This window comes from Paracnuella aquatica, from assembly GCF_003332885.2.
In the GTDB taxonomy this organism is placed as follows: domain Bacteria; phylum Bacteroidota; class Bacteroidia; order Chitinophagales; family Chitinophagaceae; genus Flavisolibacter; species Flavisolibacter aquaticus.
This window is the reverse complement of record NZ_QOWJ01000002.1, coordinates 230,687-346,029: the sequence shown is the minus strand read 5'-3', so window position 1 is coordinate 346,029 and position 115,343 is coordinate 230,687. Positions and strand designations below refer to the sequence as shown.

The 115,343-nt window shown below is 49.2% G+C and carries 99 protein-coding genes (2 of these 99 running past the window's edge); 29 read left to right on the top strand and 70 right to left on the bottom strand.

What is annotated here, in order from left to right:
• The 4 genes from DRJ53_RS06255 to DRJ53_RS06240 all read right to left on the bottom strand — a co-directional run.
• Positions 1-886, bottom strand: partial view of a RagB/SusD family nutrient uptake outer membrane protein gene (locus DRJ53_RS06255; RefSeq protein ID WP_114234730.1) — the 5' portion only. Its footprint begins 701 nt before the window's first position; 886 of the gene's 1,587 nt are visible here — the first part of the coding sequence; the start codon lies at positions 884-886; its stop codon lies off the left edge, out of view.
• Between the two features lie 21 nt (positions 887-907).
• Positions 908-3,874, bottom strand: a complete 2,967-nt coding sequence (locus DRJ53_RS06250; RefSeq protein WP_114234729.1) for a SusC/RagA family TonB-linked outer membrane protein — start codon at positions 3,872-3,874, stop codon at positions 908-910.
• 155 nt (positions 3,875-4,029) lie between these two features.
• The gene (locus DRJ53_RS06245) at positions 4,030-4,764 is read right to left on the bottom strand and encodes an NUDIX hydrolase (RefSeq protein ID WP_114234728.1); all 735 of its coding nucleotides are present in this window, start codon (positions 4,762-4,764) and stop codon (positions 4,030-4,032) included.
• Positions 4,765-4,766: 2 nt separating this feature from the next.
• Positions 4,767-7,655, bottom strand: a complete 2,889-nt coding sequence (locus tag DRJ53_RS06240) for an alpha-amylase family glycosyl hydrolase (protein WP_114234727.1) — start codon at positions 7,653-7,655, stop codon at positions 4,767-4,769.
• A 234-nt stretch (positions 7,656-7,889) separates the two neighbouring features.
• On the opposite strand from DRJ53_RS06240, the gene ligA reads away from it, so the two are divergent.
• From ligA to DRJ53_RS06220, 4 genes are all read left to right on the top strand, one after another.
• Positions 7,890-10,001, top strand: a complete 2,112-nt coding sequence (gene ligA, locus DRJ53_RS06235; protein ID WP_114234726.1) for an NAD-dependent DNA ligase LigA — start codon at positions 7,890-7,892, stop codon at positions 9,999-10,001.
• A 474-nt stretch (positions 10,002-10,475) separates the two neighbouring features.
• Complete coding sequence (locus DRJ53_RS06230; protein ID WP_114234782.1) at positions 10,476-12,911, top strand: TonB-dependent receptor; 2,436 nt, start codon at positions 10,476-10,478, stop codon at positions 12,909-12,911.
• A 123-nt stretch (positions 12,912-13,034) separates the two neighbouring features.
• Positions 13,035-13,448, top strand: coding sequence for a response regulator (locus DRJ53_RS06225; protein ID WP_114234725.1), 414 nt, complete (start codon positions 13,035-13,037; stop codon positions 13,446-13,448).
• Between the two features lie 111 nt (positions 13,449-13,559).
• A complete protein-coding gene (locus DRJ53_RS06220; protein ID WP_114234781.1) occupies positions 13,560-14,168 on the top strand; it encodes an L-threonylcarbamoyladenylate synthase in 609 nt (202 codons plus the stop codon).
• Between the two features lie 649 nt (positions 14,169-14,817).
• On the opposite strand, the gene DRJ53_RS06215 is transcribed toward DRJ53_RS06220, so the two are convergent.
• The 5 genes from DRJ53_RS06215 to paaA all read right to left on the bottom strand — a co-directional run bounded on the left by DRJ53_RS06215 (position 14,818) and on the right by paaA (position 18,393).
• Entirely contained in the window at positions 14,818-15,429 is a 612-nt protein-coding gene (locus DRJ53_RS06215) for a ribonuclease HII (RefSeq protein WP_114234724.1), read from the bottom strand.
• A gap of 90 nt (positions 15,430-15,519) precedes the next feature.
• Positions 15,520-16,044: a 1,2-phenylacetyl-CoA epoxidase subunit PaaD gene (gene paaD, locus DRJ53_RS06210; protein ID WP_114234723.1), complete on the bottom strand. Its 525-nt coding sequence runs from the start codon at positions 16,042-16,044 to the stop codon at positions 15,520-15,522.
• A gap of 13 nt (positions 16,045-16,057) precedes the next feature.
• Positions 16,058-16,879: a 1,2-phenylacetyl-CoA epoxidase subunit PaaC gene (gene paaC, locus DRJ53_RS06205; protein ID WP_114234722.1), complete on the bottom strand. Its 822-nt coding sequence runs from the start codon at positions 16,877-16,879 to the stop codon at positions 16,058-16,060.
• 58 nt (positions 16,880-16,937) lie between these two features.
• A complete protein-coding gene (paaB, locus tag DRJ53_RS21655) occupies positions 16,938-17,357 on the bottom strand; it encodes a 1,2-phenylacetyl-CoA epoxidase subunit PaaB (protein ID WP_114234721.1) in 420 nt (139 codons plus the stop codon).
• Between the two features lie 88 nt (positions 17,358-17,445).
• Positions 17,446-18,393, bottom strand: a complete 948-nt coding sequence (gene paaA / locus DRJ53_RS06195) for a 1,2-phenylacetyl-CoA epoxidase subunit PaaA (protein ID WP_114234780.1) — start codon at positions 18,391-18,393, stop codon at positions 17,446-17,448.
• 214 nt (positions 18,394-18,607) lie between these two features.
• Here paaA and DRJ53_RS06190 point away from each other — a divergent pair, with 214 nt between their 5' ends.
• Positions 18,608-20,086 carry a glycoside hydrolase family 30 protein gene (locus DRJ53_RS06190; protein ID WP_241558470.1) on the top strand — a complete coding sequence of 493 codons (1,479 nt, stop codon included), beginning with the start codon at positions 18,608-18,610 and terminating at the stop codon, positions 20,084-20,086.
• Positions 20,087-20,287: 201 nt separating this feature from the next.
• Here the strand turns inward: DRJ53_RS06190 and paaE are convergent, their stop codons facing one another.
• Both paaE and DRJ53_RS06180 read right to left on the bottom strand, forming a co-directional pair.
• Complete coding sequence (paaE, locus tag DRJ53_RS06185) at positions 20,288-21,367, bottom strand: 1,2-phenylacetyl-CoA epoxidase subunit PaaE (RefSeq protein WP_114234720.1); 1,080 nt, start codon at positions 21,365-21,367, stop codon at positions 20,288-20,290.
• Positions 21,368-21,622: 255 nt separating this feature from the next.
• Positions 21,623-22,573 carry a c-type cytochrome gene (locus DRJ53_RS06180; RefSeq protein ID WP_114234719.1) on the bottom strand — a complete coding sequence of 317 codons (951 nt, stop codon included), beginning with the start codon at positions 22,571-22,573 and terminating at the stop codon, positions 21,623-21,625.
• Between the two features lie 355 nt (positions 22,574-22,928).
• Here DRJ53_RS06180 and DRJ53_RS06170 point away from each other — a divergent pair, with 355 nt between their 5' ends.
• Positions 22,929-23,852: a PfkB family carbohydrate kinase gene (locus DRJ53_RS06170; RefSeq protein ID WP_114234717.1), complete on the top strand. Its 924-nt coding sequence runs from the start codon at positions 22,929-22,931 to the stop codon at positions 23,850-23,852.
• Positions 23,853-24,038: 186 nt separating this feature from the next.
• The gene (locus DRJ53_RS06165; RefSeq protein ID WP_114234716.1) at positions 24,039-24,353 is read left to right on the top strand and encodes a hypothetical protein; all 315 of its coding nucleotides are present in this window, start codon (positions 24,039-24,041) and stop codon (positions 24,351-24,353) included.
• 8 nt (positions 24,354-24,361) lie between these two features.
• Here DRJ53_RS06165 and DRJ53_RS06160 read toward each other — a convergent pair whose 3' ends face one another.
• Positions 24,362-25,423, bottom strand: coding sequence for a helix-turn-helix transcriptional regulator (locus DRJ53_RS06160; RefSeq protein WP_114234715.1), 1,062 nt, complete (start codon positions 25,421-25,423; stop codon positions 24,362-24,364).
• A gap of 208 nt (positions 25,424-25,631) precedes the next feature.
• Between DRJ53_RS06160 and DRJ53_RS06155 the strand changes: the two genes are divergently transcribed.
• The 6 genes from DRJ53_RS06155 to DRJ53_RS06130 all read left to right on the top strand — a co-directional run bounded on the left by DRJ53_RS06155 (position 25,632) and on the right by DRJ53_RS06130 (position 32,139).
• The gene (locus tag DRJ53_RS06155) at positions 25,632-28,625 is read left to right on the top strand and encodes a PAS domain S-box protein (RefSeq protein WP_114234714.1); all 2,994 of its coding nucleotides are present in this window, start codon (positions 25,632-25,634) and stop codon (positions 28,623-28,625) included.
• A gap of 34 nt (positions 28,626-28,659) precedes the next feature.
• The gene (locus DRJ53_RS06150) at positions 28,660-29,019 is read left to right on the top strand and encodes a response regulator transcription factor (RefSeq protein ID WP_114234713.1); all 360 of its coding nucleotides are present in this window, start codon (positions 28,660-28,662) and stop codon (positions 29,017-29,019) included.
• A 6-nt stretch (positions 29,020-29,025) separates the two neighbouring features.
• Positions 29,026-29,955 carry a HEAT repeat domain-containing protein gene (locus DRJ53_RS06145; RefSeq protein ID WP_114234712.1) on the top strand — a complete coding sequence of 310 codons (930 nt, stop codon included), beginning with the start codon at positions 29,026-29,028 and terminating at the stop codon, positions 29,953-29,955.
• Entirely contained in the window at positions 29,952-31,397 is a 1,446-nt protein-coding gene (locus DRJ53_RS06140) for a glycosyltransferase family 2 protein (RefSeq protein WP_114234711.1), read from the top strand. The genes DRJ53_RS06145 and DRJ53_RS06140 overlap by 4 nt, the downstream gene beginning before the upstream one ends.
• A 114-nt stretch (positions 31,398-31,511) precedes the next feature.
• On the top strand, positions 31,512-31,814 hold the full coding sequence (locus DRJ53_RS06135) for a nucleotidyltransferase family protein (RefSeq protein WP_114234710.1): 303 nt from the start codon (positions 31,512-31,514) through the stop codon (positions 31,812-31,814).
• Positions 31,804-32,139 carry a HepT-like ribonuclease domain-containing protein gene (locus DRJ53_RS06130; RefSeq protein WP_114234709.1) on the top strand — a complete coding sequence of 112 codons (336 nt, stop codon included), beginning with the start codon at positions 31,804-31,806 and terminating at the stop codon, positions 32,137-32,139. The genes DRJ53_RS06135 and DRJ53_RS06130 overlap by 11 nt, the downstream gene beginning before the upstream one ends.
• A 112-nt stretch (positions 32,140-32,251) precedes the next feature.
• Here the strand turns inward: DRJ53_RS06130 and DRJ53_RS06125 are convergent, their stop codons facing one another.
• On the bottom strand, positions 32,252-33,040 hold the full coding sequence (locus tag DRJ53_RS06125) for a YaiO family outer membrane beta-barrel protein (RefSeq protein ID WP_114234708.1): 789 nt from the start codon (positions 33,038-33,040) through the stop codon (positions 32,252-32,254).
• Positions 33,041-33,202: 162 nt separating this feature from the next.
• Positions 33,203-34,906 carry a lamin tail domain-containing protein gene (locus DRJ53_RS06120; protein ID WP_114234707.1) on the bottom strand — a complete coding sequence of 568 codons (1,704 nt, stop codon included), beginning with the start codon at positions 34,904-34,906 and terminating at the stop codon, positions 33,203-33,205.
• 391 nt (positions 34,907-35,297) lie between these two features.
• On the opposite strand from DRJ53_RS06120, the gene DRJ53_RS06115 reads away from it, so the two are divergent.
• Complete coding sequence (locus tag DRJ53_RS06115) at positions 35,298-36,305, top strand: aspartate-semialdehyde dehydrogenase (RefSeq protein WP_114234706.1); 1,008 nt, start codon at positions 35,298-35,300, stop codon at positions 36,303-36,305.
• 331 nt (positions 36,306-36,636) lie between these two features.
• Here DRJ53_RS06115 and DRJ53_RS06110 read toward each other — a convergent pair whose 3' ends face one another.
• The 4 genes from DRJ53_RS06110 to msrB form a co-directional block, all read right to left on the bottom strand.
• Entirely contained in the window at positions 36,637-37,476 is an 840-nt protein-coding gene (locus DRJ53_RS06110; RefSeq protein WP_114234705.1) for an oxidoreductase, read from the bottom strand.
• Between the two features lie 224 nt (positions 37,477-37,700).
• On the bottom strand, positions 37,701-38,369 hold the full coding sequence (locus DRJ53_RS06105; RefSeq protein WP_114234704.1) for a DUF2461 domain-containing protein: 669 nt from the start codon (positions 38,367-38,369) through the stop codon (positions 37,701-37,703).
• 144 nt (positions 38,370-38,513) lie between these two features.
• A complete protein-coding gene (locus tag DRJ53_RS06100; RefSeq protein ID WP_114234703.1) occupies positions 38,514-39,074 on the bottom strand; it encodes an NUMOD4 domain-containing protein in 561 nt (186 codons plus the stop codon).
• A 263-nt stretch (positions 39,075-39,337) separates the two neighbouring features.
• Positions 39,338-39,889, bottom strand: a complete 552-nt coding sequence (gene msrB / locus DRJ53_RS06095) for a peptide-methionine (R)-S-oxide reductase MsrB (RefSeq protein WP_114234702.1) — start codon at positions 39,887-39,889, stop codon at positions 39,338-39,340.
• Positions 39,890-40,133: 244 nt separating this feature from the next.
• Between msrB and DRJ53_RS06090 the strand changes: the two genes are divergently transcribed.
• From DRJ53_RS06090 to DRJ53_RS06070, 5 genes are all read left to right on the top strand, one after another.
• Positions 40,134-40,721 (top strand): adenylate kinase, encoded by a 588-nt coding sequence (locus DRJ53_RS06090; RefSeq protein WP_114234701.1) that lies wholly within the window; start codon positions 40,134-40,136, stop codon positions 40,719-40,721.
• A gap of 233 nt (positions 40,722-40,954) precedes the next feature.
• Positions 40,955-41,437 carry a hypothetical protein gene (locus DRJ53_RS06085; protein WP_155523194.1) on the top strand — a complete coding sequence of 161 codons (483 nt, stop codon included), beginning with the start codon at positions 40,955-40,957 and terminating at the stop codon, positions 41,435-41,437.
• Positions 41,438-41,600: 163 nt separating this feature from the next.
• Positions 41,601-42,161 carry a TlpA family protein disulfide reductase gene (locus DRJ53_RS06080; protein WP_123893391.1) on the top strand — a complete coding sequence of 187 codons (561 nt, stop codon included), beginning with the start codon at positions 41,601-41,603 and terminating at the stop codon, positions 42,159-42,161.
• A gap of 165 nt (positions 42,162-42,326) precedes the next feature.
• Positions 42,327-44,399: a phenylacetic acid degradation bifunctional protein PaaZ gene (gene paaZ, locus DRJ53_RS06075; RefSeq protein ID WP_241558469.1), complete on the top strand. Its 2,073-nt coding sequence runs from the start codon at positions 42,327-42,329 to the stop codon at positions 44,397-44,399.
• Between the two features lie 115 nt (positions 44,400-44,514).
• The gene (locus DRJ53_RS06070) at positions 44,515-45,288 is read left to right on the top strand and encodes an enoyl-CoA hydratase/isomerase family protein (protein ID WP_114234777.1); all 774 of its coding nucleotides are present in this window, start codon (positions 44,515-44,517) and stop codon (positions 45,286-45,288) included.
• A gap of 183 nt (positions 45,289-45,471) precedes the next feature.
• Here the strand turns inward: DRJ53_RS06070 and DRJ53_RS06065 are convergent, their stop codons facing one another.
• On the bottom strand, positions 45,472-46,005 hold the full coding sequence (locus DRJ53_RS06065) for a hypothetical protein (protein ID WP_114234698.1): 534 nt from the start codon (positions 46,003-46,005) through the stop codon (positions 45,472-45,474).
• A gap of 29 nt (positions 46,006-46,034) precedes the next feature.
• Between DRJ53_RS06065 and DRJ53_RS06060 the strand changes: the two genes are divergently transcribed.
• A complete protein-coding gene (locus DRJ53_RS06060) occupies positions 46,035-46,673 on the top strand; it encodes a DNA-3-methyladenine glycosylase family protein (RefSeq protein ID WP_114234697.1) in 639 nt (212 codons plus the stop codon).
• A gap of 160 nt (positions 46,674-46,833) precedes the next feature.
• Here DRJ53_RS06060 and DRJ53_RS06055 read toward each other — a convergent pair whose 3' ends face one another.
• The 36 genes from DRJ53_RS06055 to DRJ53_RS05880 form a co-directional block, all read right to left on the bottom strand.
• Positions 46,834-48,474, bottom strand: a complete 1,641-nt coding sequence (locus DRJ53_RS06055) for a capsule assembly Wzi family protein (protein ID WP_114234696.1) — start codon at positions 48,472-48,474, stop codon at positions 46,834-46,836.
• Positions 48,475-48,493: 19 nt separating this feature from the next.
• Complete coding sequence (locus DRJ53_RS06050; protein WP_114234695.1) at positions 48,494-49,900, bottom strand: undecaprenyl-phosphate glucose phosphotransferase; 1,407 nt, start codon at positions 49,898-49,900, stop codon at positions 48,494-48,496.
• Between the two features lie 310 nt (positions 49,901-50,210).
• Positions 50,211-50,969 carry a WecB/TagA/CpsF family glycosyltransferase gene (locus DRJ53_RS06045; RefSeq protein ID WP_114234694.1) on the bottom strand — a complete coding sequence of 253 codons (759 nt, stop codon included), beginning with the start codon at positions 50,967-50,969 and terminating at the stop codon, positions 50,211-50,213.
• A gap of 72 nt (positions 50,970-51,041) precedes the next feature.
• Positions 51,042-52,136, bottom strand: coding sequence for a glycosyltransferase family 4 protein (locus DRJ53_RS06040; RefSeq protein ID WP_114234693.1), 1,095 nt, complete (start codon positions 52,134-52,136; stop codon positions 51,042-51,044).
• Positions 52,137-52,214: 78 nt separating this feature from the next.
• Positions 52,215-53,501 (bottom strand): glycosyltransferase, encoded by a 1,287-nt coding sequence (locus DRJ53_RS06035; RefSeq protein ID WP_114234692.1) that lies wholly within the window; start codon positions 53,499-53,501, stop codon positions 52,215-52,217.
• Positions 53,502-53,574: 73 nt separating this feature from the next.
• Positions 53,575-54,900, bottom strand: a complete 1,326-nt coding sequence (locus tag DRJ53_RS06030) for a hypothetical protein (RefSeq protein WP_123893389.1) — start codon at positions 54,898-54,900, stop codon at positions 53,575-53,577.
• Between the two features lie 118 nt (positions 54,901-55,018).
• Complete coding sequence (locus DRJ53_RS06025; RefSeq protein WP_114234690.1) at positions 55,019-56,500, bottom strand: lipopolysaccharide biosynthesis protein; 1,482 nt, start codon at positions 56,498-56,500, stop codon at positions 55,019-55,021.
• A 385-nt stretch (positions 56,501-56,885) separates the two neighbouring features.
• Entirely contained in the window at positions 56,886-58,271 is a 1,386-nt protein-coding gene (locus DRJ53_RS06020; RefSeq protein ID WP_114234689.1) for a hypothetical protein, read from the bottom strand.
• Between the two features lie 143 nt (positions 58,272-58,414).
• Positions 58,415-59,176: an AglZ/HisF2 family acetamidino modification protein gene (locus DRJ53_RS06015; protein ID WP_114234688.1), complete on the bottom strand. Its 762-nt coding sequence runs from the start codon at positions 59,174-59,176 to the stop codon at positions 58,415-58,417.
• A 2-nt stretch (positions 59,177-59,178) separates the two neighbouring features.
• A complete protein-coding gene (hisH, locus tag DRJ53_RS06010) occupies positions 59,179-59,787 on the bottom strand; it encodes an imidazole glycerol phosphate synthase subunit HisH (protein WP_114234687.1) in 609 nt (202 codons plus the stop codon).
• A complete protein-coding gene (locus tag DRJ53_RS06005; protein ID WP_114234686.1) occupies positions 59,784-60,977 on the bottom strand; it encodes an N-acetyl sugar amidotransferase in 1,194 nt (397 codons plus the stop codon). Before DRJ53_RS06005 ends, hisH begins: the two co-directional genes overlap by 4 nt.
• A gap of 2 nt (positions 60,978-60,979) precedes the next feature.
• Positions 60,980-61,939 (bottom strand): class I SAM-dependent methyltransferase, encoded by a 960-nt coding sequence (locus DRJ53_RS06000; RefSeq protein WP_114234685.1) that lies wholly within the window; start codon positions 61,937-61,939, stop codon positions 60,980-60,982.
• A gap of 4 nt (positions 61,940-61,943) precedes the next feature.
• Entirely contained in the window at positions 61,944-62,492 is a 549-nt protein-coding gene (locus tag DRJ53_RS05995; RefSeq protein ID WP_114234684.1) for an acyltransferase, read from the bottom strand.
• Positions 62,489-64,381 (bottom strand): asparagine synthase (glutamine-hydrolyzing), encoded by a 1,893-nt coding sequence (asnB, locus tag DRJ53_RS05990; protein ID WP_114234683.1) that lies wholly within the window; start codon positions 64,379-64,381, stop codon positions 62,489-62,491. Before asnB ends, DRJ53_RS05995 begins: the two co-directional genes overlap by 4 nt.
• A gap of 3 nt (positions 64,382-64,384) precedes the next feature.
• Positions 64,385-65,539: a DegT/DnrJ/EryC1/StrS family aminotransferase gene (locus DRJ53_RS05985; protein WP_114234682.1), complete on the bottom strand. Its 1,155-nt coding sequence runs from the start codon at positions 65,537-65,539 to the stop codon at positions 64,385-64,387.
• A gap of 5 nt (positions 65,540-65,544) precedes the next feature.
• Positions 65,545-66,519 carry an NAD-dependent epimerase/dehydratase family protein gene (locus tag DRJ53_RS05980; RefSeq protein ID WP_114234681.1) on the bottom strand — a complete coding sequence of 325 codons (975 nt, stop codon included), beginning with the start codon at positions 66,517-66,519 and terminating at the stop codon, positions 65,545-65,547.
• Positions 66,520-66,521: 2 nt separating this feature from the next.
• Positions 66,522-67,487 carry a Gfo/Idh/MocA family protein gene (locus DRJ53_RS05975; RefSeq protein ID WP_114234680.1) on the bottom strand — a complete coding sequence of 322 codons (966 nt, stop codon included), beginning with the start codon at positions 67,485-67,487 and terminating at the stop codon, positions 66,522-66,524.
• A gap of 40 nt (positions 67,488-67,527) precedes the next feature.
• Positions 67,528-68,124 (bottom strand): acyltransferase, encoded by a 597-nt coding sequence (locus DRJ53_RS05970; RefSeq protein ID WP_114234679.1) that lies wholly within the window; start codon positions 68,122-68,124, stop codon positions 67,528-67,530.
• A gap of 114 nt (positions 68,125-68,238) precedes the next feature.
• Positions 68,239-69,306, bottom strand: coding sequence for a Wzz/FepE/Etk N-terminal domain-containing protein (locus DRJ53_RS05965; protein ID WP_162303813.1), 1,068 nt, complete (start codon positions 69,304-69,306; stop codon positions 68,239-68,241).
• A 446-nt stretch (positions 69,307-69,752) separates the two neighbouring features.
• Positions 69,753-72,188 (bottom strand): SLBB domain-containing protein, encoded by a 2,436-nt coding sequence (locus tag DRJ53_RS05960; RefSeq protein ID WP_114234677.1) that lies wholly within the window; start codon positions 72,186-72,188, stop codon positions 69,753-69,755.
• Positions 72,189-72,493: 305 nt separating this feature from the next.
• The gene (gene fabG / locus DRJ53_RS05955; RefSeq protein WP_114234676.1) at positions 72,494-73,249 is read right to left on the bottom strand and encodes a 3-oxoacyl-[acyl-carrier-protein] reductase; all 756 of its coding nucleotides are present in this window, start codon (positions 73,247-73,249) and stop codon (positions 72,494-72,496) included.
• A 172-nt stretch (positions 73,250-73,421) separates the two neighbouring features.
• Positions 73,422-74,933 carry a GH3 auxin-responsive promoter family protein gene (locus DRJ53_RS05950; protein WP_114234675.1) on the bottom strand — a complete coding sequence of 504 codons (1,512 nt, stop codon included), beginning with the start codon at positions 74,931-74,933 and terminating at the stop codon, positions 73,422-73,424.
• A 102-nt stretch (positions 74,934-75,035) separates the two neighbouring features.
• Entirely contained in the window at positions 75,036-75,614 is a 579-nt protein-coding gene (locus tag DRJ53_RS05945) for a DUF420 domain-containing protein (RefSeq protein WP_114234674.1), read from the bottom strand.
• On the bottom strand, positions 75,611-76,411 hold the full coding sequence (locus DRJ53_RS05940; protein WP_114234673.1) for an SCO family protein: 801 nt from the start codon (positions 76,409-76,411) through the stop codon (positions 75,611-75,613). Before DRJ53_RS05940 ends, DRJ53_RS05945 begins: the two co-directional genes overlap by 4 nt.
• Before the next feature lie 153 nt (positions 76,412-76,564).
• Positions 76,565-77,002, bottom strand: a complete 438-nt coding sequence (locus tag DRJ53_RS05935) for a cytochrome C oxidase subunit IV family protein (RefSeq protein WP_114234672.1) — start codon at positions 77,000-77,002, stop codon at positions 76,565-76,567.
• 24 nt (positions 77,003-77,026) lie between these two features.
• On the bottom strand, positions 77,027-77,899 hold the full coding sequence (locus tag DRJ53_RS05930; protein ID WP_114234671.1) for a cytochrome c oxidase subunit 3: 873 nt from the start codon (positions 77,897-77,899) through the stop codon (positions 77,027-77,029).
• Positions 77,900-77,950: 51 nt separating this feature from the next.
• Positions 77,951-78,511: a cytochrome c oxidase subunit 3 gene (locus DRJ53_RS05925; protein ID WP_241558467.1), complete on the bottom strand. Its 561-nt coding sequence runs from the start codon at positions 78,509-78,511 to the stop codon at positions 77,951-77,953.
• A gap of 15 nt (positions 78,512-78,526) precedes the next feature.
• Positions 78,527-79,471, bottom strand: coding sequence for a heme o synthase (cyoE, locus tag DRJ53_RS05920; RefSeq protein ID WP_241558466.1), 945 nt, complete (start codon positions 79,469-79,471; stop codon positions 78,527-78,529).
• A gap of 37 nt (positions 79,472-79,508) precedes the next feature.
• Positions 79,509-81,335: a cytochrome c oxidase subunit I gene (locus tag DRJ53_RS05915; protein WP_114234669.1), complete on the bottom strand. Its 1,827-nt coding sequence runs from the start codon at positions 81,333-81,335 to the stop codon at positions 79,509-79,511.
• A gap of 36 nt (positions 81,336-81,371) precedes the next feature.
• Positions 81,372-82,445, bottom strand: a complete 1,074-nt coding sequence (locus DRJ53_RS05910; protein ID WP_114234668.1) for a cytochrome c oxidase subunit II — start codon at positions 82,443-82,445, stop codon at positions 81,372-81,374.
• An 82-nt stretch (positions 82,446-82,527) separates the two neighbouring features.
• Positions 82,528-83,754, bottom strand: coding sequence for a quinol:cytochrome C oxidoreductase (locus DRJ53_RS05905; RefSeq protein WP_114234667.1), 1,227 nt, complete (start codon positions 83,752-83,754; stop codon positions 82,528-82,530).
• A 27-nt stretch (positions 83,755-83,781) separates the two neighbouring features.
• Positions 83,782-84,474, bottom strand: coding sequence for a c-type cytochrome (locus DRJ53_RS05900; RefSeq protein WP_114234666.1), 693 nt, complete (start codon positions 84,472-84,474; stop codon positions 83,782-83,784).
• Positions 84,475-84,495: 21 nt separating this feature from the next.
• Complete coding sequence (locus DRJ53_RS05895) at positions 84,496-85,083, bottom strand: DUF3341 domain-containing protein (RefSeq protein ID WP_114234665.1); 588 nt, start codon at positions 85,081-85,083, stop codon at positions 84,496-84,498.
• Positions 85,084-85,179: 96 nt separating this feature from the next.
• The gene (gene nrfD / locus DRJ53_RS05890) at positions 85,180-86,622 is read right to left on the bottom strand and encodes an NrfD/PsrC family molybdoenzyme membrane anchor subunit (RefSeq protein WP_114234664.1); all 1,443 of its coding nucleotides are present in this window, start codon (positions 86,620-86,622) and stop codon (positions 85,180-85,182) included.
• A 71-nt stretch (positions 86,623-86,693) separates the two neighbouring features.
• Complete coding sequence (locus DRJ53_RS05885) at positions 86,694-89,963, bottom strand: TAT-variant-translocated molybdopterin oxidoreductase (protein WP_114234663.1); 3,270 nt, start codon at positions 89,961-89,963, stop codon at positions 86,694-86,696.
• Positions 89,964-90,041: 78 nt separating this feature from the next.
• Positions 90,042-91,292: a c-type cytochrome gene (locus tag DRJ53_RS05880; protein ID WP_240040720.1), complete on the bottom strand. Its 1,251-nt coding sequence runs from the start codon at positions 91,290-91,292 to the stop codon at positions 90,042-90,044.
• Positions 91,293-91,766: 474 nt separating this feature from the next.
• Between DRJ53_RS05880 and purN the strand changes: the two genes are divergently transcribed.
• From purN to DRJ53_RS05860, 3 genes are all read left to right on the top strand, one after another.
• Complete coding sequence (gene purN / locus DRJ53_RS05870) at positions 91,767-92,342, top strand: phosphoribosylglycinamide formyltransferase (protein ID WP_114234660.1); 576 nt, start codon at positions 91,767-91,769, stop codon at positions 92,340-92,342.
• A 199-nt stretch (positions 92,343-92,541) separates the two neighbouring features.
• On the top strand, positions 92,542-93,261 hold the full coding sequence (locus DRJ53_RS05865) for a peptidase associated/transthyretin-like domain-containing protein (RefSeq protein WP_114234659.1): 720 nt from the start codon (positions 92,542-92,544) through the stop codon (positions 93,259-93,261).
• Between the two features lie 92 nt (positions 93,262-93,353).
• The gene (locus tag DRJ53_RS05860) at positions 93,354-93,890 is read left to right on the top strand and encodes a hypothetical protein (protein WP_114234658.1); all 537 of its coding nucleotides are present in this window, start codon (positions 93,354-93,356) and stop codon (positions 93,888-93,890) included.
• A gap of 976 nt (positions 93,891-94,866) precedes the next feature.
• Here DRJ53_RS05860 and DRJ53_RS05855 read toward each other — a convergent pair.
• The 3 genes from DRJ53_RS05855 to DRJ53_RS05845 form a co-directional block, all read right to left on the bottom strand.
• On the bottom strand, positions 94,867-95,844 hold the full coding sequence (locus tag DRJ53_RS05855; RefSeq protein ID WP_114234657.1) for an alpha/beta hydrolase: 978 nt from the start codon (positions 95,842-95,844) through the stop codon (positions 94,867-94,869).
• Between the two features lie 28 nt (positions 95,845-95,872).
• On the bottom strand, positions 95,873-97,807 hold the full coding sequence (locus DRJ53_RS05850; protein ID WP_114234656.1) for a glycoside hydrolase family 97 protein: 1,935 nt from the start codon (positions 97,805-97,807) through the stop codon (positions 95,873-95,875).
• 307 nt (positions 97,808-98,114) lie between these two features.
• Positions 98,115-98,648 (bottom strand): hypothetical protein, encoded by a 534-nt coding sequence (locus DRJ53_RS05845; protein ID WP_123893388.1) that lies wholly within the window; start codon positions 98,646-98,648, stop codon positions 98,115-98,117.
• Positions 98,649-98,850: 202 nt separating this feature from the next.
• Here DRJ53_RS05845 and DRJ53_RS05840 point away from each other — a divergent pair, with 202 nt between their 5' ends.
• Positions 98,851-99,336, top strand: coding sequence for a CinA family protein (locus tag DRJ53_RS05840; protein ID WP_114234654.1), 486 nt, complete (start codon positions 98,851-98,853; stop codon positions 99,334-99,336).
• 37 nt (positions 99,337-99,373) lie between these two features.
• Here DRJ53_RS05840 and DRJ53_RS05835 read toward each other — a convergent pair whose 3' ends face one another.
• The 7 genes from DRJ53_RS05835 to DRJ53_RS05805 form a co-directional block, all read right to left on the bottom strand.
• Positions 99,374-100,102: a hypothetical protein gene (locus tag DRJ53_RS05835; RefSeq protein WP_114234653.1), complete on the bottom strand. Its 729-nt coding sequence runs from the start codon at positions 100,100-100,102 to the stop codon at positions 99,374-99,376.
• Positions 100,103-100,470: 368 nt separating this feature from the next.
• A complete protein-coding gene (locus tag DRJ53_RS05830; protein WP_114234652.1) occupies positions 100,471-101,007 on the bottom strand; it encodes a pyridoxamine 5'-phosphate oxidase family protein in 537 nt (178 codons plus the stop codon).
• A gap of 54 nt (positions 101,008-101,061) precedes the next feature.
• Positions 101,062-103,041: an alpha-ketoacid dehydrogenase subunit alpha/beta gene (locus tag DRJ53_RS05825; RefSeq protein WP_114234775.1), complete on the bottom strand. Its 1,980-nt coding sequence runs from the start codon at positions 103,039-103,041 to the stop codon at positions 101,062-101,064.
• Between the two features lie 245 nt (positions 103,042-103,286).
• Entirely contained in the window at positions 103,287-103,634 is a 348-nt protein-coding gene (locus DRJ53_RS05820) for a phage holin family protein (protein WP_114234774.1), read from the bottom strand.
• Positions 103,635-103,723: 89 nt separating this feature from the next.
• Entirely contained in the window at positions 103,724-105,007 is a 1,284-nt protein-coding gene (locus DRJ53_RS05815) for a M16 family metallopeptidase (protein ID WP_114234651.1), read from the bottom strand.
• 15 nt (positions 105,008-105,022) lie between these two features.
• Complete coding sequence (locus tag DRJ53_RS05810) at positions 105,023-106,261, bottom strand: M16 family metallopeptidase (protein ID WP_114234650.1); 1,239 nt, start codon at positions 106,259-106,261, stop codon at positions 105,023-105,025.
• Between the two features lie 135 nt (positions 106,262-106,396).
• Positions 106,397-107,605 (bottom strand): aspartyl protease family protein, encoded by a 1,209-nt coding sequence (locus DRJ53_RS05805; protein ID WP_114234649.1) that lies wholly within the window; start codon positions 107,603-107,605, stop codon positions 106,397-106,399.
• Between the two features lie 209 nt (positions 107,606-107,814).
• On the opposite strand from DRJ53_RS05805, the gene mqnC reads away from it, so the two are divergent.
• Positions 107,815-108,939, top strand: a complete 1,125-nt coding sequence (gene mqnC / locus DRJ53_RS05800; protein WP_114234648.1) for a cyclic dehypoxanthinyl futalosine synthase — start codon at positions 107,815-107,817, stop codon at positions 108,937-108,939.
• Positions 108,940-109,131: 192 nt separating this feature from the next.
• Positions 109,132-109,806 (top strand): hypothetical protein, encoded by a 675-nt coding sequence (locus DRJ53_RS05795; RefSeq protein ID WP_123893386.1) that lies wholly within the window; start codon positions 109,132-109,134, stop codon positions 109,804-109,806.
• 5 nt (positions 109,807-109,811) lie between these two features.
• Here the strand turns inward: DRJ53_RS05795 and DRJ53_RS05790 are convergent, their stop codons facing one another.
• From DRJ53_RS05790 to DRJ53_RS05770, 5 genes are all read right to left on the bottom strand, one after another.
• Positions 109,812-111,164, bottom strand: a complete 1,353-nt coding sequence (locus DRJ53_RS05790; RefSeq protein WP_114234646.1) for an amidohydrolase family protein — start codon at positions 111,162-111,164, stop codon at positions 109,812-109,814.
• Positions 111,165-111,230: 66 nt separating this feature from the next.
• Complete coding sequence (locus DRJ53_RS05785) at positions 111,231-111,812, bottom strand: DUF4126 domain-containing protein (RefSeq protein ID WP_114234645.1); 582 nt, start codon at positions 111,810-111,812, stop codon at positions 111,231-111,233.
• A gap of 75 nt (positions 111,813-111,887) precedes the next feature.
• Positions 111,888-112,457, bottom strand: a complete 570-nt coding sequence (locus DRJ53_RS05780) for a DUF4136 domain-containing protein (RefSeq protein WP_162303812.1) — start codon at positions 112,455-112,457, stop codon at positions 111,888-111,890.
• 59 nt (positions 112,458-112,516) lie between these two features.
• Complete coding sequence (locus DRJ53_RS05775; RefSeq protein ID WP_114234643.1) at positions 112,517-113,047, bottom strand: 2'-5' RNA ligase family protein; 531 nt, start codon at positions 113,045-113,047, stop codon at positions 112,517-112,519.
• Between the two features lie 14 nt (positions 113,048-113,061).
• Positions 113,062-113,286, bottom strand: a complete 225-nt coding sequence (locus DRJ53_RS05770) for a hypothetical protein (protein ID WP_114234642.1) — start codon at positions 113,284-113,286, stop codon at positions 113,062-113,064.
• Between the two features lie 456 nt (positions 113,287-113,742).
• Between DRJ53_RS05770 and DRJ53_RS05765 the strand changes: the two genes are divergently transcribed.
• The 3 genes from DRJ53_RS05765 to DRJ53_RS05755 form a co-directional block, all read left to right on the top strand.
• Complete coding sequence (locus DRJ53_RS05765) at positions 113,743-114,273, top strand: class IV adenylate cyclase (protein WP_114234773.1); 531 nt, start codon at positions 113,743-113,745, stop codon at positions 114,271-114,273.
• A 169-nt stretch (positions 114,274-114,442) separates the two neighbouring features.
• Positions 114,443-114,742, top strand: a complete 300-nt coding sequence (locus DRJ53_RS21240) for a hypothetical protein (protein ID WP_155523193.1) — start codon at positions 114,443-114,445, stop codon at positions 114,740-114,742.
• Between the two features lie 303 nt (positions 114,743-115,045).
• Positions 115,046-115,343: the 5' portion of a hypothetical protein gene (locus DRJ53_RS05755; RefSeq protein ID WP_241558464.1), read on the top strand. Its footprint extends 59 nt past the window's final position; only the first 298 of its 357 coding nucleotides appear in the window; its start codon is at positions 115,046-115,048; its stop codon lies off the right edge, out of view.

Below are 115,343 nucleotides of genomic sequence, written 5' to 3'. Positions count from 1 at the left end.
TGAGGATAAATTCATCCCGGTTCAGGTGGTTGTCGGCCAGCATCAGGTGCTGGTAGTTCGGGATCAGCGAATATCCTGCGTCGATTACTTTTTTAGAATAAGTAACGGCCTCGTTGTAACGGGCAGTGCCGGTGTATACTTGTGCGTTGAGGTAGTTGCGTGCCAGCAGGGCCCAGGCGGCACCTTTATCGGCACGGCCATACTCGTTGGCACGGGCATCGGCCAGTACGGTTTCCAGTTCTTTCAGCTCGGTTTCAATCCAGGTAAACAGTTCGCCGCGCTGAATCTGGCGGGGCAATACACTGCCCAATGCATCGGCATCGGTAATAAACGGCACGTTGCCAAACAGGTCCATCAGCACCGAATACTGGTAGGCACGCAAAAAGCGGGCTTCGTTGCGGTACTTGCGAATTTCCTCGGCATCGTTACCTGAAATACCGCGGCTGCTCAGGCTGGCATCAGACGACTGGCGGATAAAATCGTTGGCCAGCGTGATCTGGTAGTAACAACGGTAGTACAAACCTTGCAGGAACGGGTTGTTTGAGCCCCAGCTCATGTTGTGAAAATCGGGAAGGCCTGCATCACCCCAACCAATTACCGCTTCATCGGTAGGCAGCTCCTGTGCATTCCAGTACAGGCGCAAAAAGTCGGAGAAACCTTCATCGATGCCCTGTATATCGCCATTGCCCGCAGGGCCCTGGTTACCGGTAAGCGCAAAGGCGCCATACACTTTGGCAAATGCCTGTTTGTAACCGGCAGGGGTGGAATATACCTGCTCGGCAGTGATCTCGTTTTGTGGCAGGCGGTCCAGGTCTTTGGTGCAGGATGCCAGCGTGGATACGGCTACGGCACCTGCCATCATTATGTTGAAAAAGCTACGTTTCATATGCTTCAATCTCTTTATTAATTAAAAATCCAGGTTTAGGCCCAATACATAAGTGCGGGGACGTGGGTAAAAACTATTGTCGATACCGCCGCTGATCTCCGGGTCCAAACCTTTGTACTTGGTGATCACAAATGCGTTCTGCACGGTAGCACTCAGGCGCAGCGATACGTCGCGGTAAATTTTACCGGCATTGTATCCTACAAAAATGTTGTCCATCCGCAGGAACGATGCGTTTTGTACATAGTAATCGCTCATCAGCTGGTTGATGTTGCCACCGCCAAAGCCGGTTTCCAGGATGTTCACCGAAGCATTGTTCAGGATGTTGGGCAAACCGCCCACTGCAGTAAAGCGACCCAGGTTGCTGTACACGTTGTTGTACACGTAGTTGTCGAAGTTGGCGCGGGCCACAAAGCCACCGTTCCACTTACGATAAGATACGTTGGAGCTCAAACCCATGAACACCCTTGGATCGGACTGCTTGTACTGGTAGCGGTCCCGCTCATTGATTACACCATTGCCATCACGGTCAACAAACAAACCTTCTACTGGTTTACCCGCTTCGTCATACACCTGTTGGTAAGTGTAAAATGCACCGCGGGGGCTGCCCACCGAGTTGATCTGGATGGTGTTGCCCACACCGCCTGCAATGCCGCCGTACTCGTTGCCGGGGAAAGAAGGATCGGGTGCAATGGTGAGGTTGGTGATCTCGTTTTTATTAAAGGTCACGTTGTAGTTCACGTCCCAGTTCCAGTCGCTGTTGCGCACCGGCACCACGTTTACGGCAAACTCAAAACCTTTGTTTACCATGCTGCCTACGTTGGCCACAATGCGGTTTGAGAAGTTGGTACCGGCCGGCTGCACAATGTTGTTCAGCAGGTCGTTTGTTTCGCGGTAGTAATAATCAATGGTACCCGAAACACGGTTGCCCAGGAAACCATAGTCCAGGCCTACGTTGTAAGTGCTGGTTTCTTCCCATTTACGATCGCGGTAGTAACCACCGGGGCGGTACATGTTGTAAAATGTATTGCCCAACTCGTAACGGGCTGTAGGCGAGCTCAGGTTGTAATAAGAGATATAGTCGTAGTATCCAATGCCTTCCTGCTGGCCGGTGATGCCGTAAGAGGCACGCAGCTTCAGGGAGTTGAGGGCCCGCACATCGCGGAGGAAGGATTCTTCCCGGACGTTCCAGCCCAGTGCCACGGAGGGGAATATACCCCAGCGGTTTTCTTCGGCAAAACGCGAAGAACCATCGCGGCGCACTGTTGCGGTCAGAAGGTATTTTCCTTTAAGGGTATAGTTCAAACGGCCGTAGTACGACAGCAGCGTGTACTGCGGACGGTCGGTAGCAAAGTTGGGCTCCGAACCGGCAATCAGTCCACCAGCTGCGTTGTAATCGGCATAGTTGTAAATCCTGTCCAGGAAATCCTGGTACGAATAACCGGCCAACACATCCACACGGCTGTCAATGGCATCGATGTCTTTCGCGTAGTTCAGGTAAAATTCCAGCACTTTGTTTTCGCGGCCACGCTTGTACTCGGTGTTCTGGCCGTCGCGCAGGTATTGCGATGCGGCGCTGTCCGGAACAAACACGGTGCCTTTGCCCTGCATCACGTCGTAACCCACGTTCAGGTTGGCACGCAGTTCGGGCAGAAAATGAAAGCGGTAATCAAATTGCGCATTACCAATGCTGCGGTATACGGTGCTTTTATCGTCGCGCTGATTGAGCAGGCCAACAGGGTTGCGGGGCGCATTGGAGTTGGGCGTCAATGCTGTAGGGTCGAGCCACTCAAAATAACCGCCATAACGCTTGCTGCCGGTAGTTACCGGTTGCGTTGGATCAAAGGTTACGGCAGCGCCGATGGCACCTTCGTCGGCAAATTTATTATTGGTCATGGCGCCTTTCAGGCTGATGTCCACACGCAGGTGGTCGTCAAAAAACTTGGGGCTCAGGTTCAGCGCAGCCGAGGTACGCTTCATGTTGCCGCCTTTCAGCACACCATCCTGGTTGAGGAAACCAACCGATGCACGGTAAGGCATGCGGCCCAGCGAGCCACGCACCGCCAGGTTGTTGTCCTGAGAAAGGGCAGTGGTGTAAATCTCATCCTGCCAGTTGGTATTGGCTTCGCCCAGCAGTGCTTTTTGGTCCGAGTTGCCGCGGGCATTGATAAACTCACGGAACTGGTTAGCCGAAAGCATTTCTACCTGGCGGGTATTGTTGGCAGCCGACAACTGCGTATTAAATGTAAACTGCGGTTTGCCGCTCACCCCTTTTTTAGTGGTAATGATGATTACACCATTAGAGGCACGGGAACCGTAAATGGCGGTAGCCGATGCATCTTTCAGGATGTTCATGCTTTCAATGTCGTTGGGGTTGATCAGCGACAACGCATTTGCAGCACCGGAAATACCACCCGAGGTCAGGGGCACGCCGTCCACTACAATCAGCGGGTCGTTCGAGGCATTGAGCGATGCGCCACCGCGGATGCGGATGGTGCTGCCCGAACCTGGTGCGCCACCGTTGGTGGTGATTTGCACACCGGCCACTTTACCGGCAATCAGTTGCTCGGGGGTGGGGATCACGCCTTTTTGAAAGTCTTTTGCCGTAACCGAGGTTACAGAACCGGTCAGGTCGCGGCGACGCTGGGTACCATAGCCCACCACTACTACCTCGCCAAGGCTGCCGGCAGTGTTTTGCAGGGTTACATCAACCGTAGCCTGGTCGCCTACGCTGATTTCGCGGCGCTCAAAGCCAACCGAGGTAAACACCAATGTGCCTGCCGTTTGGGGCACGCTGATGGTGTAGTTGCCTTCGGCATCGGTGGTGGTGGCTGCGGTACCGTTTACCGACACGGTTACACCAGCGAGGGCTTTTCCGGTGGCATCGGTTACACGGCCATTAATAGTTCGATTTTGTGCAGATAACTGGAGGGTTAGGAGCAAGGCTAACACAGGCAATATAATTGCCCGGATCATTTTTCTCACGTTCATGATAGCAAGCTTTGAAGTTTAAATGCTTGAAATAAAACACGATATGTGTGTTAAAGACACGTTAACATCGTGTATTAAGGACACAATTTAGGACAATTTTGAAATGCCCTTTATGATTTTGATCTTTATTTTTTTCCAGACTTAAAAAGGGATTGTCACACAATGGGTTGGGGGGCATGGGCACCCTTTTTCCCATGGCTGCGGAAGTCGTTTTTCAGGCCATACACCTTGCCCGGACGGTGTGGCACGTCGGATTCCATTTCATTTAAATCCTCGAGCCAGCCCTTGAGGCTGATGCGTTTGCGGAAGTTGCGGCGGTCCAACTCCACGCCCAAAATAGCTTCGTACACATCCTGCAGTTCGCGCAGCGAAAACTTTTCGGGCAGCAGGTTGAACACCACCGGGTGTTCCATCACAGCATCCTGCAGGCGTTTGAGGCAGGTGTCCACAATCAGGCGGTGGTCAAACGCCATGCTTTCCAGCCCGTGCACCGGTTGCCAGTGCAGGCCGTTGCCGGAGGTGCGCAGTTTGTAGCGGTTGATATCGATAAGGGAGTAATAAGCGGTGGTAATAACGCGGCCGGATGGGTGGCGGCCGGTGGCGCCAAAAGTGTACACCTGCTCCAGGTACAGGTTGTCGAGGCCGGTACGCTCCTGCAGCACACGGTAAGAGGCCGCTTCGAGGTCTTCGTCGGGGCGCACCAGGTCGCCGAGCAGCGACCACATGCCTTCAAACTCCTCCAGATCCGACTTGATGAGCAGTACTTTCAATTGTTTTTCCTCGTAACCAAAAATGACGCAGTCGACCGAGATGGCAATATTAAAATACTCGAGGTGGCTGCTTTTTTCAAGGGCTGCATTTTTCATTTGTGCCAGCTTTTGTTCGGTCATGATCAATGAAATAAAAGGTCTACAGTTTTGGAACCAGTATTGGAAACGGCCTTCAGGTAATACATGCCGCTGTTGGCAGCTAACCCGCTGCGGTTAAAGGTAAGTACATGTGTGCCCTTTGCCAGCACCCCATCCTGCAGGGTGGCTACCCACTGCCCCATGGCATTGTACAGGCGAACGGTAACACGGCCCGCCTCAGGGTTGCTGACCTTTACCTGTACATCGCCCACTGCCGGGTTGGGAAAGGCAACCATATCGAAATTGGTTACCGCTACCGGAGGAGGCGGTGCCGCCCCGTTCAGGTTGCGGTTTATATAAACACGGTATTCGCCGGGCTGCAGCGTAAAGTTTTGCGCCTGGCCGGTGGCCTGCAGCGGCGTTCCATCCAACAGGTTGTACCAGGTGCCGCCACCGGGAAAGCTCACGGAACCCGAAAGGGGCGCCACGTCGAAATTACCTACTGTCACTACTTTGGAACTGTCCGTAAGCAATTGCTGCCATTTGAAACCGCCACCCAGACCCGACTCAAATAGCCCGCCCATAAACGCCTGCCTGAAAGACGGGTGCATCCGGAGGCCGATCATTTTTGCATACACATCATACACCGACCTGCGGGCCGCATCGGAGTAATATTCCCAGCGAATGGGTTTGGGCGCCGTGCGGCAATCGTCTTTAATGGTGCCGTCTTCGCAGCGGTTGATGCTTCCATCGTAACCCAGTTCGCCAAACTGCCAGATCATTTTCGGGCCGGGCTGCGTCAGCAAAAAGGCTGCGTTCAACTCCATGCGCTTCAGCGCCACGGGCAGGCTTTTTACATTATAGGCGCCGGCGCTGTTGCCAAAAGCCACGTTTTTATACACAATGCGTTCTTCGTCGTGGCTTTCCATATAAGTAATGAGGTGTGGCTTGCTCCATGTGCGGGCCGTGTGCAGGCCGCCTTCCAGGTTGGAGTTTTGCAAATATCCCATGGCCGCCTCCTGGTAGTTGTGGCTCATATTGCCCCAGAACATCATGCCGTAATCGGCCAGTTCCCGCTCCTCTTTATTTTCCGACAGGTGCTCGAGGATCACGTATGCGCTGGCCGATTTTTGCTGCACCGTATCGTAATATCCTTTCCACAGCGCCACCCGGTCGGCATCGTAAGCACTCCAGGCGCCCACATCGTTGCCGGTATATTTTTGGGTAAAACCTTTCGACAGGTCGAACCGAAAACCATCCAGTTTGTACTCCCGCAGCCAATGCTCCACCACACGGCCCGTAAAATAGCGCACCGGTGCAGCATCGTGGTTAAAATCGTAACCCACGCCAAAAGGGTGCTTGCCCTGGTAGCCCGCTTCCGATGGGTTCTGGTCGGCATTGAACCAGGGGTTTGCTTCCGTAGGCTCACCGTTGCTGTTGGCATACAGTTGCACCATGGGGCTTTGGCCAAACGAGTGGTTCAGCACCATGTCCATGATCACTGCCATGCCATTGGCATGCGCCGAATCAACAAAACGTTTGAGGCTGTTGGCGGTACCGTAGTATTTATCGGGGGCAAAATAAAACGAGCTGTTGTAGCCCCAGGAATTGTTGCCTTCAAACTCGTTGAACGGCATGAGCTCAATTGCGTTTACACCTAACCGTTTGAGGTAGGAAATGGTGTCTACCAGCGTGTTCCAGTCGTGGGCCGCTACAAAATCGCGGAGGTGCAGTTCGTAAATAACGAGGCTGCGTTTATCGGGCCGGGTAAAATTTTGCACCGCCCAGTTGTAGGCCGGCTTGCGGGTTTGCAGCACGCTTACAATGCCGGTGGTTTTGCCCGTTGGGTAAGCTTTCAGTCCGGGATAGGTTGTTGCGGAAATATATTGGTCGTTCCAGGGGTCCAGCACTTTTTCGGTGTAGTAATCGGCAATGCGCAGGGTGTTATCTACCAGGTACTGATAGGCGTATTCGGTGCCGGGTGCCAGGCCGGTAAGGCGCAGCCAAAACCGTTGCCCATCGGGGGTTTTGTTCATGATGTATTTCACATCGGGCGCCCATCCGTTGAAATCGCCCAAAACGGAAACCGTGGATTTGCCGGGGGCAAACAACACCAGCGTTGCCGATGTATCGCCGGGCTCGTAATTGATGCCATCCCGCACACCGGCCGGCAGTGCCGCCGTGGGTAGGGCGGTTGGTGCCACAAACACCCGCACCGTATCGCGGCGGGTAACGCCGGCCTCCACCGCTTCGGCTACCAGCACCTGCTGGCCTTCCGCCACTACCGAGGCATCAACACTTATTTCGGTGGCATTACTGGCCGCACTGATTTTGGCTCCATTATGATAGAGCGCCAGATTCGCCGGCCGCGAAGCTGCAGCCGCCAAAGTAAACGTGGAGTTGAGCTTCCAAGTTTGCTGCTCCAGTTGGGGCACATAACGCGGCTCGGAGTAGGGATCTGTAATGCGCACTGCCAGCGAACCATCCGAAACCGGGATATACATATCGCTGCCGTCGCTGTTCGCTTGCTTTGCATTGCCGTTGCCGCTGCGGAACAGGATGGCAATTTTTTGAATGGTTTCTGTTGTGTTGGTGATGCCGAAAAAACTCCGCAGGCTTCCGTTGATGGTGTAGGTCCATTTGCCCGCCCCGGCTGTTGTCGCTTTGGCTTCGGCAGGTGTAGTAGCCCAGGCAAATTTTGAATATTTCCAGTCGCTGGCACCGCTGCTCAGCGAGGTGATGACCCCAATGTGCACGTATACATCGCCGGCCGCATGGTTCAGCAGGCCTTTATTTCCTTTTGCAGCATCAAGGGTAATGGTGAGGGCTTGGGCCGCATCGGCCTCTTTTATAAATGGGGGGCTCCACCGGAGCAACTGGGCATGGGAAAGGGTACAGGCAAACAGGGCCAACAGCAGCAGCAATCGTTTCATAAAACTCTTTGAAACGCTAAAGATAGGTTATGTACTTAAAACACATTAGGAAAGGAAAAAGATTTTTCCCTCCAGCCTTTCGGCAACGAAAATGATGAACAGAACCTTGATCTATTTTGCTGCACCCCTCCTATTTCCCATTTCCAATTTTTCAAAAAGCCAGTTGCGCCGACCACACTCTTATTCCGATTTTTTCCTCCCGCAGCATCTTGCACTGCTTATTTTTGAGGCCTTATGACCTCCCAACTCCACGCCATACAGGACCAAACCAACCGATTGCTGCAAGCCGCCCAGACCGGCGGCATCGAGGTGGCCGATATCGATCTACTCCGCTCCGTGCTGCGTTTTCACGAGTACCGTTATTATGTGCTGGCCGATCCGCTGGTTTCTGATTTTGAATACGACACCTTATATAAATCGCTGGAAAAGCTGGAAGAGGAAAACCCCGACCTCATTGTGCCCGACTCGCCTACGCAGCGGGTGGCGAAGGGTTTGACCAAAGAATTTCCAACGGTGGCCCACTTGGTGCCGATGCTGTCGCTGGACAACTCGTACAACAGCGAAGAACTGTTTGATTTTGACCGCAAAGTGCGGGAAAGCACAGGCCTTTCGGAGATTGAATACTGCGTGGAGCCCAAGTTCGACGGGGCATCGCTATCGCTGGTGTACGAAGGCGACAAACTGGTGCGCGGCGCCACCCGCGGCGATGGCGTTCAAGGTGATGATATTACCCCAAATGTGCGCCAGATCCGCACCATTCCGCTCAACGCCGATTTTTCGAAATATGGCCTGAACAACGTGGAGATCCGCGGCGAGGTGCTGATCAACAAGCAAAATTTCCAGCTGTTCAACGAAGCGCTGGTGGAACAAGGCATTCAGCCGCTGGCCAATCCACGCAACGCCGCGGCTGGCTCACTTCGTATTAAAGACCCGCTGGAAGTGCGCCGCCGCAGGCTGGAGGCATTTACCTACCAGATCTCATATTACACCACTACCGGCCCCAATGCAAAGGAGCCGCTTACGCATTCCGCAGCCTTGGAAATGCTTTGGGAGCAAGGCTTCCGCAGCCCGGTTAAGGAACTGAAAGTGCTCCGTGGCATCCAGGCCGTTGTAGATTACTGCAATGAATTTGAGGTAAAACGTGATGACCTGCCCTACGAAATCGACGGCATGGTGATCAAGGTAAACGAGTTTGCCCTGCACGATAAACTGGGCATGACCACGCACCACCCCCGCTGGGCTATTGCGTATAAGTTTAAAGCCCGCCAGGCCACCAGCAAGCTACTGCGGGTAGAGTACCAGGTGGGCCGCACCGGCAACATTGGGCCCGTGGCCAAAATACAACCGGTCGCCATCGGTGGCGTGATGGTGGGCTCGGTTTCCCTGTTCAACGAAGATGTGATCCGCGAAAAAGACCTGCGCATAGGCGACACCGTGCTGGTGGAACGTGCCGGCGATGTGATCCCATATATTGTAAAATCGCTGCACGAGCTGCGCGACGGCACCGAACAGCCCATCCAGTTTCCCACGCATTGCCCTGCCTGTGGCGATGAGCTGTACCGCGCCGCCGAAGAAGCGGCCTGGCGCTGTACCAACCTGGCCTGCCCCGAACAGGTGCTGGAGCGCCTGATGCATTTTGCCTCGAAAGACGCCATGGACATCCGTGGCTTGGGCGATGCCAACATCAAAAAGTTTTACGACCTGGGCTGGCTGCGCTCCATTACCGACATCTACCGGCTTGATTATGAAAAAATAAGCACGCTGGAAGGCTTTGGCAAAAAGTCGATCGACAACCTGCGTACCGCCATTGAAAAATCGAAAAGCCAGCCGTTGCACCGGCTCATTTTTGCCCTCGGCGTTCGCTTTGTGGGCGAAACCGGGGCCAAGACTTTAGCACATTCCATCAATCACCTGCTCGACCTGTGTGGCTTTAGCGAGGAGCAACTGCTGGCACTGGAAGATGTGGGCCCCAAAGTGGCCTCCAGTGTACAGCAGTTTTTTTGCAACGACGATAATATTGCGCTGCTGAAAGAACTGGAAGCACTTGGATTGTCCCTGAAAAATGAAAAGAAAACACACGCTACCATTGGCGGCAACCTGCAGGGACAAACATTCTTGTTTACCGGCACGCTGGCCCGCCTCAAGCGCAGTGACGCCGAAGCCATGGTGGAAGCCGGCGGTGGCGCCATTGTTTCGGGGGTGAGCAGCAAACTCAATTACCTGGTGGTGGGTGAAGATGCCGGCAGCAAACTGGAAAAAGCAAAAAAGATCAGCAGCATCCGCATTATTTCGGAAGACGAGTTTTTGAACATGGTGCAGAGTGGGGCTGCGGCTGTAGAATCGTAATGCCCTTTTTAATATAAAATGCAAGCCTAACAGCTATGCATGCAGTTAAGAAAATACAGTTGTACGCATAGCTGTTGTTTTACTTTTTTGTTTGCCCAAAAAAGTAACAATAAAGGGGCCCGCAATCAATGACAGCCTGATTGCGGGGCGGTTCCCTGATGTAACTTTTGTACTACTGTGGTGAAGTGCTGCAAATCGTTATTCAGCATGAAATACAATATTGTTTTATAAATAATGCATCGAACAAAAGGCACTAAGCCTAGACGTCATTTTTTCTCACGCTGTACATTACTCGCATATTCTAAACAGCTCACCTGACACATCTCAACCCCTACCACGCCACACAACCAAACCGGTCTTCTTAAATTTGCGGCCGTACAGTTAGGCATTAACTTGGTTAAATAAAGGCTGTTTCCTTTTTCCTGTTCAACTTTTACAGCACAGCATTGTTGCATTGTTCAGCAAATGAATACCATGAGGTCTTTTTTACTTATCCTGTTTCTATTTCCCTTGTTGCTCCACGCACAAACCGAAGGCATACTTCGTGGTTCGGTAGTGAATAAAAACACCTTGCAGCCGCTCACCGGCGCATCGGTACAAATTAACGGCGGCCCCGGCGCCGTTACCGACAGCCTTGGTCGTTTTCGCATCCAACTGCCGGTGGGCAGCTACGGCCTTACGGCCACAGCCGTGGGTTACCGGCCGCAAAGCCTGTTCAACCTGGTGGTTACATCGGGCAACGAAATTGAAGTAACCGTGGAACTGGAAAGTGCAGCTACCGAACTAACGGGTGTAACGGTGCGGAGTAACCGCCGTACGGCAAGAGCCGCCACGCTGGAAAGCCCGCTGAGCATTCAGCGGCTCACCGCCGAAGAGATCCGGAGTAACCCCGGCGGCAACTTCGACATCAGCCGGGTGATCCAAACCCTGCCCGGGGTGGGCGGTACATCGGGTTCGGTGGGCGGGTTTAGAAACGATATCATCATCCGCGGTGGTGCACCCAACGAAAACGTATTTTACCTCGATGGCATTGAAATTCCCAACATCAACCACTTTGCCACACAAGGCAGCGGCGGCGGCCCAACAGGCATCCTCAACGTATCGTTTATTGAAGATGTAAAACTGAGCACTTCGGCCTTTGATGCCCGCTACGATAATGCGCTGTCTTCGGTGTTTCAGTTCAGGCAGATAAACGGAAACCCGCGCCGGGTGCAGGGCAATTTCCGCCTCAGTGCCACCGAGTTGGCCGCTACGCTGGAAGGGCCGATTAAGCAGGAAAAAACAACTTTTCTTGCATCGGCACGCCGGTCGTACCTGCAGTTCCTTTTTAAAGCCATTGATTTGCCCATCAGGCCCAACTATTGGGATTTCCAGGCAAAGATCACGCACCGCATCGATCCCAAAACCACGCTTACTTTCCTGGGTGTTGGCGCCATTGATGAATTTTCGTTTGCGGCTCCCCGTGAGGCTACGCCGGAAAAACTATATGTCATCAACTCCAACCCCAATATTGAGCAATGGAGCTACACGGTGGGCGCCACGCTGCGCCGCCAGATCAATAACGGATTCTGGAACCTGGCCCTTAGCCGCAACACGTTAAACAACAGCCTCGACCAGTTTGAAAACAACCGCAACCCCATTGAATCGGAGCGCAACCTGAGGGTGCGGTCGCAGGAGGCCGAAACCAAGCTGCGCTACGACTGGAACAAAACCATCGGCGCCTGGAAATGGTCTTGGGGTGGCGTGGCACAGGTGGCCGATTTTCAAAACAATACATTTAGCCGTTTCCGCAAAGCACTTTATGATGAAAGCGGTAACCTGGTGCAGCCTGAGCAAACGGCCAATTTCACTTCGCCCATCAAGCCGTTTTTGCGCTACGGTGTATTTGCGCAAGCAGGCCGCCGCCTGTTCGACGACCGTGTAGGCATCAGCATGGGTGTTCGGGCCGATGGCAACACGTTTACCACCAATGGCGCCAACCCGCTGCGCACTTTTTCGCCACGGGTGGCGCTGAGCTATGTGCTGGCCGACAAATGGACCTGGAACTCGTCGGTGGGCCGCTACTACCGCATTGCGCCGTACACCGTTCTGGGCTTTGCCGATAACAACGGCAACCTGGTAAATAAAGGCGCCGATTATACACGCAGCGACCACTACGTAACCGGCATCGAATTTTTGCCCACCGATGCCACCCGCATTACGCTGGAAGGTTTTTATAAGCGCTACGCAAATGTGCCCGTTTCCATCCGCGATGGCATTTCGCTGGCCAACCTGGGTGGCGATTTTGGCGTGCTGGGTAATGAAGCCGTGGAAACGAATGGTAAAGGCAAGGCGTATGGTTTTGAATTTTTTGCGCAGCAAAAGCTGACTAAGCAGTTTTTTGGCATCATCAGCTACACGTATTTCAAAAGCCTGTACAGCGGCCGCAACGGTGTGTTTGTACCCAGTGCCTGGGAAAACACACACCTGCTGAGCACCACGCTGGGCTACAAGCTGCCGCGCAACTGGGAGCTGGGCCTGCGCTTCCGCTACCAGGGCGGCGTGCCGTACACCCCGTTCGATTTGGTGGCTTCGCAGCGCAACTACCTGTCACTGGGCTCGGGACTGCTCGATTATGCGCAACTAAATACGCTGCGCCTGAAAGCATTCCACGCGGCCGATATCCGCATCGACAAAAAATGGAATTTTCCGAACTGGACGCTGGACCTGTTCCTGGACCTGAGTAATTTTTACCGCGCCGTGCAGCCATCGTACCCGCGTTTTACATTTACCCGAAATGCCGACAACACCGCATTTGTAACCACCGATGGTACCGCGGTAAAACCCGATGGCAGCAATGCAGTGCCGCTGCTGCTGCGCGAAGATGACGGTAACATCACGCCTACGTTCGGGTTTATTATTGCGTTTTAAAACGGCAACGGACAATTTTATTTAAACACCATTTTGCTTGTTTGAGGGTTCATTTTCAAGCAAGTGCAGAAAGTGGCACACCATTTTCCTTAAAAACTGCGCAGCACAGCCTGCGCTTTTTTTATGGCTAAATCAACCATTTTATACGCAGAAGACGACCTGGATGACCTCTACATTGTGGAGCAGGCGTTTGCCCCGTTTGCCGACCAGATCAACCTGGTGCATGTTACCGATGGCGGCAGTGCCCTTTCGTGCCTCGACCGGCTGTGTGCCGGCGGGCAGGAACCTTGCCTGGTTCTGCTCGACATCAACATGCCGGTAATGGACGGCTGGGAGGCGCTGCAAAGTATTCGCCGGTCGGATGCCACCAGCCACTTGCCGGTGGCTGTGTTTACCACATCTTGTCGCGATGCGGATGCGGAGCTGGCCAAGCAGTGGAATGCACGGTTTTTTACCAAGCCCGTTTCGTTCGATGATTTACAGCACCTGGCCAGCACGTTTATCAATATGTGCCGGCAAAAAGCTACCGGTAAATAAATGCCTTAGCGCCGGCGGCTTGTTGTAAGTGTGTTGATTATTGGCTAGCGAGCTGCCGGTTGTTTTATATGCATCTTTGTCCATCCAATTGCTTACTTGAAAATTACCCTCATGCTCATACATGTGCACCCACAAAACCCGCAGCCTCGCCTGCTGCGCCAGATAGCCGATGTGCTGCGGTCGGGCGGCGTTATTATTTACCCCACCGATACTATTTATGGCCTGGGCTGCGATATTCAACAGCAAAAAGCGGTGGAGCGCATTTGCCGCATCAAAGGTGTGGACCCCAACAAAGCGCAGCTTTCTTTTGTGTGCCACGACCTGAGCCACCTGAGCGGCTATGCCAAGCAATTGGGTACGCCGGTATACCGCACCCTGAAGCAGTACTTGCCGGGGCCTTACACGTTTATTTTGGGAGCCAGCAAACAGGTGCCCAAAATGCTGAAAACCCGCAAAGACACGGTGGGTATCCGTGTGCCGGATAATGCCATTGCCCGCTGCATTGTGGAGGAACTCGGCAACCCCATATTGAGCGCCTCACTGCCAGGTGAATACGTGGAGGAATACACCGACCCGGAGATCATTCATGATAAGTTTGGCAACCTGGTGGACCTGGTGATTGACGGCGGCATTGGCGGCATTGTGCCTTCGACTGTGGTGGATTTTACCTCGGATGAACCGGAGCTAATACGGCTGGGCGCAGGCGAATGGAATGGGTAAGGAATGGCGAACAGAGGATCAAGGAACAGACGAATGATGAAGTTTGGTAAGAATATCGAACAAGGAACAAGGAATATTGAATGAAGAAGGGAACAGCCGGCGGCAGAAAATTATGAATGAGAAATGATGAATTATGAGTTGGTAAGCCAGGCCAGCAAAAGGTGAAGAATATATTTTTAAACGGTGATCATCATAAAATAACGTAGTGGACATAGTCCACACCTGTTGGTAGCAAAGCATTTACAATTAAATTATTTTGGGCGTAGCCCAAACCTGTGCCCAATTTTTACACAGCATCTTCCGGTTACAGGGTTGATCTACGAACAACGGTAAAATTGAAAATGATGATGATTGTTTTACTACCAACAGGATTGGGCTACGCCCAAAAATCGATACAAGTTTTGCCGCACTGATAAGCAACCGACGGTGACTGATCAAAGCCTTTCACAACGTAATGCACGGAACCACCACCTGCAGCATCAATCATAAAAATCTTTCTTCACCACACAAATCACTGGTCACAAAAACACCGCCCAACATGAGCGGTGCCTTTGTTAACCTTCAACCATTCTTTTACAGCAGATCGTGTGATGTGCAGCAAAATGATAGACAACACATCCACTGCTTTCCGCTGCTTCGTATCAAAATTTTAACAACCATCTTTAGGCAATGGTTCAGTAGTGGCGTAATCGAGCCGGAACGAACGGCGGTGGTAAGTACAGGGCCCATGCAGGTTTAGTGCCTGCCGGTGGTCTTTGGTGGCATAGCCTTTATTTTTTCTCCAGCCATATTGCGGAAATTGTTCGTGCAGGCCGTTCATAAAATCGTCGCGGTAAGTTTTAGCCAACACCGATGCCGCCGCAATGGATGCATATTTGCCATCGCCGCCCACAATACATTGGTGCGGAATAAACGGGTAAGGTGTAAACCGGTTGCCGTCAATAAGCAATAGGCCGGGCTTGGTCTGCAACTGCTCCACCGCTAGGTGCATGCATTTAAACGAAGCTTTTAAAATATTGATCGCATCAATTTGCTCATGATCGAGGCTGGCAACGGCCCAGGCAATGGCCTGCTGTTCGATGATGGGCCGCAAGGTGTAGCGATCCTTTTCACTCAACTGTTTGGAATCATTGAGCAGCGGGTGGTAAAAGTTCTGGGGTAAAATAACAGCCGCCGCAAACACCGGTCCGGCCAGGCAACCGCGGCCCGCTTCATCGCATCCGGCTTCGGTAAGGGTGGTTTGGAAATAGGGTTGCAGCATTTTGAAGTCAAAAGTAAAAATTCAAAAATCAAAAATGTGATTTGAATTGGTTGACCCTTTTTGCCTTTTTATTTTTAAATTTTTACTTGCTCAATGGCATTTAAAATAATCAAACGCTTCGCTGCAATCGTTGCAGCGATACAGCGCTTTGCAGGCTGTAGAGCCAAACTGTGAAATCAATTCGGTGCGATATGAGTTGCAGCGTGGGCATTGAATTGTTTCATCGGAAAATAAATCCATGTTGCACACCTGCGGCTTGTAATGGGGTGGCGCAATGCCAAATGCTTTTAATTTTTCCTTTCCCCGTTCGCTCATCCAGTCGGTGGTCCATGCGGGTGAAAGTTGTTGAGTAATATGCACGTTTCGAAAACCTCGTTCAATCAGTTTTAGCCGAATGTCCATACTGATGGTTTCCATTGCAGGACAGCCCGAATAAGTGGGTGTGATCACGATGCGGATCGTCTGGCCCACTTCCGTGTTTTCCAATACCACATCCCGCACAATACCCAAATCAATGATGGAAAGCACCGGCACTTCTGGGTCTTTTACTTCCTCAAGTATCGGCCAAATCTGGGCCGCATCAACTGCTTTTATATCGTGTGATAAAAAATTCATGTGCACTCATTTGCTACCATGCTGCATTGGGATAAGCCCGTTGCAAAAATTGCATTTCGGCCAGCAGGTAACCCATATGTTCCGTATGTTTTCCTTCCTTGCCGCCCTGTTGAAAGGGTGTTGTTTGCGGAACGGTCAGGCCTGCCTGTTCAAACACCGCGTTCACAGTTTGCAGCCACTGGTCTTTGATGCCCTGCAAGTGCACAACAATGCCTGCTTGTGCTGCATCCGTTTCAAGGCCAGTTTTGGTAAAGAGTTCGCCGGTAAAGGGCCATAGTTCCTGCATTGCATTATTGATGCGGCGGTTGCTTTCATCAGTACCATCACCCAACCGGATCACCCACTCCGAGCTCCAGCGCAGGTGATAAGCCACTTCCTTCAACGATTTTTCGGCTATGCCTGCCAGTTGGTAATCGTTGCATTGCAGCAGTTGGTTGTACAGCTCTTTTTGATAAGCGCTAAAAAAGCACTGACGTAAAATGGTAAATGCCCAATCGCCCTTTGGCAATTCGGTGATCAGCAGATTGAGGTACTGGCGTTCATCGCGCAAAAAAGCAAGGTCATCTTCCTGCAGTTCGCGGCCAAAAGCTTTCCATGGCCGGGGCAACAAATGATCAACTAATGCTTTTGCACCACTATCCATTTCATTGTACAAGGCCGCCGCATGTGCATACAGGTTGCGGGCCTGGCCAACCAGGTCCAGCGAAATATTGGTAAGGGCAATATCCTGCTCCAATGCCGGCCCGTGGCCGGTCCACTCTGCATTGCGCTGGCCCAGTATGAGGACATTATCGGCCAGGTGCAACAGGTAAGAAAAATGCGTATAATTTGCCAAGCGTAACGTTTAAATAGTTCCAAATCCAATGATCCAAACGAAATCTGGCAATCCGCGATCACATATGGCCCACTTCATCGGGCAGGTCGTAAAATGTTGGATGCCGGTATACTTTATCGTTGGCCGGTTCATAAAAGCTTTCTGCATCATCGGGGTTCGATGCATGTATGTGCCGGCTTTCCACCACCCAAATGCTCACCCCTTCAAGTCGGCGGGTGTATACATCACGGGCATTTTCAATAGCCATTTGCGCATCGGCGGCATGCAGCGAGCCCACATGTTTATGATCGAGGCCCTGCTTGCTGCGGATGAACACTTCCCAAAGCGGCCACTCGGCCCCACCCCGGCCCTCCCCGGTGGAGAGGGCGTTTTGGAAACCTCCACTCTGGCTGTTTTTATCTGATACGTTCGGCATATCACCTCCGCCTTTGATGGCGTCGTAATCGCCGTAATAGTATTTGATTATTGATTGGTTCATTGTTGCTGTTTTACTTGTAGCTACTTACTCAAACGCAGCAAATTCTTTGTGCTCCTTCCCTTCTTCGTGCCTTTGTGGTTCAAAAAACTCACGCAGCTTGCAAGCTTTTTCGCTCCGCCCTTTTCCTTGCATGCGCCACGGCGGCATCCCGTACCCAGGCACCCTCATCCCAAGCATTGCGGCGTGCATCCAACCGCTCCTTATTGCAAGGACCATTTCCGCTCACCACCTGCCAAAACTCAGCCCAGTCTATTTTACCAAAATCATAATGCTTGCGTTCTTCATTCCATTTCAGGTCGGGGTCGGGCAGGGTAAGACCTAGCACTTTAGCCTGCTCAGCAATCATGTCCACAAAACGCTGGCGCAGCTCGTCGTTCGAAAACCGTTTGATCTTCCACTTCATGCTGGCCTCCGTGTTGGTGCTGTCGCTGTCGTGCGGGCCAAACATCATCAGGCTGGGCCACCACCAGCGGTTCAGGGCATCCTGCGCCATGGCTTTTTGCTCCGGCGTGCCCTGGCACAGCACCAGCAGGCTTTCAAAACCCTGCCGCTGGTGAAAGCTTTCTTCTTTACACACCCGTATCATGGCGCGGCTATACGGACCGTACGATGCACGGCAAAGCGGCACCTGGTTCATGATGGCAGCGCCATCTACCAGCCAGCCAATGGCGCCCATATCGGCCCAGGTAAGCGTGGGATAATTGAAAATGGAAGAATATTTGGCCTTGCCGCTGTGCAGCTGCTCAATCATTTCATCGCGGCTAATGCCGAGGGTTTCGGCAGCGCTGTACAGGTACAGCCCATGGCCGGCTTCGTCCTGCACTTTGGCCAGTAAAATTTGTTTGCGCTTTAGCGAAGGTGCCCGGCTGATCCAGTTGCCTTCGGGCAGCATGCCCACAATTTCGCTGTGTGCATGTTGCGAGATCTGGCGGATGAGCGTTTGGCGGTACTTTTCCGGCATCCAGTCTTTGGGCTCAATGCGGATTTCCGCATCAATCTTTTCCTGGAAAAGTTGTTCGGGTGGGGGTACAAGCATGTGCAATCGTTTGTCACCAAATGTACAAAATAGGGGCCTGATGGTTGGCAAGGGTATGGTAAAGTTGATTGCAGCAATTTTTATGTAGCCGGCTGCAGCAACGCCATTCAGCACCGGTTGCGTCGCACTCTTGTGCGGCTGTATCGCTAGTCGGCAACGGATCTGCCATTTTTCCCGCATTCCTGCTGTAGCTTCGCCTTTCAAACCTAGCCGTATGAAGCACCCGATTCAACAACGCGTTTGGCAACTGCTGGCATTGTTTACCGTGATCATGGTTTGCACTGCAGCCAGCTGTAAAAAAACCGGCAGCACTGCCCAACCCGAAACACCGCAACCGCCCACCACGCCGGGTACACCCAGCGGGGCCGAAGTTGCCTTTTGGCTCACCACCGGCAACCGCACCACCGAATTTAAAGAACAGCCCAAGCCCCGGTTTGGTGCCACGCCGGCTACCAGCCAGGCAGTAATTGATGTGTCCGGCACCCAAACCTACCAGCAGATGGACGGTTTTGGTTTCACCCTTACCGGCGGCAGTGCCCAGCACCTCATCCGCATGTCGGCACCGGCCCGGGCAGCCATTCTCCGCGAACTGTTCGATACCACCGGCAGCAACATTGGCATCTCGTACCTGCGGCTAAGCATTGGCGCATCCGACCTCAACGAAACCGTTTTTTCGTACAACGACCAGCCCGCCGGCGAAACTGACCCGGAAATCAAAAAGTTTGATTTTGGCCCTGACAAGCAGGATGTGCTGCCAGTGCTTAAGGAAATTTTAGCCATCAATCCAAAGATCATCATCATGGGATCACCCTGGTCGCCGCCGGTGTGGATGAAAGACAATGGCGATACCCGTGGCGGATCGCTCAAGCCCGAGTGGTACGATGCCTATGCCCGTTACCTCATCCGCTACATCCAGGAAATGAAAAAGGAGGGTGTTCGCATCGACGCCATCACCATTCAAAACGAGCCGCTGCACCCCGGCAATAATCCCAGCCTCCTGATGACCGCAGCGCAACAGGCAGCATTTATCAAGCAAAGCCTTGGGCCACAATTTAAGTCGGCCGGTATCGATACCAAGATCATTATTTACGACCACAACGCCGACCGCCCCGATTACCCGCTGGCCATCCTCAACGATCCCGAGGCAAAGAAGTATGTGGATGGCTCGGCCTTTCACCTGTATGCCGGGCCGATCACTGCATTGGGCCAAGTGCACGATGCCCACCCCGACAAGCATATTTATTTTACCGAACAATGGATTGGTGCACCGGGCAATTTTTCGGAAGACCTGAAATGGCATATCCGCACCCTGATTGTGGGCGCCACCCGCAACTGGGCCCGCAATGTACTGCAATGGAACCTGGCCAACGGCCCCGATAATAAGCCACACACCGACCGCGGCGGCTGTACGGCCTGCCTCGGCGGCATTACCATCAGCGGCGATGCTGTTACCCGCAACCCTGCTTATTACATTGTGGCGCATGCCGCCAAATTTGTGCGGCCCGGTTCGGTGCGGGTGGGCTCCAACGAAATTGGTGGGCTGCCCAATGTAGCCTTTCGCCGCCCCGATGGCAAGCATGTGCTGGTTGTTTTGAATGACGGCACTGTTGCGCGGAGTTTTGGAATCCGCCACAACGGGCAAACGGCGCTGGCCACTTTGGACGCCGGCGCGGTAGGTACGTTTGTGTGGTGAGGAGTCGGAGGTCCGAGGTCGGAAGACGGAAGAGGGTTGAAGATTGCAAAGACGGAAAAGTCGGAAAAGTCAGTAAAGACGGGAAAGAGGTTTACTTTTTTGATAAGGCCCTACAGGTTTGCGATTTGAACATTGCATACTTGTAGGGCTTTTGTTTTTATACCTGTATTTCCTTCGGACCTCGGACTTCCGTCTTCCGACTTACTTCGCGTCAAAATCCACCACCACGCTGTCCGTTGTGGGATGGCTTTGGCAAGTGAGGATAAAGCCGGCTGCAATTTCATCGGGCTCGAGGCCCCAGGCGGCATCCATATGCACAGCCCCTTCCAGCAGGCGGGCCTTGCAGGTGCAGCACACACCGCCTTTACAGGCATAGGGCAGATCTGCTCCCTGTTGCAGTGCCGCATCCAGTATGCTCTCGCCTTCTTTTGCCAGACCAAACTGAAAGCTGTGGCCATCCACCGTTACCTGTACGGAAGCCTGCGGCCCAGAGGGAGTTTCGGGTTTCAGATTTCGGTTTTCGGTTTTTTGGACTTGCCCCGGAACGGTAAACAGTTCGAAATGAATGTTGGCCGCCGCAACGCCCCGCTCCTGCAGCACATCCCTTACGGTGAACATCAGCTCCTCGGGACCGCACAGAAAAAACTCGTGGTTGTTTTTTACGTCAATCAATTTATCTAGTAAAAAGTTGGTTTTCTCCCGGTCAATGCGGCCGCTGTTGAGCGGTGTTTCCACCTGTTCGCGGCTAAGAATATGATAAATGCGGAACCGATGCAGAAACTTATCCTTTACCGCTTCCAGTTCTTCTTTAAAAATAATACTGCTTCGATTGCGGTTGCCATACACCAAGGTAAACGTGCTGCGCGGCTCGGTGTACAGTGCCGTTTTAATTAGCGAAAGGACCGGCGTAATGCCGCTGCCGGCTGCAAAGGCCACATAGTTTTTGGCTTGTTCCGGATGGAGTGCCGAGCCAAATTTGCCCACCGGTGGCATCACTTCCAGTACATCGCCCGCCTTAAGGCCCTCATTGGCCCAAGTTGAGAAATGGCCGCCTGCAACTTTTTTTACCGCAATGCGCAGTTCGCCATCCATTGGGCTGCTGCAAATAGAATAGTTGCGGCGTAACTCCTGTCCATTAAGTGTGGCGCGGATGGTCAGGCTTTGGCCGGGGGTAAAACGAAATATTTCCTGCAGGTGGTCGGGTACCGAAAAAGTAACGGAAACGCAGTCTTCGGTTTCGCGGCGTACGGAGGCAACCTTCAGGGGGTGAAAGTGGATCATAATAAAAGCAATCGTAAGCCGTAAAGATAGGCTTCGCTGCTTTTTGGCCCGAAAAGCAAAAACCGGTGAAAGGCTGTTTGCCCCACCGGTTTGCCTTTTTCAAGCTCCTGTTTGTAGTTGTTCTTAAAAATGAGACCGATGATGCGATGGCCGTCCTGATGGAAGCATGAATTCAATTTTGGGGTTTCAAATCACTTCTTCATCAAAAATGACACGCAAAATGTTTGTATAAATGCGGCCAGCTTTAAAAATAGCTTACTGCCGTTCCACTTTGTTTTGAATTTTGGGCAATGTTTTCAGGTAAGCGTAAATAGCTTTTGCCTCACCGTCGGTAAGGTAGGTGTACGGCATCATCGGCTCACGCAGGGCCTGGCCTTGCGGGGTGCGGCCATATTTCAGGGCCAGCACAAACTGGTCTTCGGTCCAATGGCCAATGCCGGTTTGCTCGTCCATGGTAATGTTGCGGGTATAAATGGCCTGCCCGCTGGCATTCAGCATTTTATTGCCGCCACCAAAATAACCGGCCGATTTTTCGGGCTCGTCGTAGTTGTTTTTGGCAAAATCCTGCGAGTGGCAGCTAAAGCACTCCAGTTGGTCCACCGCCAGGTAACGGCCCCAGGCAATTGTGTTCGAAGTATCGGGTTGGGCCACTGGGGTAGCGGGCACGCTGCCTGGTTTCATAGCGTTGATGGTGGAGAGAAACTTGGCCAGCAGCGAATATTTCGAATCTGGGTGGCGGGTATCGTCCGCTTTCACCCACGGGTCTTCGGAGCGTAAAAAGGCCACAATAGATTGCAGGTCTTCGTCGGAGGCATGGCTCAGTTTGGCCATAACGGGCAAAAACGTGCCATCGGGTTTGATGCCGGTGCGCAGCAGGTAAATCAGTTCGCCATCGGTCCATTTACCAATGCCCAGCTCGGGGTGTTGCGTGATGTTTTTTGAATAAATAGTTCCAAACTGCGGCACATCGCTCATGAGCCTGCCGGTAAGGCGGTTGGTGTTCGGATCGAGGTGGCAGCCATTGCACAACATGGCTGACAGCTTGTGGCCCTGCGCAATCCGCTCAGGGGTGGCCACTACTTTGGCCTCGGTAATTTTTGGTTCGTAACTGGGGATGCCGCGGATGGCAATAAAGGCTACAAAAGCACCTACCAGCACCACGATGGCGGCCAGCAGGTACAATGCATACCGCAGGACTTTTTTCATATGCAGTTAAATTTTCATGACAAAATATAAAAGCCCGCGGTGATTCAAAAGCGCGGCAGCCAAATATTATATGATTGGCGCATAGCATTGGAGCGGCGGCAAGGTGCTGGGCGCAAAAGCCTTTTTGGGCCAAGGCCAAAATGCTGTAGGTTTGCACCCCGTAAACAGTATAGGAATATCGAAGAAAGCGGCCCGAACGGCGCAGCATCAGAAAAAAGGTTCAGTACCGCCGGGCATAACCGGTATTCATATTTTGGTTCACGGTTCTGTTTTGCTGCACTGCTTACTGCTGCCCACTTTTAGCCCACCGGCTGGTATTTCCTACTCCTAACTTCAAACTTTGTACTAATTACTTATGTCCTTAATTGTTGTGGGCACCATGGCGTTCGATGCCATTGAAACCCCTTTTGGCAAAAGCGACCGTGTTATTGGAGGCTCAGCCACTTATGTAGCGTATGCCGCTGCCAACTTTGTGCAGCCCGTGCAGCAGGTATCCATTGTAGGTAACGATTTTCCGCAGGAGGAAATGGCCGAACTATCGCGCCGCGGCGTGGAGCTCGATGGCGTGGAAGTGGTACCCGACAAGCCCTCGTTTTTCTGGAGCGGCCGCTACCACATGGACATGAACACCCGCGATACGCTGGTAACCGACCTGAACGTGCTGGCCGATTTTGACCCCCAGATCCCCGAAAGCTACCAGGGCGCCGAGTTTTTGATGCTGGGCAACCTGATGCCAAGCCTTCAGAAAAAAGTGATTGAGCAGCTGAAAGAGCGGCCCCGCCTGATTGTAATGGACACCATGAACTTTTGGATGGAAATTGCATTGGACGACCTGAAGGAAGTGCTGACCATGGTGGATGTGCTGCTGGTAAACGACAGCGAAGCCCGCCAACTTACCAACGAGTTTTCGCTGGTAAAAGCCGCCAAAAAGATCCTGAAGATGGGCCCCAAATACCTCATCATCAAAAAAGGCGAACATGGTGCGCTGCTGTTTCATGGCGATAACGTGTTTTTTGCCCCGGCCCTGCCGCTGGAAGATGTGTTTGACCCCACCGGCGCCGGCGACACATTTGCTGGAGGCTTTATTGGCCATATTGCCCGCACCAAAGACATTTCGTACGAAAACATGAAAACCGCCATCATCGTGGGTTCGGCCATGGCTTCGTTTTGCGTGGAAAAATTTGGCCCCGAACGCCTGAAAGAAATTACCCGCGCCGATATTGACCGCCGCCTGCAACAGTTCCAGGAGCTGGTGAATTTTGACATCGAGTTGGTGTAGGGAAAGACGGAAGTCCGAAGTCAGAAGACGGAAGACGGAAAAGACAATATGATAAATCTAAAACAGGAGCATCCCGGTTGGGATGCTCCTGTTTTTATAATAGCGGGCAAATGTAATTGCTGTTTGACAGAAAATGACAAGGCATTTTAGTTGATTTGTAGGGCAACCAAAACCAACTGTCTTTTTATGGCTTCTTTCCCTTTCCACACTCAGGATACAGGCTTTACCATGCCGCACCACAGCGAAGAACCTACAGCTTACTATACCCTGTTCATACACTTTGAAGGCCAGCGGCATACCGTAACGGTTTATGAAATTGAAATGGACGGCTGGCACCTGTTTGAATGTTTTATCCCCGCCGCCGATACCGTGGTGTACCTGAGCCGGGAAGAAGGCGAAAACGACCTGCAATGCGTGGACATGGACGATGCCGCCGACGAACAATACGCTGCGCTGATCATTGAGGCGCTTAAGCCATTTGCCCGGGCAGGTTTGCAATAGCGCCGTATTCAATAATCCCTGTTGGCCCGCTCTTCATCAATATCGAGGTTGTGCGCATACACTTCGGCAGCCTGCTGCAGTTTTTGCCAGATCAATTGCTTCAGCACTTCGGGCTGGTGCACTTTTACTTTATCCAGGCCGTAGGCCAAAAATCCAATTAACTCGCGGCCAATGGTGCAGTGCAGGTGCAGCATGTAATTGCCACCTTCCAGCGGCACCCATTGCTGCGAGTGGTGCCAGAAATAGCGCATCCACGATTCGCCAAACCCTTTGGTAAATTCTATTTCGATGCGGTACACCTGGTCGTCAACCGGGTCTGAAACACCAAACAGCATTTCCATCTGGCCGTTGTAGGCAGCCTCCATGTTTTTCCGGTTAAACACGGTGTTGGTAAGCCGGAACTGCGTTTCCTTGTCCACCGGGAAAAGCATCAGTTTGTGTGCTGCATCAAGCCCCGAGATGTACGATCGGCCGCGGTGAAATACCAGTTGCATGGGGTACAGCTCCAAAGGAAAAGCACCGGGCGGCAGGTGCACATTTGCCGAATTGATGCCCACGTTTTCAATAGCGATCACCCGGTTGTTGTGCAGCGCCCAAATCAGCTCTTCAATCTGCTGGTGCTCTGCCTCGCCGTACATATGGTCGAAAAAATTGGTGCGGTGCAGGTACAGCTCGTTGGCCTGGATGTACTGCTGGTACTTGCTTTTGGAGAGGGCTTTGTAAATAACCTGCTCAAACTTTTCAATGGCGTCTTTACGCTGGTGCACCATGGTGGATGGCGCAAATGCTTTGAGCAAAAAAAACGAGTTGATATCGTACGGCGAAATGGGCTCTTCTCCCGCATCGTACTCCAGCTTCCAGGTTTTACGGTTTTTTTCGTCGGTAAATGTGATCACGTTTTCGCCCTTGGCGATGTGCAGGTTTTGCAACGTGTTCAGGTCGCGGTACAGCTGTCGGTCGCTTACCGGTATGCCGGCTCCTTTTGCCCACCTCGACACAATTTCGATGGTAACCGGCCCGCGGCGCAGGCGGTTATAAATTCTGATCAGGCGTTGTAATCGAACAGACATAGCCGGAAATTAACGCATATGTAGGGTACAAAAATCCAACCCGTTTCTGCCCGCCTTTTTGTGCGGCGCTCCGGTTCAACGGCCCATAAAAGCAATTCGTCGAAAAGAGGCGCACAAAGCGGTGTATAAAAGCTGCTGCAACTGTATAAAGCAGTAGCTTTCACCCGATTTTAGTATTATTGGTCATTACCCATAGTTCCGTAATCCCTTGAAAACCCAAAGCTATATCCGCATATTATTTGCCGTGCTGCTCATTGGTGCCGCCTCCGTTGTGGTAGCCCTGTTTCAAAATGCGCAGCGCACCAACGCCACATTCAACCTCGTTAATCATACCCACGAAGTAATCAGTGCCATCAACGACCTCAATACAACCGTATTGTCGCTGGAAACCGCCGTTCGGGGATATGTCATTACTGGCAACGGCACATTCATCAAAGATTTTGCAGCCACCACCAGCTCGCTGCACGAGCAGTCACAATTGCTGCAGCAGCTTACCAAAGACAACCCCGATCAGCAAAGCCACATCCAAAAGCTGCAGCAAACCATTGAAGACAAATCCAGTTTCCAGCAAAAAATCCTCAACGCTTATAACCATTCGCCAAAAGATGCGCTGCAACTGATTGCCAGCCTGCAGGGAAAAAATCTTTCCGATACGGCCCGAGCCTTGCTGCACCATATGGAGCGCCACGAGCGGCAACTGCTGCAACTGCGTATTACTGACAACCGCGAAACCACGCACAACCGGTTTATATTTTCGGTGTTTGTTATTGTGTTGTCGCTGGTGGCCATCACCATTGCGTTACAAAAAATAGCAAGGGCCAACCAGCTGCGGGCAGCAGCCGAACAAAAAGCAAGGGAGACCGAAGTGCGGTACCACAGCATGGTTGAAAATTCGGCGGTGGTGATGTACAGTGCCCGCCTCGATGGGCAGATTGATTATGTGAGCAGCAAATGCATACAGCTAACCGGCTATGATGCGGCAGAACTCAGATGCAAACCGATCACATTCCTGGTGCTGGAAGACTGGCAGGAAAGCGTGGCCCAACGATATAAGGAACAGATCCGCAACAAAACCCACGAAACACTGCATGTATTTCCCATCCGCACAAAAGATGGCGCCATCAAATGGGTGGAGCAAAGCATGGTGCTGCTCCTAAACGAAAAAGGCGTAGCCAGCGGCTTTCAAAGCGTGGTAAAAGACATTACTGAAAAACGCCTCGCCGAAGAAGCCCTAAAAATTGCCGCGCAGGAAATTGAAGCCAAAAAAGAAGAGTACCAATACCGGATGCAGTCCATTTTGGATAACATCCCAATGATCGTGTACATCAAAGATTTGGAAGGCCGTTACCTGATGGTCAACCGCAGGTTCCGCGAAACGTTTCTGCTCAACGACGACCAGGTTTTGGGCAAAGAAAACAGCGAAGTTTTTGCCGACGATGATATGGCCCGTGTGCTGGCATCGGTAGACAGACAGGTGATTAATAAGCTGCAGCCCGTTGAATTTGAAGACATGATCAACACCAGCCAAGGCAACCGCCACATGCTGGTAACCAAGTTTCCGCTGCTGGATCAGGCCAACAACATTTTTGCCATTTGCGGCGTGGATAAAGACATCACCGAAATGGTGGCGGGCCGCCAGCAACTGATTGATGCACGGCTGCGTGCCGAACGGGCCGAACGCCTGCAGGAAGAGTTTTTGGCCAACATGAGCCACGAGATCCGCACGCCGATGAATGGCATCATTGGCATGACCAACCTGCTGGAAGAATCGGCCTTGTCCGAAGACCAAAAGGAGTTTGTACAACTGATCAAATACTCTTCCAACACGCTGCTGGCCCTTATCAACGACATCCTGGATTTATCCAAAATAAAAGCCGGCCGCATGTCGGTGGAGCGCATTCCGTTCAGCGTTCGGGAAGTGGTAGACGAAGTGGTTTCCACGTTCCGCATCAAGGCGGCAGCCAGCAACGTAGCTGTTGTTACCACCATTGACAGCAACCTGCCGCAACTGTTGCAAGGCGACCGGCACAAGCTGGTGCAGGTGCTCAACAACCTGCTGGGCAATGCTGTAAAATTTACCGCACAAGGGCGCATATCCGTAACCGTTAGCATACTGGAGCAAAATGAAAAAAGCCTGCGCATGGGCTTTCGCGTGGCCGATACCGGCATGGGCATAGCACCGGAATACCGCGATTATATTTTTGAAAGCTTTGCACAAACCGGCAACGATACGGCCCGCCTGTTTGGCGGCACTGGCCTGGGGCTGGCCATCACCAAACGCCTGGTGGAACTGCAAGGCGGTACCATTGGCGTGGAAAGCCGCACCGGCGAAGGCTCTGTGTTTTTCTTTGATGTGCTGTACCTACATGCCGAATTGCCACAGGCACAACAGCAACTGGCAGGCGCCACCAACACCGCCGATAAAAGCATGCTGGCAGGCAAAAAAATATTGCTGGTAGAAGACAACCTCATTAACCAGAAAGTAACCTGCCTGCTGCTGCAAAAAGTGGGTGTGGTGGTAACCATTGCCGGCAATGGCAAAGAGGCTGTAGACCGGCTGGAAAGCGGCGAAACTTTTGACCTTGTGATCATGGACCTGCAAATGCCTGAAATGAATGGGCTGCAGGCAACAGCATACATCCGCAACAAGCTGCAGTTGCAACTGCCCATCATTGCCATGACGGCCAGCGCCCTGCGCAACGAACGGGAACGCTGCTTTGAAATGGGCATGAACGAATACCTCACCAAGCCGTTTGTACCCGCCGAATTGTTCCGGCAGCTGTGCCGCTTTTTGGGATGTGCCGGCGTGCCGGTGCAGGAGCGGGTGGTGGTAAGCAATAAAGCAAAGCCCGCCGAAATGTATAACCTGGCGTACCTGCACGAGTTGGAAGATGATGGCTACCTGGCCGAAACATTGACCTTGTTTTTGGAAACCACACCGGGCCAATTGGAAGAGTTGCGCCAAGGGGTACTGGAAGAACAGTGGGATGAAGTGCAGGCCCGGGCACACAAGCTCAAAAGCAGCCTAGGCATGCTGCAGATGACCAGCATGCTGGAACTCGCCGCCACTATTGAAAACTGTGCAAAGAACCGTCAGGACCTGGAACTGGTACTGCAAAAAGTAACCCGCCTCCAACAAAAATTTGAATTGGTACAACCGATGCTGGAAGCCGACCGGCAGAAAGTATTGTGCCCGCAATAAAAGATAATCCACACTATCCTAAAGAAAATAAACGATGAAAATCCTTGTTGCAGAAGACGAACCCATCATGCTCAAAACCATTGAGCTGCGCCTGAAAAAAGATGGCCATGAAGTAATGGCCACCGACAATGGCCGCAAAGCGCTGGAGTATGTGGAACAGCACCAGCCCGATATGATCATCACCGACATCATGATGCCTTACACTTCGGGACTTGAAATTGTGGGCAAGGTGCGCCAGGGCGAAAAATATATTCCAGTAATTGTGCTCTCCTCCATGGGCCAGGAAAACGTGGTGCTCGAAGCATTCAACCTCGGCGCCGATGATTATATCACCAAACCTTTTAGCCCCAACGAGCTGTCGATCCGCGTAAAGCGCCTGGGCCAACGTATGTAACAGGGCATGAACAGTTGGTTGCACATACAAAACTGGGAACCGCACAGCCACACCGCATGGCTGCGCATCGACCTGCCGGTACGCTACCTGCTGGATACTTCGTTTTTGCTGGCTGCATGCATTATGGCCATGTTGCTGTACATGCTGTTTTTCCTGTGGAGCTATATGGTTAGGGGTAAAAAAATTGCGCAGCTAAAAGAGCTGGCACGCAACCTCATTAGCGAAGTAGCCATTGCCGAAAACATCGAAGAAGTGCAGGATATTTTGGCAGCCGATGGCGGCATACAAAAAGCATTGCGCAGCCGCCTCGGCCGCAAAATTTTTACCTCCGAACTGCTCAAGATCCGCAAGGGCCTTTCGGGTGGCGCTGTTACCAACATTCAGTGGTTGTATCAAAACCTGGAGTTGCAGCAGGATTCGCTAAAGCGCCTGTCTTCTTCCAAATGGCACTTGCAAGCAGCGGCCATTCAGCAGCTATCGCAAATGGGCGGTAAAGAACACATCACCCGCATCTACCCTTTTACCAACCACAAAAACATTTACGTACGTACCGAAGCGCAGTTGGCCTTGGTAAAAATGACCGGTTTTGAGGGATTGCTTTTTTTAAATGCGCTGGCACACCCGCTTACACAATGGCAGCAGGTTTGCCTCATGCAGCAGCTATCCATGCAGGCCGATGTGGCACCGGAGCAAGTGGCCGGCTGGCTACAATCGGGCAACGAAACGGTAAGAGAACTGGCGCTGAAAATAGTGGGTGCATTTAAACTTTACAGCCTGCTTGATGCAGTAAAGCTTTGCCTGCAACACCGCAGCGAAGCAGTGCAACAAGAGGCACTGCGTACGCTAAATGAACTGGACCCCGACGCTACCAACCTTTTGCTGCAACAGGAGCAGCACACCACAATAGCAAGGCTGCCCTTAAAAGAAACGGCATGAATTACACGGCTTTGATCCTCGATTTTTTCACCTATGGCTTTATGATCTACTCCTTGCTGATCATAGGCTTTTACATATTCATTGCGGTGTACTCCATTGGCGAAACAAGGCAGTACCGCCACCGCAGCAGCTTTACCGATTACAACCAGTTGGCCACATCCGACTATGCGCCTTCTATTTCCATTATTGCACCGGCGTATAACGAAGGTGCTACCATCATTGAAAATGTGCGTTCGCTGCTCAGCATTCATTACAACAATTTTGAGGTCATCATCGTCAACGACGGCAGCAAAGACGATTCGCTGCAAAAGCTGATTGCCGAATACGACCTGGAAAAAAAAGACTACGCATTTCAGCAGCATATTGCCACCAAAGAAGTGCGGGGCATTTACCAAAGTAAAGACCCGGTGTTTCGCAAACTGCTGGTGGTAGATAAAGCCAACGGCGGCAAGGCCGATGCATTAAATGTTGGCACCAACGTGGCCCGCAACAAATACATTGTATGTATTGATGTGGATTGCATTTTGGAACAGGATGCAATGCTGAAACTGATCAAGCCTTTTATGGACCACAGCAGCGGCCGTGTAATTGCCACCGGTGGCGTGGTGCGCATTGCCAATTCCTGCGAAGTGCGGGATGGAAAAATTGTGCAGGTGCACCTGCCGCAGCAGTTTTTGCCGCGGGTGCAAACGCTGGAATACATCCGTGCATTCTTACTGGGCCGCATGGCCTGGAGCCGCATGAACGGACTGCTGCTGATCTCAGGTGCTTTCGGTGCATTTGACCGCGAAATAGTGATTGCCGCCGGCGGCTACGACCACAAAACCGTGGGCGAAGACATGGAGCTGGTGGTGCGCATGCGCCGCTATATGGAAGAACGAAATTTAGCTTACAAAGTGGCTTATATTCCCGACCCGCTTTGCTGGACGGAAGCGCCTGCATCGTTCAAAATATTGGGCCGCCAGCGCAACCGCTGGACCCGTGGCACCATTGAAACCTTGAAGATGCACCGCAAAATGTTTTTCAATCCACGCTACGGTGTGCTGGGTTTGCTCAGTTACCCGTACTGGTTTTTCTTTGAGTTGCTGGCGCCCATCGTAGAGTTTTCGGGACTAATCTTTTTTATCATCTGCATTATTTTGGGTGCTACCAACTGGAGTTTTTTTGCGGCGCTGTTTTTACTCGTCTATAGCTTTTCGGTGTTGTATTCGGTGTTTGCCATTTTAATGGAAGTAATGACCTATAACCAGTATAAAAAGCGTTCGGAAATATTGCGGTTATTCATGACCGCTATGGTGGAGCCGTTTATTTTTCACCCCTTTGTGGTGTGGGCCGCCATCATGGGCAACATTGACCTGCTGCGCAAAAAGAACGCCTGGGGCGAAATGAGCCGCCAAGGATTTGCGACGAAGCCGGCGGTGGCTGCTGGCGCAAAAGGATAGACGTTATTCCTCTTGACAACACCTTTAAATACGGTCATAAGCAATGATTGAGTGAATTTTAGAGACCTACCACTTTCTTTAATTCGCTAAATTTGACATTCATTGATTTTGACAATGAATCCATTGGAAAAATATGGCCAAACGATCAACGACCTGTGTAGAAAACACAAGGTGAAGCGGCTATATGCATTTGGGTCTGTACTTACCGACAAGTTTTCTGAAACAAGTGATATCGACTTGGTGGTCGATTTTGATGACGTTGACTTGAAGCTTTATGCCGACAATTACTTCAGCCTGAAGTTTGCCCTGGAAGATACCCTGCGCAGATCGGTTGACCTGCTGGAAGGAAAAGCTGTAAAGAATCCTTATTTCAAAAAAGCTGTGGAACAGCAACGCCAGCTTATCTATGGATGTTGAAATAAAATCTTGGGTATACGACATCCTTTCTGCAACGTCTGAAATAGAAACGTTTTTAGAAGATGTACCCGATTTCGAGGCATATCAGGAAGACTTAAAAACAAGAAGAGCGGTAGAACGGAATTTGGAAGTAATAGGCGAAGCGATGAATCGCATTTTGAAACGAAACTCAGACCTTGGATTTACAGACGCTAAAAAGATTGTTGAAACCCGCAACCGAATCATTCATGGTTACGACTCTGTTTCCGACGAAATTATTTGGAGCATCATCACAAACAATCTTCCAAAACTCAAAATTGAAGCTGCGCAATTTCTGGCTGATTAGTACAGTACGATGTCAGTGCATCAAACCTCCTTTGTTGATCAGATTTTTATTTTAGTTCAAAATGCCGGCTTAAATAAATGCCCCACCCACCAGTATATTTCCCCGCTGGCCGCTAACGAAACCTATACCCCACCCGCAACCCGCCTAAAAACTGGTTGCCCTTTCTTCCGCCACCAATTTCATCAAACGCCCAGCCAACCTGTGGTGCAAGCATATAACGCCGGCTTACAGATAATTGCGCACCTGCAGTAATCCTGCGCGACGACAGCACTGCGCCTTTTTCAATCAGCACATTGCGGCTTTCGTCGGGCGATATGCCGGAGCCCAGTTGCATCCACACAAAGTCCCGCTCATTTTTGAGGTAATGCCTTGCGGTAAAAAACAGGGAATGGTTGCTGCCCGGTGTGCTGCTGCCAATAAACGAACGAACATTGAGGAGCCAGTTGCCGGCGTATTTGCTGATGCCTGCCGTACCCATCCACACATGCTGGTTAAAATACAGGTGGCGTACACCGCCCTCTGCCTCCCAGCCTTTAGGCAACACAAAAAATAAGGTGCCGCCGCTGCGCCATTTTGGGAAAACAGGCATCGAAGGCGAGTAGCCTGCACCCACGTATGCATAAATTTTAGAAGTAAGTTTCGGATACCCTTCCACTTCGGCCTGCCAGCCCGTTTGGCCCAGCCGGCTGGCGTAATTAAAGCGGCCGAGGTAAGTGGCCTTGCCCGCTTCCCGTTTGTATTCAATGCTCCCAATGCGCCAGTCGTTCGAAAACTGTTTGTCGAAATGATAATGCTCGTAACCAACCGTCACCGATTGGCGCAACGAATCTTTGGGCTGGGCAAAGGCTGCTGTGCACAACAACAGGGTGGGTAGTATAGAAAAAAAACGCAGGTGCTTCATAAAGTTGGATCAAAAGCTTGCAACGGCGCAAGTGTATAACGCCGGCAATGCCATTTGGCTACCGCCAAAACTGCTTGAAATTTCGATGCGCCCGGTATAAAATAGCCGGGTTATGGATAATGCAGGATAAAAGCGGTGCTGTTCGTGTTGAATGATGCGTTGCTAACGCCTGCGGGCCAGCACCACCGTTTGTTTCCATTGCTGCTTTTTGCCTTGCAGGTTAAATATTTCGATTAGCAAAATATAGTTGCCGGTGGGCAATGCGCTACCGGCATCCGAAAGGCCGTTCCACCGGAAAGAGCCGGTTTGCGTCAGTGTTTGGTTTTGCACTAGGCGGCGCACCAGCCTGCCACTGGCATCAAAAATCTGGAGGTTGGCCACGTAGTTCGGTGCATCCAGTTGATATGTAATGGTGCAAAAATCCTCAAAGCCATCACCGTCCGGCGAAAACACCTGCGGGGCAATGCTCCAGGCCATTGCAGCAGTTGTGTGTTGGTGCAGCTGCGAGTTTGCGTAAGTAGGTGTGCCAAATCCGGCAGTTGCGGCTGCCGAGGTCCAGTTGCTGCTTTGCTGCGTGGGTGCGGCCGGATTGATACGTTCCAGCGCCACACCGTCTTTTTCGGTAAGCAGCGCAAAATGCCAGTTGTGGTGGTAAGCCAGCGCATCTACTATTTGGCCCGCTTCGTTCCAAAGGGTTATGGTGCCTTTATCATCGGGCATGGAGGGCAGCGCCGCCACCTCCAACAGCAGCGCTTCATTTTTCACTAAAAAATGGCGCAGTACGGCATGACGGTCTTCGGTTACTACAACGTGCTGGCCCGGGAAAAGGTAATGCGGTTCTTTGGTCAATTTCGGTAACTGACTTCCAATTGCAGTGGTGGAATTATTGGTCAAAGAGAGGCCCGAAAGATCAATAATCTTTTTACCCCGGTTATACAGCTCTACGTAATCGCTGCCGCCGGGTTTGGGGTTAAACAGGACCTCGTTGATGACCACATCACCCGCCAAAGCCGTTTGCGGCAAGCCGGCCGGTACACTGTTGCTGCTGCCCACCATGTTGCCAGCGCAATCCTGAACGCCTTTCACTGTTACCGTGTATACCGTTGATGTTTGCATGGGTTTTTGCAGCGTTAACAACACTTGCTGATACAACGGTGGCTGCGGTGCTGCGGCCACGATGGCTATGCCGGGTAACATTTCAAATGCATGCGCATTTGCTGCAGCAGCACTATCCAATGCCTCATCAAAACGGAGCAACAGGTGCAAGCTATCAGGTGCCGTAGTGGATAGCAATGCTGGCGGTGCGTCATCGGGGCTTTTACCCGCAACAGAGTTGGGCCCGCCCGGGGTACCGCCTAAAGGGTGCTGCGCTGCCCGCCAGTTGAAAGCGCCACCGCAAGGGTTATCCCGATCGATCATTTCCAGGCTCCAGCCGCCACCTTCTTTATCCGCCGCACCGTACCACGCGGTAGTATATGGCACCGCATGTACAAGGCTGCCGGTGCCATTAACCAACACCAGTGTGATGCCGCCGTTGGACAGTGCCGGAAAAGACGTGACGCCAATTGTATTTTGCCCAAATAACACAGCATTGGTTCGGGAACAAACCACCACCAAGCTATCGGGTTGCAACAGGTAAATGGGAAAGGCGCCACTGGTACTGCTGCCCGTTTGCAGGCGCCAGCCCTGCAGGTTGATGGGCGCCGCGCTGCGGTTGCGCAATTCGATGTATTCCACTTCGGGCAGGCCAATGGAAGGCTGCGGATCGGCCATGATTTCGTGGATCACAACGGCGTGGCGCTGCGCGTTTGCCGGCAGGCAAAAAAGCAACAGCAGCAGGAGCAGGTTGGTGGTAACAGCAGTCATGTTTTGGTGTTGGGTGGGTCGCCATTATTTTACTTAAAATAAAATGGTGGCAAGCCCGGCTTTATCAGCTAAAAGATAAACGGTGCTGGTCGCAAATGCAATAGGGGGCTGTACTGCAAACAGTATTTTGTTCAGTTTTGGCGTTGAATGGCCGGGCAAACTGAACATTTGTCTAATAATTTGGGGCAAGCTGTACGTTTTTTGCCCTGCTGCATTTTTTATAATACATTCGCTTCCGCAATGATGATCATAAAACACATTAAACGCACTAAGAAACATTTTTCCACCGGGGAAGGTGCCTGACGTTGCGTGTGTGTCAGCATAATACTAAGCCTTCCCCAAACAGGGAAGGCTTTTTTTATTGTCAAACAAAAACCCGAATAACAAACAAATGAAAGTTGCTGTTGTGGGCGCCACCGGCCTGGTGGGCACCAAAATGCTGCAGGTATTGGAAGAGCGCAATTTTCCGGTGAGCGAACTGCTGCCGGTAGCCTCCGAACGTTCGGTGGGCAAAGAAGTAATGTATAAAGGCAAGCCTTATAAGGTGGTGAGCCTGCAAGACGCTATTGCCGCAAAGCCCCAACTGGCCTTGTTTTCGGCAGGCGGCAGCACCTCGCTGGAGTGGGCGCCCAAGTTTGCCGAAGCCGGCATTACCGTGGTGGACAACTCATCGGCCTGGCGTATGGACCCCACCAAACCGCTGGTGGTGCCCGAGGTAAATGCCGATGCCCTCACCGCCAACGATAAGATCATTGCTAACCCCAACTGCTCTACCATCCAGATGGTGGTGGCGCTGAACCCGCTGCATAAAAAATACGGCATCAAACGCATCGTGGTATCAACCTACCAAAGCGTAACCGGCACCGGTAAAAAAGCCGTGGACCAACTGATGGGCGAACGTGCAAAAGCTGCCGGCGCTGCTCAGGAAGAATACCCGATGGCTTATAAATATCCCATCGACCTGAACGTGATTCCGCAGATCGACGTATTCCTCGACAATGGTTACACCAAAGAGGAAATGAAGATGGTGAATGAAACAAAAAAGATCATGCGTGATGATTCGATCCGCGTAACTTCTACCACGGTGCGCATCCCGGTAATGGGTGGCCACAGCGAAGCCATCAACATCGAGTTTGAAAACGACTTTGACCTGGATGAAGTAAAAGAGCTGCTCCGTACTTCACCTGGCGTAACGCTGGTTGACGACCCTGCAAATGCCGGCTACCCCATGCCGATGGATGCGCATGAAAAAGACGATGTGTTTGTAGGCCGCATCCGCCGCGACGAAAGCCAGCCCAACACGCTGAACCTGTGGTGTGTGAGCGACAACCTACGCAAAGGCGCCGCTACCAACGCGGTGCAGATTGCGGAGTATTTGTCGGAGAAAGGATTGCTGTAGGAGTTTAAAGTTGACAGTTAGTAGTTGATAGTTGACAGTAAAAGTCAGCAGTCAGCAGTCAGCAGTCAGGAGTCGGCAGTCGATAGTTAGTAGTTGATGATGATAATAGTTTGTTTTTGTAAACAAAAGACCGGCATTTTACGCCGGTCTTTTTTATGTAATGCGGTTTGGAATTGCTGTTTTATCAGTGGTTGGAGATTGCTTCGGCGCACAGGTTGTTTTATAAAAAAATGGGTTTGCTGCGCCTCGCAATGACAGTAGTGTTTGATGGAGCGCTGCTCACTATCAGCTATCAACTACCAACTATCAACTCCTGACTGCCAACTTGCCCTCACTTCCCTTCATACATCGTGCTTAGTGCAATGCGTTCATTGGCATCCAAGTCGCTGGCAACGGCACGGAGCTTGGCGCGGATGGCATCCAGCGAATGTTTGCCGAGTGGCAGGCGCAGGGTTTTGCTATCGCTTGCTACAAAGTCGATGATTGCGTGGGCGCCTTTTTCGGGATCGCCTTCCTGTTTGCCATCGATGCGGGAAATATAGTGGTACATCTGCGCCACGGGTGTTTGCTTGTATTCGTCCATGCGATGTTGCGCCAGCTTTACCGAACTGCCGGCAAACTGGGTGCGGAACGGACCGGGCTGCACAATGGTTACGCGTATCCCTAATGCGCCTACCTCTTGTGCCAGCGCTTCGGCAAAACCTTCCAGCGCAAACTTGCTGCTGTTGTACACACCAAAACCGCCGGTGGCTTTAAATCCTGCGGCAGAGGAAATAAACAGGATCTGCCCCGAGCCTTGCTGGCGCATAGCAGGCAGCACCTGTTTAGTTAGCGCAACGGCTCCAAAAAAATTGGCTTCAAACTGCTGGCGGACCTCCTCCATGCTAAATTCTTCGATGGCGCCAATAGTGCCATAGCCGGCATTATTTACCAGCACATCGATACGGCCAAAATGATCAATAGCTTGCTGTACACTAGCGGTAACCTGTTCCTGGCTGGTTACATCCAGCACTATGCCCAAGCCTGCGCCGTTATTATTTGTGGTAAAATCTGCAGCCTGCTCCGGTTTCCGAAATGTTGCGGCAACCTTGTGCCCGTTCTGTAAAGCTGCTGCCGCCAGTGCTGCACCCAGCCCACTGCTGGCGCCTGTTATCAACCAAACTTTGCTCATGGAAAAATCAATTGGGTTTTTTAAGCGTGAATGGTAATTGTCGTGAAAGGTGAAACGTCAAACGTGAATGGATCATAAGAATTGGCAGATGCTCCGGTTTTACCAATCGATACACTTATCAACCGCCATTTCCTTTTTGACGTTTGACGTTTGACGTCTGACGCCAATAACTCACCATTCACCATTGACCATTCACGTTTCACCTTTCACAATTCTCGTTACCCTCACGCCTCCACTGTCCGGTTAATGAAACAAATAAGCGGGTGCAAGGTTTTAAACACTGCTACGGTTTTTTTGTGCAATGCTGCTGATGTCAACTCGGCGTCGGAAACAGGCGTTTCGGCAATAAAGCTTTTGAACTTTAAATACGAAATGGCCGGGTGGTCTTTTTCGTAGCCTTTGGGTGTGGTTACCAGTTCGGTTTCGGGGCTGCGCCAGAGGTCGCCAAAAGTTTGTTTGAAGTCGGGCGCTTCCACTAAAGATTTGAACTCGTCCCAACAGTAATCAATTTCCTGCCGCACTGCTTTTAGCTGTGCTGCTTCGGGCATCCACAATCCGCCGCCCACAAAGCTTTTGCCCGGCTCCAGGTGAAAATAATAGCCTGCAAACGGCGACTTTTTGCCACCCCGTTTTATGGAAGCGCCCATGTTGCTTTTATAGGGCCGTTTGTCTTTGGCAAAACGCACATCGCGGTTGATGCGAAACAGACAATCTCGGGCCGCTATACCGGCAATGGTAGCATCGGTGCGTTGCAGGTCGTCGATGACCAGTTGTATAAAATTTTGAAAGTCGATGCGTGCAGCTTCGTATGCGGGGCGGTTGTTGTCGAACCAGGGCTTATTGTTGTTCAGTTCCAGCCCCGAAAGGAATCGCAGGGTTTGAGGTTCAAGCATGGGCAAATTTAGTTGGTAGTTGGTAGTTGGTAGTTGGTAGTTGGTAGTTGGTAGTTGCCAATGAAAAAAGCATGCACTTATTGCATGCTTCAAAAAATTATTTCGATTGGCGAAGCAATTCTATCAACTACCAACCCTCTCTCCCTACACGCTTCCCCAATTCTCGCCGCTTTTGATGCGGTAAAGGGTCATTTCGCTCACTGCGTACTTGTCGGCAAGTTGTTTGATGGTAAGCTTGCGCCGTTCGCTGTTCAAAATGTCCTTGATTTTGCGCACCTGCGCTGCCGTTAGTTTCAGGCCCACGGTGCGGTTGGCCTGCCGCTCTTTGTAGGCCATTTTTGCGGGGCTTTTTTGTTGGTGGGCAATCATCTCTTCCAGCGTAGCCCACTTCAGGTTTTTTACACTGTTGTCCAGCTTGTCGTGATTTTTATGGATCACATACTTATGCTTCGGCGATGTTTTGGGTAAAAACAGCTTGGCCAGTTCGCGGTGAATGTACAGGGTGCCCTTGTTGTCGGGGCGGTGCAGGTTTAAAGTGCGGTAGCCGGTGGTGATGGAACCGTTGAGCAACTTTCCATCCTCCAGCACATCGTCTTTAAAGCTAGCTATCCGGCCATGCGATGATACTGCATACCGGTTGCGCAAAGCGGCGCTGCCACTGAACTTCATTGTTTTCCAAACCTCTCCCGGTAATTTCTTGATCATGATGTTCACAATTTAAAGGTGAACTAAAAAAGGGTGCAGGCAACATGCCCAAATCCAGTATAATAATAATATAAATTTCGTGCCGTTGCGTAGCCTGTAAAAGGTTTTACAACAACTGCCGAGCCGCTATTGTTGCGGGTTTGCGCAATTTTCGGTTAATGGTTGGGTTAAGCAAACGGCTACTGCAAACCGGGGCGTTGTTAAACCAACCCAACAGTATGCAGTAGCCGTAATTTTTTTACAATAAAAATGAACGCAAAAGCCTACTGCTTTTGCTCGAAATTCTTTTTGGCAGCCTCTGCTTTTTTAAAATCGAGGATCACACCGTTGATGCAATAACGCAGGCCGGTGGGCGGTGGGCCGTCATCAAACACATGGCCCAAATGCGCCTTACAGCGGCCGCACTGCACTTCGGTGCGTGTCATGCCATGCGAGTGGTCGGGGGTGTAAATAATATTGCCTTTGCCAACTGGCTCGTAAAACGAAGGCCAGCCGCAACCGCTGTCGAACTTGGTGTCGCTTTTAAACAACGCATTGCCGCAAGCCGCGCAGTAATAAGTGCCCACTTCCTTAAAGTTTTCAAACTTCGAGGTCCAAGGCCGTTCGGTACCTTTTTGCCGGGCTATCTGGTACATTTCTGTGGGCAGAATCTTGCGCCACTCATCGTTGCTCAGCTCTACTTTCGAAGTGTCGGTATTGGAGTAAACCGGGTTTTTGGAAGGTTGTACGCTCATGGCATTTTGTTTTGACGATTGCGCCTGGGTGCAGCTTTGCAGCGCCAGGGCCAGTATGCACAGTAAGAACAGCTGTTTCATATTGGTAAGTTGTTACAAATGTACGCAGGTGCTAAAAGTTTGGTTTGTTAAAGAATGCTTCCTGTTCCCTGCACCGCTGCATATCGGCCCGCATTGCAAATACCTTCAATAAACCGACGGCTGCATTGATGTTTATTTAAAGAAAACGGCACACTGTTGTTTTTTACCAAACCGGGGCGCCAAATCGCAACCTGAATTCTCTGCCCGGTTCCCTATCTTTGTCTCAACAGCATTTTTAGCGCTTATGTTTAATTTGATACTGTTCGGACCTCCCGGCAGCGGCAAGGGAACCCAATCGGAAAGAGTTGTAGAAAAATTTGGATTGGTGCACCTTTCTACCGGCAACCTGCTGCGGGCCGAAATTGCAGCAAAAACGCCCCTCGGCACCGAAGCCAAAAATTTCATCGACAAAGGACAACTGGTACCCGACGAGGTAGTGATCGGCATGATCGACACCATGTTGGAACAAAATAGCAGTGCAAAAGGTTTTCTGTTCGATGGCTTTCCGCGTACCGAAGCACAGGCCCAGGCGCTGGACAAGCTGCTGGCGCTGCGCAAAACAAGCATCACCAAAGTAATTGCCCTCGAAGTATCGGAAGAAGAGCTGGTGCAACGCCTGCTGAAACGCGGCGAAACATCGGGCCGCACCGACGATACCGACGAGGCCGTTATCCGCAAACGCTTTGCGGTATATAAAGCCGAAACCGAACCGGTGGCCGAGCACTATAAAGCCCTTGGCCGTTTTGAGGCTATTAAAGGCGAAGGCTCGATCGACGATATCTTCAACGCCCTTTCTGCTTCTATTGAAAAAGAAGCTGCCTCGGCGGTGTAGGGTGTAGTTGGAAGACGGATGTCGGAAGACCGAAGACGTGTACTTAATTTTCTAGAATCCTGCAGGTGTTAGCCTGTGGGATTTTTCTTTTTCGGCAGTATCTTCAAAGGCTGAACTTTTCCGGACTTCGGACTTCGGACTTCGGACTTCGGACTTCGGACTTCGGACTTCGGACTTCGGACTTCGGACTTCGGACTTCGGACTTCGGACTTCGGACTTCAAAACCACCCACCATGAGCCTTTCCCATAAAATCCGGTTTTTGCAACAGCAGTTTATCCCGCTGCTGCGCAGCATTCCGCACCACACGCCGCCACAATGGGGCAAAATGAATTTGCAGCAAATGATCGAGCATTTTAGCGATGCGGTACGCTTATCGTCGGGCCGGTTGCCGGCGCCCCGCCTGTTTACCCCCGAAGCCGACCTGCCGAAGATGCAGGCGTTTTTAAAAAGCAACCAACCGCTGCGCGAAAACATACCCAACCCGATGGTGCCGCAGTCGCCGGCGCCGCCCAGGTTTACCACCATGGAAGAAGCGATTGATAACCTGGAGGAAGAATTACAGCATTTTTTTGCGGTGTTTGCCGCCAACCCCAACCTCACTACACTCAACCCGTTTTTTGGCAACCTCGATTACGAAGGCAACGTACTGTTTACCTACAAACATGCAGTGCACCACCTGCGGCAGTTTGGTGCCGTGGTAACAACCGAAGCCTGAACCAGCGCTGCCCGTTATTGCGCGGCGCAGCAGCAATAAAATAAATGATTGCTGCTTCCACACAGTGGCAATCACTTGCCGCAGCAATGCGTGAGGGGCAAAATTTGATTTATATTTTTCCGGCGCACCGGTAGTGCTAGATTGGTATTTGGCCAAAGCCATCATGTCCGGCTTCAGCTCCTATGACTTTACAGCTGTGGAAGAAGCGTATCGAACCTTTGCACCGCAAATAAAAACGGCCGCTTTCCGGGATACACTGGACCAATATTATACCCACATGCAACGGCTGCGGCCCGGCAACCCCGCACCTGCTTTTACTTTAAAAAATAGGGAAGGAAAAGATGTATCGCTCAGCGACTTCAGGGGAAAAGTGGTGTACCTCGACTTTTGGGGCGTTTATTGCGGCCCCTGTATTAACGACATCAAAAATTATATACCCCAGTTGCACAACCGGTATAAAAACAAGGATGTTGTGTTTTTAAATGTTTGCGTGGATGTAGCTGAAAAAGAATGGAAGTCGGCTGTGCAAAAATTAGGGTTGACCGGCATCAACCTGCTGGCCGAAGGATGGGACCGAAACCCGGCTTGTAAGGCATATAAGGTTGATGCCATTCCACACTATGTGCTGATTGATAAGGCAGGAAACCTGGTGCAGTACAACGCCGACCGGCCGTACACGCTATTGGAAGAAAATGAAAATGCGATCGACCGGTTGCTGCAATAGCAACACTGCTTTAATGGTTCAGGGCACAAACCTGCAGTTGAACTTTAATGGGTTAATTGGTTGCACCAACACATTTTTATTCCCTGGCGCCGCGTTATGACAGCCGTTTGCCGCTTTCATGCGGCGCCTTATTTTTCCTAACTTTCCCCTCTTAACGATTGCAACATGACACCCTTGATTACTTCCACCCGCGTGGGCAAAATAGCCAACTACGTTTGCGGCCGCTGGCAAACGGGCACCGGCGATGGCGAGCTGCTGCTCGATGCCGTAACCTCCGAGCCCATCGCCCTTGCCGATACCGAAGGCATTGATACGGAAGCGGCACTGCATTGGGCCCGCACGGTGGGCAATCCTGCCCTGCGCAAACTCACTTTTCACGAACGGGGCCGCAGGCTGAAAGCACTGGCGCTGCACCTGCAAAGCAAAAAAGAAAGCTTTTACCAACTCTCCTACCACACGGGTGCTACCCGAGGGGATAGCTGGATCGATATTGAAGGCGGCATCGGCAACCTGTTTGCCAACGCATCCCTACGCCGCAAGCTGCCCGACCTGCCCTATTGCACCGATGGCGACCCCGTCGCTTTGGGCAAAGGGGGCACTTTTATGGCCCACCACCTGCTGGTGCCCCGCGAAGGCGTGGCGGTGCACATCAACGCCTATAATTTTCCCGTATGGGGTATGCTGGAAAAATGCGCCGTCAACTGGCTGGCGGGCATGCCTGCAGTGGTGAAGCCATCGCCATATGGCTCCTATTTGGCGCAGGCCGTGGCCAAAGAAATTATTGACAGCGGCATATTGCCCGATGGCGCTTTGCAAATTCTTTGCGGTGCACCCGGCAGTTTGCTCGATGGCGTAACCGCACAGGATGTGGTTACGTTTACCGGCTCGCACCAAACCGGAATTGGGTTAAAAACACATCCGCGCATCGTGCAGGAAAGCGTGCCTTTTACCATGGAAGCCGATTCGCTCAATGCGTTAATATTGGGACAAAACGCCGGTCCCGGAACTGCGGAGTGGGATCTTTTTATTAAAGAAGTGCGCAGGGAAATAACATCAAAAGCCGGACAAAAATGTACCGCGGTGCGCCGCATATTTGTGCCCGAGCATTTGCTGGAAGCGGCATCCGCGGCGCTACGGCAGGCGCTGGCGCAAACCACCATTGGCAACCCGCACAACGAAAAGGTGCGGATGGGTGCACTGGCAGGCTTGGCACAAAGGGAGCGGCTGCGCCAAAATGTGCAGCGGCTACTGGCCACATCGGGGATTATTTATGGCTCGCTGGACAGTGTGGAACTGTTGGATGCCGACCCGAAGCAGGGCGCATTTATTTCGCCGCTGCTGCTGCTGAACGAACACCCGCTGGAAAGTAAAGCCGTGCATGAAGTGGAATGTTTTGGCCCTGTAAGTACATTAATGCCTTATAAAGATTTGGACGAAGCCATTGCACTGAGCAAAATGGGCAAGGGCTCGCTGTGCTGCTCTATTGTTACGGCCGATAACCGCGAGGCTACCGATTTTGTGGTAGGCGCCGCCACACACCACGGCCGCATACTGGTGCTCAATGGGGAATGTGCGGCGGAAAGCACCGGCCACGGTTCGCCGCTGCCCATGCTGGTGCATGGCGGCCCCGGCAGGGCTGGCGGTGGCGAGGAAATGGGCGGCCTGCGGGGCGTAAAACATTACCTGCAACGGGTGGCGGTGCAGGGTTCGCCCAACGTGCTGACGGCCATTACCGGCACTTATCAAACCGGTGCACGGGGCAATGTGGGCAGCGAACACCTTTTCCGCAAATATTTTGAGGACCTGTCAGTGGGCGACCAGCTGATCACCCAACAGCGCACCATCACCGCCGATGATATTGACCGCTTTGCCGATCTGAGCGGTGATCATTTTTATGCACACCAACGCGACACGGATTTTAGCGGCACCATGTTCGAAGGGCAGGTGGCGCATGGCTATTTTATACTCAGTGCCGCTGCAGGCTTGTTCGTTGATGGCCCTGACCCGGGACCGGTGCTGCTGAATTATGGCATCGACGAATTGCGTTTTACCAAACCTGTTTACCCCGGCGCAGCCATCCGGGTGCGGTTTACCTGTAAAGAAAAGCTGCCGCAAGACAACCGCGAGGAAGGCGAAATACCCCGGGGAATTGTAAAATGGCTGGTGGAGGTGCTGGACGAAACCGGCGAACACGTGGCGGCGGGCACCATTCTAACGATGGTACGCAAACGCAGTTAGCCCAGTTGGTGCGGCACAGCCTTTTTATTTTTAAATAGATAGCCGCACAACCTTGTGGCTCCGCTTATTGTTGCCTAATTTAAACCCAGCGTATCAAAACGAAAACTTGCGCCATATGATCCCCGATTTTGACAACGGATATGTAACCTCCGAAACCCACCAGGGAATTACCACCATCGAATTTTTTCACCCGCAGGGCAACTCGCTGCCGCGCCGCCTGCTCGATGGGCTGGCGCATGAAATACATGCCTGTGGCGGAGATGCAGCAACAAAAGTTATTGTGTTGCGGTCGGGGGGCGAAAAAGCGTTTTGTGCCGGGGCATCGTTCAGCGAGCTCTCGGCCATCACCGATGCGCAAAAAGGTTTCCAATTTTTCAGCGGTTTTGCCCATGTCATTAATGCCATTCGCAGCATTTCCAAACTGGTCATTGCACGGGTTCATGGCCGCTGCGTGGGTGGCGGCGTGGGGCTGGCGGCGGCGGCCGATTATGCCATTGCCGTAGACGGCGCCGATGTGCGGCTAAGCGAGCTAGCCATTGGCATCGGGCCGTTTGTAATTGGGCCGGCGGTGGAACGGAAAATTGGAACTTCGGCTTTTGCACAACTGGCCATTGACGCTACCATGTGGCGCAACAGCGACTGGGCTAAAAAGAAAGGCTTGTTTGCCGAAGTGCACCCCACCGTGGAGGGCATGGACGAATCCATCAGCAGGCTGGCCAACCAGTTGGCGCAAAGTAATCCCGAAGCCATGGCTGAAATGAAAAAAATGTTTTGGAGCGGCACCGAGCACTGGAACGAACTATTGCCGCAGCGGGCCGAGATCAGTGGCCGGCTGGTGTTGAGCCGGTTTACACAGGAGGCCATCAATAAGTTGCGGGTAAAAGCGTAAATAAAGAGCGCCAATTCGTTGCAGTGTTTGCCGCTTTTAGATACATATACTGTTCTTGTAAATGAACACAATAATGTTTAGAAGTTTAGTGGTTTAGAAGTTTATTGCGATGCCCAACCCAATTGTATCATCTACACTTCTAAATCCCTAAACTTCTAACCATGTACGCAATAATTATTTTTATCAGCAGCCTTCGGCATAGGCCACCCAAAAACCGACGACCTTGCCCCCTTCCAGCTCAAACACGATCATGGCCGGTGTGTCATCGCCATAGAGCATGATGGTGGATTTTCCTTTGATCTTGGCACCGCTTTCCGCATCATACTCCGGCGCCAGTTGCAGCATATAATTTTCGTAGGTGCTTACAATTTTTAGCTTATCGTCGCCCATTCCCACACCGGAGCGGGTTTTGAGTTGGCTATTACGGCTGTGCACGGCATACACCACAATGGCGCTTTTATCCCTTTCATCTACACTTTTATTCAACACCAGCTGGTAGTCAACACCTGCCAGTTGCACCTGCACTGTGTCGGGCTCCCACTCCGATTGCAACAGGTTTTTTAACTGCACCGGCGCAGGCAGCAGCTTGTCGAGTGCCTCTTTTTTCATGCCCAGCTTGATGGCACCGATGCCCGCCAGCGACACCACCGGCTGTGACTGCTGGCCCCAAGCCGTTGTTTGTAATAAAATGCCGAGAAAGATAAAGAAGCGGTTCATCTTTGCCACCAATTTAGGCGGGAAAAATAATGGAGCAGTTTGATAAAAGCAATTACGAAGCGCTGGTGCAACAGCTTTGCAGCATCGACGAGGATCTGAGGAGGATTGTGGAAGAGTATGGCATGCCACCGCTCTGGACGCGGCCCAACACATTTGCCACACTGGTGCTCACTATTTTAGAGCAGCAGGTTTCGCTGCAGGCGGCATTTGCGGCATACACCAAACTGGAGGCCGCCATCGGCGAGCCCACGCCGGAAAAAATCCTGGCCATGAGCGATGCAGAAATGCGGGAATGTTATTTTACCCGACAAAAAACGGGTTATGTGCGGGGCCTGGCCACTGCCATTTACAGCGGCCAGATGGTGTTGTCGCAATTTGAAACGATGCCCGATGAGCAGGTGCGACATGAGTTGACCAAGCTTAAAGGTATTGGGCCCTGGACGGCAGATATTTACCTGCTGCATGCCCTGCGCCGCACCGATATTTTCCCGCTGGGCGACCTGGCCCTGGTGCTGGCCCTGCGGGAAATAAAAGGCTTGGATAAATCCGTTTCAAAGGAGACGATGCTGGAGCTTGCCGAGCCCTGGCGTCCTTACCGGTCGGTGGCAACGATGATGCTGTGGCATTATTACCTGAGCAGGCGGAAGAGTAAGGTGGCGCTGCGGTAAGGTGGGATGAATGGGCAAAGGTGAATAGAGGTTCCGTGAAACGTCAAACGTGAAATGTTTAAGGCCGGCTTTTTTCGGTTAGAATAAATAACAAACCTGTAGATGATGCAACATAGCCCAGTCACCATTCACCGTCGACGTTTGACTTTTCACGTTTCCCTTAAAACCTATAGGCTGCAGAAAACCCAGCGTAGATATTGTTGGCGAATTTGGAGCCTTGGGTTTCGCGGATATAGCGCCATTGGTAATTGATGGAGCGAACCAATGACAATTGGGCGTTGAACAGGAAATTGCCCCGCACCCAACTTTTGGTGCCGTTCAGCGATAGATCCACCCAGTGCACATCAAACTTTCTGGAGGGTGCAAAATTTTGCAGCGTAAAATCATTGTGCCGCACTACCCGCTCCAAGTACAGCCCTGTTTTAGCAACACCTTTCCACCGGCTGATGCCCAGCGTTTGGCTGCTGCCTCCGGGTCCAATGCCTGCACCGAGCACCTGCCCCCGATGTGTATAACCATGCCGCACCTGGTAGTGTGTGTACCAGCCTTCCAGTGCCCGCACATAGCCGGTGGCCGGGTTCTGCAGGTGGGTCATTTCGCCAAACAATTCCCATTGCTTTCCTTTGGTACCCGTAAATATTTTTCGGCCACCCAGCGTGTAAGCACGGGTATGTTCCGGTTCCCCTACGAGGTCCACTAAATCCAACGCATGGTCGTTACGGCCCCATTCCACGTAAAACTCGGCTTTGCTTTCGGGCAGCAGCAGGCGTGCAAAAAGGGAAAATAACTGGTCGCGGCCATATCGGTCTTCATCCCGCACTTTCTTTTTAAAAAAGCCGCCTACCAGTGGCAGGTATCCATCCAGCGTATTGGACACGTCGTTGCTGTATTGATAAAACATCCGGCTTACACCCAGAAACAAGCCTTTGGTCCAACGGGGTTGCCAGGTGAGCACCGCGCCATTAATGTACCGGTCGCCATCTGCCGGCTTGGGCTGGTACAGCCGGGTGCCTTCAAATGTGCGGCCTGTATCGGGCGGCAATATGTTGGTGGCACGCAGCCTTCCGGCAATTATTTGCCCTTCAAACGAACCAATCCGTGTGATAACCGGTGTGGTAGTATTGAATGTGGCATGCAAAAAACCCGGTGCGTTGTTGCTCATCAGCAGTGCGTTCCGGATGCCCGGTCCCCACCAAAGGTTTTCGGTGGAAAGGCCAGCGGAAAATTTACCAAAATGCACCCGCAGCGCCGATTGACCCGCAAAAGCTTTGGCATAGCTGCCGCTGCCATAGCGTTCCGGGTTGTCGATGCGGTTAAGAAAATAGTAATAGTTGCGCCAGGTGCTGTCGGTATGCGAAGTGGGAAAGGTTGCGAACGATGCGTTTTGCGCCCATACCAGTTCGGGTTGCAGCTGCAGGCTAACGCGGCCCCAACGGGCATATATGCCGGCCGAGGCTTTTAGCTGGTAGCCTTTTGCCTGGATCATGGCGCCGTCGTTCCAGCCGTATGGATGGTGGGTGTTGATTTGCTGGCCAAGGCTTGTTGGCAACAAACGAAGGGACAGTTTACCTTTTTGTAGCGGAACATGATGTGCCAATCCATCGGGGTAATAAAGCGAATCGAAAGGCATCAGACTGTTCGCGATAATTGGCCGAACCATAAAGGAAAGATTGGAATCAAGCCGGCCATCGAGTTGGTTACGCCGCAGCGCCTCCTCGAGTAAGGGTGTTCCAACGGGCAGGGATTGGCTATGAACAAATGAACCTGCCAGAAGCAGGTTCAGTAACAACAATTTCTTCATGTCGATAAGGGTCAGGGAATCAGAATGCGTTCTTTTCCCCTTTGATCATGTTCGTCAGGGTTTGTACAACAATTTGCAGGTCGAGCCAGAAGGTCCAATTTTCAATGTACCAAACATCATGCTCCACTCTTTTTTCCATCAGGTAAGGCACACGGGTTTCGCCCCGGAAGCCATTTACCTGCGCCCAACCGGTGATGCCGGGTTTTACCCAATGGCGCATCATATAACGGTTAACGCTGTTTTTAGAAGCCATGTTCAGTGGCACCGGGTGTGGCCGAGGGCCTACCACCGACATCGAGCCGAGCAGTACATTGAAGAACTGTGGCAGTTCGTCGAGGTTGGTCTTGCGTAAAAATGCGCCCACCCTAGTGACCCTCGGATCGTTTTTGCAGGCCTGCAGGTAATTGCCCTGTTCATCCAGATCGCGGCTGCAGCTTTGCATGGAGCGAAATTTCAAGCAGGTGATGACTTTATTATTCAGCCCCCAGCGCTCCTGCCGGAAAAATACGGGGCCTTTGGAACTGAGCTTGATGGCTATAGCAATGATGGGCAGTAACCAGGGAAACACACACACAATAACAAGTAGTGAAAAAACAACGTCGAAAATGCGCTTGACGATTTTATTGTCGATAACGTCCAGTGGCAACGACCGCAGGGTAATGATGGGCATGTTGACACCTACCTGCTCTACATGCATGCGGCCACTGTTGTAGCGTTGGTAGCTGGGAATGATGCGGATGCGCTTGCCTTCTTTTTCGCCGATGGAAACAATGCGTTCGATCTGGCTTTCTTCGCCGGCTGGAAGGGCTACTACAATATCGTCAAGCTCGTGTTTGGCAAGTACTTTATCGAGTTCTGTTGTTTTGCCTAAATATTTCCCGTTTAATGTGGGTTGGGCTTCTTCATCTACAAAACCGGTGAGTTTGTAACCGAAATGGCGGTTTTTGATGCATTGCTTGTAAAAATCCTGGCCGGCGTCGCCAGCACCTACTATCAGTACTTTGCGAACGTTTTGCTCTGTGTTATTTAATTTTTTCAACGTGAGCCGTATGACAAGCTTTTGTAGTGGAAACACAAAAAAAACGATACAACTAATCCAAAGAAGTTCTTTCCGGTGAAAGGGATACTGCTGTAAAAACTGAAGTAAAATAAAAGAAGTAATTAGTGTATAAAGCAATGTGGCCTTGATAAAAGCGACTAGCTCAACGGAAAAGGCCCGCGACCTGAAATCGACATACAGCCCCATTGTACGGGCTGAAACAAACCAACAGGTTAGATTTAATAAAAGGATAAGCAGGTTGTAGGCTGAAAAAAAATGGAAGCCGCTTCCCATGAGCTTATGCTCCACAAATAATGTGATTAAGGATAGCGCCACCACATCAGCCAATATCCTCAAATGAGTGGACTGGTCAGATACTCTTTGCATAGGATGATGTCAATTTTTAGTTTTGGTTCGGTTGAACAATGGTAATCCTTAACAGAATACAATCATCTTCTTTAAATAGGCCGTCGATATCAATTTTCCCAAAAAGCAGATTCAAAAGGCAATCTACATCTCCACCAGCACTTAAACAACACAATTTCCTTGCGAATATAGTAATGCTTAGCCGTAAACCTAATATTCAGTGGATTGACTGATAGGTAGTTAAAATCGTTGCACGCTTTGGAACTTTTTTTTTATTAATCTTCTTCCGCCTTCCAGGGAGGATATATTCATTAAACCCACTCTTTTCAGCTTAAAACCACGACTTGGCCCATTTTGCGATTACCACTCCGAAAAAGTATGGCAATTCCACCACGTATCTTTTCCAAACTTTCCTAGGTTGTACAAAAAATCGCCACAACCACTCAAAGCCGTTGTCGGTCATCATTCGCGGGCCCCGCTTTTCTTCGCCAACATACCAGCGAAATAATGCGCCGGTGGCAAGGACAGCATTGACTCCTAAATATGCTTGGTTTTCCGCAGCCCATATTTCCTGTATGGGCATTCCCATTCCCGTAACAAGCAAATGCGTACCAGAAGCGTTAATTGTTTCAACCAGTTGCCTGTTGCTCTTTCCGGATTTGTCAAAAAAGCCATGGTGGTATCCTACTATTCTTAACTTAGGATGGCGCTGTTGTACACAATCTACAAACCGCTTACCTACAGGTTCTTCATCGCCTAAAAAGTAAATGCTAAACCCATTGATGGCACATTCCTCAAATAACCTATCAATCCAGTCTGGCGGGGTCATTCGCTCACCAATATCTACCCTCAATATTTTCGCCGCCAATTTTACACCAAACCCATCGCAAAAAACAATATCAGAATGATTGAGCACTTTCCGGAAAACGTCATTGCTGAAGCTCAGGAAAAATGCGTGAACATTTACATTGTTGATTAAAGCAGGGGCAGTTCTTTTTTCTCCTAGGAAGCCAGTGATGGCATAGATGGTTTCGTCCAAAGTAATCTGAGAAATATCGATATCTAATAATCTAGTTTTTTTTATTTCCATTCGCTCATACAGTTACTGTTCGCTTTTAAATCTCAGCTCGGTTTAAATGCTTTTTAGTTTAAAGTTTCAATATCATACTCTGGCAATTTGCCTGTCTCTCTTTAATGTGCGATACACCAATTCCACCTGGTTCACAATTTCGGTACTGTTGTATTTTTCCCTAACCGAATAATTTAGTGCATTGCCAAGATTAACCCTTTCCTCACGATTATTGTATAGGTATTGAATGGCTTCGGTTAACTTTTTTGGCGATTCTGGGGGTATCAAAATCCCGGTTTTTCCCTGTTGAATAGTTTCGACCAGGCCGCCCACATTAGTTGCTATCACCGGTTTTGAAAAAGCAGAGGCCTCAATAGCTACCAGTCCTGCTGACTCCAGGCGCGAAGGCACCACTACCAAATCTGCAATACTATAAATCAGTTCAACTTCCTTTACTTCATTCAAAAAGCTAACTTTTAGCTCATGCTTTTCAACGTAGTTTTTTAAATGCTCCTTTTCAGGGCCGTTGCCAACCAATAGCAGTTTGATGGGTAGATGTTGCAGGTGGCGGATTGCCTGCACCAATAGGTCGAAGCCCTTTTCTTGATGGAGCCGTCCCACACCACAAATAACAAAATCGCCTTGGGTAATGCCCAACGCTGTCTTCATCTCATTTACCTTATCAGTTGATGGCTCCTTAAGCGTCCGGGGTATGTTTCTAATCAGTTCAATTCGATCTTTAGAAATGGAAAAATCGCAGGTCAACATTTCAACAATAGCATTACTTACTGCAAACAACTTATCCGACCTGAAACTAAGCAGCTTTTTCCCGCCTACCAACGCATGAACAGTAGCAACTGTTGGCACCTTGCTACCTAACAGCGCAAACTTTACAAGCATCTCCGGCAAACGATGGTGCGAATGAACTAAATCAACCTGCTTTTCTGTAACCGTTTTCCTAATGATTCGAATTATTTCCAGCAAATCCCCCAACCTTTTCTTTTCTGGCAAAATGGGCATGGGAACGATTTCAATTCCTAAGGCTTCCACCGCGGAAATCATCGTACCCCCTGGTGCACCAATAATAATCCGGTAACCTCTGCTTACCAATTCTGCTGAAAGGGAATGAATACTACGTGAAATACCGCAGCAAAAATTATATTCGATAGTAAGAAATAGAATGGTCATTTTTTCAGAAGTGAATTATCCTAAATAGGCAAAACTGAGGTTTGCTAATGGTGCTAGTTTACGCCCCTTTTAAACCCATTAAGGTGCCTTTGACAAGGACAATTTCTGCTCGCCACTGTCTTTGTTAAACGCTGCAGTACCTGCTTCTCCTACATGGTTTAAGCTATCCATCTTTGCCAAAATCATTCGAGACAAAGAAACATGCGATTTAATCCTTGGGAAAATCTCCTGCGTCATTAAATTCCTGGCATGAATTGAAAGCTTGGAACGAAGGCCTTCATCATTTAGCAGCAATGAAATCTTGTTGGCCAGATCATCGACATTGCCAGGTTCTGCAAACAAACAATGCTCTTTGTCTTTAGCAAGAAATGGTATACCGCCCACAGGCGTCAAAATGGTTGGCACTCCTAAAGTAAAGCTTTCGTATGCTACCCGCGGAAAACCTTCACTATAAGAAGGCAGAACAAATATTGTTGCAGTAGCAAGTTGTTCCTTTAATTGGCTCTGCTGTTTTATTTGACCGCAAAAAGTTACCAGATGGCTTATACCATTTATCTCAGCCAAATGAACTAGTTCGCCCAATGCCTGACCCGAACCAATTATTTTCAATTTGTAACCTGTTAGTTGTCGTTTATTTACCAATTGCACAAATGCTTTCAATAGATCAACTACCCCTTTTGCATGCCGCAACTCTCCACAAAAGGTGATACATTTTTCATGGCCCTGCATTGAAATATTCAAATCACTTTCCTGCACGTTTAACATGGGCGGCGTTAAAAATACCTTTCCAGTATTTTTATAATCGTGATGGTACTCGTATGAAGATGTTATAACATAGTCCGACCTATTTATTGCATAAATCACCAATTTATCTACTAATATTGCCGCCAGCTTTTTTATTGTTCGTTTGATATTGCCCTTTCTTTTTTCTACAGACTGCTCTCTTCCATAATGTCCGCCAATATAAATACCTAACGTACTAGCTCTTCGAAAAAGGGTTAAAATTAAAATACTCCAAACACCGACGGGAGATGGAAGAAAAATGAAATAGTTTCCTCTCTTAAAACAAAAGCGGGTAAGTTTTATAAAAAGAAGAATGTTGTTTAGCAGAAATTGAAATAATCCCGTATCAGTTGAGTTCCCGCGGGAAAGCGTAAAGTTAATTTTATCGGATAACGGCTGCTCAAATGAAAAATCGAATCCTGGATCACCTGGTAATATATAACCAGCGAAAACGCTAAGTGTGCCGGTCTTAGACTCGGCAGCAAGCTCATTATAAAACTTTGCGTAGTTTTTCAGACCGAATACCTTTCGTTCTGCCGACAAAGAGAAGTTGCCAATAAATACGGATCGAATGTCGCCCATAAAGCAGATCTCTATAATTTATTATTGTACATGTAAACACGAAAGGTCCTTTACAAATCAGTTTGCTACAATTTCAACCAATTTGCACAGAACGCTCAGTTAACTTTCGCTTTTGGTGAAAATAAGCAGCCAGATACATGGTTGGGAACATTAAAACTGATACGCTCCAATTAGAATAAGGAGTGAAAAATCCCTGATATATTATTATGATCAAGGTGAAATAAAATGCAAATTGAAGGTTTCTTTCGAGCCGGTCTTGTGTTTGAAATTGCCAAACTCCCCGTATAATTGAAAAGAAAACGCAAATAAAAACTAAGAAACCTAATATACCATACTCAGCCAATAAAGAGCTCCATGTATTCGTTCGAAATAAATAACCTGCATTATTGACGTTATCAAGCGAAAATTCAAGTTCAAATAATTTAGAATGAACCGAACCTTTTCCCTCCATTACATTCCTGCTGGCAGCAATCCAGCCATATTCTCCTGCTCCTAAACCAAACAAGAACGAATAAGAAGATTCTTGAATTTCATGAAATGCCATTGGCCAAGCAATTACAGGCCCAATATTTTCGATTCCAAACATGTCATACATGGCTTGAGCCCTTACCCACAATTCACCCCCATCTTTGTTCTCGATATACTTAAACGCTCCGAAGCTTATTAGAAAAATACAAAGAATGATGCCGATCTTACCTAGAATTTTTTGTCTACCTAAAAGATTCTCTATATATAAAAGCAGGAAAATAAGCAAAGTAAGAGCGATGACTTTTTCATTGCTTGGAAAAAACGAAATCAACAGCAATGTAAAAGAAAGCGCAAAGAAGATTTTCTTTCTGCTTCTCAAATAGTCGTAAAAAAGCGTAGCTGAAAAAATCAATAATACATTGCAAAATAAATGGGCATCTTCAAATATGCCGGCATAATGGTCTTCGTGAAACCCCTTAGGTAATTGCAAGAACAGAAATGCAAGTATATTAAGTAGGAGAACAATACTAAAAAATTTTACAATAAAAATAATTTCATTCCTACTCGCAACTTGTCCCTGTACTACTATCGTAAATAATAAAAAAGGCGCTGCTCTTATATATATATCCTGAACTCCATCTATACTTAAATTCCCACTAAAAAATAAATTGAAAATTGCCAAGAGTATGTATATAACAGTCCCAATACTAATTAGCCACACCCTTTTGCACATTCTTGTGGTAAATGCAAGGAAAAAAAGAAAATTCAAAAATACTAGCTCAACTATCCTGACTACACGTGGAATCGGAAATAAATGTACAATTTGATAATTCATTACCCCTTCCAACATTCGGGAATTACTATACATGACAACCCAAAATGTTACAAGAAACAGAAGTACTTTTCGCATTGTAATTTTAGAAAATCTCATTGCCCTAGTTTCCTTCTGCTGCTGAAATCCAATATTATTGTTACAGCCGCCATCACTTTTATACTTCTATTGCTTTGCATCCCGCTTCACTATCCTTTTCACCCGAAAAAATGGGTAACTACAACTTTTCAGAAATAACCGACCCCTCAATACGAAATTTTGTTCGACGAATATTCGATAAAAATGAAAATGACTTTCTGATTTCTGTTGGAAATATTAATGATGCAATTAGTAGCATAATTACTACTAGGATAATAGCCTTTAATATTATATCTAAATATAAGTTTTCATTGATACTGAATTTAACAAATAGCAGTGACAATCCTAAAAAAACAAGGAAAGATGAACCGTCTTTAGCAAAGTGAAAATCTATTTTGTAAAATCGCTTTGAGAAATAGTACCCGGAAATTATTATGAATAAATGCCCTATAAGAGAGGCGTTTACAGCACCATATTGCAAGTAACTTGGTGTCAACAAAAAATTTAACAATAGGACAATGCTAAATCCAATAACTAATGTTATGGTACTTAAAAATGATTTTTTAGCATAGTTTATTCCAAGATTACTAAAATTAATTAAGCTAAGAGGTATGGCAGAAAACAAAAGAAATGGTAATATTTTTTCCGCGCCATTAAACTTGTCTCCACCTAAAATTTGCACAATGAAGGGAGATAGTACTACAATAAAACAAGCGAATGCACTAATAAAAAACGTATAAACAGTCTGCAATTTAGCAAAGAAAACAGGAGCGTTTTCCTTTTTCCAGATGCTGAATGCCAGTGGGCCAAACGACATATCAAATGCAGTTGTTATTAATGCCAAAAAAGTAGCTAAACGGATAGAAAAATTATAAACGCCATAAGAGTCGTCATTGAGGTAATGGGTTAAAAAAAATCGGTCGATGTAAGCTCGTGACAAGCCAAATACATATACAAGCATCCATGGGAAACCATACTTCAACAAAACACCAAGAAGATGGCTGTCAAAAAAAAAGCGGATATAGTCCCGGGCTAGTACTGTTGAAACAATTACAACAATAAGTTGGCCTACGAAGATGGTTTGAAAGATGTAGATGAAGCTGATTCTCTTTGCAAATACAAGTGGCAAAAGAAGAAAAAGTACAGTACCAATAATATTTGTAAGAAACTTTAATTTCTGTTTTTTCCATTTGAACCATGCCATAAAAAAGTTGTTCAACACTATGCATGGAATAATGAACAACACATATGGCAAAGAAGCAGCGTAACTTTGAGGAATGTTGATTAAACTTATCACCGTGTCAGGATAAAACGAACATGCTCCTGCAAAGAGTACACTTGCCAGTAAAAGACAAAAAAAACTTACAGAAAAGAGTTTTCGGTGGTAATCTCTATCTTCAGAATCAAATATAAATCTGGCCACTGAGCTATCCAGCCCAAGTACAAATACCCCACCGGCTATACTATAAAAAATTACAAAATTGGAATAGTATCCATATTCCGCCAGATTTAAGGCATGCGCAATTAATGGTAAAACGATGATTTGCAAAAAACGCGATACACCAAACCCAATACCATATACAAGTGAATCCTTCAACAGGGACCTCACCCAACTCATCATAAATTCAATTTAGAAGTTTTCAAGGACTTTATAAGTAAATGGTGTTGCTACCTAACCATACCAAATTAAAGTGGAATTTAGTTATAGTCACTTGCATCAGTTTTTCCTTTTGAAAAAAGATAACAATATGAGCCGCTTACTTATAAATGCTTCCGTCTATTTTTCCCAAGCTTGGTTATAATTAGCCTGCACACATCTTATTAACTTGTTTGAGTTTTAAATCACATAACGTTGAATCATTTCATAAAAGCTGGTCCCTAATTATCTTCTAAACATTGCTTTATCTGCATAATGGCTTAAAAATTACAAACGAAAGCAATCTTACTACCATATTTTTTGAACTCAACGCTTCGCTGAATTGCTGCACGACAGAAAGGAGTTAATGTTAATGCCTGTAAATCAAAAGTGAAGCTCGATCTTCATATAATACCTTACCTGATATAGGGATAGAAACATATTTTTTATCAATTACACAATAATTTACACTATAATAGTACATGACCCTTTCGATATAACTATCCTTAATAATTGTAAAGTTTGGCATAACCTCATCCAAATCAAAGTCTGCTATTTTCTCCTGAGTTGGGTAGTAGTATACCATTTTAAAATTATGAGGCAGATAAAATTTCATCCAATCTTGGTTATTTGAAAAAAGCCGCACTTCTTTATCTAAAGCATGTTGTTGTATTGCATTTACAACTGAACTGGTATCTGAAAAAACTCTGTTTGAGGCTCTAGAAATTCCTTTTATAAACATTAGGAGTTGGAAAATTGAAAAAGCACTCACGATAATTGCATAGATCATTAATGCTCTTTCGCCACCCCATTTGAATAACACACTAGAACCAACCAATAAAATAAAAGGGTTGATGATCTCAAGATATCTTTCAGGTTCGCCGAGAAATCTTGTTCCTCTAAATGAAGTAATTATAAAACACACAATTCCCGCTATAATGAATGCTAATAAAACTTTAAGCTGACTACTTGATAACAATGATGATGTGTAAAAACTATCTCGTGTAGTTGCGGTTTCAATAAAAATGATAGGCAACAACGGCAAATAGATTAATGCTTGTATAATCGGGTTTGCAAGGATGTAGTATAGCTGGGCTCCTATAGAGCGATCTTTCTTATTCCAAAATCCATAAATAAAATCACCCCACACGCTTTCCCTACTTTGTAATAATAATTTTTTTGCAAGAACATTCTTATATATAAGAAGATACCTGTATCTATTTTTAAAAAATCGGACTGCATAACCCTGACAAATGATAAGAAAAAGGAGAGTAGAAATAATTAATAGTATGGCCATCCAATTGTACCCTTGTATTAAAAGCAAAATACCAAATCCAACAAAAGCCTGTTGAGCAAACAGGTTACTTCCCCAGATCAAAAAACCGCAGACTAACGCTATTCCGAACCAACCTACATTGAAACCATACAACTCCAGATTGAATACTGACCATGAAAGGAGAAAAAACAAAAAAAGACCGAATCCTCTTGCTGAAAGTCCGTATAGTCTCGAATTACTTCCCAAAAAGTATATGGGCGTGAAAAGAAAAGCTATGTAAATAATATCTGCATATGATGAATAATTAGTGCTGCGTAAGGCTACGTAAAAACTTATTCCTAATGCTACTGAAAGAGTACTGTTTAATAATACTGCGACGTATTTGATTGCAGAATCAGGAAACCAGGATAATAGCCAAAAAAAGAACTGCGGATCTGTTGGCTCCGACTTATTTAAAAAGCTATCAAAGCTTTTGATCATTTTATGGCCATTGTTTCTTATGGCTTGGATATAAAATACATAAAAATGATTATCACTACCAATCCTTGATAACCGTGTGGATATAAAAACAAGTATGATCGCGTAAAAAAAAGTAGTAATGAAAAAGATAGTACTCATAGTATTTACGCTAAAGCTGAAGCCAGTTTTATCTTATCCGGAAAGTTCACCAATACGCCCATCCCTTTTTGTTGATACACCACCATACTTCCCAAACAAACTGCTGAAGCATTACCCTTTTTTACCACCTCACTGATGTGCGCCAAGGAACCAGCGCCTCCGTTTGCAATAACTGGCACCGTAACGGCGTCAGCAACCTTTTTGGTAAGATCTACATCAAATCCGCTCCAGGTACCATCCTTATCCATAGATGTAAGCAAAATTTCGCCAGCACCTGCCGATTCTAACTTTTTAGCCCAAGTCACAACATCCATATCGATTTTATCTACGCCATCATTTATGTATACTTGATACTTTCCTAAGAAATTTTTTTTCACATCTATAGAACCTACAACTGCCTGCGCCCCGAAATGCCCGGACAATTTTGTGATCAAATCTGTTTGCCTCCATGCCTGGGTATTGATCACCAGCTTTTCAAAGCCAATGGACATGATTCTTTTTGCAGCTTCAAAATCTTTCAGTCCGCCACCATAAGATAAAGGCATAAAGCATTCGTTGGCAATTTGTTGCAGCATTTCAAACGGAGGCTGTCGATTTTCCTGTGATGCTCTAATATCCAAAAAGCAAAGTTCATCTACTTCAAGCTCATTGAAAATCCTCACTGTATTTATGGGGTCGCCAATGTAAGAAGGATTCTTGAACTTTATAGTTTTCACCAGGCCTTCACCGATCAACTGCAGGCAGGGGATAACTCTTGTTTTCAGCATGACTATAACTGGGCAAAGTTTTGAAGTAATTTCATTCCGAACTTGTGACTTTTTTCGGGATGAAACTGGGCCCCATAAATATTATTTTGTTGAATAACGGAATGAAAGCTGATTCCGTAATGCGTAGTTGTCAGCACGTTGAAAGGGTCCATGCATTGTACGTGGTAGGAATGCACAAAATAAAAACGCGGATCTTCAGGAAGGTTATCAATAAGTGGGCTTAGATTCTGAGTGTGCACCAGGTTCCAACCCATGTGCGGCACTTTCAATCTAGCATCGCTCAATTTGAACCGGATTGTTTTAGCGTTTATCCATCCCAAGCCACGCCGTACACCCTCTTCGCTGGAATTAGTTAATAATTGCATACCCAAACAAATTCCCAGTATCGGAATCTTTTCTTCTAGTGCTTTTTGATTTAGCACCGGCAAAAATCCAGCATTTTCAATCCGCTCCATAGCGGCATCAAATGCGCCCACTCCAGGCAATAAGATTTTCTTTGCCTGGCTGATTTTTTTAAGATCACTGGTAACTTCGGAAGCTACTTTAATGCGTTTGAACATGTTCTGGATGGAGCCCAGATTACCCATGCCATAATCTATAATTGTTATCATTGCTTAACCGGGAAACAATATTTCATGTAAAAGCTTCGGGGCACCAGGTTTGATTTCATCAACAGATAAAAGAATGGGCGTAACAGCTCGAAACGCTTTTTATAAGTGGGAAACTCAAACCAGTATTTTGGCGGTCGCTGCATGATGGTATCAAACTCTGCATCGCTAAAGCAGAGCCGCTTTTTAAAATAAGCCAGCAGTTCATCCTCCAGGTAAGGTGGCTTGTTGTAGTATTCATCAATGGCTTCTTCACGGCTCATCTGCCCACTGCGAACCGATGCTGCCAAGGAATTGTTACGGTAGTCCACATGAAACTTTGTGGGGAAATAGTAACTGTGGTTGAAAGCTGTCATGCGGTTTTCCAAATGATGGCCGCCGTAATATTGCCAGCCGAATTCTTTTTCCAGAAACGCTTTGGCTTCCTCCTTACTGTATTGAATGTACCAGAGCGGACGAATTTTTTGAATACGCTTGAGCGTTGTCCACTTGATGAACTTCGAAAAGGTCATTAATGGATAGGTTTTCATTGGCAGTTTGCCAAACTTCTTATGAATCGACTGGATGTATTTGCCGTCGAAATAATTTTTACCAAGGGGGGAGATGCCTTCTGCAATAAATGAATGCCCTTCAAGGACATACTTTACACCAAACTTTGATGCTGCACGGTACATTGTTTCGGCCAGCGCCAGGTCGGTAGATGCTTCAATTTCAGGCACATCGGCCAGGAAAAAAGACCGAAAGATATCGTCGGCTTCCTTGTTGTTTACTACATGTGTAAAGAGCGGAACATTCAGTTTACCCAGAACCTTACGGATGTTTTCAGTGGCAATGGCCGTATTCCAGGTATTGTCATAGTGAACTGCCAGCGGACGCAAGCCGTTCTGAATGGCCCAATACACCATGTAAGAGGAATCGGTACCGCCGCTTACCCCAATGATACAATCATACTGCTTTCCTTTCCCGTCAGCCTTTATTTTGGCAATGATCTCCTGGATCTTCTGCTCGCCTTCCGGCATTCCGGTCTTGTATTCAGCGATTAACCCATCCACCATATGGCAGTAGTTGCAAACGCCGTTTTCGTCAAAACTGATTGCCGGTACAGACTCATCATATATACAACGGCTGCAAATCTGCCTTCCATTTATTTTAAGCACACGGGAATCCTTCTTTGCTGTTGCTGTAGTTGACATTGTTATTTTTTTAGAAACCGGCCGGAGTAACAAGCTTCCTCTGCATGGAAAAAACTTACATCCATGTGGTTATCCATAATCATTTTCAAAAACTCCTCTTTGCTGAAGCGTTTGGCATTACTGGGTGCATACCAATCATAGTTGGTACTTTTACAAAGGTCAAAACCCCAGTCGTCCCGCCAAAAACATTTGAGGAAATTCCAATAGATGAATCGTTGGATATCATACTTACCTCCTTTAATCCCAAGCAACGGAATATCAGGAGATTCAAATTCAATATTCAATTCACTTAGTCGCTTTCCTAATTCCGTCAGTTGCTCAGAAAACTTCCACATTTCGTCATTACTAATGTCATGTGTAGCCTTTCGGAAATAATCGTCGATCAATTCTCTGGGCAAAGCTTTTTTGGAATAAACGTAACACGCAAACTCACCACCTAATGAAGTAATATCGGATAAATGCGCAAAAGTTTGTTCCGGTATTTCTGTATGCATGATTACTTGGTCGCATACTACAAAGTCGATACTGCGTGTTTTTAATCCTGTTTTAGCTATATCGCCCTTTAGAAAGTAGAGGTTGGATAAATGTGAGAAGTTTTTTGCAGCAAGATCCAACGCTTCTGAAATATCGATACCTATAACAATAGCCTGTGGTGCCAGTTTGGCAAACCATGCTGCTTTGTAGCCCAACCCACAGCCCGTATCAATGATAAATTTCTTATTGGACAAATAGTTTTTTAATGATTCTTCAGAATCGAATCCGTACAGCCTCAAGAACCAGTCAAATTGAAATTCATAAAGCTTCTCGACATTACTATATTGCTCAACTTCAGTCCATTTATCACTAAATATTTTCTCTGTTTGTGCCTGGTTTGATGCTTCAATGTCTTCCTCGTTATGCGAAACGATTTTGTTGCCGTTTACCCGCACATTATTTTCGAAAAGTTCTTCTATTTGATACATAAAACTAATTGAGCAACCTGGCAGGAGAACCACCTATTTTACTTCCTGCCAAAAAAGATTTATTGACAAAGCTATTAGCCCCAATGATACAGCCATCGCCTATTTGCACGCCTTTAGCCACAACCACATGTGGACCCACATAACAATTGCTGCCAATTGTTGTCGGTGCATATTCATATTTTTCCACACCACCGCTTACAGCCCACTGCACACTATTATGCGAATAAATTTGTACACCCGCCGAAATGCTGCAGTTATCTCCGATTGTTAACCCTCCAGATCCATCTAAAACTGTAAATGGCCCTATCCAGGTATTTTTTCCAACTTTTACATTCCCAAAAATGCAACAGCTATCATAAACAGAAGTGCCCTCACCATACCCCAGCGCTTTTGCTCTTTCCCACCTGTCAAAAAACAAATCCATGGAGGGAAGCGACCTTACATGTTGCTCTCTCATGGCATCTTCAAATGATTTTCTCAAGAGTTGAAATAATCCGAAAAATTTTTCCAGTTCCTGATCATTCAGTTTTGATATGATTTCTGCTCGGTTCATGACACCCTCTCTCCATTAATAAAGATGCGGCACCACCATTCAAAATTCATTAAACTCCACAACAACAAACGGTGATTGATTTTTTTGTTGATATGCTCGTCTACAATATGTTCAACATACTTTGCACTAATAAATTCCGAGCTCACCGTTCTTTTGTTCAGCAAAAGATTCTTCATATAGTTTGCATTCTCACCACGGTACCAGCTTTCGTCCGGTGCTGAGAAGCCCTGCTTTTTTCGATTTACGATTTTCTCGGGCAGGATCGACTCCATAGCCCTGCGCAGCACATTTTTCCCATCATCGTACTCTGTGTACATCTTCTTTTTGTCCCGGTAGTCATTCTCATCAATCTTTTTCATCAGTTCCAGATTACCCAACTTATGTTTCACGGGTATACTTTGAGCAAAATTTACCAGATCGTTATCCAAAAACGGGAATCGTTCTTCTAATCCATGTGCCATGGAAAGCTTGTCACCAACCAGCAGCAGGCCTGGCAAAAATGTTTTGATCTCGAAATAAAGTGAGTTGTTGATGTGCTGTTCCGGAGTATCGTATTGCAGCTTTTCATTAAAGAGAAAAACCTTTTCGAAAATCTCCCTTGGTTCTTTGGCATTTACCTGCTTCCATATAGGTTCGGTAAAAAGTTTTGATTTGTCCTGCTCTGGCACCAAGCGCTGCCAAAAAGAATAATACTGGTTGAAGAAATCCTGTTGAGATAATGATTTGAATATCCGGTAATATCTCCATGGATATCCACCAAACAATTCATCGCCACCCGTTCCTTGTAAACATACTTTCACAAATTTGGAAGCAAGCCTTGAAATGTAATAGTTTGGATAGGACATTCCAACCCGCAAGTCTTCCAAATGCCATACCAGCCGTGGCAACGACCAGCTTAGATCACCGGCATTCATTACCTGTTCATAATGTTCTGACTTGATGAAATTAGCTGTAAGTTCAGCGTCTCTTCTTTCATCATAATTTGCTTCAATGCCGGTTACTTCACTCATGTCAAAGCCACAAGTAAAGGTATGGAGGCGGTTAATGTGCTTGGAAGCCATTACAGCAATAGAACCTGAATCCATGCCTCCAGATAAATAGCTGCCTACAGGTACGTCGGCCACCATTTGTTTGGCAACTGCATTCGCAAATAAACGCTGCGTTTCGTTCTTAGCATCTTCAAACGAAATGCCCTGGTCCGGAGCCGAAAAATCGTAATCCCACCAGGAATGGTGTTGTACAACAGAGGTAGATGTGTTGACACAAACGGTATTCGCCTGTGGCAGCATGTAAACGCCATCAAATAACGTTCGATAGGTAAATAAGTTTTGAAAAGTGAAATACTCATTCAGCGCATCGATATTTACACTCATGCTGAATGACTGCTGCGTAAAAAATGATTTGATCTCGGAAGCAAAAAGAAAGGTGCCGTTCTTTAAATAGTAATATAAGGGCTTCACACCAAACCGGTCGCGGCTTAACCACAACTCCTTTGTGCTGGTATTCCAGGCGCCAACAGCAAACATGCCATCAAGCATTTCGAAAAACTTGGGACCATATGCTGCCAGGCCTTCACAAATCACCTCCGTATCACCGGTGGAAATAAATTCGTGCCCCTTTGATTGCAGATTCATCCGGAGTTCACGAAAATTGTAAATGCATCCATTGAAGACAACAATCCATTCGCCATTTTTTGATGGCATGGGCTGGCACCCTTTTGGTGAAGTGTCTAATATGGCTAAACGACGATGACCTAATCCAATGTTTTCGTGAACAAAAACATCTTCACCATCAGGGCCACGGTGAGCCAATGCTCTTGTCATTAGCTTGATGTCGTTATTACCAACAGGCTTACCGCTCAAATGAAAGATACCAGCAATACCACACACAGTCTATAAAGATTTTAAAGCGGCAATAATGTAATCGAAATCTTCCTTTATCATTTTGTTATGCAAAGGAATTGCCATGGAGTATTGATCAGCGGCAAAAGCGCCAGGAAAATCCTGTGGTTTAAATCCATATTTATTTGCGTACACATCCAGCATGTGCACCGCATGTGTACCGGGACGGGTAGCTATTCCTTTTTGTTGCAACACTTCCATAATATCGTTGCGCTTCATCGGGGCTTTGGCCTCGTCTACAAAAGTTACATAGCTCTGCCAGCCATGCTTATATCCTTCCGGAACCATAGGTGTACGGAGCCAATCAATATCAGACAATTGCTCAGAATAATATTGCGCCCAGCTATTTCTTTCATCAATAAAACGCTGGAGTTTTCTTAATTGAACGGTTGCCACAGCGCCCTGAAGGTCAGTCATACGGTAATTGTACCCAACCATTTCAAAAGCAGGAAGTATGTAGGGCTTTGGGCCGTGGTGGCGCTGCTCTTCAGAAATAGAGGCGCCATGATTACGCAGTTTGTCTAAATATTCGCTAACCTGACTGTTATTAGTGGTTAGCATGCCGCCCTCGCCACAAGTAACAGACTTCCGCGGATGAAAAGAAAAACAACCTACATCGCCTAAGCTTCCGGCAGGCTTGCCACGCAAGGCAGCACCTGCAGCGCATGCCCCATCTTCTACGATTTTTAGTTGCGGAAAGGCCTCTTTGATATAATCAACATCAGCACACAAACCAAACAAATGCACCGGGATGATGGCCTTTGTTTTGGACGTGATCCTTTCGCCTATTTGTTGCACATCGATATTAAAAGTAACAGGATCGATATCCACAAAAACCGGTGTGGCATTGCAGTACAGTACTGCATTGGCAGTGGCAACCCAGGTAAAAGCGGGCACGATCACTTCATCACCTGCTTCAACTCCGCAAGCCAATAAACCTAAATGCAAAGCAGTGGTACAGTTGGAAACAGCCAATGCATGGTTTACATTATGCAATGCTGCAAAAAGCGTTTCCAGTTCCTTTACTTTAGGTCCTTGTGTGAGCCATCCCTTTTCGATTGGCTCCTTTACTGCCAGCCATTCTTCTTCTCCCATAGAAGGGATTGCAATAGGAATGTTTCTTTTTTCAACGATAGTGGAAATCATATACTTTATTTATAGCCTCCGTTATCTCTCCAGTCAATTAACCGTTGAAGGCCGGTTTCAAGATCAAATTTATATTCAAATCCCAGGTCCTTTTTTGCTTTCACCGGCGACCCGATGCGGTTTTTTACCAATGCCCTTGCATCATCTGCACTATAAGGTTTGTAGCTGACAACCAGATCAGAGTTTTTTAAACGTAAAATAGTATCACACAAATCCCTGATTGAAGTTTGCACACCAGTACCTACATTATAAAAGCCAAATTGCGTATCACTTGTTATCGCCGCAACGTTGCACCTTGCTACGTCTTCTACATAAATAAAATCGTAAGCCTGGGTACCATCACCGTTAATTACAGGGGCTTCATTTGCATCGATCTTATTCAGCATAATGGGTACTACACCAGTATACGCTGCCGTTTGGTCCTGTCCGGGCCCGTACACATTCATGTACCGTAAACCAACTACCTGCAAACCATATCGGTCGTTGAATGCAGTGCACATTGCTTCCCCTGCTATTTTAGTGGCACCATAAAAGTTTTTGTTGTTGTAAGGATGTTCCTCCGTCATTGGTATTTGCACGGCGTCACCATAAACAGATGCAGAAGAAGAGTAAACAAGCTTTTTGATTTTGTTCTTTACGCAAGCTTCCAGTACATTAAAAGTACCTTCGATGTTTACATGAAATGCCGTACGTGGAAAGTCCTTGCAGTGCAATAGCCACATGGCGGATAGATGGAATACATAATCAACACCTTGCATTGCGTTATCCAACAGGTCGGTTTCCCGGATATCACCCCCATTTTCAAATAGATGGCAACGACTGTCCTGCAAACTGTCTGCAATATTTTCCATTTTGCCCCGGGCAAAATTGTCGTAAATCACTACTTCGCGAACATCATGCTTTAGCAATTCCCGCACAACAAAGCTGCCGATAAAGCCGGCTCCACCGATAACTAAAATTTTACTGTCTTTTAATTCCATGTTTATAAAGAAAAAGGATGAGGAGAAGCTTTTTGCCCGGCAAATGGATGATAATCGCCCTTTAAACCAACAGGCGCCTGTGTTCTGATTTGATGCGCCAGTTCAATAGAAGGCAAAGCTGCGTTTAAATTGAACCCATTCCCGTCTAATATGGCCCTGTAGCTTTTTGTATGCAGGTCTGTAAAGCCCTCACTGAATTCAATTTCACTACCTTCCAATGTTATAGAACGATAAGTTCGCTGGCCTTTTTTCCGCACTGCTTCAGGTAGGGTATCTTCATTAATGCTTAAGAACCATCGCACCTTTGCTCTTTCCAAATGTAAGAAGCCTGATGCCCTATCATGGGTATGTACATGCACCACATTCTCTTTCACCTTGCCAAAGATCCATATCAGCATATCAAAGAAATGTATACCAATATTAGTGGCAATACCACCAGATTTGTTTATATCACCTTTCCAACTGGTGTAGTACCAGTTGCCTCTTGAAGTAATATATGCCAGGTCAAAATCAAATACCTTATTCGGATCGGATGACTGAACTCGTTCTTTAAGTGCAATGATGTCGGGATGCAGGCGTAGTTGAAGAATATTAAAAGCTTCCCTGCCTGTTTCTTTTTGGATTTGGTCCAGCGCCTCCACATTCCATGGATTTAAAACCAATGGCTTTTCGCAAATAACAGCGGCCCCTTGCCGCAATCCAAAACGAATATGAGCATCGTGTAAATAGTTGGGAGAACAAATAGAAAGGTAATCGATGGGCTCCCCGCTTCTGTTGAGCTTTTCCAAATGCCGGTCAAAACGTTCGAACTCGACAAAGAAGCTGGCATCTGGAAAGTAACTGTCCATGACGCCTACTGAATCAAATTTATCTAGAGCAGCTACAAGCCGGTTGTTGGTTTCTTTTATGGCCTTCAAGTGCCTCGGGGCAATAAAGCCGGCGGCACCCACTAATGCAAAAGCTTTCATCCGAAATAATATTGAAGATCTGTAATAATCGAAGCGAGCGCTAGTCTCGTTGCTTTGTTGTAACCTTTATTACCTTGTTTTGAATTAATTGATACTCGTCACCACTCTCTTCGCAAACGGCAACATTATTTTCAGCAAAATGTAACCGGTGTCCATACTCACTCATCCAGCCAATTTGTTTGGCAGGATTTCCTACAACCAATGCATAGGATGCAACAGGCTTTGTGATTACTGCACCTGCACCAACAAATGCATATTCACCAATCTCGTTGCCACATACGATTGTAGCATTAGCTCCAATGGAAGCTCCTTTACGCACAAGAGTCTGCCTATATTCGTGCTTCCGACTAATGGCACTGCGTGGATTAATTACATTAGTAAATACCATCGATGGTCCTAGAAAAACGTCATCCTCGCATATTACGCCTTCGTATATGGATACATTGTTTTGGACCCGGACATTTGAGCCTAACACTACTTTCGGCGACACGACCACGTTTTGACCGATGTTACAGCCAATCCCGATTTTACATCCGGCCATAATGTGGCTGAAATGCCAAATCTTTGTGTTATCGCCTATGTCAGCGCCTTCATCAATTACCGATGTTGGATGTGCATCGTACCTCTTTCCGTCCATCAAAATCCGCTTAAAAATTATTAGTAAATAGGTCGCAATATGTACTTACCAAAAATATTGGATTGAAGAGTGCATGTAGACCGTTCCATTTACTTATCTCTATACTTGGATGTTCTAACTTTCATTGCTTTTAGGCAGTGTCAAAACAATGAATTGAATGCCTAATATAAACACCAAAATCAAAGTGGTTGCCACAACACTAATCAAACATAACTTCAGTAATTTGGTTCTCTTATCAACCAAGGGCCATTCGGGCTTATCTAAAATTTGAATAATTGGCGTTTGCTGAGAAAGTATCAATTTACTTGCTTCAAGATTTTTTGTAACTTCTGAATACACGGTTGCCAGCACTGTTTTGTCCCTAGTTCCAATTTCGGTAGGCACGGTAGCAGTTCTTATTCCTGGATTCAAATCAAGCATCTGGGAGGCAGCGACAGAATAGGATTTACTATTCAACAGCGCTAACAAAGAGTCGGCTCTGCGCTGCATCTTATTAATATTTGCTGTTGATGTTCCAGTCTTGATATCCAGATAGAGTTTACCAGCTTCGTCAACCAATCGTTTAGTCATTAATTTTGCAAATAAAGGATCGCTTTCTGTAATCTGCACTTTAATAATAGTCCCTTTCTTATTTAGCCGGTCTGCATAAAGAGACTTTTCAATGATATAATCGTAAATTATATTCAGCACACTGTCCTGCCATAAGTTCAAACTGTCGATATGCCGGATATCCTTATAATTTATTTTATTAAGACCACCTTCTGTAGTCCATTTTTTTCTCCATCCAGAATAATCAAGAAAATAGTCAGCTAGAACCTGTTCCGGTTTGTTGCCTTCTCCTACTTTCGAAAGCAAAACCTTCTGTATAATTTTTCGGGATCTAAGTATATCTAATATATTATCTCCGGCAAATATGCTTCCTCCACTGCTCATTCCACCTATGTCCAAACCAAATTGCGATGCCAATCCTGCCAGCCCGCCTGCGCCTGCAGACTTTTCTTCTAACACAAACGTACTGACCGCCTCATACTTTGGTTTTTGTATTGAACTAATTCCAAATCCTATACAAATACCGAGAATGATAGCGATGATAAATAGCCACCATTTGGTAATCAGAAATGAAATAAGCAAACGTGTTATGCGGCTAATATTATTGATCGAATAGTATTCTTCTTTCTCCATTGACATAACCAGAGGATGTTTCTTACATCGTGTTGTTGATCTGTTGGTTTCTAACTAAACGTTTTTATAATAAACGATAAGTAGAAATTTTAATCACTTCTTAGAGGACTAGATATTTTTTAAATTAAAGCAGGTGCGGTAAAATATTCGAAGAGAACTTCATAACCTAGCAAAGCTAACTCAGACCCTCCTCAAAGAGCTATTTCATTTAATGATTGATGCAAATAAATGGATCGGCATAGACACGGCTTCGCCACTTCAGTCACATTGATTGAAGATCAAATAGATATTTTACCTTTCCTTTTAATGCATTTCAATCGTCAGATTGGAAAATTGCATTAGAACTTATTCGAGAGGTGCTAATATCATAGACGATTAAGACCCATATAAGAAAGTTGAGAATGAACATAGTCCCAACGACTTATTAACTACATATCGCCTATAAGTTACCTAGTCAACAACGCTATCGCCGTAATCATCGCCGTCACCGCCGACATGAATATCCCCGCCTTTGCCACATCAAACCCCTGCCGCTCAGGTTTTTCCGGCACAAAAATGCTGGAGCCCGGTTGGATCTTTGGTGCTTTGGGGAAAATGCCTAATATCTTCCTGGTCTTAGCCGATCCACCATTTGGATAAATCACAAATGCTTTGAAGCGTTTTCCCTTTTGGGTTACACCACCGGCATCGCTTAGGTAATCGCTCAACTTTTTACCCCGCTCGTACATGATGTCCACGGGCTTGAACACCTCACCATTCACACTTACCGTGTTGTTGATGCGCGGGATGATCAGTTCATCTCCTTCTTCTAATGTGATGTCATCAGCACTGCCTGGATGTTTTAAAATATACCCCAGGTTGATTGCTACTTCAGTGGTGGTTTTTGCAAGCTGTTCCACTTTGGTGGTTGATACAGATGTATCTTTTGATGCCGTTGCCAACAGGCGCTTTACTTCAGAGGTATCTACTTCCGCCTTTTTCTGGCGAATCAATTTGGCACCGCCCACACTTGCGGTATACAGCAACCCACCCGAACGCCTGATCAACGAGCTCAATCGCTCTTCGCGGCTTTGCAGCGTGTACACGGCAGGCATCAGCACCTCGCCGGTTACTTTTACACTGATCTGCTTTTTATAAAAAGGATCTTCCTTGATGGTGACAATATCAAACGGCTGCAATACCACATCGGTGCTGCTATTGGAAAGTTCTTTATCATCATCGATGCGGATGATTTCCACAATGTCGCTGCCGGCTTTAGCCACATCAACATTGCGTTTGCGACGAGAGATTTCAATACCCCGGCCTGTGGCATTGTCGGCAAAGCCTTCGGCTTTGATGATGAGCGATTTTAAAGAAAGGCCTTCTTCAAACCGGAAGGTGCCCGGTTTGCGCACCGCGCCATTAATGGTTACATTGGTGGTATCGCGCAGGTCGAAAATAGAAGCCACATGAATGCTGTCGTCCCGGCGCAGCAGCAGGCCGTCCTGCCCACCGGCAATAATGGGCTTCAGTTCTACCGCCACATATTCTTTCGACAGGTCTTCGCGGGTACGCACCACAATGGCCCGTCCGCCGTATACGTCTTCTTTTAAACCCTGTGCTTTGGCAATCAGTTGCTTCAGGGTCATGCCAGTGCCATCCAGCGCATAAGCACCGGGTTTAAACACAGCACCGGTAATCATTACTCGGTTTTGATACCGGTTGATCACGGAATCAACGACAAATTCATCGCCGTGGAGTGGCTGGAAAAACCGCAGCGAATCGCCGGCAATATCGAGCACCTGGCGGCCGATGCCTGCATACCGGTTGCCCGTAATGCGGCCCTTAAACGCTTTGCTTTTAAATCCGCCGGCAAACTCCAGCGCCTGCTGCAGGCTCTCGCCGCTTTGCAGTTCAAAAATTCCGGGGCGGTTCAATTCACCATTGAGGGTAATGAGTTTTTGTGCATAAGGCACCCTGATCACGTCGTTGTCTTCGAGGTGGAGGTTGCCTTTCAGATCGCCTTTTTGCAAAAAATCGTACAGGTCGGCGTTGGCTACCACTTTGTTGCCACGAATAAGTTCAATATTCCGGAACGAGCCATTTTCGGCAGGGCCGCCGCTTACATACAGCGCATTGAACAACGTAGCCAATGAAGGCAGCGTGTAGGTACCGGGCCGGTTGATGGCGCCGATTAAAATAACACGGATGCTGCGGATGTTGCCCAGCGTAACGCTGAGCCTGGTTTGGCCACTGGAAAGACCCGGGTAAAAACGCACCAGGCGGCTGCGAATGCTGGCAGTGGCGGCTTCTATGGTAAGGCCAGCCACCGGAATGATGCCTGCGTATTTTACATTGATCGTCCCTTCGGGGCTTACTTTTAAGTTTTGCTGCGACAGGTTTACTCCGTATACATTCAGGATCAATTCATCGTCCGGACCAATCACATAATTTTTGGGCGTAGCCATGCGCAGGTCGGGCTCAAAGGAAAGATTGGTATTGGCAAAAAGCTCGGAACCAAAAATGCGCGACCGCTTGAGGCTGGCCTCCAGGGTTTCTTTATTGGGTGGATTGTTTTTGCTTTTGGGCGCCGTACGCTTGCCTTTATCCGAAGTGTTGCCGCTTTCATCTTCCATGTCGCCTTCTTCGTTGTTGGCGCCCAGCTGTTCAATGCGCTGCTTGATCTCAGCAAGTTCGGCAGGGGGCAAACCGCGGCGCAGGAGTTCGGTTTCCAGTTGCTGCGGCGTCATGCCGCTGCTTTGGGCCTGCGTTACAATCCGTTGCAACTGCGCGTCGGTTATTTGCGCAGCGCGAACGTTGCTCAGGTCGGCGGGCAACTGTGCAGCAGTGTTCAAGGCAACAAAACAAAGGAGGAGGAGGAAAAGGCGGTTTAACAGGTTCATAATTCACATTGGATTTCCGGGAACCGGGGCGGCAAGTTTGCACTAACCGTCAGGCCCGTCCAAGATCTTTAAAATTTGTCAGCAGTGTTTTAGTTGGCGCAAATGTAAGCCGAACACTGTATTAAATATTGCTTTTAACGCAGTTATGCATTTTTTAGTGCTGCAAACCTAATAAAAAGAGCCGCCATTGGCAGCTCTTTTCGATGAATGGAATGATTTGTCGGATGGAAGATTTTAATCATGAATGGCGCAACAACTTTCGCTGTTTCACCATTGACTTCTCATCCGCTATTAGGCAATTTTAATTACATATAAAGACCGCCATCGGCTGCAATCACCTGCCCGGTAACGTAGGCACCCAAGTTGGATGCCAGGAACAGGGTAACGTTGGCAATATCCTCAGAGGTGCCAAACCGGCCCAGCGGAATGCCCGCTTTGTATTTATCGGCCTGCTCACCTTCTTTGAGGTAAGAGGTCATATCGGTTTCTACAAAACCAGGCGCAATGGCGTTGCAACGGATGTTGCGGCTGCCCAGTTCTTTGGCCACGCTTTTGGTAAAACCAATAATGCCCGCCTTAGATGCTGCATAAGAGCCCTGGCCTGCATTGCCCATAAGTCCAATTACTGAGCTCATGTTGATGATGGAGCCGCTTTTTGCTTTCATCATGGGGCGGATTACCTGCTTGGTCATGTTGAACACACTTTTCAGGTTGATGTCCATTACCTCGTCCCATTGTTCCGGGGTCATGCGCAGCAGCAGGTTGTCTTTCGATACGCCGGCGTTGTTCACCAGAATGTCGACGGTGCCAAACTCTTTTACCACATCGTTTACCAGCGTTTCGCACTGGGCAAAATCGCCGGCATTGCTGCGTACTGCTTTTGCTTTTACGCCCAGGGCTTCCAGCTTTTGCTGTAAAGCTGCGGCCCTTTCGGCGCTGCTTTCGCTAACGTATGTAAATACAACGGTTGCGCCCTGCTCGGCAAATTTCAGGGCAATGCCTTCGCCAATGCCGCGGGCTGCGCCGGTGATGATGGCGACCTTATCTTGTAAAAGCTTCATTTGAGTGTGTTTGTGGTGGGCAAATGTAAGCAGCGTTTGCACGAAAAGGAAAACGAGTTGGCAGAGCATTTAGACGAATGCTACGAGTAGCGAGCTATGCGTTTTGAGGAATTGATTTTACGGTGTTACTTTCGCTGTGCCCGCTCCCCCACAGCGCCGCTGCGTGCACCATTTATCGCTTACTGAATTGTAGTATTTCTTCCAGTGTTGTGCGTTCGTTGCTCAGGCGGGGCACTTTGTGCTGCCCACCCAGTTTGCCTTTGCTGGCCAGCCAGTTGTTGAAGGTGTTTTTCGCCAAGGCCTGCACCTCCGGTGCCCGCAGGGCAATGGATTTATGGCGCTTTGCTTCATAGTCGCTGTTAACGCGTTGCAGTGCAGCGTCGAGTTCCTGTGCAAAATGCTGCAGGCTTTCGGGTTGCTGTGCAAATTCAATAAGCCATTGGTGGGCGCCGTTCTCACCGTCTGAAAAATAAATGGGTGCTGCCGTGTAATCGGTTACCACGGCGCCTGTGGCGGTGCTGGCCGCAGCAATGGCTGCGTCGGCATTTTCCACAATGATTTCTTCGCCAAACGCATTGATGTAATGCTTGATGCGGCCCGAAACTTTTACCCGGAATGGACTTAAGGAGGTAAACTGGATGGTATCGCCAACCAGGTACCGCCAGAGGCCGCCCGTGGTGGTAATCACCGGAGCATAGTTTTTACCCAACTCCACTTCGTCCAGCTGGATGGTGCGGCCCTGAGGGTTACCCCATTCTTCTGCCGGTAAAAATTCGTAGAAAATGGCGTGGTCGCACATCAGCAGCATGCCGTCGGCTTCAATATCATCCTGCGCTGCAAAAAATCCTTCCGATGCATTATACATCTCGAGGTAATGAATGGGCGCACCTATCAGTTGTTCAAACTGCTGGCGATACGGCACAAAGCTTACGCCGCCGTGCATGTACAACTCCAGCGACGGCCACACCTCTTTGATGTTTGCTTTGCCGGTTATTTCTAAAATTCTTTTCAGTAAAACGATCAGCCAGGTGGGCACGCCGGCCATGGAGGTTACGTTTTCCTGGATCGTGCTTTGCGCCAGCGCTTCAATTTTTGCCTCCCACTCGTCCATCAGTGCAATGGACAGGTCGGGGGTGCGCATCCAGGCGCTCCAAAACGGCGAGTTTTGCAAAATCACCGCGCTGAGGTCGCCGTATTGTACGTCTTCGTTTACCTGCGCTATCTGGTGGGAGCCGCCAATGACCAGGCCTTTGCCGGTCAGCAGGTCGCTTTCGGGATGCGATGCATAGTAAAAAGACAGGACATCCTTGGAGGCGCGGTAATGGTTGTCGGCAAGGCTTTCTTCGCTTACGGGTATAAACTTGCTTTTGTCGGAAGTGGTGCCGCTGCTTTTGGCAAACCATTTTACCGGCGTGTTCCAGAGTACATTTTCTTCACCCGCCATCATGCGTTCGATGTGCGGCTTCAGGTCGTTGTACTCCGAAATAGGAACGGCCTTTTTATAATCGGCAATGGATTGAATAGCCGAAAAATGATGCGCCCGGCCAAACTCGGTGTATTGGCCCGCGGCCAACAAATCCTGCCACACGGCAAACTGCGCGGCGGGTGCATTAAGCACCCACTGCTCCATCGACCAGAGGCGCATGCGGGCAAAAGTTGATATGGCTGGGCTGAGCAATTTCATGCTAAGGCGGCAAGATAAGGGTTTAGGCTTGCAGATATAGGATTGCTAAAGGTTAAAATGAATGGTTGTCTCGCTATATCTTTTTACCGAAATATGTATGGTTTAATGATATTGGCTGATCATCAGGTACACGATGGGACCGGTTACGGCCACGTAAAACCACATGGGCCAGGTGATCTTTGCAATTTTGCGGTGCCTTGCATTTTCGCCGGTCAATGCCCGGTAGGCAGTGAACAAAATAAACGGCAGCGATACACCCGCCAGTAAAATATGGGTTCCTAAAATGAAAAAGTAAATAGTGCGGCTGGCGCCGGCAGCGGCTTTTTCAGCTTCGCTTACAATGCCGTTTTTATCCGTATCGCCGTACCAGGTGGAGCCGGCAAAAAGGTGGTGCGCAATATAGGTAAGTAAAAAAAGCACGGATAGCAGGATTGCCGCCATCATGATTTTTCTGTGTGCATCGTAAGCACCGCGTTTTGCAGTGATCAATCCAGCGATCAGCAGCACCGAAACGATGGAGTTGATAATGGCATTGACCATGGCCAGTATGTGCGGGTTAAAGCCAAGGTCCACATCAAGCGTAATGCGCTCTAGCACGGTTACAGCTATAAATACTACGGCCGAAAACGAATAGATCAACCATTTTGCCAACCGGTCATTTTTCTCCAGGGTCAGGTTCATTGCTTGTTTCTTTTTAGTACGTAAAACAACAAAAACAGGCCTGCAATGGTTAACAACGCCGTTACTGCCAACAGCTCAAATTTGCCCGCAAATGCACTTTTACGCTTGGGGTCTTTTTCCAGGTACAGGTAAATAATGTCCCGCGACAATTTAGCCACCGCCGTTGTGTCCAGCCCATGGTAATAGCCGCGGATATTTCGGTTGCGGTCGATGAGTACGAGGTAATCGGTATGGAAAAACGAAGTGTCGATGCCCTGCCCATCTACCAGCCCCAGCTTCATATCATTGATGCTGAGGTCGTAAATTTCTTTTTTCGGACCCGTAAGCAGCCACCAGTTTTCAGGGTTTACCTGGAAACGGTCGGCCCAGCGTTTGAGGTTGTGGACGCTATCCCGCTCTGAATCGACCGAGAAAGAAAGGAAGTGGATAAAGTCGGGCTCGCGGCTGCCTATTTTTTGGGAGCTTTTAATATTGTCCTGCAACAGCTTTACATTTTTAGTAAGCTGTGGACAGATGGTTGGACAGCGGGTAAAAAAGAAATTAGCCACCACTATTTTGCCCTCGAGGTCTTTCCAGCCCACTTGTTGGCCCAACTGGTTGGTGAGGTTAAATTCGGGCAATTGGTGCCAAACGGTGTCTGTCACCAGCTTGCCTTTTTCTTCGCGGGTAGCTACCGAATCGAAGATGTAATGCCGAGGCATTTCAATAGCGTCCTTGCTTACTTCTTTCATCACAAGGTATAGCAGCACTGGCACCAGCACCACCAACATAATCCCGAGAAATGTTTTTTTATTCATGTCCGATCCGCCTCTTTGCGGCTTGGCTTAGGTTTTATTACCCCTGCAGAAAGTTTGGCTGCCCGATGCTTTTTGGCAAAACATACAGGTAAAAAAAAGCATCGCCGCAAATGTATGCGGCGATGCTCAAACAATATTCTTAAAAATGGCGTATTAGTCCAGTGGCTTTCTTGTGGTGTCGCCTGCAGGAATATTTGCCTTATCAGTTTTCATCGTACGCTCCTGGAAATAAGGATCATATGTGTTGCGGCGTGATTTGTACACGCTGCCGTCGTACAAAAATGCGCCGATGAACCAAATGAACAGCAACAGGGGCACTATAATGGTCATGATCATGTTGCGCAGCTCATCGCCGAGGTGCATGAAGATCGACACGATGTAAAATGCTTTGGCAAGTGAAAGGATCACTACCACGCCTTTGATGAAGAGGATCATCCAATCGGGCATGGCGATGGCATACATCAACAGGCCCAGGCCCAATTCAATGACGGTGATGATCAGCAGCAGCCAGAATGTTTTCCAGATCCGGCCGGTTCCTTCTGATGGCTCGTGGTGAAACGTAACTTCTTGTAATTCGCTATGTGGATTCATTTCTTTATTCTTTAAGGGATCAATTTAAATTAGATAGAAGCACAGGAACACGAATACCCAAACCAGGTCTACAAAGTGCCAGTACAAACCTGCTTTCTCGATCATCAGGTAGTGGCCGCGGCGTTCGAACACCCCGGTCTGCGCCATGATCAGCATGATTACGTTGATGATCAAACCAGAAAATACGTGGAAGCCATGGAAACCGGTGATGCCGAAGAAGAATCCGCCAAATGCTACTGGTCCTTGTTCCCGCACATGCAGTTCGGCAACGTTCACCATTGTACGCAGTTTTTCTTCGCTCATTGCAGCCAGTTGGTCGTGGCTCATTGAGTGGTCGTTGATGTGGATCAGGTTAATAAGGGTTTCCTTTGGCGTGTTTTGCAAAGCATCGGCTGCTATTGGTGCTGCTACGTCAAAACCCCAGGGGTTGGTGCGCATGGTGGTACCAATTACTTCCAGCTTATCGCCTACCAGCACTGCATGCTCGCCGGCAATCAGGTGCGTCCATTCCCAAGCCTGGCAGCCTAAGAAGGCGATACCGCCTACAACCGTCCAGGTCATCCATTTTACTACACCTTTTTTGTCATTGTGGTGGCCGGCGTGTACAGCCAGTACCATTGTTACCGAGCTCACAATGAGGATAAAGGTCATTACACTCACAAAAGCCAGCGGCAGATTGGCGTGGCCAAAGCCGGGCATGGCATTGAACACGTCGTTGGGATCGGGCCAATAGTTTTGCGAAAAGCGGATGGTACCGTATGAAATCAGGAATGCGCCAAATGTAAAAGCATCACTCATGAGGAAGTACCACATCATCAGCTTTCCGTACTCCACGTTGAAGGGACTTTTACCGCCACTCCACCAATTCGATTTTGTTGCTACAGCAGTTGTTGCCATGTTTTAGGTCAGTTTCTGTTTGTATCCGTTTTTGCTCGCCGCTACCGGCCTTTATTTCATGATTACTAAAAAGAGAAACAGGTAAATCCACAGTACATCTACAAAATGCCAGTAGGTGCTCATAATTTCCAGCGGCACGCTGTTGTATCGCTGTATCCGCCCGGTGTATGCCCGGATGATGGTTACCAACAAGGCAACGATGCCACCCATTACGTGCAAGCCATGCAGACCAGCAATGATGTACAAGAACTGTCCTGCTCCTGATCCCTGGAAGCGAACGCCGTGGTCCCACATCCAGGTAAAGCCATAATACTGCAGTACCAAAAAGATCAGGCCCAATATACCGGTTACCACAATCAGCGTCCGGTATCGTGGCTTCTCACGTTGCTTAAATGCCCGCAGCGCCATTTGTATAGTGATGCTGCTGGCAATGATCACGATCGAAGAGTACCAAAAGGCCGGTGCGATGCGCACCTCTTCCCAGTTGGCCTGGTTACTTTTTACAATATAAGCACTCGTCAAACCGGCAAACATCATGATGATGCTGGCCATGGCCACCCACAAAGCAAACTTGTGCGGGTGAATGGTTCTCTTTTCTGCTTCTACCACCATTGTATTCATTTTTCGTTAACCCACAATTACTTTATCCAACAACAGCGCCAACAAAATAACGGGCAGGTGAAGGTAAGAACTAAACATTACCCTCCTTGCCGATTTTACATCCATGTTCCGGTACAGCCGCAGGCATTGTATTACCAGAAAAAGGTTGGTCAGCATTACGATGATGAGGCTGGTGATGCCCGACATATCAATGTAATAAGGCAGCAAACCCACCGGCACCAGCAGCAATGCATAAACGATTGTTTGCAATGCGGTGAATTTCGTCGGGCCCGTTTCATTGGGCAGCAACTTAAATCCGGCCGTGCTGTAATCGCGGTGCGCCACCCATGCAATGGCCCAGAAATGCGGGAACTGCCACAGGAACTGTAAAATAAAGAGCACCCAGCCACCAAGGTTGGTGAATGTTTTTCCGGCCACCACTATTTCTTCCCAGGGGTAGAAAGCATTGGTACCGGCCACCCAGCCAATAAGGCAGGGCAGTGCGCCGGGAAAAGCGCCAACGAACACCGCCACTGCACTTTGCTTTTTTAATGGTGTGTATACAAATGCGTACAACACCAGGCTAAAAGCTCCGAGCAAAGCACTGAGCCAGTTAAAGAGCAATCCAAGAATGAGCACGCCGGCAATACCCGTTGCCGCTGCAAATGCCCATCCATGCTGCACCGACATCCGGCCCGAAGCGACTGGCCTTTTGGCGGTGCGCTTCATCATCGCGTCGGTGTCACGCTCCACCACCTGGTTGATGGTGTTGGCCGATCCTGTAACGAGCATGCCGCCCAGGAACAGCCAAAAGATCATTTCCCAATTAAAAACCACATTGGGCGCCAGCAAATAAGAAATAACACTCGAGAACACTACCATGATGCTCAACGACGGCTTCACCAGCTGCATGTAATCTTTTATCAGATACTGCTGCTGCGCCTGGTTGGCCTCATTGGCTGCTTGGGTCACAGTTACCACTATTTGTTTGCTCAAAAGGCGTATTGAATTAATGTTTCGTTTCGTCGGGATTTACAGGCTCCGTCTGCGGAATAAAGTCGCGGCCGTCTTTGCTGTAATCGTATGCCCAACGGTGTACTTCCGGAATTTCGCCAGGCCAGTTGCCGTGTCCAGGCCTGATGGGCGTGGTCCACTCCAGCGTGGTTGCGTTCCATGGGTTTTGCGAACGTACTTTCCGTCCTTTCCAGATCGAGTAGAAGAAGTTGAACACGAACATCAGCTGCACTGCAAACACGATGATGGTTACAATAGAGATGAATTTGTTCAGGTTATCGAACTGGTTGAACGAAGTCCACAAACGGAAGTCGAGGTAACGGCGTGGTACACCTGCCAGTCCCATATAGTGCATGGGCCAGAAGATCAGGTAAGCACCAACCAGCGTAACCCAGAAGTGCAGGTAGCCCAGCGTGTTGTTGAGGTAGCGGCCGTACATCTTTGGATACCAGTGGTACACACCGGCAAACATGCCAAAGAAAGCCGATACACCCATTACAATATGGAAGTGCGCAATTACAAAGTAAGTATCGTGCACATGGATATCGATGGTTGAGTTACCGAGGAAGATACCGGTTAGACCACCCGAAATGAACAGGCTCACAAAACCGATGGCAAACAGCATGGCCGGGGTAAACCGGATGTTGCCGCGCCAAATGGTAGTGATCCAGTTGAACACTTTGATGGCCGAAGGAATGGCGATCAGTAGCGTCAGGAGTACGAAGAACGATCCAAGGAACGGACTCATACCACTCACGAACATGTGGTGCGCCCAAACAAGGAACGCCAGCACGGTGATCGCAAACAAGGAGCCCACCATAGCCATATAACCAAAGATTGGTTTGCGGCTGTTTACGCTCATTACTTCCGATACTAGGCCCATCGCCGGGAGGATGATGATGTATACTTCGGGGTGACCCAGGAACCAGAACAAGTGTTGGTAGAGAATTGCGCTACCGCCTTCGTTTGGCAGGATTTGTCCTTTTACATAAATATCACTCAGGTAAAAAGAGGTACCCAGGTTACGGTCGAACAACAGGAGGATAAAGCCAGACAGGAGTACAGGGAAAGAAAGTACACCCAGGATGGCGGTAAAGAACAGTGCCCAGATGGTCAGCGGCATACGGGTCATGGTCATACCCTTGGTACGCATATTCAGGATGGTAGCAATGTAGTTCAGGTTGCCCAGCAGGCCCATCACCACAAACATCGCCATCGACACAATCCACAGGTCCATACCAATTTTAGAACCTTCTGATGCTTGTGCCAGGGCACTCAGCGGAGGATAAGCGGTCCAGCCACCGCTTGCAGGTCCGGTTTGTACAAACAGGGAGGCCAGCATGATGAGGCTCGACAACATAAAGAACCAGTAGCTCAGCATGTTCATCAGGGGCGAAGCCATATCACGGGCACCTACCTGCAGAGGAATGAGTAAGTTGGCAAATGTGCCACTCAGGCCACCAGTCAATACAAAGAATACCAGAATGGTTCCGTGCATGGTGATTAGGGCGTAGTAAAATTCAGGATTGATCTGTCCACCCGGAGCCCAACGGCCAAAGAATGTTTCGAGGATCTCGAAGCTTTGGTCGGGGTAGCCCAATTGTAAGCGAAACAGCACCGACATCAAACCACCTACAATGGCCCAGATCATACCGGTGATCAGGAATTGCTTGGCGATGGTTTTATGGTCCTGGCTGAAAATATATTTGGTGAGGAACGTTTCCTTATGATGGTGGTGTCCGTCTCCATCATGCTCCACATGGTGCCCACCGTGTGTCACGTGTACTTCGGGATGAACGTGCTGATTGTTGTCGTGATTCATAACTTCTTTGTTTTGAAACGGAAGGTTCCTGATATTTTATTTTGAAAACTCCTGCGGCTGTCCACTGGCCACCGGTGTTTTTACCGTGTCGATTGTTGATGTTGGCGTGGGAACCGGCTGTGCTGCACGCTGCGCCTGGAGGGCTGCAATGTACTGCGGTGTTTTGCTGGCCATCCAGCGGTCAAACTCTTCCTGTGTTTCCACCACCACTGTTCCCCTCATGGAGAAGTGGCCCGATCCGCACATCTGATCGCAGGAGATTTCGTAGTTGAAATCCGGACCATATTTTTCTTTCATTTCCTTGGTGGTGAACTTGGGCGTAAACCACATGGTGGTTGGAATGCCCGGAACGGCGTCCATCTTCATCCGGAAATGCACCAGGCCAACGTCGTGGATTACGTCTTTTGCGTAGATCACCAACTTTACGGGTTTGTTTACCACCACGTGTACTTCCTGGCTTACATAAATATCATCGCGGTTGGCTTTATCGTCCCAGATCTGGCCCAGCGGGTTGCTGGCAGCCTCGTCGATGTTCTTGTAATATTTTTTACCTAAAACACCATCCACACCGGGGTAACGAAATTCCCAGCCAAATTGTTTACCGGTAACTTCTACTACCTGCGAATTTTTGGGCGCTTCGCCGGTAATTTGGAACCAGTAGTACAAACCAAAACCAACCAGGATGGTGAGGGTGATGGCCGGGATAACGGTCCAGATTAATTCCAGCTTGTTGTTGTGCGGGAAAAAGAATGCCTTGCGGTTTTCTTTTTCCTGGTATTTATAAGCAAACCAAAACAGCAGGATCTGCGTGATAAAGAACACAATGCCGGTAATGGCGATGGTGATGTACAACATCGTGTCGATGCGTTCGCCGTGGTCCGACGCCGCTTCGCCGAGGATCTTTCCTTTCAACTCTTCATTGCACCACCACACACCAATGAGGCCCAGCACCAGGAATGCCAGCAACAAAAACGCGTTGATGCGGTTGTTCTCCTTGCGGGTTTTATCCTCGCCCCGCAGTACAGCCACATACTCACTGGCCTTGGCTATCTGGAAGGTGATGATAAAGCCCAGGATTAACGCAATAACTATCCAAGTATTAGATGACATGCTTTAAAACTATTTCGGATTTCGAATCGCGATCCCGGATTCGAGGTTTTGGTGTTGTAACGAAAACCCCGGATCCAAAATCTTAAGTATGGTGAATAATGCTTTCTTTCAGGAACGGGTGGTTGCGTGCAATCAGCGGATGCTTGGCCAGCGAACGTGCTGTTACAAACATGATTACGCCAACAAAGCCCAAACCTATACCCATATCTACCAGCATGAACGGTACATGCTCTGGCGAAATGCCGGGGAATACCATTTGGTAAAAATCCAGCCAGTGGCCAAAGATGATCAGCACCGCCATCATGGTAATGGTTCCGTAGTTGCGTTTTGATCCGCGTTTCATCAGGATGAACAGCGGCGCCAGGAAGTTGATCACCAGGTTCAGCAGGAAGATGCCGCGGTAAACGCCTTTCATACGGGGCTGGAAGTAAACGGTTTCTTCCGGAATGTTGGCGTACCAGATCAGCATAAACTGCGAGTACCACAGGTAAGTCCAGAAGATCGAGAACGCAAACATGAACTTGCCCAGATCGTGCAGGTGTTCGCGGCTGGTGTATTCCAGGTATCCGTTGTTTTTCAGGTACACCACAAACAAGGTAATGAGGGCAATGCCTGCAACAAACGAAGAAGCGAATGTGTACCAGCTGTACATGGTAGAGTACCAGTGTGCGTCAATCGACATCAGCCAGAACCAGGGAATGGACGACAATACAGTGAGTGCAAACAGCACGCTATAGATGGCAGCCCAAACGGTGTTTTTGAAAATATAACGCTTTCCTTCTGCAACGCTCAGCGGCTGGTTGTCGATTTCGCGGGACAGGTGGCGCATTTTGCGACCCAGCAACCACCAACCCACAATGGTAATGATGGTCCAGATGGCGAAGAAAGGTTTATTTAAAAAGCCGGATTTAGCCGACAGCACTTCGTCTTCTGCCACATGGTGTGCATCGGTCCAGTGGTAAATGGTATGGTCGCCGCCAAATACAATGGCCAGCAATACCACAAGGCTGATGAGTCCGATAACGGGCACACAGGTGGAGATGGCTTCTGTTACTCGGCGAAAAGACATTTGCCATCCGCCCCATGCCAGCGTGGTGGCACAGATAAAGAACATAGCCGAGTTTACCACCAGCAAAAAGTACACGCTGTTTTGCAGCAGCGATGCCCAAAAGCGGGCCCGGTCATGTTCATCTGCGCTCAGGCCATGGGTAAACAACAAGATCAATACAGATACGATGCCCACACCCATCAAAAGCAGGGAGAAGGTATTGTACCGTTTAGGAATGACGAACTGGTCTCTGATTGCCATTAGTTTCAATTAAAATAGCTGCACTAATTAGTTTGACGCGTTGCTTGATGTATCGGTGGTGGATGCCGTTGAAGCATTTACCGCTGCAGTAGTTGCTGCGCTGTCCGATGCTGTAGTGGCTGTGCCTCCACCCTGCTTGCTGCGGATATAGCTAATGATCCACCAGCGCTGCTCGGGGTGCACCTGCGATGCGTACGATCCCATCTGGCCGCGGCCGTAAGTAATGGCATGGAACATTTTGCCATCCGACAGTGCTTTGGAATAATCGTCGAGCAGGTTGCGCGGCGCTGCGGGGTAAGGGCCATTGCCGTCTTTCCACAGCGGTCCGTTGCCATCCAGCTTTGAGCCGTGGCAAATACCACAGTTTACCTGGTAAATGCGGTCGGCCTCTTTCATTTGCGTTGGGGTCAACTGCACATTGGCCAGCGGGTTTGGATAATTTGTCGCCAGTGCGTACCCGCTATCGTTTGCCGGCAGGTTCATGGACGATGCGTCGCCGCGGGCCATGGTTCCTTTTACCGGTGTGGCATTGTAGGTAACGCCCCGCTCTTTCAGTTTCTGATAGTCGTCGATATTGTTATAGCCATAGGTTTCATATGCCCGGCTGTAATACATATCCGGCATGTACGCCCTTCCGGGATCGTTGCCTTCGGCACCACCGCATCCTGTCATTGCTGCAGCCATGGCCCATATACCTGTTGCTAAGAATACTTTCTTCATTTTTTTGCGCTTGACAAAGGTTTATGCTATATGCGGTTGGTTTGTTGCCAGTTGTTTCTTTTGGTCGTAGCGGCCAATCCACCAGCCGGTTTCTTTTTCGGTTACCACCACATCTTGTGCGCCTACGCTTTGCAAAAACTGGATGGCTTCCTCAACGTTGGTTTTGCTGTTGGCTTCAATAGCCATTACGAACGTATCGTCGGTGGAGCGCAGGTTGAAATGGTCTTTTTTTACAAAAGGCGCCAGCTGGCACAGGTAGCAAAAAGTAAGTACCATACCTACTGCTGCAAACAACACCGTCAATTCGAACATGATGGGAATCCACGCTGGCAGTGCAAAGAACGGCTTACCGCCAATGTTCAGCGGCCAGTCGGTCGTGAATGCCCAGGTGATGAAAGAAAATGCAGTGGTAGTACCGGTGATGCCGTAGATAAAGCCGGCAGTGTGCAGGCTGGTATCGCGCAGACCCATTGCCGTATCCAACCCGTGGATCGGGAACGGTGTGTACACATCATGGATCTTGTAACCCGATTTGCGTACCGCCTTTACTGCCGGGAACAACACCTGCTCGTCGTAAAAGCTGCCTACAATAAATTTTTTAACTGGCATAAATAAGCTTTTGGCTGTTAGCGATTGCCTGTTGGCCGTTCGCCTGTATGTTTAATTCTATTGATCCTTTTTTCTTTTGCTGCAAAACCGGTGCGCTTAGTGCACATGTGCATGCGCAAAGTCTTCAACTTTTTCTTTTTCGATCGGTGTCATTTCGTCCTTATACCGGTCGCCGTTTTTCTTCAGGATATGCTTGATCTCCGCGATGGCAATAACCGGGAAGAATTTGGCAAACAGGAAGTAGCAGGTAAAGAACAATCCAAAGGTGCCGAGGTAAAAACCAATTTCCCAAATGGTGGGGGTGTAGTAAGTACTCCAGCTCGATGGCAGGTAATCGCGGTACAGCGAGGTAACGATGATCACAAAGCGTTCGAACCACATACCTACGTTTACCAGGATCGACATAAAGAAAGTAATGGTAAGGTTGCGGCGGAATTTCTTGAACCAGAAGATCTGCGGAGAAATTACGTTACAACCCATCATCAGCCAGTAGCTCCAGCCGTATGGGCTGAACAGGTTTACCCTGTTTTCTTTAAATGCAAACCACTCGTAGCTTACATGTGAGTACCAGGCCATGAACAGCTCGGTGAGGTAGGCAATACCTACGATGGAACCGGTGAGCACGATTACCTTATTCATTACCTCGATGTGCTCGATGGTGATGTATTCTTCAAGACCCAGCACTTTGCGGGTGATCAGCAACAGTGTTTGCACCATGGCAAAACCTGAGAAGATGGCACCTGCTACGAAGTATGGCGGGAAGATGGTGGTGTGCCAGCCAGGGATAACCGAAGTGGCAAAGTCAAAAGATACGATGGTGTGTACCGAAAGTACCAGCGGTGTAGAGAGACCGGCCAGTACCAGCGATAGTGATTCGTGGCGCTGCCAGTGCTTGGTGGAACCGGTCCAGCCGAATGCGGTAACGCCGTAGAATGCTTTGCGCCATTTAAGCTTGGCACGGTCGCGCAGGGTAGCCAGGTCGGGCAGCAAACCCGAGTACCAGAACAGCAGCGATACGGTGAAATAAGTAGAGATGGCAAATACGTCCCAAAGAAGCGGCGAGTCGAAGTTTACCCACAGCGGGCCACGTGTGTTGGGGTAAGGCAATACAAAGAAGGCGTTCCAAACCCGGCCCATGTGGAAGATGGGAAACTGGCCGGCGCACATTACCGCAAAGATGGTCATAGCTTCTGCGGCGCGGTTTACACCGGTACGCCATCCCTGGCGAAACAGCAGCAGGATGGCCGAGATCAGTGTACCTGCGTGGCCGATACCTACCCACCATACGAAGTTGGTGATGTCCCAACCCCACCCGATGGTTTTGTTCAGGTTCCACTGCCCGGTACCGTATACTACTTCTGCATAAACGGAGTAAACGCCAAACAGAAGCAGGGCAACTGAAATAATAAAACCGATCCACCACAGTTTAGTTGGTTTGGCTTCCACCGGGCGGCAGATGTCTTCTGTTACCTGGTGGTAATCCTTTCCGCCCTCTACAATGGGTGGTCTTACCTGCGATTCGTATCTAAGTACTGCCATATCTTTTAGCTTTTAGCGGCCGGGCCGCTGGCTTTATGCTGATCTTATTTTGCTCTTTGTTTTGGTCCTTATCAATGTGCAGCTGGTGCTACGGCGCCTTCTGCTTCGCGGTTGGCGTTTACACCGGGCGTTTCTTTTTGGTTTTGGTGTTCGGCGCCTTCGGTTTTGCGCACCACCTGTACCAGTTCTTCTGTGTTGCGCACCTTAGCCAGGTAGTTCACATTGGGCAGTGTGTGAATTTGCTCAATTACATAGAACAGGCGACCCGGGTTGTTTTTGCGCTGTTGTGCCACGGTGCTGGTTTCGTCGTTGGCGTTGCCAAATACGATGGCGCCGGTGGGGCAGGCCTGCGCACAAGCCGACTGGATGTCATCGCCACCCAGCGAACGGTTTTGCAGTTTGGCGTTCAACTTGCCTTCTTGGGTACGCTGTACGCAGAACGAACATTTTTCCATTACACCGCGGCTGCGCACCGTTACGTCGGGGTTCAGCACCATGCGGGTCAGTTCGTCGTTCATTTCAAATACTACTGGGTCCAGTTTACCTACCAGTTTTTGATCCTGGTTGTCGCCAAATGAATCGGCTCCGGTGTAGTCGGCCCAGTTGAAGCGGCGTACTTTATAAGGACAGTTGTTGGCGCAATAGCGGGTACCAATGCAACGGTTGTAGGCCATTTGGTTAATGCCTTCTTCGCTGTGTACGGTTGCCGCAACGGGGCAAACGTTTTCGCAAGGGGCGTTGTCGCAGTGCTGGCAAAGCATTGGTTGGAACACCACAGCTTTTACATCGTTCGGGTTTTCGTTATCGCTAACAAAATATCGGTCGATGCGCAGCCAGTGCATGTCGTGGTAACGCAGTACTTCGCTTTTACCTACTACCGGCACGTTGTTTTCGGTGTGGCAGGCTACCACGCAGGCGTGGCAACCAATACAGGAGTTCAGGTCGATGGACATGCCCCATTTTGGTCCGGGCTGTACGTGGTCGCCATACAGGGTGCCTTCCTTGCGGTAGTCGCCTGTTTTCTTGGCGTAGTTCTCGGTCAGCTCCTTGCGGAACGAAGAGAACATGGTTGGGTTGGCTACAAAAGTGGCGAGGGTTGTTTCCCGAACTACTTCTGTGCGGCCTTCGTATGAGTTGTGGATCTGCGTTTGTGCGATCTTTTCTTTACCAAAGGTTTCGCCTGCTACAGTGATTTCGGTGTGGTAGTCAACAGTAGTGCCGTTGAAGCGGGCAAACTGGTAAACATTTTGACCGATGTTTTCTGCAGCTTTCGAGAAAGCAGCGTTGCGGCCGTAACCTACAGGCACCGCAATGGTGTTGGGGTGCATACCCGGGATAACCATTGCCGGCAGCGATACTTCTTTATTATTTACGCTCAGTTTAATTACGGGCTTGTCGGGGTAGTATTCGTAATCTGACGAAGTGAAATCAATGCCGAGTTCTTTTGCTTTGTCGGTAGAGATCAGCGCATAGTTGCCCCATGTGGCTTTAGTGATCGGGTCGGGAAGCTCCTGCAACCAGGGGTTGCCCGATTGTTTGCCGGAGGCCATTGCTACGTTCTGGTAAATTACCAGTTCGTCTTTACCCGCTTTGCGTGCTGCGCCGATGGCTGCCGCTGCACCAGCTACGCCGCTGCTGTTGAATGCTGCGCCGCCACCTGTAGTTACAGGTGCCGCCGGAGCGGCGGTGGTGTCTGTGGCAGTGATGCCCACTGCAGCTGCGAGGTTGCGTGCTGCTGATCCGCCTTCTACTACACCATCTTGCAGTGCTTTGTCTACTGCTGCGGCACTGCCCAAACGGCCTTGCCAGAAAGTGCGGAAATAAGTATCGTAATCGGTATTGTTGCCGGCCCATTTCAGCAGCGAAGTCTGGAACGGACGTGTTTTGAACAGGGGCGCAATGGTTGGCTGCAAAAAGGCGAGGTAACCAGCCTTGGGTTCGGCATCACCCCAGCTTTCGAGGTAGTGGTGCGCCGGGATGGAGTAGTTACACAGCTCGGTGGTTTCGTCCATTTTTTCGTTGAACGAAATGGAGAGCTTTACTTTTTTCAGGCCATTTACAAATGCCTGTGCATCGTGGTATTCGTACGCCGGGTTAGCACCAAAAATGAGCACAGCGCCAACGGTGCCTGCATTCATTTGGGCCACCAGGTCGGCCATGTCTTTATCGATGCCTTGCTTGGTGAGGTTGGGCTGGCCAAAGTTGAGCGTGGTGCCTACGGCGCCAATGGCACTGTTGATGGCATTTACCACTTGCTGCACGTTCGGGTCGTTCGATCCGCACACAACCAGTGCACGGCCGCGGCTTTTTTGCAGGTCGGCTGCAGCTTTAGCAATGCCGGCTTTCAGTTTTGCATCGGTAATGGCAGGGGCAGCTACTGCGCCACCCAGTGCGGCATACAGGGCCAGCACTACGGCTCCATGCTCCGACGGGCGGTGTACATAGCGTTCGTCGGCGTTGGCACCGGTCATGCTCATGAACGATTCAAACTGGTAGTGCTTGCTCATACGTGGGTTGGCCTCGTTGATCTTACGGCCTACCGAGTATTTGCGGGCATTTTCTACCGGGCTCACCCAGGTGCCGAGGAAATCGGCGCCAAGGCTTACAATTACATCAGCGCGGTCGAACTCGTATGTGGGCAGTACGCGGCGGCCAAAAGAAGCTTCGTTGGCCAGCAGCATGCCTGCATGCGAAACAGCGTCGTATTGTACGTGGCGGCTTCCGGGATAGCGGCCCAGGAAGTCGGTAATGATTTGTTTGGTGGAAGGCGATACGATGGTGCCGGTAAGCAGTACCACGGAGCGGCCACCCAGGCCAGCCAGGTCTTGTGAGATCTGGGTGTCGAGTTGGTCGTAATTAGGAATTTCCTGGAACTTCTCGCCAGCTTTGCGGGCCGGGTGGGTCAGGCGGTAAGTATCGTACAGGTCCAGTACCGAGGCTTGTGCACGGGGCGAAGTACCGCCTAAAGTATACGAGCACAGTTTGTTGCCTTCAATTTTAATGGGACGGCCATCGCGAACTTTTGCTACAACAGGCACCACTTCGGTGTCGGTTACAAAAGTGGTGGCGTAGTATTTGGCCACACCCGGCGTTACTTCTTCGGGGCGGTTTACATAAGGAATGGCTTTGCGCACCGGCTGTTTACATGCTGCCAGCGAAGCAGCGGCCGTGCTGAAGCCCAGGTATTTCAGAAAATCGCGGCGGGGTGCCTTGGCATCCAGCAGCCCTTTGTCATCGGCTTCGCCAAAAGGCAGCTCTTCACGAAACTCGTCTTTGTTCTTGCTCTGGAATCCTTCTTTATCGGTAAGCTCAGCGAAACTTTGCCAATACTTTTTTTCCATATTGTTACTCCCCGTTTTCAGGGGTCTGTTTTTGTACGTTAAATGGGTTGGTCCGGTTATGATTGCAGTATGCTATGATTAATAGTGGCACTTCATACATCCAAGGCCGCCAATATCTTTTACAGTTACGCTGTCCATTTTACCGGTCTTGATGTCGTTGTGGAACTTCTCGTAGATGCTGTAAAACTTGTTGCCGGTGCTGTCAGCAGTGTTGTAGAAATCCACTTTTGTTTCGCGGTGACAGTTGATACACCAGCCCATGCTCAGGTCGCTTTGCTGCGATACCACGTCCATTTCCTGGATATTGCCGTGGCACGACTGACAGGCTACTTTACCTGCGTTTACGTGCTGGGCGTGGTTGAAGTAAACGTGGTCGGGCAGGTTGTGGATCTTAACCCACTCGATGGGAGTTGCTTTGGAAGGATCCCAGGGCTGGCCCGGAGTATAGCCTGCATACTTGTACAGCTTTTCAATTTCGGCAGTGCCGTTCACTTCCTTGCCGTCTTCGGTGTACAGCTTGGGTCCTTTCTCGTAGGTAGAAATTGCCTTATGGCAGTTCATACATACGTTGATAGACGGAATTGCGGCGTGCTTGCTTTCCCATGCGTTGCCGTGGCAATACAAACAGTTGATCTGGTTGATGCCGGCGTGCACTTTATGCGAGTAGTAAATAGGCTGCTCGGGTGCATAGCTTTTTTGGCGGCCCATGTTGATGGCGCCTTTGCTTACAAAATAACCACCCATTACAAACAGCACTAGTGCCAGCAGGGAGATGTAAATTTTATTCCGGTAAAAAGGAACCGGGTCCGGGCGGAGAATGCCTTCTTTGTCGTCGGACAGTTTTTTCAGGTTGCTGTTCACCTGCATCAGCACCAGCGCAATGATGGCTAGTACAATGGAGATGATACCAAAGGTGATGGCGTTGGTGCCGTCATCTTCAGTAGCTGCGCCTCCAGCGGTATCGGTTGTGGCTACCGGGGCTGCTGCAGCAGCGGCTGCAGTGTTGATGTAATCAACGATGGCGTCAATGTCCTTTTCGCTCAGTTGCGGGAACGAAGGCATGATCTGGCCACCAAACTGCGCCTGCAACTCCTTGGTATAAGGAGTGGTAGGAATGAATGCAGCGGGGTTGTGAATCCACTTGTACACATTTGCGCGGTCGGTCCAGGGCCCACGTTCGGTAAACCCTTGCAGCGCAGGGCCGGTCAGGTTTTTATTGATTGCGTGACAGCTCTGACAGTTGGCCTGAAAGATCTGTTTGCCATCCTGGGCAAATATGGAGGTAAAAGAAAGAAGCGAAATGATTCCTGCCAGTATGGTCTTCTTCATCTTTGGCTTGATAAAAATCATAGATGCTGGTGATCTAAATTGTGGATAATTTCCTGAATTGGGTGCAAAAATATGACAGGAATTTTACAAAAACCCACGCCTTGAAAATTTTTTTTAGCCCTTGTCCCTATTGAGTTTCAGCGGTTTTTGCAATGTTTGTAATTTTTGTTCAATCGGGTTGCTTTAACAATTTTTGGAGGCTTCAACATTGTTGATAGCTGTTCTATTTTTTTGTTGAAAACCGGTTTTTTTCAAAACAAAATTTTTTCGCTACCTGAATATGCGGTTGTTTTTTGCTATCTGTTGGTGATGCTTTATGAGGCAGTTAGCAGATTTCGCTCCCCATCATATGACCAGCGTTTTTCAACTGTATCCACAATTTTTGTTGCAAAATTGATTGCTGAAACTTTTTAAGCCCATTGTCATTCCATTTATTTCTGCGCACCGTTTTCGTTGCAGGTTTTACTTTCACGCATGATTCAGATTGCCGTTTTTGCTTCGGGTGCCGGCTCCAATGCACAAAAGATCATCGAACATTTTAATGTGAATAACTCCGGCAAGGCCCGCGTAGCCCTGGTGGTGTGCAACAAACCCGGCGCCGGTGTGCTGCAGCTTGCCGAAAGCGCCGGTGTACCCACCTTGATTATTGAGCGGGAACGTTTTTTCCGCGGCGATGGCTATGTGCCCGAGCTGCAGGCGGCGCAGATTTCGTTTGTGGTGCTGGCAGGTTTTTTATGGAAAGTGCCCCAAACCCTGATCGATGCTTACCCGCGGCGCATTGTAAACATCCACCCGGCGCTGCTGCCCAAGTGGGGCGGCAAAGGCATGTACGGCGCTTTTGTACACCAGGCGGTGATCGATGCGGCCGAACAGGAAAGCGGCATCACCATACATTATGTGGATGAACACTACGACCACGGCGATGTGATTTTCCAGGCCACCTGCCCCGTGACCCCCGCCGACACTCCGGAAACGCTGGCGCAAAAGGTGCACGTGCTGGAGCACCGGCACTATGCGGCGGTGATAGAAAAGTTGGTAGTTGGTAGTTGATAGTAGTTTATAAGGAATCGGATGTTTTCCGATTCTTGCTGGTTTATATTTTATGACTCTAAACTCCCGGCTATGAACTATTAACTGTCAACCATCAACTGTCAACTCCCAACTATAAACTCCCAACTCCTCTTTACCATTTCCTTTGCGTATTGTTTCGTTAATTGCTGATCCAAATTTTACTGTGCCAATACGGGTTTTGTACACACGACTTTTTTTAGGGCTGCTTTTTGTGTTCCTGAGCGGTGCCGCATCGGCGCAGTACCGGGTGCAGGGCACCGTGTACGATTCATCGCGGCTGTTTCCGCTGGAGGCGGTGAGTGTGCTCAGCACGGGGGGGGGCGGCACTTTTACCGATGCCAACGGCCATTACAGCATTACCGTAAGCGACACCGATTCGCTTTGGTTTTCATACCTCGGCAAGCCCACCATGAAGTTCCCGGTAGCCAAAATTGGCGACCTGAGCCAGTTCAACCTGTCGCTGCAGGTGCGGGTAACCGTGATGCAGGACCTGAAGATACGGCCACGCAACTACCGGCAGGATTCGGCACAAAACCGCGAGGACTACGCCAAGGCATTTAATTTTCAAAAACCCAACATGGGCACCATGACCAACATGGGCCCCGCCGGCGCCGGCATTGATGTGAACGAATTGATCCGCGCATTTCAATTCCGGAAAAACAAAAGCATGGAGCGCTTCCGCGACCGGCTGGTGGCGCAAGAGCAGGAAAAATATGTGGACTACCGCTTCAGCAAAGCCTTGGTGCGGCGGCTTACCGGCCTTACCGATACCGAGTTGGAAAAGTTTATGAACACCTACCGGCCCACTTACGAGTTTACAGTGTATAGCAACGACTACGACTTTCAGCTGTACATCAAAGAGGCATACAAAATGTACAGCAAGCAAAAAGCCTTTTAATAGAGCACCCGCCATGCGGGCATGCCGCCTCAATTCATTAGCCGCATAACTTTGGGCCGTTTCTTTTTACCTACAAAACCCCCGATTGGTTCATGGACGCATTGACCCTTGGCATTGGCACCCGCCTGCAACACACCCAGTTTGGCCCCGGCGTAATTGTGGGCATCCGGTATGCCACTTACCTTATTTCGTTTATCCATCACGGTATTAAAGAGGTGGATAAAACCGACGACAACCTGGAGGAGATTATTCCGGAAAATGTGACGCAGGAGTTGGAAACTCTTTCGGAAGTAGAGCGGTCGCTGCTGAAAGTGCTGCGCCTGTGGAATGGCGTGGGCGAAGTGGTGCCGCTGGGCGACCGCTGGCAGGGCGGTACCTTGTTGCTGCAGCCCGCCGACAAAAGCCTGAAGCCAAAAGAAGTGCCCATTGAAGATTTCTTTCACAAAATAGTAATGCTGCGCGACCGCCTGCGGGTGCTGGAGCAGCAGGTAAATGCGCACAAAAAACTCACCGACGAAGACAAGGTAAATCTGCAGCAATACATTACCCGCTGCTATGGCTCCATGACCACGTTCAATGTGCTGTTCAAAAACAAGGAGCAGTGGTTTGTGGGCGATAAAAAGGAGTAAAGCCGGAGGAAGGTGTTCGTCGATGAAAAGCCGTGGTTGGGCAGGATCTCGGATTGCGGATTTGGGATTTCGGAGGGAAGGTTATTGCGGTCAAATAAACACACAGCTTTCTTCACTGCGGTTCTTATATCCAATCTAATTGCATAACAAGCAGTTGATAGCTAGCTTGTTAGATACCTTTTTAGAAACGGGTTGACACTCATTTTTGCCCCTTACAAAAGCGTTTTACCAGCCACTAAGGGTTATTACATATTGGATTTTTTAATCTATAAAAACAGGGTGTTCACCGAGGGTTACTGCCTTGCGGCCGTAAAGCGTTTTTAAAACACTTAACCGTAACATAGCTTTGTGTAACAAATCCAAACAATCCTAGAAAAAAGAAAAGTAAAGCAATCCAAATCCTGAACAAACCAATCCAGTAATCCTGAAAAACCGGCCCCGTTTTTATCCTTGTATCCAATGAAAACTGTCTAGACGTCTGTATCCGTGAACATGTCCTGAACCGTCCAACGCGTCTAACCTAATCATCCCCTTTCTTTTGAAAGGGGATTTTATTTGTTGCTATAAACAAGCCGCATAAACTTTCCGTTTATCATGGACCGGTAAGATTACAACAAATGAGTGCGGAACTGCTAAAACGCGTTATGTATAAAAAGCATAAGCGTTGCAAACTCATTCCGTACAGGATGATTTAGAACAGCACTACATATCTGCGTTTAATTGCGCCTATTCCATAAAGCCGGCTTTTGTACAGCCGGTCTGATCCCGGTTTTTCATGCTTCCGGCTTTTTTCTCCCCGCTTTGGGCGATAATAACAGTTTAACTGTACCGCGCAGGACCAAATGGATTATCTTGCGTCCGGTTTTTCATAGGATATTGGATTTTACACGAGGCTGGGTTTCTACCCGGCCTTTATTTTTTAATAATCTGTGGATAATGCCAAGCGTCAGCTTGAATCGCGTTTGTTGAAGCATCTTTAATTTGCCACTTCCGGGTATTGCGCAACCAATTTCGCATTTCCATTCAGGAATTGGGCAACTTCGGTTGTCCATTCCCGTTTATATTTCGTCAGGTAATTTTCATGTCCGGCCTGCGGAAAAGTTACCAGCTTTTTAAGGCCCGCCAGGTTGTTGAAGATGTTTGCTGTTTCATTTGCCGTTACCTTTTCATCTTTTGCGCCATAAAACAACAATACCGGGCACCTGATGTTGCGGGCATATGCAACCGGGTTGTGGCTATATGCATTGAACCCATTTTGCACGCCACCCCAAAACACCAACAGGTGGGCCATGGGAACAGCAGGAATACCCATAGTGGCAAAGCGGTTTTTTACCGTTTGCAGCATGGTGGAAAAAGGGCACTCCAAAATAAGCGTACTCACAGGCAGTGGCTCATCGTTCATTGCTTTCATAACAGCGGCCGCACCCAGCGAAGTGCCAAACAAAATGATATTTTCTACACCACTTTCTTTTAAATATTGCACACAGGTTTTTACCTGTTCCGCTTCTTTAAACCCAATGGTGGTTTGGTTGCCCTCCGATCCACCGCTGCCCATAAAATCAACCAGCATAGTGCTGTACCCCAATTGCCGGAAGATGGCGCCTTTATTGAGCAGGGAAGCTTTTTCGCCGCCATAACCATGAAAAAGCACAACGGTACCTTTGGGGTTTTGAACCCTCATCCACCAGCATTCAATTTCCTTATTGCTCCGGAGCCTGATGGTGGTGTAAGCGGTATCGGGCAATGCTTTGGCTTTGGGCCGCGGGTTGCTTACGCCAAAAAGGGCCAGGTGCATTTTATCGGCAATGGAAAGCTGCGCAGCGCTTTTCGTTTTTGCAGGCGACGCATCAAAATGCGTGAACTTATATGCATGAAAAAAGGCAACGGTATTCATCAATATGAATAACACCAATACAGTCCATAAAAGGCGGCGTACTAATTTTTGACGCTTCATTGTAGCATTGCTTTGCGCAAATTAATCATCACTGCACTGGCGTTATTGAAGCGGCAAACCCGCCCCTGCGCAACAGCCACACATCTATTTCCGATTCGGCAGTTACCTTATGGTATTGCACATTAAATTCCTTGTCGTGTTTTCCATCGGCAATCAGCGTAAGCTTGTATTGCACGCCGGGCTGCAAAAAAGAAAGCTTTACTTTTTTACCCCGTTCGCGGTTGCCGGCACTGATGCCACCCAGGTACCAATTGGTGCCTTTAAGCCTGGCCATCACCACATCGCGGCCGGGGTAGCCATCCACCAATTTTGTATCGTCCCAGGAGGCGGGCAGATCGCGCAGGAAAAACTTGGCAGCAGCCGGCAATTGGTAGTATCCTTCGGGCCGGTCGGCCAGGTGCTGCAGCGCCGACTCGAACAACACCGCCAGTGCCAGCTCGTGGCCAAATGATGTGATGTGGGCAAACTGCGAGTTGGTAAAAGTTACCGGCGTATAATCCATCGAGCCCACTACGTTGCGGGTAAAGGGTAAAATGGTATTGTGTTCCGGAGCCGTTGCGGTTAGGTCGGGGCCATTGTTGTACCACTCGGCGCCCCGCACAGCCTCGTAGGTCATGAGGTGCGGGTAGGTGCGGGCCCAGCCGCGGGGCACCAGGCAGCCGTGGAAATACACCATCATTTCATACTTCGCCGCATCCTCCAGTATATCGAGGTAATACCTGATCATGTCCTGCTTTTCGCTTTCAAAGAAGTCGATCTTTACACCGGCAACGCCCAGCTTTTTAAGCTTGGTAAATTCGGCTACCCTGTTCTCGTGGGTCAGCATGCGATCTTTAGGAGTGGAAGATACCCAGGTATGATTGCCACCGGAGTTGTACCACATCAGCGGTTTTACACCTTTTGATAAAATATACTTTACGGCATCTTCCATATTACCGCCGTTGGTCATGCTGTCCCACTCCCAGTCAAGCAGGGTGTATGGCCAGTTCATTTCGGCAGCCAGGTCGGCAAATGCCGTAACGATCTTATAATCTTTGGTACCGTGGTTGCTCGACCAGTAGTTCCAGGAAACGAGCCCCGGTTTTATCCACGAAGTATTTGCTACCACGGAGGGCGTCGATACATCATCGGTAAGGGTAGAGGCCACTACATCCTGCAGGTTGCCGAGGATCATTACCCGCCACGGCGATTTCCAGGGCAGCGTAACGGTCGGCGCCGATTCGCCCATGCCGCGGCCGTCTTTGGGATTGGGAAACGTAAGCTTGTATTTCGATTTTTCGGCCACGTTACTCAGCTTGGTACCGCAGTAATTTCTGTCCAGGTCGGCTTCGTGCAGCAGCACCCAACAGGCCTTGTTGCTGCTGTTGAACAGGGCCGGGTAACACCATTCCTGCTGCTGCAATTTATCGCCGCTCATTGCGGTGTACAGCCCTTCGTTGGCAGGATTCCATTTCTCCAGCCACCGCATCGCATCGTCTGCAAAACTGTACGCTGTGTATTCATCCTTGATCACGAATGTTCCTCCTTTTTCCGGGAACTCGTAGCGAAAGGTAACGCCATCGTTATAGGCCCGCACAATCAGGTTCAGCTTTGCTTTGCCCCCATTTTCAAAATAGGCAGTTACCTCGTTGGCGCTGTTGCTGCATTGCGATCGTTTGCCGTGTACGGCAGTGTATTGCTCTGTAATGGGTTTGGGCTTTGCAGCTTTTAAAAAACGCAGCGCTTTTGCAAAATCCTGGTCGGCCCGCGAAAGACCAAGGTCGATCCGCGAAACGGCTTCGGTAGTGCGGCCACTATCGGTAAAAAATACTTTTAAATACCAGCTGCCCTGGTCGGTGCCCTGCTCACTGTGCAGCGCAACCGAAATTTTTTGATTGGGGGAATTGAATGTTAGTTTTTGGGCTTGTGCAGTTACCGAACAGGCCAGCAGGCAGCAGGCAAAATAAAAATTACTAAAACGCATTGTGTGTTATACATGCTTTTTGCGAAGCAAATGAAAACGAACGAAGGTCCTTATTTCATTTGCCTCTTTGTTCGACTAGTGAGGTACCAGTGGAAAGATACGCGTTATGGGTAAGGAGTTACTGTAAAGGCAGCAACATAATTGCGGCAAGCCGGTGGTATTATGGGCCGTGAATGCATCCTACTGCTACTGGCGTGGTGTAGAGGAGTTTCGGAAAATATTGTGGCTTAGTACATTTTATTTTGTATAAAATGCTGCAACAAACCCGCACCATTCTGCACAAATAACCTTTGCAACAAAAGCGCCACTAACGCTGTAGCTTAAACGAATTCATGAACCGGATGGCATCCTTGTTTGCCGCCTTTTCTGTTTCCGAAAGGGTTTGTATAAAATAAGCCCGGTTGTGCACCAGGTACATGCGAAAAGAAATGATGGCCTGCCCATTGCCATAATCCACGTTTACCTCCCGGCCCGGAAAGCCCTCGATGCTGATCTCTTTTTCGGAAATCAATTTGCCATTTACATTTTTTTCGGCACCATCAACACTGGCCCTGAAAAATTGGGGCAGCAATTCTTTTTTCCCGGAGTTGATGAGCGAATCGGGATAATCGCTGGCAATAAACACATAAGCCAGGTTGCTGTCCGCTTCATTTTTACTTTCAAATGAAGCAATCTTCATCTCAATATCGCCCACCGCTGTTGGCACCGATTGGGTAGTGATGTTGGGTTCCTGCGGAAATTCGATGCTCATTTGCTGGTTCTTGTACAGGAACCAATCGGCAAAAGGATGAAATACTGAGGTGCTTAAACAAAAGAGTAAATAAAGAAGGGTCGTTTTCATATGTACAGTTTTGGCTGTGTAACACAAATGTAGCCTAAAGGGCCATCACTCCCAGTGAGCCGTTTTATTCAGGAACGGTATTGCAACACAGTGATATAGTCAGCCCACATGCTGGCATTAGCGGCCATTGTTTTAAGTTCCGCCACCCGGCTTCCATAGCTGGCAAACTTTTTTCAGCAATGTTGCCAAACCTTTTTAGCGCATGCAGTACAACGAAGATGTAGTGAATGAAATCAAGGATATACTCACCAAAAACGCGCAAACCGTGGCCGTTGCTGAAAGCGTAACCGCCGGCCACATGCAGGCCGCATTGTCGGCCGCGGTAGAAGCTTCGAAGTTTTTCCAGGGCGGCATTACGGCCTACAACCTCGGGCAAAAATGCCGGCACCTGCAGGTGGATCCCATTTTAGCAAACAGCTGCGATTGTGTGGATGAAACGGTGGCCCGCACCATGGCGCTGCAAGTGGCGCCCATGTTTGCCAGCCACTACGGCATTGCCATTACCGGCTATGCGGCACCCATGCCCGAAAAAGGACTGAATGACTTGTATGCCTGGTATGCTATTGCTCACCACAACGAAGTTTTGCTTTGCGAGCAGATCAGCACCGGCAAAGAGCGGGTGGAAGCGCAGGTAGATTATACCAACCAAGTGATGCGCAAATTTTTGGACCTGCTTCTTAAAAAATGAACGATGAACCTGTTATTCTTTTTTGTAAAAAAGCAATCTACTTAAGTGTGCCGGTGGCTTTGCTTTTTCGATAGGCTCTTAATTGCACGCTGAGGTAACCTACCATTTCTTCCCTCGACGGATGCTGCCGCAGCCACTCGTAACTGGGTGTGTATTGTCGCATAAAATCGAGCAGTTCACCATCCTTTAAACCGGTATAAAAAGCGACCATTTGGGGTGGAAAACGATGATCGATATAAGCCTGCTTCTCCATGTTGTTGAACATTCGTTCGGCCGCCTTTTTGCCCCTGTATTTCTTTTTAAAAAACCGGTCCAGGTTGATCACCAATCCAAAGCCTTCATGGCGGCTCCGGTCCACGGCAGTTAGCGGGTAGCCTCTTGCTTCTTCAAATTCGGCCCTGCGGCTAAAGCTGTCCATCTGGTATTGTGCATACCCCGATTCAACCGTTACGTTTTGCAGCACTATTGCCGCCGGCGCCAGTAAAATGGTAATGGTATCTGCAAACAGCGCCGAATAGCGCAAAGTGTCTTGTTTATATTTTGGGGCACGGGCATAAATAAGATCGTTGGGTGCGGCACGCAATACAAAAAAACCACGGCTATCGGTTTGCACCCGCTGCTTTGTAGCTGCATTGGTGAGGGTGCCGCCGCGTATGGGCAGTTGGGTAAGACTGTCGCGCAAATAGCCGCCCACCATTCTTTGCTGTGCATTTGTTGCAGTAACCAAAAACAAGAGCATCAAAGCAAAAGCAAACTGCCGGAACATAGGCGTTGGTTGTGCACTGAAAGTAGGAGAACAAAAGATAATATGCGGTTAAAGTGCAGGGTCGTCTTGTTGCTGCTGCTGAACGTTGTTTGCTGTTGCGGGATAAGGTTTATGCTTTGTGCACCAACAACAGGTCAATAGTTCACTATATGGTTTGTTTCCCTTTACTTTTTTGCTCCTGCAAAAAAGGGCCAAAAAAGCAGGCCCGAAATCAAATGACAGCCTGATTTCGGGTTAGTTCCCTGATTAAGCTTTGGTGGTACTGTAATTAAGAGCAGTAAATCATTGCTCGGCAATAAAAAGAGCGCTGCCTAGCACACTAAGAATGATGCGTTAGGCAGCGCAGTTGATATTTTAATGTAGATGCTTTACACACTCAATGTTCCCTCAATCGAATCATCCAATGTAGTACCGGTAATGGTGCCGGCCACACGCTTCAGCAGGCCAATGGCCATGTTGTGTTTGGTGTCCCAATAATATCCTTCTTCGGGGTGCACGGCAATCACGGTAATGCGCGGATCGTCCACACCTTCGGTAAACCAGGTCTTCAGCATGGGGTTCCACAACTCCCTAATTTTTTCTTTGTCGGTGCTGATGGTAGCCCTGCCATGCAGGTGCAAAAAGTCGGAATAATCGGAGCCCTGCAACATCAGCTGCACAGAAGGATTGGCAGCAATCTGCTGGTTTTTATGGCTGTCATTCGAGCTTAAAAAATACAGCGTTCCGTCCTCATCGGTTTCTTTCAACGCCATGGGGCGGGTAACAAGGGCGCCGCCGCCAATGGGTTCGGTACAAAAAAAGCAGGTGCCTGCCTTGCCCGTCAACTCTTTAATTTTTTCTGCCGCCTTTGCGCCCTGCAGGTCTGCGCGGTTTTCTTCGGGCTGTTGTTGGTTGATGCTGTCCATTTTTTTACCAAATGATTTATCAAAAACAATACCCTTCGGTTGCGCTTATTTTACTCAGTATGCCAACAAGCGCTGCACGGTTTGGTGCAGCCGGCTTTTTGCCAGAAAGCTTTGCTCCAGTTCGGCATTGAAAGGCACCGGCGTATCCAGCGAGGCACAGCGCAGCACCGGTGCATCCAGCCACTCAAAACAATGCTCCGCAATCCATGCGGCCACCTCGCCACCAATACCGCCGGTAAGCGTGTCCTCGTGCAGCACCAACACTTTGCCGGTTTGGCGCACTGTTTCCGCAATGGCTTCGTAATCGAGCGGCAGCAGGGTACGCAGGTCCAGTATGTACATCGAGATTTCGGGGTGGGCGGCTGCGTATTCCATTGCCCAATGCACACCGGCGCCATAGGTAATGATGGCGATATCACTGCCCTGCTGCACGGTGCGGGCCTTGCCGATGGGTGTTTCAAAATAGCCTTCGGGCACGGGCCCACTGATGCTGCGGTACAGTGCTTTGTGCTCGAAATAAATAACCGGATTGGGATCGTTGAAGGCGGCAATGAGCAGGCCTTTCGCATCTTCGGGTGTGGAGGGGTACACCACTTTCAACCCCGGCGTGTGCACAAACCAGGCTTCGTTGCTTTGGCTGTGGAAAGGACCAGCAGCCACACCGGCGCCGGTGGGCATGCGAATCACTACATCGGCCGGCTGCCCCCAGCGGTAATGCATCTTGGCCAGGTTGTTTACGATCTGGTTAAAGCCCACCGACACAAAGTCGGCAAACTGCATTTCCACCATGCTTTTAAAGCCCTCGAGGCTCAGACCCAGCGCCGCACCAATGATGGCGCTTTCGCAAAGCGGCGTGTTGCGTACCCGCGCTTTTCCAAACCGCTCCACAAAGCCTTCGGTAATTTTAAATGCACCGCCGTATTCGGCAATGTCCTGTCCCATCAATACCAGGTTGGCATGCTGCTCCATGCTCTGGCGCAGTCCTTCGGAAATGGCGTCGATAAAGCGCACCGGCCGCGAGGGCATTTCACCATTATGCTGTTCGGCGGGTTGGTGTGGCGTGTAAACATCGGCCGCTTCTGTTGCTGCGCTTACCACGATTGGTGCGCTGTTAAAACCAATGCTTAATTCGTATTCGATCTGTTGTTTTTGCTCACTCCGGATGGCGGCAATTTCAGCTTCAGTAATAATGCCTTCTTGGAGCAACCAGTGCTCGTATGCTTTGATGGGATCTTTTTGGGCCCACAGCTCAAAGAGTTCGGCAGGCACATACTTGGTGCCGCTGGCTTCCTCGTGGCCACGCATCCTAAAAGTGGTGCATTCAACGAGGTAAGGCTTTTGTTCGCGGATGCAATATTCCCTGATGCCGCGGATGGTATCATACACTTCGAGGATGTTGTTGCCATCAATAACGATGCTGTCCATGCCATAGCCGCGGCCCCTGTCGGCCAGTGATGCACAGCGGTACTGTTCCGATACAGGTGTACTCAGTCCATAGCCGTTATTTTCAATGATAAAAATGACAGGCAGATCCCACACAGCAGCTACGTTGAGCGCTTCATGAAAATCGCCTTCCGAAGTGCCGCCATCACCTGTAAATGCCAGTGCTACTTTTTCCTCGCCACGCAGTTTTGCCGCCAGTGCAGCGCCGTTGGCCAGTGTAAGCTGCGGCCCCAGGTGCGATATCATGCCGCAAACATGGTGCTCTTTTGAACCAAAATGAAAGCTGCGTTCGCGGCCTTTGCTATAGCCATCCTGTGCGCCCTGCCATTGCTTGAATAGTTTATGCAGCGGCATACCGCGGCCGGTAAACACGCCCAGGTTGCGGTGCAGCGGCATAATCCATTCATCGGCGGCCAATGCAGCGGTAGCACCCACCGAAATGGCTTCCTGCCCAATGCCGCTGAACCATTTGGAAATGCGCCCCTGCCGCAGCAGCACCAGCATTTTTTCCTCGATGAGGCGCGGCCACAGGAGCTTTTGGTACAGCGAAACAAGGGTTTCGGTGGTCAGGTCTTTTCGGTGAAACTGCATCATACAACAAGTGGAAATTCAAAAGGCAAAAGTTAGCAGGATTCCGGCTTCTTTGGTGGATTCGTTGCCTTTACTTTTTTGCAGGCGCAAAAAATAATTTGCAATAAAGTACGGCGCATTTTGAGAAATGCTTTGATGATGTAGTGGTGAAGTGCTGTGAAGCTTGGAATAATGAAATAGGCGATTATGTCTATCGCTATAACTTTAAGAGGCAGAGAAAACAAGATTGACTTTTGCCCTATTTCTTATGCCTCGCTTTTCTTTGCCAGCCCTGTAAAAATGGAATTGACGACGGAAACGACCAGGCTAAATAAAAGCGCCGCAAACCAGCCCTCTACATTAAAGCCATCCACAATGCTGGCGGTCCATTTGATAATGAGTATGTTGATAACGAGCAGGAACAATCCCAGCGTAACAATGGTAACCGGGATGGTGAGCACCACCAGGATGGGCTTTACAAACGTGTTGAGCAAAGCCAGCACCAGGGCCACCAGCAATGCCGTTTTTACATCGGCAATGGTAACGCCGGGAATGATATAAGCAGCAATGAGTGCCGCTGCAGCCGTGGCGAGTATGTTGAAGATGATGCCCATAGGGGAAGCTATTAGCTGTGAGCCATCAGCCATGGGCAGTTAACATCAGTACAAACTAATAGCTAACGGCCAATGGCTAACAGCTTGTATTATACCACTACCAACTCGTAAAACTGATCCGGCTGCAGGTACTTGTTGGCCAGTGCCTGCAACTCTTCGGATGAAGCCGATTTGATGGTGTTGATCTGGTCGTAAAAATATTGGCCGGTAAGCCCGTTGAGGATGATGTTCTTCCAGCGGTTGATGATGTGAAACGGACCATCCAAATCGCCCAGGATAGAGCCCATCATGTAGTTGCGCACCAGCAGCAGTTCTTCATCATCCACCGGTTCGTTGCGCAGGCGTTCCATTTCTTTGTACACTTCGGCAACGGTGGCTTCGCTTACATCGCGTCCCGCCTCGGTGCTGATGACCCAGGCACTTTGCTGCAGGTGGTTTTGCAAATAACTATAGATGCCGTACGTATAGCCTTTGTCCTCACGAATATTGCTCATGAGCCGCGAACCAAAGAAACCGCCAAACAGGTTGTTGAGCACCTGCACTTTCATAAAATCGGGGTGGTGGCGGTTGGGAAAAGGCGATGCCAAACGGATGGCACCCTGTACGCCCTGCTGGTCGTTGATGACGCGGTATTTTTTTTCCGTTGCAGGAACAATAGCCGGCTCGGGCACATCCACCGTTTTTATATTCAGGTCACCAAACGACTGGTTGAGCAGCTCGAAAATATTTTGCGGCAACTTGCCCGCCACAAATATGATCAGTTTGCCCTGCTGGTAATATTCGCTGAAAAACTTTTTCAACTCTTCCTGCTCCAGCGCATCAAAGTCTTCAAACTTGCTGTACTTGCCGTAGGGATGGTCTTCGCCATAGAGGTACGTATCAATCAGGCGGCTGGCCACAAAATCGCTTTTCTTCAGGTTTACCCGCAGCCGCTGTTTCATGTTTTGCCGGTAGGTGTCCAGTTCTTCCTGCGGAAAAACCGAATCGGTAACCAGCTCTTTTACCACCGGCAACAGGTGCGGCAGGTGCTTCGACAGCGTGTGGATGGAAAGCGTTGCAGTTTCGTTGTAGCAGTTGCGGTTCATGTAAGCACCGTAGTATTCGAAGTGCTCATTGATCTGAAACGCATTTTTCTGCGAAGTGCCGTTTTTTAGTAAAAAGTTGGTGCTGGCCGCCACCAGGTTTTTATGCTCATACGAGTTGCCTGCATAAAACACCCATTCAATCTGCAACACATCTTCGGTGCCGGCGTTGATGGCGTATACTTCCACGCCATTATCGAGCACTGCTTTTTCGTAGGGTTTCAGCTGCAGGTCAAATTCTACAGCGTCTTTTATGCGGGGCGGATTCTTTCTATCCAGCGTATTGTTCATCTGTTGGTTTGTTCTTTATTGCTTCGCAAAATAATACAGCGTAGTGCTGTTGCCTTCGGTAAACACTTCGTTCATCAGGTTGTGAATGTCCTGTGCCGTTACCTGCTGGTAGCGGTCCAGTTCTGTATTCATCAAACCGGCATCACCAAGCAGCTCATAAAAAGCAAGGCTGTTGGCGCGGTTCATAATGGTCATGTCTTCAAAGGCGATCATGCTTTCGGTTTTGTTCTTTACCTTCTGCAGTTCGGCTTCGGCAATCACTTCGGCCTTGAGCTTTTCTATTTCCGCATTCACGGCTGCTTCGGCGTCTTCCATTTTTACACCTTTTACCAGCTTGCCTTCAATGGTCAGCAGGCCGGGGTCTACGGTGCCGTGGTGGTAGCATTCGATATTGGAAAACAGCTTTTGCTCTTTAACCAACGCCTGGTACAGCCTTGATGAACCACCGCCGCCCAATACTTCGGTAATCAGGTCGGCAGCATAATAACGGGGATCGGTACGCGAAAATATATGCCAGCATTTATACAGGCTGTCGAGCGGCACTTTGGCAAACACTTCCAGCTTGCGGGCTGCAGCCTGTGCGGGCTCGCCAGGCAGGTTGCGTACATAAGGCTCGCCGGCTTCAATGGGGCCAAACCATTTTTCCGCCAGTTCCCGCACCTGCTCGGTAGTTACGTTTCCGGCCACTACCAGTATGGCATTGTTGGGGCGGTAAAAACGGAAAAAGAAATCTTTTACATCCTGCAGTTGTGCATTTTCAATGTGCGACAATTCCTTGCCGATGGTCATCCAGCGGTAAGGGTGCGTGGTATAGGCCAGTTCCCGCATTTTCAACCACACATCACCGTAAGGCTTGTTGAGGTAATGCTCTTTAAATTCTTCGCACACCACCTTGCGTTGCACGTCGAGGCTTTTTTCGGAAAAAGCCAGCGACAGCATGCGGTCGCTTTCCAGCCAAAACGCGGTCTCCAGGTTTTCGGCAGGCAGCTGTATGTAATAGTTGGTGAGGTCGTTGGAGGTGTACGCATTGTTCTCGCCGCCGGCCATTTGCAGCGGCTCATCGTACTCCGGAATGTTGACGGAGCCGCCAAACATCAGGTGTTCAAACAGATGCGCAAAGCCGGTCTGGGCGGGGTTTTCGTCCCGGGCGCCCACATCATACATCACGTTTACCACCGCCATAGGCGTAGAGGTATCCTGGTGCACCAGCACCCGCAGGCCATTATTCAATACAAATCGGTCAAAATGTACCACTATGGAAAAGCTTTTATTTTTTTAGGTAAAACAGAGGGCAAAGGTAAAGCGGGAAAGCGTTTACGCATGCAATAGTTATGGCGCCGCCGCTGTTGCCGGCCGGGCCGATGCTACCCTGCAATAATTATCCCGTTTTTACCGCCGCCGGTTCTTTTTCAATATGCTTTGCATTTTAAAATCAAATTCCTGCAGCACGCCGTTGCGCAGCACAATGATCTTGATGCGTTCGCGGTTGCGCTGCAGTTCGGACTTAAACGACTGCAGGCTTTGCACAAAATTCTTGTTGATGGCAATCACCACATCGCCTTCTTTCAGCCCTGCGGCCTCCGCCGGCGAATCTTTGGCAACATCGCCCAGTAATACAACACCCCGGTCGTAATACAGTTCTATGCCGGTGTAGGTATAATCAAAGGCATCGGTAAAATGTTTGTTGGGTTCCAAGTAAAAATCCCGCTTGTCGTAATTAAGGATAATGTTGAACCGCCGCAGCAGGTCGTTGCCAATAAGGCCGCCCATGTATGGGTACGAGGTAATGTTGAATTCGTCTTCAAACACATACACCGGCACATTCCTGAACCGGTACGGTCCCAGTTTTACCTCGCGGATCACCGTTAGCTGCATGTCTATTTTACCACCCAGGCCCTGTGCCTGCTTGGCCCACAGCTTGCGTTTGCGGTGCAGCAGCGCACTGTCTTTTACAAAATCGGTGCTCAGCATCATGTTGAGGCCGGCGCCCATATCAAACAGGAACCGGGTGTTGGCGGCTTCCTGGTCCCTAACCCTTGCCGTGGTGATGGGCAGTGTGTTGATAAACGGTTTCATCAAAAAACCACCGCGTGGGTAGCGGATGGCGCCGCGGGTCCAGAACTCCACGTACGAAGAATCGAAATTGAGTTTGACAATGTACCGGCTCAGCACCGAGTAGCCAATGATGCCGTCGATGCGCATGCCATACACCGAAGTGAGCAGGCTGTAATCGTTTACGTGGAAATTAAGGCTGTCAACGGTAAGCCCCGGTAGGTGCAACTGTTGGTTGTATAAAAAACTTACTTCCCTGATGCCGGCCACCCCGCGGATGGTGCGGTTGGAGGGCGTGGGCTTGAGCCCAAAATATTCAACGGTGGTGGAATCCAGCGAAATGCCGCCGCTGCCGGTATCGAGTATAAAATTGAGTGTGTCGGGTTTGTCGGAGTAACGGGCCTGCAAAATCATAACGCCGCCGGTGAGCAGCTCCATGGGCATGCGGGTAATGCGGCGCGATGGCTGGATAAACTCTTCCTGTGCAGCGGCCCCAAAGCCTTGCAGCAGAAAAATGCAAATGAGCAGCAACCGGGTGGCATTCATATGGCAGTTGTAATTTACGATTTTGGATTTACGATTTATGATTGATTAAACCCATCCGTTTTTTCCAAAACAACAAATCCAACCGGAAAAAAGGTCACCCCAATCGTAAATCCGAAATCCGCAATCCTTTTTCTAAAATTTCACCAAAAACCCGCACTTTGATCCCCATCAGGATTAATTGCTGCGGCACGCCGTAAATTTGTGGCCTTATGTCGCTTTCCACTCTTTATGATAAAGCCCTCAACTTCGAGTTTTTGAGCATCGAAGAGGGCATGCAGCTGTTTGAGCAGGCACCGCTCACCGACCTGATGGCCATTGCCGACAACCTGCGCAAGGTGCAGGTGCCGCATGGCAAGGTTACCTGGCAAATAGACCGCAACGTGAACACCACCAACGTTTGCGTGGCCAACTGTAAGTTTTGCAATTTTTACCGCATACCCGGCCACCCCGAGGCATACATTACAGATATGCCCGTGTACCGCCGCAAAATTGAGGAAACCATCCGCTATGGCGGCGACCAACTGCTGCTGCAGGGCGGTCACCACCCCGGGCTGGGACTGGATTTTTACACCAACACCTTCCGGCAGATTAAGCAGGAGTTTCCGACCATCAAGCTGCATGCACTGGGGCCACCCGAGGTGGCGCATATTTGTAAACTGGAAAAAGCCAGCCACCACGAAGTGCTGAAAGCCCTGAAGGCAGCGGGTCTCGACTCGCTGCCCGGTGCCGGCGCCGAAATACTGGTGGACCGGGTGCGCCGCCTTATTTCGAAAGGTAAATGCGGCGCCGACGAATGGCTGGCCATCATGCACGAAGCGCATAAGCTGGACATCACCACTTCGGCCACCATGATGTTTGGCCATGTGGAAACGCTCCGCGAACGTTTTGAGCACCTGGTAAAGATCCGCGAGGTGCAGGCCAAAAAGCCCGAATCGGCCAAAGGTTTTCTTGCATTTATTGCCTGGACCTTCCAGGATGTGGATACCCTGCTTACCCGCATCCGCGGCGTGCACAACCTCACCACTCCCGAGGAGTACATCCGCATGGTGGCCATCAGCCGCATCATGCTTCCGAATGTGAAAAATATTCAAGCTTCGTGGCTTACCGTTGGTAAACAAACGGCCCAGATTTGCCTGCATGCAGGCGCCAACGATTTTGGCTCCATCATGATCGAGGAAAACGTGGTAAGCGCTGCCGGCGCACCGCACCGTTTTACCAGCCGCACCATACAGGATGCCATCCGCGAAGCGGGCTTTGAGCCGCAGCTGCGCAACCAGCAGTACGAGTGGCGCGAACTGCCGGAAGCGATCGTGGAGCAGGTGGTGGATTATTGAGAAAAATGGCGCTTTATTGAAATTGAACAAAGAGGTATTGCGTCGCTTTTTTAATAATAAAAAAGTAAAGAATTCAAGTCTTGGTTACAAAAAATGCCCTGCAGTTGCGGGGCATTTTTATGCGTTCCATTTTACGGTATTGGTCCTGTTTTATGTTTTTGAAAATGCCTACATTCATTAAAACTTTTGCACATGAGAGGATTGCTTTTGCTGTTGCTGACCTGTGCAATGCAGCAGGCAATGGCCCAAAGTATTGAAGCGGCGCGGCATTCGCGGCCGCTGGCAATGGGCTCGCTGCCCCCCACCGAAATCTCCGACGATGTACAGCGCCTGTTTATCAAACAGCAATGGGTGCCCGGCACCGTTGTACTGAAAAACAACAATAATACCCTTCGCTTTCCGCTCTTGTTCGATGTATACAGCAACCAGCTGTATTACCAAAAAGCCGGGCTGGTAATGGAGTTCCTCGAGCCGGTGCACCAGTTTACCATGCGCATCATGCGCAAAAACGACAGCGTGGACCTGCTGTACCGCAGGGGCTATCCCGTTTTCCAAAAAAATACCGACGCTACTTACTACGAAGTGCTGGTGGATGGGCCTTACCAGTTGCTGCGCTGTAAGGCAAAAACCATTTACCTGGTAAAAGAAGAAGTACCCGAAGAACAGCGCACTTATCAAAAAGAATTGTTGTTTGCCTACCTGCCCGATGGCAAGCTGGTGCAGGTAAAAAAAGACAAGGCACATTTGCTGGCGCAAATGCCCGATGCAGCAACCACTATTGAGCAAATAGCTGCGCAACAAAAATTAAAGTTGAAAAACGAAGAGCAGCTGGTAAGGCTGTTTACCCTGCTCAACAAAGCCGGATAAAGGGCCTAACGGCTGGCGCCTTTCACGTGTTCGGCACCCACATATATTTTGCCCCCTTTCATTACAAAATGCGTTTGCAGCAGGGCATTGATGTTTGTATCGAGGCTGGTGTCAAAAGCCACTATATCGGCCCAGGCGCCTTTTTTAAGCACACCAATTTTTCCTTCCCAAGCCAGTTGTTTGGCTGCATTGCGGGTAGCCCATTGCAGCACTTCGGGCAGGGGCACGCCGGCTTCCACATAGCCAATCAGGTTGCGTTTTGATGTTTCGCCCATCGGGAAGGACACATCCAAGTAGTCGTCGCTGCCAGCGGCAATAAGCAGTCCTTTTTGGCGGCCGCGTTTGAGCAGCGCCGTTCTGTATTGCTGAAATCCGGATACGATTTGCGGGATTGCTTTTAACTCCTCTGTATTGCCCAGGTTGGCCATGCTGATGTATTCTGCATACTGAGCGCTATCGCCAAATGTGGGCACCCACACCGTTCCCCTGCGGGCCATCAGCTCCATGGTCGAATCAGCAATCTGGTAGCCGTGTTCAATGCCATCCACCCCAGCCATCACTGCCGTCCACACTGCTGTATTGCTGGTGGCATGGGCCGTTACCCTTACGCCATAACGGTGTGCTTCCTGCACAATGGCTTCTATTTCGGCACGGCTCAGCATGGTGTTATTGGGTGTGTTGTTAGCAAAAATTTTGATCACGCTGGCGCCCTGCGTCAGGTTTTCCCGCACAGCCTGGATGCCATCGGCAGCGCTGGTTACCACGCGGTATTCATCGGCGGCCAGGTGGCGGTGTTTGTGCAACAGGCCGGGCAGCTGCCCACCTTCGGTAGATAAACCAGGCCCAGAGCAGCGCATCCGCGGACCGGGCACCAAGCCTTCTTCGATGCCGCGGCGCAGCGCCACATCGGCAAACAAGCCCGAGTTGCCCAAGTCCTGAACGGAAGTAATCCCATTTTCGAGATATCCTTTTGCCCTGGCGGTGCCGTACACTGCCCGGTAAGCATCGCCTTCCAGCGTCAGCATGCGGCTCATGTCCACAGCGCCTTCCAGCTCCATTTGGCGCGGATATACTTTTTCGCGGTACAGCAGGTGTGTGTGGCAGTCGATCAAACCGGGCATCACCGCATAAGCTGACAGATCGACCACGCGGCTGAAGGTGCTTTTTTCCGCTGCCGTTAGTGCTGCTTCTTCTTTTACTGCTTCAATGGTTCTTCCTTTTACCAGCACCACGCGGCCGGTGAGGAAACGGCCGGTTTCGCTATCAAATAATTTCCCGGCGCGGATGAGGTAGTTGTCTGTTTGCGCAACGGAATACAAAGAGCATGAAACCAGCAGTAAAAGGAGGAACCATTTCATGCGGGAAAAATAATATAATTCGCAGCACAGCCGTAAAGCGAAGGGAGCAAAGGCGACTTGAACATATTACCGGCGCATTTTGGCCCACTGCCGTTTCAGTCCCGATAATATCCAAACCGCCAACACCAACATCAGTACAGCCAGCAAAACCGGGAAGAAAAAACTGGCTACCGAACCAGTGATGGCTGCAGCATTTTCGCCGGTGGCCACAACAGCGTTGCCGGTGCCCACCGTGGTTTTGGTTGAAAGGAGGCGCAACAAGCCGGTGCCCATTTGTATGGTGCCTGCAGCGCCACCACCGGCCAGCAGGGCGGCGGTCCAACGCAGCAGGGGTTCGGCATCGGCGGTAGGCAGTAGCGAGGAGGCCAGTAGTGTGCCTGCCCCCACCGACAGCGGCGTGGCAATGGCATCGAGCAGGTTATCCACCACTGGAATATAATAGGCCAGCACCTCAAGCACGGCTGCCACGCCAAAGCAAATAAGCGCCGGCACCGTAGCCATCCAGGCCATATCCTGCGGCAGGCCTACCCATCCCATACGCCCCGCCAGCGAAGCGGCCAGCACGGGCACAAACACCCGGAAACCGCAACAGGCGCTGAGTGCAATACCCAGTGCCGTGGCAGAAATGATTTCGTAGTTGATGTTCATCTTTGGGCTAAACGAAGTTGTATCTAATATACCCACAAAATATGGGGAATGCGCTTTTTCAGTTGTGCTTTACCGTTAGGGCGCTTCCAGTTTTTCCAATATCCGGTGCACCGCTTTTTCAATCTCCTCTTCGGTAAGCTTTGTGGCACCAATGCGCTGCGAGGTCCAGCCCTGCCACAGGGCTTCGTCGGTTTGGGCATCCATCATGGATAGGGTAAGTGTGGCTTCTTTTACCGGAACGGTTTGGGTTTCAAAACCCGCAAAGCGTGCCGGGTAATAAATGTGGCCCCAGCGCTGCAGGTAAGGGTTGTAATATAAACGGGCAAAGGGCTGCGTGTTCACCGGGTTTTGCTGCTGCTCCACGGTGCGCTCCACCAGTATATCGTAGCCAATCAATACTTCGGCGCCATCTGCCGCTGCTTTCCAGCCTGCCCGTTCCAGTGCTGCATGCACCGCATTGCGGATGCTGATTTCGGCAAATACCGACTGCCGCATTTCGGTGCTGTTTGCTGCGGCCCTGGTATCTACCCATCTAAAGGTTCGGTTTTTGGCCATATTGGCGCCTTCGCTGCGCAGCACATACACTTTGCTGGAACAGGCCGCCAGTAACAGCCCAACCAGTACACAACCCATCAGCCGCTTCATGTTTCGCATTTACCTGCATAACTCCAAAAAGCATGCAAGCAAAAAACGCTGGAATAACGCTAGGACGCCGGGCTGTTTTGCGCCATTTCTTCCCCGGTAAATGCAAACTGCTGCAACTGGTGCCAGGGGCCGCCCCGGTACTCCCAAAGGGTGAGGCCGGTGCCCCAAAAATGAAAGGGAGAAAATGTAGGCGCCAGTTGCTCCAACAAGGCTGCTGCCTGTTGGGGCGCCACTTTGTTTTGAATGGTAATATGCGGCCAGATGCCCTGCCGGTCTTGCGGCGTAAGCAACTCGAGCCACAGCTTGCGCATCCGGCCATGCAGGCTTTGCAACGGCGGACATACAATTTTGATAGCTACGCCTTTGCCGATGTTGACCATTTTGGCAGCCAGCAATTGCATGCGGGGCTGGGCGGCACATAAGGCCTGAATAGTTGGAATAATACCGGGGTGCGCTGGCGGCAGGTGGTGGAACAGGGTCAGGTGCGCATCGAGGAAATTGCGTTCGGGCGGAAAATATTGCTGCCGCAATTGATTGAAATAGGTCTGTGCTTCGGCCTCGATGGTAAGGGTGAGAATGAGGGGCGCCATAGTTGCAGCGAGGCTTAGTGCTGCTGCAACAGGTACTGCTCCAATGCTGCAATAGCTTGCTGCAATACCTCTTCGGGCAGGGGCTCTACGGGGTGCCACTCATCGTGTTCGCGGCGGAGGGCAAACGGGCTGCCCTGCATGCCGTCGGGGATAAAATGATATTGCTCGTTGGCAAATGCCACGCGGTAGGCCATGGTGCCGCCGCCTTGTTTGAGTTGGGTGGTAAATAGTTGCTCCATACTGGTTGATTGACACTTGCTCTGTGGCTTAAGGTGGAAAAAAATTGTGCCATGCGGGAGGGAGTTGAGAGTTGAGAGTTGAGAGTTCAAAGTCGGTAATTAGTGATGTGGTTGGCAGAGTTCGTCATTGCGAGGCGCAGTAGGGTTTTTGAAAAAAATCATTGGGGCGCCGAAGCAATCTCCTTGTGTGCTTGAGCAAATGGTTTTTTACGGCAGGAAGTTTAGGTTGTCCAAAATGGAGGGAGATTGCTTCGGCGATGCAAATACTTTTTGTTGTTAGCTCCGGCTGCGCCTCGCAATGACGGGTTACCTTCACCGCTATTTTCATTCAACTCTCAACTCTCAACTCTCAACTCTCAACTCTCAACTCTCAACTCTCAACTCTCAACTCTCAACTCTCAACTCTCAACTCTCAACTCTCAACCTTCAACTACAAACTCTCCCTATCTTGCCGCCATGCACCTGAACATAGAATTTAAAGCCCGCAGCAGTCGCAACAAGGAACTGCAGCAATTGCTGGCCGATCACAACCCACGTTTTGCCGGCGAAGACCACCAAAAAGACACGTACTTCAATGTACCGCATGGCCGCATGAAGCTGCGCGAAGGCAATATTGAACACGCCCTCATTCATTACCAGCGCAGCAATATTGCCGGCGCCAAACAAAGCGATGTGATCTTGTACCAGCACCAGCCCGATGCGGCACTGAAAGCACTGCTCACTGCAGCCTTGGGTATTAAAGTAGTTGTAGAAAAGCGTCGCCGTATTTATTTTGTTGACAACGTAAAAATTCACTTCGACGAAGTGGCCGGCCTGGGCCAGTTCTTAGAGGTGGAAGCTATTGATGCGGACGGCAGCATTGGTGCCGAAAAGCTACAGGAACAATGCCGCTATTTTGCCACCCTGTTTGGAGTTGCCGATAGTGATTACCTGGCCCAATCGTACAGCGATATGCTGCTGCAGCAACCGCCCGGCGCAGAAAAATAAATTACAAAGCGGCGCGGCTGCAATTTGGTGCTTAGTTGGTATCTTGGTTGCCGCAACGCTGTTGCACCGCATTCCTGCTTTGTGAAAACTGCATCACACCACCGCACCTATTGCACTTTTTTATTTGGCATATTATTTTAAACACCTAACCTTCTAAAACCTCTTAGTCATGGAAAATGCACGGAACGCCCTGATGACTGCTGATATGGAAGCACAGAACCCTTTTGGATCAGAAACTTTGCTGCAACCGGTTACTGCCCGCTCGGCTGCCGACGATGATGATCTGGATGAAGATGAAGACGACCTGGACCTGGATGATGAAGACCTTGACGACGAGGACCTGGATGATGCAGATATCGATGACGCAGACATTGATGATGCAGCCATCGAGGATGTGGATGATGAAGATCTGGACGACGATCTGACACTGGACGACGATGATGAAGACGAGGAGGACGACACCCTGTAATCCACTTTTTGCATCATAACAAAACAGCCGGGGTGCTGGCTATCCTGCCCATCCCGGCTGCTGTTTCACTGCACCGCTCGCTTTTCAGCAGCGGCCTATTTTCCTTCCTGTTTGCCATTTTTATTACCCCGTGCTGCTGCGCTCCTTCAGCGCAGTACAGTTCCCTTTTACCCTTTTGCAGCAGCACCAGGGCCGGATACCCTTATCCGGTTTTTATAACGAAACACTAACAGCGCCACCCAACTACTGGCACTTTTTTCTCGTCAATTGTAGCGATGCCCGCAAACAGGCATTTGCAACTACATGAAAAAATTTTTGCTCAACCGTTTGCTGTTCCGTGGCAAAAGGAATGCGCCGTTGGCAACCCCTCAAAAATTGCCTTCGCTAGGCGCCTGTATTGTGATGGACCTGCTGGGTTATGCTTCTTTTGCGCTGCCTGTAGTGGGTGAGGTGTTCGATATTGTGTGGGCGCCCGTTTCGGCCATGATTTTTATGCGGATGTTTGGCGGTACCAAAGGTTTCTTCGGTGGTATTTTCAACTTCGTGGAAGAGATTCTGCCCGGACTTGATTTTATTCCCACGTTTACACTTACCTGGCTGT

Coding starts and splice junctions, on each gene's coding strand:
- DRJ53_RS06250 (WP_114234729.1), bottom strand. CDS start 3,874: ATGAACGTGAGAAAAATGATCCGGGCAATTATATTGCCTGTGTTAGCC.
- DRJ53_RS06245 (WP_114234728.1), bottom strand. CDS start 4,764: ATGACCGAACAAAAGCTGGCACAAATGAAAAATGCAGCCCTTGAAAAA.
- DRJ53_RS06240 (WP_114234727.1), bottom strand. CDS start 7,655: ATGAAACGATTGCTGCTGCTGTTGGCCCTGTTTGCCTGTACCCTTTCC.
- ligA (WP_114234726.1), top strand. CDS start 7,890: ATGACCTCCCAACTCCACGCCATACAGGACCAAACCAACCGATTGCTG.
- DRJ53_RS06230 (WP_114234782.1), top strand. CDS start 10,476: ATGAGGTCTTTTTTACTTATCCTGTTTCTATTTCCCTTGTTGCTCCAC.
- DRJ53_RS06225 (WP_114234725.1), top strand. CDS start 13,035: ATGGCTAAATCAACCATTTTATACGCAGAAGACGACCTGGATGACCTC.
- DRJ53_RS06220 (WP_114234781.1), top strand. CDS start 13,560: ATGCTCATACATGTGCACCCACAAAACCCGCAGCCTCGCCTGCTGCGC.
- DRJ53_RS06215 (WP_114234724.1), bottom strand. CDS start 15,429: ATGCTGCAACCCTATTTCCAAACCACCCTTACCGAAGCCGGATGCGAT.
- paaD (WP_114234723.1), bottom strand. CDS start 16,044: ATGAATTTTTTATCACACGATATAAAAGCAGTTGATGCGGCCCAGATT.
- paaB (WP_114234721.1), bottom strand. CDS start 17,357: ATGAACCAATCAATAATCAAATACTATTACGGCGATTACGACGCCATC.
- paaA (WP_114234780.1), bottom strand. CDS start 18,393: ATGCTTGTACCCCCACCCGAACAACTTTTCCAGGAAAAGATTGATGCG.
- DRJ53_RS06190 (WP_241558470.1), top strand. CDS start 18,608: ATGAAGCACCCGATTCAACAACGCGTTTGGCAACTGCTGGCATTGTTT.
- paaE (WP_114234720.1), bottom strand. CDS start 21,367: ATGATCCACTTTCACCCCCTGAAGGTTGCCTCCGTACGCCGCGAAACC.
- DRJ53_RS06180 (WP_114234719.1), bottom strand. CDS start 22,573: ATGAAAAAAGTCCTGCGGTATGCATTGTACCTGCTGGCCGCCATCGTG.
- DRJ53_RS06170 (WP_114234717.1), top strand. CDS start 22,929: ATGTCCTTAATTGTTGTGGGCACCATGGCGTTCGATGCCATTGAAACC.
- DRJ53_RS06165 (WP_114234716.1), top strand. CDS start 24,039: ATGGCTTCTTTCCCTTTCCACACTCAGGATACAGGCTTTACCATGCCG.
- DRJ53_RS06160 (WP_114234715.1), bottom strand. CDS start 25,423: ATGTCTGTTCGATTACAACGCCTGATCAGAATTTATAACCGCCTGCGC.
- DRJ53_RS06150 (WP_114234713.1), top strand. CDS start 28,660: ATGAAAATCCTTGTTGCAGAAGACGAACCCATCATGCTCAAAACCATT.
- DRJ53_RS06145 (WP_114234712.1), top strand. CDS start 29,026: ATGAACAGTTGGTTGCACATACAAAACTGGGAACCGCACAGCCACACC.
- DRJ53_RS06140 (WP_114234711.1), top strand. CDS start 29,952: ATGAATTACACGGCTTTGATCCTCGATTTTTTCACCTATGGCTTTATG.
- DRJ53_RS06135 (WP_114234710.1), top strand. CDS start 31,512: ATGAATCCATTGGAAAAATATGGCCAAACGATCAACGACCTGTGTAGA.
- DRJ53_RS06130 (WP_114234709.1), top strand. CDS start 31,804: ATGGATGTTGAAATAAAATCTTGGGTATACGACATCCTTTCTGCAACG.
- DRJ53_RS06125 (WP_114234708.1), bottom strand. CDS start 33,040: ATGAAGCACCTGCGTTTTTTTTCTATACTACCCACCCTGTTGTTGTGC.
- DRJ53_RS06120 (WP_114234707.1), bottom strand. CDS start 34,906: ATGACTGCTGTTACCACCAACCTGCTCCTGCTGCTGTTGCTTTTTTGC.
- DRJ53_RS06115 (WP_114234706.1), top strand. CDS start 35,298: ATGAAAGTTGCTGTTGTGGGCGCCACCGGCCTGGTGGGCACCAAAATG.
- DRJ53_RS06110 (WP_114234705.1), bottom strand. CDS start 37,476: ATGAGCAAAGTTTGGTTGATAACAGGCGCCAGCAGTGGGCTGGGTGCA.
- DRJ53_RS06105 (WP_114234704.1), bottom strand. CDS start 38,369: ATGCTTGAACCTCAAACCCTGCGATTCCTTTCGGGGCTGGAACTGAAC.
- DRJ53_RS06100 (WP_114234703.1), bottom strand. CDS start 39,074: ATGATCAAGAAATTACCGGGAGAGGTTTGGAAAACAATGAAGTTCAGT.
- msrB (WP_114234702.1), bottom strand. CDS start 39,889: ATGAAACAGCTGTTCTTACTGTGCATACTGGCCCTGGCGCTGCAAAGC.
- DRJ53_RS06090 (WP_114234701.1), top strand. CDS start 40,134: ATGTTTAATTTGATACTGTTCGGACCTCCCGGCAGCGGCAAGGGAACC.
- DRJ53_RS06085 (WP_155523194.1), top strand. CDS start 40,955: ATGAGCCTTTCCCATAAAATCCGGTTTTTGCAACAGCAGTTTATCCCG.
- DRJ53_RS06080 (WP_123893391.1), top strand. CDS start 41,601: ATGTCCGGCTTCAGCTCCTATGACTTTACAGCTGTGGAAGAAGCGTAT.
- paaZ (WP_241558469.1), top strand. CDS start 42,327: ATGACACCCTTGATTACTTCCACCCGCGTGGGCAAAATAGCCAACTAC.
- DRJ53_RS06070 (WP_114234777.1), top strand. CDS start 44,515: ATGATCCCCGATTTTGACAACGGATATGTAACCTCCGAAACCCACCAG.
- DRJ53_RS06065 (WP_114234698.1), bottom strand. CDS start 46,005: ATGAACCGCTTCTTTATCTTTCTCGGCATTTTATTACAAACAACGGCT.
- DRJ53_RS06060 (WP_114234697.1), top strand. CDS start 46,035: ATGGAGCAGTTTGATAAAAGCAATTACGAAGCGCTGGTGCAACAGCTT.
- DRJ53_RS06055 (WP_114234696.1), bottom strand. CDS start 48,474: ATGAAGAAATTGTTGTTACTGAACCTGCTTCTGGCAGGTTCATTTGTT.
- DRJ53_RS06050 (WP_114234695.1), bottom strand. CDS start 49,900: ATGCAAAGAGTATCTGACCAGTCCACTCATTTGAGGATATTGGCTGAT.
- DRJ53_RS06045 (WP_114234694.1), bottom strand. CDS start 50,969: ATGGAAATAAAAAAAACTAGATTATTAGATATCGATATTTCTCAGATT.
- DRJ53_RS06040 (WP_114234693.1), bottom strand. CDS start 52,136: ATGACCATTCTATTTCTTACTATCGAATATAATTTTTGCTGCGGTATT.
- DRJ53_RS06035 (WP_114234692.1), bottom strand. CDS start 53,501: ATGGGCGACATTCGATCCGTATTTATTGGCAACTTCTCTTTGTCGGCA.
- DRJ53_RS06030 (WP_123893389.1), bottom strand. CDS start 54,900: ATGAGATTTTCTAAAATTACAATGCGAAAAGTACTTCTGTTTCTTGTA.
- DRJ53_RS06025 (WP_114234690.1), bottom strand. CDS start 56,500: ATGATGAGTTGGGTGAGGTCCCTGTTGAAGGATTCACTTGTATATGGT.
- DRJ53_RS06020 (WP_114234689.1), bottom strand. CDS start 58,271: ATGATCAAAAGCTTTGATAGCTTTTTAAATAAGTCGGAGCCAACAGAT.
- DRJ53_RS06015 (WP_114234688.1), bottom strand. CDS start 59,176: ATGCTGAAAACAAGAGTTATCCCCTGCCTGCAGTTGATCGGTGAAGGC.
- hisH (WP_114234687.1), bottom strand. CDS start 59,787: ATGATAACAATTATAGATTATGGCATGGGTAATCTGGGCTCCATCCAG.
- DRJ53_RS06005 (WP_114234686.1), bottom strand. CDS start 60,977: ATGTCAACTACAGCAACAGCAAAGAAGGATTCCCGTGTGCTTAAAATA.
- DRJ53_RS06000 (WP_114234685.1), bottom strand. CDS start 61,939: ATGTATCAAATAGAAGAACTTTTCGAAAATAATGTGCGGGTAAACGGC.
- DRJ53_RS05995 (WP_114234684.1), bottom strand. CDS start 62,492: ATGAACCGAGCAGAAATCATATCAAAACTGAATGATCAGGAACTGGAA.
- DRJ53_RS05985 (WP_114234682.1), bottom strand. CDS start 65,539: ATGATTTCCACTATCGTTGAAAAAAGAAACATTCCTATTGCAATCCCT.
- DRJ53_RS05980 (WP_114234681.1), bottom strand. CDS start 66,519: ATGGAATTAAAAGACAGTAAAATTTTAGTTATCGGTGGAGCCGGCTTT.
- DRJ53_RS05975 (WP_114234680.1), bottom strand. CDS start 67,487: ATGAAAGCTTTTGCATTAGTGGGTGCCGCCGGCTTTATTGCCCCGAGG.
- DRJ53_RS05970 (WP_114234679.1), bottom strand. CDS start 68,124: ATGGACGGAAAGAGGTACGATGCACATCCAACATCGGTAATTGATGAA.
- DRJ53_RS05965 (WP_162303813.1), bottom strand. CDS start 69,306: ATGGAGAAAGAAGAATACTATTCGATCAATAATATTAGCCGCATAACA.
- DRJ53_RS05960 (WP_114234677.1), bottom strand. CDS start 72,188: ATGAACCTGTTAAACCGCCTTTTCCTCCTCCTCCTTTGTTTTGTTGCC.
- fabG (WP_114234676.1), bottom strand. CDS start 73,249: ATGAAGCTTTTACAAGATAAGGTCGCCATCATCACCGGCGCAGCCCGC.
- DRJ53_RS05950 (WP_114234675.1), bottom strand. CDS start 74,933: ATGAAATTGCTCAGCCCAGCCATATCAACTTTTGCCCGCATGCGCCTC.
- DRJ53_RS05945 (WP_114234674.1), bottom strand. CDS start 75,614: ATGAACCTGACCCTGGAGAAAAATGACCGGTTGGCAAAATGGTTGATC.
- DRJ53_RS05940 (WP_114234673.1), bottom strand. CDS start 76,411: ATGAATAAAAAAACATTTCTCGGGATTATGTTGGTGGTGCTGGTGCCA.
- DRJ53_RS05935 (WP_114234672.1), bottom strand. CDS start 77,002: ATGAATCCACATAGCGAATTACAAGAAGTTACGTTTCACCACGAGCCA.
- DRJ53_RS05930 (WP_114234671.1), bottom strand. CDS start 77,899: ATGGCAACAACTGCTGTAGCAACAAAATCGAATTGGTGGAGTGGCGGT.
- DRJ53_RS05925 (WP_241558467.1), bottom strand. CDS start 78,511: ATGGTGGTAGAAGCAGAAAAGAGAACCATTCACCCGCACAAGTTTGCT.
- DRJ53_RS05915 (WP_114234669.1), bottom strand. CDS start 81,335: ATGAATCACGACAACAATCAGCACGTTCATCCCGAAGTACACGTGACA.
- DRJ53_RS05910 (WP_114234668.1), bottom strand. CDS start 82,445: ATGTCATCTAATACTTGGATAGTTATTGCGTTAATCCTGGGCTTTATC.
- DRJ53_RS05905 (WP_114234667.1), bottom strand. CDS start 83,754: ATGGCAATCAGAGACCAGTTCGTCATTCCTAAACGGTACAATACCTTC.
- DRJ53_RS05900 (WP_114234666.1), bottom strand. CDS start 84,474: ATGAAGAAAGTATTCTTAGCAACAGGTATATGGGCCATGGCTGCAGCA.
- DRJ53_RS05895 (WP_114234665.1), bottom strand. CDS start 85,083: ATGCCAGTTAAAAAATTTATTGTAGGCAGCTTTTACGACGAGCAGGTG.
- nrfD (WP_114234664.1), bottom strand. CDS start 86,622: ATGGCAGTACTTAGATACGAATCGCAGGTAAGACCACCCATTGTAGAG.
- DRJ53_RS05885 (WP_114234663.1), bottom strand. CDS start 89,963: ATGGAAAAAAAGTATTGGCAAAGTTTCGCTGAGCTTACCGATAAAGAA.
- DRJ53_RS05880 (WP_240040720.1), bottom strand. CDS start 91,292: ATGAAGAAGACCATACTGGCAGGAATCATTTCGCTTCTTTCTTTTACC.
- purN (WP_114234660.1), top strand. CDS start 91,767: ATGATTCAGATTGCCGTTTTTGCTTCGGGTGCCGGCTCCAATGCACAA.
- DRJ53_RS05860 (WP_114234658.1), top strand. CDS start 93,354: ATGGACGCATTGACCCTTGGCATTGGCACCCGCCTGCAACACACCCAG.
- DRJ53_RS05855 (WP_114234657.1), bottom strand. CDS start 95,844: ATGAAGCGTCAAAAATTAGTACGCCGCCTTTTATGGACTGTATTGGTG.
- DRJ53_RS05850 (WP_114234656.1), bottom strand. CDS start 97,807: ATGCGTTTTAGTAATTTTTATTTTGCCTGCTGCCTGCTGGCCTGTTCG.
- DRJ53_RS05845 (WP_123893388.1), bottom strand. CDS start 98,648: ATGAAAACGACCCTTCTTTATTTACTCTTTTGTTTAAGCACCTCAGTA.
- DRJ53_RS05840 (WP_114234654.1), top strand. CDS start 98,851: ATGCAGTACAACGAAGATGTAGTGAATGAAATCAAGGATATACTCACC.
- DRJ53_RS05835 (WP_114234653.1), bottom strand. CDS start 100,102: ATGTTCCGGCAGTTTGCTTTTGCTTTGATGCTCTTGTTTTTGGTTACT.
- DRJ53_RS05830 (WP_114234652.1), bottom strand. CDS start 101,007: ATGGACAGCATCAACCAACAACAGCCCGAAGAAAACCGCGCAGACCTG.
- DRJ53_RS05825 (WP_114234775.1), bottom strand. CDS start 103,041: ATGCAGTTTCACCGAAAAGACCTGACCACCGAAACCCTTGTTTCGCTG.
- DRJ53_RS05820 (WP_114234774.1), bottom strand. CDS start 103,634: ATGGGCATCATCTTCAACATACTCGCCACGGCTGCAGCGGCACTCATT.
- DRJ53_RS05815 (WP_114234651.1), bottom strand. CDS start 105,007: ATGAACAATACGCTGGATAGAAAGAATCCGCCCCGCATAAAAGACGCT.
- DRJ53_RS05805 (WP_114234649.1), bottom strand. CDS start 107,605: ATGAATGCCACCCGGTTGCTGCTCATTTGCATTTTTCTGCTGCAAGGC.
- mqnC (WP_114234648.1), top strand. CDS start 107,815: ATGTCGCTTTCCACTCTTTATGATAAAGCCCTCAACTTCGAGTTTTTG.
- DRJ53_RS05795 (WP_123893386.1), top strand. CDS start 109,132: ATGAGAGGATTGCTTTTGCTGTTGCTGACCTGTGCAATGCAGCAGGCA.
- DRJ53_RS05790 (WP_114234646.1), bottom strand. CDS start 111,164: ATGAAATGGTTCCTCCTTTTACTGCTGGTTTCATGCTCTTTGTATTCC.
- DRJ53_RS05785 (WP_114234645.1), bottom strand. CDS start 111,812: ATGAACATCAACTACGAAATCATTTCTGCCACGGCACTGGGTATTGCA.
- DRJ53_RS05780 (WP_162303812.1), bottom strand. CDS start 112,457: ATGAAGCGGCTGATGGGTTGTGTACTGGTTGGGCTGTTACTGGCGGCC.
- DRJ53_RS05775 (WP_114234643.1), bottom strand. CDS start 113,047: ATGGCGCCCCTCATTCTCACCCTTACCATCGAGGCCGAAGCACAGACC.
- DRJ53_RS05770 (WP_114234642.1), bottom strand. CDS start 113,286: ATGGAGCAACTATTTACCACCCAACTCAAACAAGGCGGCGGCACCATG.
- DRJ53_RS05765 (WP_114234773.1), top strand. CDS start 113,743: ATGCACCTGAACATAGAATTTAAAGCCCGCAGCAGTCGCAACAAGGAA.
- DRJ53_RS21240 (WP_155523193.1), top strand. CDS start 114,443: ATGGAAAATGCACGGAACGCCCTGATGACTGCTGATATGGAAGCACAG.